81 protein-coding genes, 1 tRNA gene, 4 pseudogenes and 1 riboswitch (1 of these 87 running past the window's edge) are annotated in these 115,343 nt (G+C 42.4%); of the genes and pseudogenes, 36 read left to right on the top strand and 50 right to left on the bottom strand.

Going from position 1 to position 115,343, the window contains the following annotated elements:
• On the bottom strand, positions 1-425 hold the 5' portion of the coding sequence (locus RDN93_RS02140; protein ID WP_308744014.1) for a TonB-dependent receptor. It extends 2,656 nt beyond the left edge of the window; 425 of the gene's 3,081 nt are visible here — the first part of the coding sequence; the start codon lies at positions 423-425; the stop codon falls past the left edge of the window.
• Positions 426-876: 451 nt separating this feature from the next.
• Between RDN93_RS02140 and RDN93_RS02135 the strand changes: the two genes are divergently transcribed.
• From RDN93_RS02135 to RDN93_RS02115, 5 genes and pseudogenes are all read left to right on the top strand, one after another.
• Entirely contained in the window at positions 877-2,067 is a 1,191-nt protein-coding gene (locus RDN93_RS02135) for a site-specific integrase (RefSeq protein ID WP_308744013.1), read from the top strand.
• Positions 2,068-3,051: 984 nt separating this feature from the next.
• Positions 3,052-6,042: pseudogene (locus RDN93_RS02130) on the top strand (SusC/RagA family TonB-linked outer membrane protein); the annotation flags it as partial.
• A 12-nt stretch (positions 6,043-6,054) separates the two neighbouring features.
• Positions 6,055-7,551 carry a SusD/RagB family nutrient-binding outer membrane lipoprotein gene (locus RDN93_RS02125; RefSeq protein ID WP_308744012.1) on the top strand — a complete coding sequence of 499 codons (1,497 nt, stop codon included), beginning with the start codon at positions 6,055-6,057 and terminating at the stop codon, positions 7,549-7,551.
• A 27-nt stretch (positions 7,552-7,578) separates the two neighbouring features.
• Positions 7,579-8,271, top strand: a complete 693-nt coding sequence (locus tag RDN93_RS02120) for a BT_2262 family domain-containing protein (protein WP_308744011.1) — start codon at positions 7,579-7,581, stop codon at positions 8,269-8,271.
• 10 nt (positions 8,272-8,281) lie between these two features.
• Positions 8,282-8,782, top strand: coding sequence for a lipid-binding protein (locus RDN93_RS02115; protein ID WP_308744010.1), 501 nt, complete (start codon positions 8,282-8,284; stop codon positions 8,780-8,782).
• Between the two features lie 101 nt (positions 8,783-8,883).
• Here the strand turns inward: RDN93_RS02115 and RDN93_RS02110 are convergent, their stop codons facing one another.
• The 5 genes from RDN93_RS02110 to RDN93_RS02090 form a co-directional block, all read right to left on the bottom strand.
• Complete coding sequence (locus RDN93_RS02110; protein WP_308744009.1) at positions 8,884-9,543, bottom strand: MarC family protein; 660 nt, start codon at positions 9,541-9,543, stop codon at positions 8,884-8,886.
• Positions 9,544-9,605: 62 nt separating this feature from the next.
• The gene (locus RDN93_RS02105; RefSeq protein ID WP_308744008.1) at positions 9,606-10,298 is read right to left on the bottom strand and encodes a YjjG family noncanonical pyrimidine nucleotidase; all 693 of its coding nucleotides are present in this window, start codon (positions 10,296-10,298) and stop codon (positions 9,606-9,608) included.
• A gap of 99 nt (positions 10,299-10,397) precedes the next feature.
• Positions 10,398-11,255 (bottom strand): hypothetical protein, encoded by an 858-nt coding sequence (locus tag RDN93_RS02100; RefSeq protein ID WP_175628409.1) that lies wholly within the window; start codon positions 11,253-11,255, stop codon positions 10,398-10,400.
• A gap of 34 nt (positions 11,256-11,289) precedes the next feature.
• Positions 11,290-11,964: a 16S rRNA (cytidine(1402)-2'-O)-methyltransferase gene (rsmI, locus tag RDN93_RS02095; RefSeq protein WP_195408062.1), complete on the bottom strand. Its 675-nt coding sequence runs from the start codon at positions 11,962-11,964 to the stop codon at positions 11,290-11,292.
• Positions 11,965-11,974: 10 nt separating this feature from the next.
• On the bottom strand, positions 11,975-12,559 hold the full coding sequence (locus RDN93_RS02090) for a hypothetical protein (protein WP_308744007.1): 585 nt from the start codon (positions 12,557-12,559) through the stop codon (positions 11,975-11,977).
• Between the two features lie 139 nt (positions 12,560-12,698).
• Here RDN93_RS02090 and RDN93_RS02085 point away from each other — a divergent pair, with 139 nt between their 5' ends.
• The 6 genes and pseudogenes from RDN93_RS02085 to RDN93_RS02060 all read left to right on the top strand — a co-directional run.
• Positions 12,699-13,298 carry a thymidine kinase gene (locus tag RDN93_RS02085; protein ID WP_277134362.1) on the top strand — a complete coding sequence of 200 codons (600 nt, stop codon included), beginning with the start codon at positions 12,699-12,701 and terminating at the stop codon, positions 13,296-13,298.
• Between the two features lie 18 nt (positions 13,299-13,316).
• Entirely contained in the window at positions 13,317-14,426 is a 1,110-nt protein-coding gene (locus RDN93_RS02080; RefSeq protein ID WP_308744006.1) for an AI-2E family transporter, read from the top strand.
• 118 nt (positions 14,427-14,544) lie between these two features.
• A tRNA-Lys gene (locus RDN93_RS02075) sits at positions 14,545-14,617 on the top strand.
• 96 nt (positions 14,618-14,713) lie between these two features.
• Positions 14,714-15,126, top strand: a pseudogene (locus RDN93_RS02070) (DinB family protein).
• 404 nt (positions 15,127-15,530) lie between these two features.
• Positions 15,531-16,334, top strand: a complete 804-nt coding sequence (locus RDN93_RS02065; RefSeq protein ID WP_308744005.1) for a methyltransferase domain-containing protein — start codon at positions 15,531-15,533, stop codon at positions 16,332-16,334.
• 257 nt (positions 16,335-16,591) lie between these two features.
• Positions 16,592-16,669 (top strand): annotated as a pseudogene (locus RDN93_RS02060) (DNA-binding protein); the annotation flags it as partial.
• Between the two features lie 764 nt (positions 16,670-17,433).
• Here RDN93_RS02060 and RDN93_RS02050 read toward each other — a convergent pair.
• On the bottom strand, positions 17,434-18,702 hold the full coding sequence (locus RDN93_RS02050) for a hypothetical protein (protein ID WP_308744004.1): 1,269 nt from the start codon (positions 18,700-18,702) through the stop codon (positions 17,434-17,436).
• 42 nt (positions 18,703-18,744) lie between these two features.
• Positions 18,745-19,521 carry a hypothetical protein gene (locus RDN93_RS02045; RefSeq protein WP_308744003.1) on the bottom strand — a complete coding sequence of 259 codons (777 nt, stop codon included), beginning with the start codon at positions 19,519-19,521 and terminating at the stop codon, positions 18,745-18,747.
• 176 nt (positions 19,522-19,697) lie between these two features.
• Between RDN93_RS02045 and RDN93_RS02040 the strand changes: the two genes are divergently transcribed.
• Entirely contained in the window at positions 19,698-20,543 is an 846-nt protein-coding gene (locus RDN93_RS02040) for a helix-turn-helix domain-containing protein (RefSeq protein WP_308744002.1), read from the top strand.
• A 153-nt stretch (positions 20,544-20,696) separates the two neighbouring features.
• On the opposite strand, the gene RDN93_RS02035 is transcribed toward RDN93_RS02040, so the two are convergent.
• From RDN93_RS02035 to RDN93_RS02015, 5 genes are read right to left on the bottom strand one after another with little or no spacing between them, the layout of a single operon-like run.
• Positions 20,697-21,797, bottom strand: a complete 1,101-nt coding sequence (locus tag RDN93_RS02035) for a TlpA disulfide reductase family protein (RefSeq protein WP_308744001.1) — start codon at positions 21,795-21,797, stop codon at positions 20,697-20,699.
• A 42-nt stretch (positions 21,798-21,839) separates the two neighbouring features.
• Positions 21,840-23,120 carry a hypothetical protein gene (locus RDN93_RS02030; RefSeq protein ID WP_308744000.1) on the bottom strand — a complete coding sequence of 427 codons (1,281 nt, stop codon included), beginning with the start codon at positions 23,118-23,120 and terminating at the stop codon, positions 21,840-21,842.
• A gap of 19 nt (positions 23,121-23,139) precedes the next feature.
• Positions 23,140-24,630: a RagB/SusD family nutrient uptake outer membrane protein gene (locus RDN93_RS02025; RefSeq protein ID WP_308743999.1), complete on the bottom strand. Its 1,491-nt coding sequence runs from the start codon at positions 24,628-24,630 to the stop codon at positions 23,140-23,142.
• A 14-nt stretch (positions 24,631-24,644) separates the two neighbouring features.
• Positions 24,645-28,082: a SusC/RagA family TonB-linked outer membrane protein gene (locus RDN93_RS02020; protein WP_308743998.1), complete on the bottom strand. Its 3,438-nt coding sequence runs from the start codon at positions 28,080-28,082 to the stop codon at positions 24,645-24,647.
• Between the two features lie 24 nt (positions 28,083-28,106).
• Positions 28,107-29,450: a hypothetical protein gene (locus RDN93_RS02015; protein WP_308743997.1), complete on the bottom strand. Its 1,344-nt coding sequence runs from the start codon at positions 29,448-29,450 to the stop codon at positions 28,107-28,109.
• Between the two features lie 456 nt (positions 29,451-29,906).
• Between RDN93_RS02015 and RDN93_RS02010 the strand changes: the two genes are divergently transcribed.
• Positions 29,907-30,470, top strand: coding sequence for a YdeI/OmpD-associated family protein (locus RDN93_RS02010; RefSeq protein ID WP_308743996.1), 564 nt, complete (start codon positions 29,907-29,909; stop codon positions 30,468-30,470).
• Between the two features lie 36 nt (positions 30,471-30,506).
• On the opposite strand, the gene RDN93_RS02005 is transcribed toward RDN93_RS02010, so the two are convergent.
• From RDN93_RS02005 to RDN93_RS01980, 6 genes are all read right to left on the bottom strand, one after another.
• Positions 30,507-30,926, bottom strand: coding sequence for a LytTR family DNA-binding domain-containing protein (locus RDN93_RS02005; protein WP_308743995.1), 420 nt, complete (start codon positions 30,924-30,926; stop codon positions 30,507-30,509).
• Between the two features lie 66 nt (positions 30,927-30,992).
• Positions 30,993-32,033 (bottom strand): carbohydrate porin, encoded by a 1,041-nt coding sequence (locus RDN93_RS02000; RefSeq protein ID WP_308743994.1) that lies wholly within the window; start codon positions 32,031-32,033, stop codon positions 30,993-30,995.
• Positions 32,034-32,044: 11 nt separating this feature from the next.
• Positions 32,045-34,693 (bottom strand): magnesium-translocating P-type ATPase, encoded by a 2,649-nt coding sequence (gene mgtA, locus RDN93_RS01995; RefSeq protein WP_308743993.1) that lies wholly within the window; start codon positions 34,691-34,693, stop codon positions 32,045-32,047.
• Positions 34,694-34,871: 178 nt separating this feature from the next.
• Positions 34,872-36,242 (bottom strand): HAMP domain-containing sensor histidine kinase, encoded by a 1,371-nt coding sequence (locus RDN93_RS01990; protein ID WP_308743992.1) that lies wholly within the window; start codon positions 36,240-36,242, stop codon positions 34,872-34,874.
• Positions 36,239-36,925 (bottom strand): response regulator transcription factor, encoded by a 687-nt coding sequence (locus RDN93_RS01985; RefSeq protein ID WP_308743991.1) that lies wholly within the window; start codon positions 36,923-36,925, stop codon positions 36,239-36,241. The genes RDN93_RS01990 and RDN93_RS01985 overlap by 4 nt, the downstream gene beginning before the upstream one ends.
• Positions 36,926-37,093: 168 nt before the next feature.
• Complete coding sequence (locus tag RDN93_RS01980) at positions 37,094-39,187, bottom strand: BT4734/BF3469 family protein (protein WP_308743990.1); 2,094 nt, start codon at positions 39,185-39,187, stop codon at positions 37,094-37,096.
• Positions 39,188-39,531: 344 nt separating this feature from the next.
• Here RDN93_RS01980 and RDN93_RS01975 point away from each other — a divergent pair, with 344 nt between their 5' ends.
• Positions 39,532-40,167 (top strand): HU family DNA-binding protein, encoded by a 636-nt coding sequence (locus RDN93_RS01975; RefSeq protein ID WP_308743989.1) that lies wholly within the window; start codon positions 39,532-39,534, stop codon positions 40,165-40,167.
• A gap of 183 nt (positions 40,168-40,350) precedes the next feature.
• On the opposite strand, the gene RDN93_RS01970 is transcribed toward RDN93_RS01975, so the two are convergent.
• A complete protein-coding gene (locus tag RDN93_RS01970) occupies positions 40,351-40,926 on the bottom strand; it encodes a sugar O-acetyltransferase (protein ID WP_308743988.1) in 576 nt (191 codons plus the stop codon).
• Positions 40,927-41,084: 158 nt separating this feature from the next.
• Positions 41,085-41,708 carry a hypothetical protein gene (locus tag RDN93_RS01965; protein WP_308743987.1) on the bottom strand — a complete coding sequence of 208 codons (624 nt, stop codon included), beginning with the start codon at positions 41,706-41,708 and terminating at the stop codon, positions 41,085-41,087.
• Between the two features lie 146 nt (positions 41,709-41,854).
• On the opposite strand from RDN93_RS01965, the gene RDN93_RS01960 reads away from it, so the two are divergent.
• The gene (locus RDN93_RS01960) at positions 41,855-43,987 is read left to right on the top strand and encodes a cation:proton antiporter (RefSeq protein ID WP_308743986.1); all 2,133 of its coding nucleotides are present in this window, start codon (positions 41,855-41,857) and stop codon (positions 43,985-43,987) included.
• 112 nt (positions 43,988-44,099) lie between these two features.
• Here RDN93_RS01960 and RDN93_RS01955 read toward each other — a convergent pair whose 3' ends face one another.
• On the bottom strand, positions 44,100-45,365 hold the full coding sequence (locus tag RDN93_RS01955; protein ID WP_308743985.1) for a GDSL-type esterase/lipase family protein: 1,266 nt from the start codon (positions 45,363-45,365) through the stop codon (positions 44,100-44,102).
• 11 nt (positions 45,366-45,376) lie between these two features.
• Entirely contained in the window at positions 45,377-47,137 is a 1,761-nt protein-coding gene (locus tag RDN93_RS01950; RefSeq protein ID WP_308743984.1) for a glycoside hydrolase family 3 protein, read from the bottom strand.
• A gap of 217 nt (positions 47,138-47,354) precedes the next feature.
• Between RDN93_RS01950 and RDN93_RS01945 the strand changes: the two genes are divergently transcribed.
• Positions 47,355-51,431, top strand: coding sequence for a two-component regulator propeller domain-containing protein (locus RDN93_RS01945; RefSeq protein ID WP_308743983.1), 4,077 nt, complete (start codon positions 47,355-47,357; stop codon positions 51,429-51,431).
• Between the two features lie 74 nt (positions 51,432-51,505).
• On the opposite strand, the gene RDN93_RS01940 is transcribed toward RDN93_RS01945, so the two are convergent.
• The gene (locus RDN93_RS01940; RefSeq protein ID WP_005682594.1) at positions 51,506-53,221 is read right to left on the bottom strand and encodes a RagB/SusD family nutrient uptake outer membrane protein; all 1,716 of its coding nucleotides are present in this window, start codon (positions 53,219-53,221) and stop codon (positions 51,506-51,508) included.
• 16 nt (positions 53,222-53,237) lie between these two features.
• A complete protein-coding gene (locus RDN93_RS01935) occupies positions 53,238-56,399 on the bottom strand; it encodes a SusC/RagA family TonB-linked outer membrane protein (RefSeq protein WP_308743982.1) in 3,162 nt (1,053 codons plus the stop codon).
• Positions 56,400-56,744: 345 nt separating this feature from the next.
• Between RDN93_RS01935 and RDN93_RS01930 the strand changes: the two genes are divergently transcribed.
• The 7 genes from RDN93_RS01930 to RDN93_RS01900 all read left to right on the top strand — a co-directional run bounded on the left by RDN93_RS01930 (position 56,745) and on the right by RDN93_RS01900 (position 65,164).
• Positions 56,745-58,859, top strand: coding sequence for a right-handed parallel beta-helix repeat-containing protein (locus tag RDN93_RS01930; protein ID WP_308743981.1), 2,115 nt, complete (start codon positions 56,745-56,747; stop codon positions 58,857-58,859).
• Positions 58,860-58,944: 85 nt separating this feature from the next.
• Positions 58,945-60,615 (top strand): hypothetical protein, encoded by a 1,671-nt coding sequence (locus tag RDN93_RS01925; RefSeq protein WP_308743980.1) that lies wholly within the window; start codon positions 58,945-58,947, stop codon positions 60,613-60,615.
• Positions 60,616-60,629: 14 nt separating this feature from the next.
• Positions 60,630-61,406, top strand: coding sequence for a DUF5040 domain-containing protein (locus RDN93_RS01920; protein WP_308743979.1), 777 nt, complete (start codon positions 60,630-60,632; stop codon positions 61,404-61,406).
• Between the two features lie 2 nt (positions 61,407-61,408).
• Positions 61,409-62,794 (top strand): alpha-L-fucosidase, encoded by a 1,386-nt coding sequence (locus RDN93_RS01915; protein WP_308743978.1) that lies wholly within the window; start codon positions 61,409-61,411, stop codon positions 62,792-62,794.
• A 316-nt stretch (positions 62,795-63,110) separates the two neighbouring features.
• On the top strand, positions 63,111-63,527 hold the full coding sequence (locus tag RDN93_RS01910; protein WP_308743977.1) for a DUF3788 domain-containing protein: 417 nt from the start codon (positions 63,111-63,113) through the stop codon (positions 63,525-63,527).
• A complete protein-coding gene (locus RDN93_RS01905; RefSeq protein WP_308743976.1) occupies positions 63,528-64,661 on the top strand; it encodes a GyrI-like domain-containing protein in 1,134 nt (377 codons plus the stop codon). It begins immediately after the preceding gene.
• A 32-nt stretch (positions 64,662-64,693) separates the two neighbouring features.
• Positions 64,694-65,164: a GyrI-like domain-containing protein gene (locus RDN93_RS01900; protein ID WP_279122534.1), complete on the top strand. Its 471-nt coding sequence runs from the start codon at positions 64,694-64,696 to the stop codon at positions 65,162-65,164.
• Positions 65,165-65,261: 97 nt separating this feature from the next.
• Here RDN93_RS01900 and RDN93_RS01895 read toward each other — a convergent pair whose 3' ends face one another.
• Genes RDN93_RS01895 through RDN93_RS01885 form a run of 3 tightly spaced genes read right to left on the bottom strand, consistent with a single transcriptional unit; the run spans position 65,262 to position 69,720 of the window.
• Entirely contained in the window at positions 65,262-66,140 is an 879-nt protein-coding gene (locus tag RDN93_RS01895; protein WP_308743975.1) for an MBL fold metallo-hydrolase, read from the bottom strand.
• 52 nt (positions 66,141-66,192) lie between these two features.
• Complete coding sequence (locus RDN93_RS01890) at positions 66,193-67,758, bottom strand: DUF3857 domain-containing protein (RefSeq protein WP_308743974.1); 1,566 nt, start codon at positions 67,756-67,758, stop codon at positions 66,193-66,195.
• A 6-nt stretch (positions 67,759-67,764) separates the two neighbouring features.
• Positions 67,765-69,720 carry a DUF3857 domain-containing protein gene (locus RDN93_RS01885; RefSeq protein ID WP_308743973.1) on the bottom strand — a complete coding sequence of 652 codons (1,956 nt, stop codon included), beginning with the start codon at positions 69,718-69,720 and terminating at the stop codon, positions 67,765-67,767.
• Positions 69,721-69,897: 177 nt separating this feature from the next.
• Between RDN93_RS01885 and RDN93_RS01880 the strand changes: the two genes are divergently transcribed.
• Complete coding sequence (locus RDN93_RS01880; RefSeq protein WP_308743972.1) at positions 69,898-70,116, top strand: hypothetical protein; 219 nt, start codon at positions 69,898-69,900, stop codon at positions 70,114-70,116.
• 149 nt (positions 70,117-70,265) lie between these two features.
• Here RDN93_RS01880 and RDN93_RS01875 read toward each other — a convergent pair whose 3' ends face one another.
• The 10 genes and pseudogenes from RDN93_RS01875 to RDN93_RS01830 all read right to left on the bottom strand — a co-directional run bounded on the left by RDN93_RS01875 (position 70,266) and on the right by RDN93_RS01830 (position 84,323).
• Complete coding sequence (locus RDN93_RS01875; RefSeq protein WP_308743971.1) at positions 70,266-71,645, bottom strand: MATE family efflux transporter; 1,380 nt, start codon at positions 71,643-71,645, stop codon at positions 70,266-70,268.
• Between the two features lie 82 nt (positions 71,646-71,727).
• Positions 71,728-72,354: a CatB-related O-acetyltransferase gene (locus RDN93_RS01870; RefSeq protein ID WP_308743970.1), complete on the bottom strand. Its 627-nt coding sequence runs from the start codon at positions 72,352-72,354 to the stop codon at positions 71,728-71,730.
• Positions 72,355-72,560: 206 nt separating this feature from the next.
• A complete protein-coding gene (locus RDN93_RS01865; RefSeq protein WP_308743969.1) occupies positions 72,561-73,445 on the bottom strand; it encodes a hypothetical protein in 885 nt (294 codons plus the stop codon).
• 21 nt (positions 73,446-73,466) lie between these two features.
• A complete protein-coding gene (ccsA, locus tag RDN93_RS01860; RefSeq protein WP_308743968.1) occupies positions 73,467-75,884 on the bottom strand; it encodes a cytochrome c biogenesis protein CcsA in 2,418 nt (805 codons plus the stop codon).
• A gap of 12 nt (positions 75,885-75,896) precedes the next feature.
• Positions 75,897-79,379 (bottom strand): SUMF1/EgtB/PvdO family nonheme iron enzyme, encoded by a 3,483-nt coding sequence (locus RDN93_RS01855; protein WP_308743967.1) that lies wholly within the window; start codon positions 79,377-79,379, stop codon positions 75,897-75,899.
• Between the two features lie 45 nt (positions 79,380-79,424).
• Positions 79,425-80,000, bottom strand: a pseudogene (locus RDN93_RS01850) (hypothetical protein); the annotation flags it as partial.
• A 29-nt stretch (positions 80,001-80,029) separates the two neighbouring features.
• Positions 80,030-81,124, bottom strand: coding sequence for an endoribonuclease L-PSP (locus RDN93_RS01845; RefSeq protein ID WP_308743966.1), 1,095 nt, complete (start codon positions 81,122-81,124; stop codon positions 80,030-80,032).
• Between the two features lie 11 nt (positions 81,125-81,135).
• Positions 81,136-82,893, bottom strand: a complete 1,758-nt coding sequence (locus tag RDN93_RS01840; protein WP_308743965.1) for a YncE family protein — start codon at positions 82,891-82,893, stop codon at positions 81,136-81,138.
• Between the two features lie 29 nt (positions 82,894-82,922).
• On the bottom strand, positions 82,923-83,744 hold the full coding sequence (locus RDN93_RS01835; RefSeq protein WP_308743964.1) for an IclR family transcriptional regulator: 822 nt from the start codon (positions 83,742-83,744) through the stop codon (positions 82,923-82,925).
• 108 nt (positions 83,745-83,852) lie between these two features.
• Positions 83,853-84,323 (bottom strand): Lrp/AsnC family transcriptional regulator, encoded by a 471-nt coding sequence (locus RDN93_RS01830; RefSeq protein WP_308743963.1) that lies wholly within the window; start codon positions 84,321-84,323, stop codon positions 83,853-83,855.
• A 177-nt stretch (positions 84,324-84,500) separates the two neighbouring features.
• Between RDN93_RS01830 and RDN93_RS01825 the strand changes: the two genes are divergently transcribed.
• Together RDN93_RS01825 and RDN93_RS01820 are read left to right on the top strand one after the other, a co-directional pair.
• A complete protein-coding gene (locus RDN93_RS01825) occupies positions 84,501-85,787 on the top strand; it encodes an O-acetylhomoserine aminocarboxypropyltransferase/cysteine synthase (protein WP_308743962.1) in 1,287 nt (428 codons plus the stop codon).
• Between the two features lie 75 nt (positions 85,788-85,862).
• On the top strand, positions 85,863-86,102 hold the full coding sequence (locus RDN93_RS01820) for a hypothetical protein (protein ID WP_308743961.1): 240 nt from the start codon (positions 85,863-85,865) through the stop codon (positions 86,100-86,102).
• A gap of 98 nt (positions 86,103-86,200) precedes the next feature.
• Here the strand turns inward: RDN93_RS01820 and RDN93_RS01815 are convergent, their stop codons facing one another.
• Complete coding sequence (locus RDN93_RS01815; RefSeq protein ID WP_308743960.1) at positions 86,201-87,112, bottom strand: mechanosensitive ion channel domain-containing protein; 912 nt, start codon at positions 87,110-87,112, stop codon at positions 86,201-86,203.
• A 128-nt stretch (positions 87,113-87,240) separates the two neighbouring features.
• Positions 87,241-87,337, top strand: a riboswitch (TPP riboswitch).
• On the opposite strand from RDN93_RS01815, the gene RDN93_RS01810 reads away from it, so the two are divergent.
• From RDN93_RS01810 to RDN93_RS01800, 3 genes are read left to right on the top strand one after another with little or no spacing between them, the layout of a single operon-like run.
• Positions 87,338-89,623 carry a TonB-dependent receptor domain-containing protein gene (locus RDN93_RS01810; protein ID WP_308743959.1) on the top strand — a complete coding sequence of 762 codons (2,286 nt, stop codon included), beginning with the start codon at positions 87,338-87,340 and terminating at the stop codon, positions 89,621-89,623.
• A gap of 13 nt (positions 89,624-89,636) precedes the next feature.
• On the top strand, positions 89,637-90,248 hold the full coding sequence (gene pnuC / locus RDN93_RS01805; RefSeq protein ID WP_308744025.1) for a nicotinamide riboside transporter PnuC: 612 nt from the start codon (positions 89,637-89,639) through the stop codon (positions 90,246-90,248).
• Positions 90,245-90,871, top strand: a complete 627-nt coding sequence (locus tag RDN93_RS01800) for a thiamine diphosphokinase (RefSeq protein ID WP_308743958.1) — start codon at positions 90,245-90,247, stop codon at positions 90,869-90,871. The genes pnuC and RDN93_RS01800 overlap by 4 nt, the downstream gene beginning before the upstream one ends.
• A 173-nt stretch (positions 90,872-91,044) precedes the next feature.
• On the opposite strand, the gene thrC is transcribed toward RDN93_RS01800, so the two are convergent.
• Genes thrC through thrA form a run of 3 tightly spaced genes read right to left on the bottom strand, consistent with a single transcriptional unit; the run spans position 91,045 to position 96,011 of the window.
• Positions 91,045-92,346: a threonine synthase gene (thrC, locus tag RDN93_RS01795; protein ID WP_308743957.1), complete on the bottom strand. Its 1,302-nt coding sequence runs from the start codon at positions 92,344-92,346 to the stop codon at positions 91,045-91,047.
• Between the two features lie 11 nt (positions 92,347-92,357).
• Positions 92,358-93,569, bottom strand: coding sequence for a cofactor-independent phosphoglycerate mutase (locus RDN93_RS01790; RefSeq protein WP_308743956.1), 1,212 nt, complete (start codon positions 93,567-93,569; stop codon positions 92,358-92,360).
• A gap of 6 nt (positions 93,570-93,575) precedes the next feature.
• Entirely contained in the window at positions 93,576-96,011 is a 2,436-nt protein-coding gene (gene thrA / locus RDN93_RS01785; protein WP_308743955.1) for a bifunctional aspartate kinase/homoserine dehydrogenase I, read from the bottom strand.
• Positions 96,012-96,407: 396 nt separating this feature from the next.
• Between thrA and RDN93_RS01780 the strand changes: the two genes are divergently transcribed.
• The 6 genes from RDN93_RS01780 to RDN93_RS01755 all read left to right on the top strand — a co-directional run bounded on the left by RDN93_RS01780 (position 96,408) and on the right by RDN93_RS01755 (position 105,001).
• On the top strand, positions 96,408-97,445 hold the full coding sequence (locus RDN93_RS01780; RefSeq protein ID WP_308743954.1) for an asparaginase: 1,038 nt from the start codon (positions 96,408-96,410) through the stop codon (positions 97,443-97,445).
• Positions 97,446-97,549: 104 nt separating this feature from the next.
• Positions 97,550-98,749, top strand: a complete 1,200-nt coding sequence (locus RDN93_RS01775; RefSeq protein WP_308743953.1) for an AAA family ATPase — start codon at positions 97,550-97,552, stop codon at positions 98,747-98,749.
• Positions 98,750-98,761: 12 nt separating this feature from the next.
• Positions 98,762-100,129, top strand: a complete 1,368-nt coding sequence (gene radA / locus RDN93_RS01770) for a DNA repair protein RadA (protein WP_308743952.1) — start codon at positions 98,762-98,764, stop codon at positions 100,127-100,129.
• Positions 100,130-100,189: 60 nt separating this feature from the next.
• Positions 100,190-101,842 carry an FAD-dependent protein gene (locus RDN93_RS01765; RefSeq protein WP_308743951.1) on the top strand — a complete coding sequence of 551 codons (1,653 nt, stop codon included), beginning with the start codon at positions 100,190-100,192 and terminating at the stop codon, positions 101,840-101,842.
• An 18-nt stretch (positions 101,843-101,860) separates the two neighbouring features.
• Positions 101,861-102,463, top strand: coding sequence for a LuxR C-terminal-related transcriptional regulator (locus tag RDN93_RS01760; RefSeq protein ID WP_308743950.1), 603 nt, complete (start codon positions 101,861-101,863; stop codon positions 102,461-102,463).
• 90 nt (positions 102,464-102,553) lie between these two features.
• The gene (locus tag RDN93_RS01755; protein WP_308743949.1) at positions 102,554-105,001 is read left to right on the top strand and encodes a TonB-dependent receptor domain-containing protein; all 2,448 of its coding nucleotides are present in this window, start codon (positions 102,554-102,556) and stop codon (positions 104,999-105,001) included.
• Positions 105,002-105,605: 604 nt separating this feature from the next.
• Here the strand turns inward: RDN93_RS01755 and RDN93_RS01750 are convergent.
• The 4 genes from RDN93_RS01750 to metA are packed head-to-tail and all read right to left on the bottom strand — an operon-like array spanning position 105,606 to position 109,956.
• Positions 105,606-106,115 carry a GNAT family N-acetyltransferase gene (locus RDN93_RS01750; RefSeq protein ID WP_308743948.1) on the bottom strand — a complete coding sequence of 170 codons (510 nt, stop codon included), beginning with the start codon at positions 106,113-106,115 and terminating at the stop codon, positions 105,606-105,608.
• Positions 106,116-106,151: 36 nt separating this feature from the next.
• Positions 106,152-107,216 (bottom strand): zinc ribbon domain-containing protein, encoded by a 1,065-nt coding sequence (locus tag RDN93_RS01745; protein ID WP_308743947.1) that lies wholly within the window; start codon positions 107,214-107,216, stop codon positions 106,152-106,154.
• Positions 107,213-109,042, bottom strand: coding sequence for a U32 family peptidase (locus RDN93_RS01740; protein ID WP_308743946.1), 1,830 nt, complete (start codon positions 109,040-109,042; stop codon positions 107,213-107,215). The genes RDN93_RS01745 and RDN93_RS01740 overlap by 4 nt, the downstream gene beginning before the upstream one ends.
• On the bottom strand, positions 109,039-109,956 hold the full coding sequence (metA, locus tag RDN93_RS01735; RefSeq protein WP_308743945.1) for a homoserine O-succinyltransferase: 918 nt from the start codon (positions 109,954-109,956) through the stop codon (positions 109,039-109,041). The genes RDN93_RS01740 and metA overlap by 4 nt, the downstream gene beginning before the upstream one ends.
• A gap of 180 nt (positions 109,957-110,136) precedes the next feature.
• On the opposite strand from metA, the gene RDN93_RS01730 reads away from it, so the two are divergent.
• Entirely contained in the window at positions 110,137-110,307 is a 171-nt protein-coding gene (locus RDN93_RS01730) for a DUF362 domain-containing protein (protein WP_002559159.1), read from the top strand.
• A 137-nt stretch (positions 110,308-110,444) separates the two neighbouring features.
• Here the strand turns inward: RDN93_RS01730 and RDN93_RS01725 are convergent, their stop codons facing one another.
• The 4 genes from RDN93_RS01725 to RDN93_RS01710 all read right to left on the bottom strand — a co-directional run bounded on the left by RDN93_RS01725 (position 110,445) and on the right by RDN93_RS01710 (position 115,302).
• Entirely contained in the window at positions 110,445-111,638 is a 1,194-nt protein-coding gene (locus RDN93_RS01725) for a pyridoxal phosphate-dependent aminotransferase (RefSeq protein WP_308743944.1), read from the bottom strand.
• A gap of 82 nt (positions 111,639-111,720) precedes the next feature.
• On the bottom strand, positions 111,721-112,935 hold the full coding sequence (locus RDN93_RS01720) for a bifunctional 3,4-dihydroxy-2-butanone-4-phosphate synthase/GTP cyclohydrolase II (RefSeq protein ID WP_308743943.1): 1,215 nt from the start codon (positions 112,933-112,935) through the stop codon (positions 111,721-111,723).
• A 5-nt stretch (positions 112,936-112,940) separates the two neighbouring features.
• A complete protein-coding gene (locus RDN93_RS01715; protein WP_308744024.1) occupies positions 112,941-114,839 on the bottom strand; it encodes an LptF/LptG family permease in 1,899 nt (632 codons plus the stop codon).
• A gap of 76 nt (positions 114,840-114,915) precedes the next feature.
• Positions 114,916-115,302, bottom strand: coding sequence for an START-like domain-containing protein (locus RDN93_RS01710; protein WP_308743942.1), 387 nt, complete (start codon positions 115,300-115,302; stop codon positions 114,916-114,918).
• Positions 115,303-115,343: the final 41 nt, after the last annotated feature.

The following is a 115,343-nucleotide window of genomic DNA, read 5'->3' as shown; positions in this document are numbered from 1 at the left end:
GCTTCTTCGAAAGAAGTCACTGGAATATCCTTCAAAACCTTATCTCCCTTAACGGTAGATGCAGCACCTGTAAATGATGCCCGCTTTGCAGTACCATAAGCAACTACCATTACTTCGTCTATTTGTTGAGAATCTGATTTTAGTACAACCTTCAAACGAGGTTTAATAGTGACTTCCTGAGTCTGCATGCCAATATACGAAATCTGCAAAGTCTTTGCAGAACTTGGTACATTCGACAAATTAAAGTTACCATCTACATCTGTGATTGTACCTTGGGTGGTACCTTTTACCAACACAGAAGCGCCAACAACCGGCTGCCCATCTTCTTCAGAAATCACAACACCTGTGACCTTCTGAGTCTGGGCAGTTACTAGGCTTATGCCCACAAAAAGGCATGCCAATAACAGCATCAATTTTCTTTTCATAAATTCTCTCTTAAAGTTTAACTTTACATTAATTGTTTCTTTACTCTAACAATTTGCAAATATATTAATAAATATGAAACTAACAATTATTTTGATAAAAAAAGGTTGCAAATCTAACATATTGTTATTTATGATGTACTTTTTATGTTGATAAGCATATTTTTGAAACATAAAAACAATTAGTTTTAAAACCATATACTAACATTTTGATTGAGCAAAATGTACGATTTAATATTTCCTTTGCTCGTTTTTCGTCACAAAACAGCTTTTATAGAGCTACTTTTTGTTTTTTGCGGAAGAATAGCTATAAAAAAGTGGCATATAATTTAAAGTTTTGTGAATACTTAGCTTTTCAAAGATTATTTTTTTTAGAGATATTAATGCATATTCATCTCCGATGTAGCACAGAACTACGTTTAATTTGTTCTATTATTAATTAAAAAAGAAAAGGATGGAAAAAATTAGTTACAATCTTGTTTTTAACAGAAAAAAGAAATTGAATAAGAAAGGAATGGCATTAGTACAGGTCGAAGCTTATCTCAATAGGAGAAAAATGTATTTCTCCACCAAAATATATCTCAAAGTTGATCAGTGGGATGCTAAACGAAGAATGGTGAAAAGTCACCCTAATGCTGATGTTATAAACCGCATGTTATACGAATATATAGCGGCGATTGAACAAGCTGAACTTGGATTATGGCAACAAGGCAAATCGATTTCACTGGATTTATTGAAGGAGGCCATTGACAAACCTATAAGCAATGGAAGATCATTTTTAAGTTTCTATAAAGAAGAAGTTGCAAATTCTTCTCTAAAAGAGAGTACCAAGCAAAATCACCTTTCCACGCTTGAATTACTTCGGGAGTTCAAAAAAGACATCTCGTTTACGGACTTGACATTTGAATTTGTTTCTTCATTTGACAATTACCTGCAATCCAAAGGGTATCACCTTAACACTATAGCCAAACATATGAAGCACCTAAAACGATATGTTAACGTTGCTATTAACAAAGAATATATGGATGTGCAAAAATATGCCTTCAGAAAATATAAGATTAAAAGTATAGAAGGTAATCATACGCATTTGTCACCGGAAGAATTGCGCAAATTTGAGGATTTACAGTTAACAGGAAGATATGCAAAATTACAAAAGACCAAAGATGCCTTTTTATTTTGCTGCTATGCAGGGCTGCGATATTCCGATTTTATAAATCTGACACCTGCGAATATTGTCGAATTTCATCAGGAGACTTGGCTTATATATAAATCTGTAAAAACAGGGATTGAAGTCCGTCTGCCATTATACCTATTATTTGAAGGTAAAGGAATTGGTATATTGCAGCGCTATAAAGAAGAACTGAATAGTTTCTTCAAGTTAAAAGATAATTCCAATATTAACAAAGAGTTGAATATATTAGCAAAATTGGCAGATATTGATAAGCGGGTATCCTTTCATACTGCCCGGCATACAAATGCAACTTTATTATTATATAGCGGTGCGAATATAACCACTGTACAAAAATTATTAGGTCACAAAAGTGTGAAAACCACCCAAGTATATGCAAATATAATGGACATTACGGTTGTACGTGATCTTGAGAAGGCAGCCTCATTGAAAGGAAAGAACGCGCATAAGAATTAGACTCAAAACTCCATTTCTAAAATTCTTGTTTTATAGGTAAGAGTAGCCAATTTATAGACTGGCTGTATTAAAAGTCTTATGCATTTCCATACAAGAAATAAGCCGATTCGTGCGGTATTGAGCTAGTTGATGTGATTTTCCCATTGCAATAAAGTTGAAAAGTGTGTAAGTATCTGCAACGCTGCAACAGTACCAATGTAATCTATTAATATATAAACAGTTATAGTGTTGCAGATACCTGTTGCAGATGGTGGCAGATACCCTTTATCTGCAACACACATTGTGCAGTTTCGAAAAGCTATTCCCTTAAAGTATGATGACTCTGCGTTATGTCAGTATCCATACTGGGAAACTAGAGTATCCGCATAGGGAAACTCTAGTATCTATACGCAGAAACTTGCGTTTCCCTACTTGGAAACTTGCATTTCCTGCCTAGGAACTGGTGTTTAGACGTAGGAAACCATTGTTGCATATATAGGATTACAGCGTTTACATGAAGGATTTGTTGTTTTTAGTGTGTTGCAGATAAAGGGTATCTGCCACCATCTGCAACAGGTATCTGCAACACTTTAATTATTTATATATCAGTAAGTTATAGCAGTATTGTTGCAGCGTTGCAGATACTTACACACTTTTCAACTTTATAATAATGAGAAAATCACATCAATTAACTCAATATTGTAAAGTTAGGTTCATTCAAGGTCGAAATTTATAACAATTAATGATATAAAAATGGTTACCTATCATAAAATAGTAACAATTTATGTTTGTCATTTCAGCTATTTGTTAAGAATACGCCACTGATAATCAAATGAATAAACAAATTATTTTGGTGGAAATATAGTAGAATAAATTATTGGTTCAAGATTTTATATCAACATTAACATGTTGATTACCTGCACAGTATATTCAAATTGCATTTATACTATATAGATATTACATTATCTGTTTATCGCTAATAATAAAGAGGTTACAATAATATTTAGTTCTGCAAAGACTTTGCAGATTTCGTACATTGGCATGCAGACTCAGGAAGTGGCGATAAAGCCTAATTTGAAGATTGTACTTAGGTCGGATGCTCAGCAAATTGACGAAGTTGTTGTAACAGCAATGGGCATAAAAAGGTCAGAGAAGGCATTAGGTTATGCGGCAACCTCTGTAGGAGGGGATAAGATTACCGAGAGCCGTACTTCTGATGTAATGTCCAGTTTGGCAGGTAAGATTGCTGGTGTGCAGATTTCCAATACCTCGTCAGATCCGGGATCCTCTAATTCTGTTATTATCCGTGGTGTCAGTTCATTATCCGGTACTAACCAACCTCTATATGTAGTAGATGGAGTACCTTTGAACAACTCTACCGTATATTCTACAGATGGTTTGAACAGCGGATACGATTTTGGTAATGGAGCAAATGCTATTAATCCGGATGATGTGGCAAACATGACTATATTAAAAGGTGCTGCGGCAACAGCTTTATATGGTAGCCGGGCCGCAAACGGTGTAGTTATGATTACCACCAAAAGCGGACGGAAAGGCAAAGGCATTGGGATAGAATACAATGGTGGAGTTCAATGGTCAACCATCTTGCGGTTACCGGAATTTCAGAATGAATTCGGTATGGGGTGGAATGGCAATCATACGGAATTAGAGAATGGCTCTTGGGGGCCTCGCTTTGATGGTTCCATGCAGTTATGGGGAAATGTATACAATAACTCACAAAAGTTAAAACCTTATGTAGCAATGCCTGATAATATCAAAGACTTTTTTGATGCAGGATTCAGGTATAGTAATAGCATCTCATTTAACGGAGCTACTGATAAAAGCGATTATTATGTTTCTTTCTCTCAGATTAGTGATGATGGTATGATTCCGACAGATGCAGACAGTTATGACAAATATACATTTTCTGCGCGTGGCAGTCACAAAGTTGGTGCTTTAACTTTCTCTTCTTCATTGAACTATGCCTATCAGCAGAATAAGTTTGCGACAACAGGGCAAGGACTATCTATGCTAAACTCTTTGTATCAGTCACCACGAGATATTAGCATTATAGGATTGGAAGACCAAACTGATTTATTCAATACTCCAGGGTATTATTACACCCCTTATGGAGTAATGAACCCATATTACATTTTGAACAACTATCTGAATAAGTATGAATCTGAAAGGTTCTACGGAAAGTTCCAATTAGATTATGAGTTCTTGAAATACTTCAAATTTACGTACCGTATGGGATTGGATACTACAACGGGACAAAGTGATAAGGGAAAACCGAATTTGTATGCTCTTTATTACGAAGGAACTCCTAATGGAGAAGGACAAGGTTCCAGTAGTCCGTTCTCCGGTGAGACCGGACAGTATACAGAACAAATTACCCGACGCCGTGAAATTAATCAGGACCTTTTGCTTAGTTTCAATATGCCAATCAGTGATTTTAATGTCAATGCATTGGTAGGATTCAATGGCAACGAACGTAAAGTTTCTTATCAATATTCTGAGGTAAATGACCTGACAATTCCCACATGGTTCAACTTAAAAAATTCCGGTAAAACTCCCATTGTAGAACAACATATGGAACTTAGACGCCTGATGGGTGTGTTTGGACAGTTCGAAGGTTCATGGAAGAATATGTTATATTTAACGGTTACTGCCCGAAACGACTGGTCTTCCACTCTTCCGAAAGGCAACCGCAGTTTCTTTTATCCGGGTTTTACAGGTAGTTTTATTTTCAGTGAGTTGCTGAACGATACATGGAAAGATGTTATCACTTTCGGTAAATTACGTGCCAGCTGGGGTAAAACAGGTAATGATGCCGATGTATATATGGTTAATCCTGTATATGCGCAGTCTTCAAACAGAATACCTTTTGGTTATCTGACTTTCCCGTTAGGAGGCGTTAACGCTTACTCGGCCGGAAATGTGCTTGGAAGTAATACATTGAGTCCGGAAATGACAACAGAAGCAGAAGTTGGTTTGAATATGGCCTTTTTGAAGAATCGATTGTCATTCGATATTTCTTACTACAATCGTAATACCGACAAGCAGATTTTCTCTTTGGCAATGGATCCTGCTTCAGGATATACGGCACAAAACATGAATTTAGGTAAGATACGTAATCGTGGTATTGAACTATTGGTCAGCGGTACTCCGATAAGAACCAAAGATTTTGCTTGGGAACTGACATGGAACCTTACTAAAAACTGGAGCAAAGTAGTCAGCCTGCCGGAAGAATTGGGTGGAATCACTATCATTTATGGTTTGAATGGCGGTACAAGTATGTATGCTATAACCGGAATGCCTGTTGGAGTATTCAAAGCTCAAGTAGCCGAGCGCGATCCGCAGGGAAGAGTTGTTGTAAACTCATCAACAGGTCTTCCTATTGAAGCTGCTGAATTCGGAATTTGTGGTGATATGAATAATAAATATCAGATGGGTATTTCTACCAATTTCAAATACAAAGGTCTAAGTTTAGGGCTTGATTTTGATATCCGTCAGGGTGGAGTTATGTATTCACGTACTAAAGATATTAATTACTTCACAGGTAATGCAATACAGACTGCCTATAATGACCGTAACCCTTTAATTGTTCCTAACTCGGTAAATAAAATAGTAAACGGAGATCAGGTAACTTATGTAGAAAACACAACTCCTATTACTAGTTCCAATATTTACAAATATTGGGGTGACGGTGGTTCGGATATGGGAAGTTGCTTCTTGGTGGATAAATCTTATGTAAAACTTCGTTCTGTTGTACTAGGCTGGGATTTACCAAAAAAATGGTTGGCTAAAACTCCCTTCCAGGCAGTCAAAGTTTCAGCATATGGCAACAACCTATTTATTTGGACTCCATCCAGCAATACATTTATTGATCCCGAAATGACTTCATTTGGTAATGACCTTGAAGGTAACTATGGGGAATATACAGCCAACCCTAGCTCACGCCGTTTCGGTTTCAACTTAATGGTTAAATTTTAAACAGGAATAAATATGAAGAAGATATTATTATATACATCGTTGGCAACAACAGTATTTTTTGCCAGTTGCGATTTGGATATCAATGACGACCCCAATTACCCGATGAATGATCAGGTAACGGCAGATTTGATATTTCCTTCCATCAGTGCATCTATTGCTTCGGCTGTAGGAGGCGAAATCTATAATTATGCAGGTTTCTTTGCCCAATATTATGAACAGAAGCCGGAATCCAACCAATATAACACTCTATGTGAGTATACATTTACCGAATCTTCCCAGCAAATGGATTATTCTTATAGAATTTTATTTGCAGGCGCCCTGGAAGATGCAAAACAGGTTTTGGAAAAGACAACAAACCCTGCTGATCGTTTTGCGACTACCATACTGAGAGCATATGCTTTCCAAATCATTGTAGATAATACCAGTGATTCGCCTTATTCAGAAGCTTTGCAAGGAAATGCTAATGCAACGCCCAAATGGGATACAGGTGAGACTGTATATAAAGGTATATTGGATGAGATTGATGCGGCAGAGGCTGCCTTGGACGGAAGCGGCATGGACGTGCCGGATTTGATATTCAACAAAGACCTCACTCAATGGAAAGGATTTGCCGATGCTCTCCGTCTCCGTATGTACTTGCGTTTTATCGATGCTAATGTAGACGCAGCAGCCTATACTGAAAAAGTAAAACTTTTAGTACAAAACAACGAGTTCTTTACCGGAGATGTGAAATTGGACTGTTTTGTAGATGAAACTGATAAACGTAATCCATGGTATAATACTAATGCTGTGGGGCTGACAGGCAATCATTGCGCTGCTTATCCACTCATCTCCTATCTAAGTAATACGGGAGACCCCCGCATTGCCTATGGTATTAATAAGACTGATGCAGATGGAAAGTATGTCGGACAGCTCCCCGGAGGAAAAACGCATATGCAAAGTATCTTAGGTACTGATAACTGGAAAAATAAAAACGTAAGTGCCATCAATTATTCAATTGGGGCAACAAAACCTGTTTACTTCTTTACTCAAGCGGAATTACAATTCCTGATTGCAGAAGTGTATGCCCGTTTCTTGAACAATGATGCAAGTGCAAAAAGCGCATACGAAGCAGGTGTAACCGCTGATTTTGCTGTTCGTGGATTTGCAGGACAAGAGAATAGTATTTTGGAAGGTGACTGTGCCTGGGATGCCGCTTCAACATTGGCAGATAAGCTAAATCTGATTTATATGCAGAAGTGGGTGGCTCTTTTCTATATGGATCATATGGAAGCATGGAGTGAAATCCGTCGTACAGATTGTCCGAAACTATCGTCCCACTCAGCAGAAGAGATACAGAAAAATGCAGCCTTATATACTCCGGGAGATCTAGTGGCACCATGGACTAACGGATTAGAAGCAGGTGGACTAATGAAACGCATGACTTATCCTTTAAGCGCACGCCAGCAGAATGCCAATACTCCAGCAGCTGTACCGGGAAGCACTCCGGTTTGGTGGGATATCAAATAGAAGCTAATAACTTAGTAAGACTTATATATGAAAAAAATATTATATAACATATTAGTATGTTTGTCGTTCGTTTTTGGAGCTTGCGACAAATCAACAGATGACACTTCCAAAATCACCTATTTCGTAACATTGGAAAGAGAAGGCGATGAGAAGATAGTTCTAGAAAAAGGCCAATCTTATGTGGAGCCAGGATATTATGCAGAAATGAACGGCGAAGACATTACATCATCCGTACAAATAAAAGGAAGTGTTGATGTAAACACTCCAGGCATCTATAATTTAGTATATGCGGCATATAATGAAGATGGTTTTGCCAAAACTTTCACAAGAACAGTATATGTAGCAGATAATACTGCGTCTCCTTTGCAATCTGGTATTTATACCGTAGCTGAAGGCAGCAAACGCACTGTTCCTGCCGTTATAGCTTTCAGTGGATATGAAATAATTATATTGCAATTAGAACCGGGCATTTTTTATATCAGCGACTTTTTAGGAGGCTGGTACGAGCAACGTGCAGGCTATGGACCGGATTATGCGATGGTCGGTAAGTTTGAATTGAATGATGATAATACCATCACTCCTTTGGAAAGTTACGTTGCAGGATGGGGTGACTCTATGGATCAGATGACTAATACGTCATTAGATCCTGCAACAGGGAATCTGAAATGGACCGTTGATTATGCCGGTCAGTTATCTTTTGATATTATAGTAAAAAAATAAGTATACGATTATGAAGAAATATATGATATTGCTTTTGGCTTCACTAGCTTTTGCATTTACAGCATGTGATGATGAAACAGAACCAGGAGGTACCGCCGTTGAAAAAATGGCAGGCGACTGGTGGATAACAGTGAACGCAATTATTGACGGGAAAGAAGTAGAAGATCCTTTTGGACTGGGACATCTGCAAATGAGTACTTACAACACGGCCAACAATAGTGAAACAGAAATGTGGCTGGATGATTTAAATAATTTCTGGAGCTACAAACTAAAGGTGAATGTAAACTATGCAGAGAGAACCTTCTCAACAGCGGGATTCGCAGATAATGTAACTTATGAATCCAAAGTGAAGATTACTGACGGTAAAGTGCTGGAAAAAGCAGCAAAGACACCTAGTGGTATGCCTGCCGATAGTATCGTATATATGGTACAGTTCGATGACGATGAGGATGGATTAACTTATAAGATTTCAGGATTTCGTCGGACAGGTTTCCCTGCTGATGATTTTTAATTAGAGGACTTAAATTATAAAAAGAGGCTGGCTCAAAGTATATATTTTGAGTTCCAGCCTCTTTTACATTTTAATCTATATGGAGTTATTTTTCCGAGTCATTATTTGAGAAAACCACCCATCCCCTCTCTCACAATATCCACCAATATCGGCTTCGCCCCGCTCACGAAACATTCCACAGCAATCACCATCAGAATCAATCCCATAAGACGCATCATCACATTATTTCCCGTTTCACCCAAGACGTTCACCAATTTTGTGGAAGCACGAAGAATGAAGAAAGTCAGCAGATAAATCAATGCAATAGTACCTATCAGTATCCCTTTCATTTCATAAGAATGGGCATCCTGCATCAATACGATGGCGTTGGCAATCGCACCAGGACCGCACAACATTGGTATGCCAAGCGGAGTGATAGAAATATCATCCGCATACGTTTTGATTTCCTCATCTTTCAGTTTCATCGGCGTATAGCGGGCTTGAAGCATATCGAAGCCTATCTTGAAGATTATCACTCCACCGGCAATACGGAATCCGTTGGTGGAGATACCGAAGAACTTAAAAAGGAACTGACCGGTAAAGACAAAAACCATTATTGTGATAAACGACACAATAGTGGCACGACGGACGATAGACTGACGCTCTTTCTCTGTCATCCCGTGAGTCATAGTAAGGAAGACAGGCATTGTACCCAAAGGATTGGTCAATGTAAAAAACGAGGTGAAGCAAAGTAAAGCAAAAGGCAGAAGTGCACTATCCATGATTATATCGTATTTTTATGCATTTATTAAACGCAACAAAAATACGACTTAATCCAGAGAACTTATAATAAATTCATTAATTCTTTCAGAGAATGAATGTGATAAGTAGGAAGAAAAGGGAAAGTAGCCCGTTCCGTCACATTGTAGAAGGCTTGATGCATTCCTATCCCGTGCGCTCCGGTAATATCCGCTTCCCAACTATCACCAATCATCAACGATTCGCGCATCTCAGATTGGGTGGCGGACAGGGCAAAATTAAAGATTTCGGGGCGGGGCTTCAACACTCCGAGGTCTTCCGAAAGAATCACTTTCCTGAAATAACCATCCACACCCGCCGAACGCATCTTACGTGATTGCAACTCACGAAAGCCATTGGAAAGGATATACAGGTTATATTTAGGAGCAAGATACTCCAACACCTCTTTTGCATGAGGCATCAGACCGCTTTTAGTAGGAATAATGGCAAAGAAATCTTTCGAGAACCGTTCGGCCAAGATTTCATCTTCCACTCCTACCGCCTGCAAAGGATAAAAGAAACGTTGACGGTTCAATTCATCTTTCGTCACCTTTCCTTCACCGTATTCAATCCAAAGTTCGGTGTTACGTTTCTGATAAAGCGTATAATAATGGTCGAACGAATCAAAGTAACGGTCGAATGCATATTTCTGATATACTTCTTCAAAAGTGTCACGGGCATTGCGGGAGAAAGCCCAGATAGTGTCGTCAAGATCAAAAAACAGATTTTTATATTTCATCAGCAGTAATGGGTGTATATAAAAAATAAAAAAGCCAATGTGCTAATTTCTTGAATCCAGGAATCAGCACATTGGCAATTCTTAAAAAGGAATCCTACCTTATTTCACCTGGATAACCAAGTATCTGGATACACTCCAGAATTCATTAGGATTAGTAATCTTCAATGTCAGTTGACCTTTGTCATCTTTCACCAATTCATAAGAACCGGCAGGATGAGTAGTCAGCAACTCAGCACGTTTAGAGTACAATTTGATTTCTTTTGTTGTACGAATATCGATCTGAGTGAAATAATCCTTGTTGAAATCAGCGCTCTTCAGGACATCTCCGCTCTGAAGGATCTTCTGAGCTTTCAATTCAGATTTTGTTCCGAATACGAACCAGGCAGCGTTCAAGCTCTTTTCCTGCTCGGCAACGGTTTTAGCTTTAGCTTCGTTTTCTGCAACCAATGTTTCTTTGGCAGCAGACAAGTCGCTGACAGCAGCGTCCAGTTCCTGAATACGGATATTCTTGGAAGCCAGCTCTGTCTGAAGTTCCTCGATACGCTGTTGTTTAGCGTTCAGTTCGGCAGTCAAAGCGGCAACAGCCTTTTTCATCTGTGCAGAATTGTAACTGCTATTCTTCAACTGAGCCTGCAATTTGGCAATCTGAGCCTTGTTTTCTTCCATCTGTTTAGAGATGAACTCGATGTCAGAAGCTATCTGCTGTTTGGCGCTGGCTGAGTTTTCAGTAATCGTCCCGCGTTGTAAGTCCACGCGGCTTTCGGCAGCATTGATCTTACGGAAACCTTCCTGTACTTCATTGAAAGTTCCCATCATATCATCCAGTTCAGCATTGCGCTGGGTCAGTTCCATCAAAAGAGAATCATTTTCAGCCTTCAGGTCTTTGCTTCCACCTTTAAAGCTATCACACGAAGCCAACATGGCTGCGCATACAAATAAAACTGCTAACTTTTTCATACGTTTACGTTTTACGTTTTTAAATGAAGTTATTTTAATCGTCTATTCCTGCTAATACTATCACAATCTCGCCCCGTGGTTCGGTGGCGGTAAAGTGTTCTATCAGTTCTGCCAAGCTGCCGCGAACCGTCTCCTCATGGAGCTTGGATATTTCACGCGACACGGTTGCCTGACGTTCAGCACCGAAATATTCGGCAAACTGTGTCAACGTCTTCAACAGACGGTGGGGCGATTCATAAAACACCATGGTACGGCGTTCTTCTGCCAATGCCTTCAGTCGTGTCTGACGTCCTTTCTTTTGGGGCAAAAATCCCTCGAAACAAAACTTCTCGTTTGGCAGTCCCGATGCTACGAGTGCCGGAACAAAAGCCGTTGCTCCCGGCAAGCATTGCACCTCGATACCATTGCGTACACATTCACGAACCACCAAGAATCCGGGATCCGAAATCCCAGGCGTTCCGGCATCCGAAATCAACGCAACTGATGCACCGCCCCTTATTTTATTAACAACACTTTCCACCGTTTTATGTTCATTAAATTTGTGGTGAGATTGCATTGCATTCTTTATTTCAAAGTGTTTCAGCAAGATACCGGAGGTACGCGTGTCCTCTGCCAGAATCAGGTCAACCTCCTTCAGAACTTTGATAGCCCGAAAGGTCATGTCCTCAAGATTTCCTACCGGCGTAGGTACTACATACAACTTTCCCATATATTTTTGTTTATGCTGATTGGTTAAAATACTTCTTCAATAACTCCAAAAAGTCAACTACCGCTTCTTTCTCTTCGTCTATTTCAACTTTCGAGGAAAGAAATGCGACAGCAGTTTTATAGGAACCCATTACTGATATCTGCTCAATCACACGATTCATCAAATCAGTATCCCCTTTAAATAATTCGCGTGAGAAACGGAAAGAATCATTCAAGCTGATAGAATGACGCAAACCGGCAGCCAGTTTGATACTTTCTCCCAACACTGAGGACTTTGGCTCTTCCTTCTTTATAACAACAGGGGCTTCTTCGGAAATAACAGGCTGAGGGGATTGAATAACAACAGGTGACTGTTCTTCAGAGACAACAATCTCTTTTTCTTCCACTATTGTTTCTTCTATGATGGAAGAAGGAACATCACTCACCACAACAGAACCTATTTCCTGCGACAGTTCATCCAGACGTCCCTGCATACGCGCAATACTCCGCTTCAACAGTTCAGACAAAGTCTGATTCGGCTCTTTGGAAAAAGACTCCATGAGACACTTTAACTCATGAACATCCAGTTCGATATCTGTTAATAGCTTCTGTTTCATGTCTATCCATTATTAATATGGTGCGAATGTAGGAATAATTTATGCAATAACTTAAAATAATGGATATTTTAACAGTTCTTGCACATTGAATTGTTTACCTTTGTGCAGTCATTATTTAATCAAGAAAGCACAAAATCACATGGTATTATTTTCAGAAGACCACATACAGGAGACCAAAAGAAGAGGTCGAATTGAAGTTATCTGCGGTTCTATGTTCTCAGGAAAGACAGAAGAGTTGATTCGCAGAATGAAACGGGCAAAGTTTGCACGTCAGCGTGTGGAGATATTCAAACCGGCTATCGACACCCGTTATTCGGAAGAGGATGTCGTTTCGCATGACAGCCATTCCATCGCTTCCACCCCTATCGACTCATCGGCAAGTATCCTTCTGTTTACTTCCGAGATAGATGTGGTAGGCATCGACGAAGCGCAATTCTTCGACAGCGGACTGATAGACGTATGTAATCAGCTCGCCAACAATGGAGTTCGCGTCATTATTGCAGGCTTGGATATGGACTTCAAAGGGAATCCTTTCGGACCGATGCCACAGCTTTGCGCCATAGCCGATGAAGTATCCAAGGTGCATGCCATCTGCGTAAAATGTGGAGATCTGGCATCATTCTCACATCGTACAGTCAAGAACGACAAGCAAGTCCTTCTGGGTGAAACAGCGGAGTATGAACCTCTTTGCAGGCAATGCTATCTCCGGGCGTTGGAAGAGGACGGGCAAAAGATATAAACTCAACAGAAAACAACTATGGAAAGGAAGAAGATAACATTCGACAGTTTTATACGTGGTGCCATCGGATGCATGATGGTGGTAGGAGTCTTAATGCTTGTAGAACGACTGAGCGGAGTGCTATTACCTTTCTTTATTGCCTGGCTGATTGCCTATATGGTCTATCCGTTAGTCAAGTTCTTCCAATACAGGCTGAAGTTGAAAAGCCGTATCCTTTCCATTTTCTGCGCTTTATTTCTGATCACTGTTGTGGGAGTGGCATTATTCTATCTGTTAGTCCCGCCTATGGTTTCCGAAATAGGCAGGATGAATGATTTATTGGTAAGCTATCTCACAAACGGCGGTGGCAGCAACGTCCCCAAGACGCTTTCCGAATTTGTCCATGAGAACCTCGATTTGGTGGCATTGAACAAAATGCTGAGTGAAGAGAACATCCTTGCCGCAATCAAAGAAACTGTACCTAGAATGTGGGCTTTGCTTGCAGAATCACTCAATATTCTGTTCAGTATCTTCGCTTCCTTTATCATATTATTATATGTAATCTTTATATTACTGGATTATGAAGCCATAGCCGAAGGATGGCTGCACCTGCTCCCCAATAAATACCGCAAATTCGCTTCCAACCTGGTTTATGACGTGCAGGACGGCATGAACAGATATTTTCGTGGACAGGCACTGGTTGCATTTTGCGTAGGTATTCTTTTCAGTATCGGTTTCCTGATTATTGATTTCCCGATGGCTATTGCCTTGGGACTTTTCATCGGAGCTCTCAACATGGTTCCTTATCTGCAAATCATCGGTTTCCTCCCCACTGTCGTATTGGCTATCCTCAAGGCTGCCGATACCGGACAGAACTTTTGGATTATCATCGCGTGCGCATTGGCTGTCTTTGCCATCGTACAAATTATACAGGACACTCTCCTCGTCCCCAAAATCATGGGAAAAATTACCGGACTGAATCCTGCCATCATCCTTTTATCTCTTTCTATTTGGGGGTCTTTAATGGGAATGTTAGGAATGATCATCGCGTTACCTTTAACCACTTTAATGCTTTCCTATTACCAACGCTTTATTATCAACAAAGAAAAAATAAAATATGATGAAGCAGAAATTACTGATAATCAATAGACAAGCAGTAAAGAAGAAAAATAATTGAAACTTTTTTCTACGAAACACTTGCAGATTAAATAAAAGTCACTACCTTTGCACCCGCAATCAGGAAATAACTGATTTGCAAATAAGGATTGATTCGCTAGCTCAGCAGGTAGAGCACAACACTTTTAATGTTGGGGTCCTGGGTTCGAGCCCCAGGCGGATCACTTAAAAATCAAGCAGTTATCTAAATCAGATAGCTGCTTTGTTCATTATAAACACTACGTTCTGCGGTATTTGTGTAAACCAAGAAACAGAAGCGGATAAAAAAAGGTGTTAAACGACTTGCCAGTAGAAGAACACTAAGAAAAAACAAACAAAATCGTACCATCAAGCAAATACTTGGTCATTTGCTTGATTCGGCATCTAACAATCATCAACGAATGGTTCGTCTGCAATATAGCAAAGATCTGCTTTTTCCCCGATTATCGTCAGGATAATGATCTTTGGATAGCTCTGCAAGATTATCAAAATGCGGATTGGGCTAACTTAATCCAGTTATGGAAGTTTTATAATTTACATCTCATTCAAGTTATTCAGTCTGTAGATGTAGCAAAATTGGATAGTTATTGGTGCGATTTTGAAGGAATAAAAGTCATGCTGAAAAGATATGATAGAGGGCTATTGGGCTCATTTACACTTGCATATAAAAGAAATTCATAAACTAATTATTTGAAAAACAATCTAATAATCCACTTAGTTATTTGCGCCAACTATAATATTTTGGAAGTTGCAAATAACTCTTTTTCATATATAGAATGTTTTATCGAAACCTAAAAAAGAGTTCCCATTAAATTTGTTTTCAGAAAAACATTAAAATAGATCTCTATTTAAAGAGAAATCACTATTTTAGCACACTGAATCAATACACTCTATATGTAGATACGCGGATATTCTATCCATACAAGCTTTTAGTTGTAGCAGAAACTCTTTCTGTTACTTGTTTGCGTATCATTTCTAACATTTTAGTAATATTATCTTTGGCCCGAAAAAGGTGCGTAATTTTTTATGTTTGTAACGGATAGTTGTATTTCAGATCCCGCTATGGGATTTTTCTAATAACAAATATTCAAAATACAAATGGAAATCATCAACAAAAAACCAATTTTATTTGAAAAGTCCAATCATAATATTTGGACTGATCCTTACATTCAGCAGCAAATATTAAAAAAACATCTTGATTTTCAGTCCGATGAAGCTAGTCGAAAGCAAGAATCCATTTTAAAGATTGTAAATTTTGTGCTTAAACATTCAAAATCAGAAAGCCATTTACTTGATTTGGGATGTGGTCCAGGATTATATACGTCACTTTTTGCAAACGAAAATTATGATGTAACAGGCATTGACTTTAATAATTCTTCAATAGAGTATGCTACGGGAAAACAGAATGGAATTAAATATATTCTGAATGATTACATTAATGATTATCCCAATGGTAAATACGATACTATAACCATGATCTATTGCGATATGGGAACCCATTCAGATAGTGACCGTGACCGATTACTGGATAATATATATTGTTCACTGACTGATGGCGGAGTTTTTATTTTTGATATTTTCTCGGAAAAGTTAATTAGTGATAGACAAGAAAATAAAAGTTGGGAATATGCACCTCACGGTGGTTTTTGGGATAAAAGTGAATACCTGCTATTGAGCCAAACTTTCCATTATCCTAAGAATAAAGTATTTGCATACCAATATAACTTAGTACTCGAAGGATCAATCAAACATTTCATTATCTGGGAAAGGTATTATTCGGAAAACGAAATAACAAACATATTAAAAAAGGTCGGATTTCGTAAAGTTTCAATTTATAAAGATTTACTAGATAAAAACAATTTCACATCGAGTAGTGAAATTTTCATAGTTGCAGAAAAATGAAATGTATGATTGTATATGTAACGTAACTATTTAAAGCATAAGTGAAACGTTTCTTAGAAACAAAGTTATTCAACCTACTCTCTTGCTCTGTTAATGGTAAAGAAATTGATCGTATAGAATTATCAATGACTTATGATGATTTTGTACGGCAAGAGGGTGTCTGAAAAGGGCACCCTCAACTTATTTGCATCCATTTGCTGAACTTTGCTTCATCAATCGATTGGGAATCTTAATGTTTAACTTAAAAATGAAGCAGAATGTATATAGACAATGAAGACTTTGAAAAATGGATGGCGAAGTTATCCAAGAAGCTCACCGAAATAGGGCAAGACCTGTTTTTATGGTTCTTCTTCAAATTTGGTGGTACTTCTTGTTTTATTGTGAATAAAGAATCTTCGCTCTGAACTTTTTAATTTTCACATTCAACGATTCTGCTGCAACATTTGAAGCTCTATTAATATAGAAGTTTAATATCTCCTCACTTTTATATAATGTAGCTGCTATTGTGTTAAACGAGTCAAATCGACGGTATAATCATGCTGGACGATGATAGTCTGACTTCCTATCTGGCACCCACCAAACTAAATAGTTAGGGAAAGAATCTTTAGAATATTAGTCAGGGAAAAAGATATCATTGTTCAAGAACTCAGTCAACTGATTACCAACGACAGCCAACAAGAAATATTCCTAGCCATTTCTACTGGCGAACCTATCTCACGTGTAGCAGTACGACATAACATGACCTATCAAGAAACGATTGAATCTTACAGTTATATTCTCAAGAAATTAAGCGAAAATACAGAAAGAATTGCCACATATCGCAACAGAACAATAACAACTCTTTTTGATCACAATAATTTATCCCAAAAATATGCATCCGGACTTGGGCAGTTCTTTCATCCGAATTATGCGTTACCTCCCCCTTTTCACGACTTTTACTGCTACAATCACCAATGGCAGTGAGTACCAGAATCTGGGATATTAAGTAAACATTTCAAGATGTACAAGTGCCATGAGAGTAATCCCAGCACCTGTACATTATCATATTTCAGGTTTCGCCCTCGCCCTTGATTGAGCGCCAAACAGAGAAAGAGCCCCTCTACCTCATCTTCCAACCACCGAAAAGTGTTTTCTTAAAGCAAGCCTTATTCCTTTTCGCCTCGTCCGAATCATATTCTATAGCACGATCGAAGTACTCTATCGCTTGAGGTATATCCTGCTTTGTCCCTCGTCCGAATCCATAAGCAACACCGAGAGCGTTCAATACCATGGCATCAAGAGGCTTCCACACTTCATCAAGCATATCATTCTCTTCTATCTCGGAAAGGAATTCGAAAGCGGCATCATCATCCTGAAAAGTACCAAGACCATTTTGATAACAGACGGCAAGTTCAGCTGCCGGTTGCCAGGAATCCTCAGCATCCATATTTTGATACGCTTTATTCAACCATACCACCGCCTTAGCATAATCCTGCGCAATATTGCCACGCCCTTCAAAATAAAAGTTTCCTATCTGGAACTGTGCTTTTGCGTTGCCTGCCTCCGCTGCTATCATATAATTCTCAAAGGCCTTATCCAAATCTTCATCAACGCCATAACCGGTTCCGTAACACACAGCCACATTATAGGCGGACTGGACATCCCCGCGCTCCACTGCCATCGAATAATAATGGAAGGCTCCTTCCGCATCATCATACTCATCTTCCAACAACTTGCCATAGTCATTGCAAGTAAGCGGATCACCTGTATCAGCAAGCTGTTTCAGATAGTTTTCGTATACCTCTTCATCAATATCCGCCAGTCCGGACTCATAAATCGTACGATAATTGCCGAACGCAGCAGGCAAATCATTTTTGAACGAGTTTTCATAGTATTGTGTCGCTATGGGATAAGCAAAAGCGTAATACTCATCTTCAGAATTGTACTTACGTCTTTCTTCGTCACCACGAATAACGAGATAATCGCCATAGAACAGGACGTTTCCCACCATATACTGACTAAAGGCATCTCCTTCCTGCGCTCGCTGTATCACCGCCGTAAAAGCTTCCTCAAGCGAAGCGAAAGGCATCGTTTTCTGAACTGCGGGAGACAAGTTGCCGGTACGTAAGGCACACAGTACCCCATCGGCACTACCCAGACGCACACTCTCCTTTATCAACCGGGATGCCAGTTCCTCATCTACGGGAAATTCCGCCCCGCACCAGACAAATTCTTCCCCCAAATGGCACCGTCCAAGATAACAGCAAGCATCTGCATCTCCCTTTTCCGCTGCCTGACGCAGAAGTTCATACCCTTCCCACATTTGTTCTTTGTCGTAGCTTTTCCATATTTTGTCAATGGCAACAGCTACCGTTTCACTGTGTTTCATTGTTACAAGTTATTATATATCCGTTTTCTTTCAAAAAGTCTTTTATTCATCGTCGGCAACTTCATCCGTTATGTCCGTCCATTCATCCGTCATCCGAGGAAATTCACGTTTATGATAATAATTGTAAAGCCAATATCTGACACGCCCGATATAAGGAGCATGAGTCATGAATACCACCCAATCCCCTTCTTCATTATTCCCTCCTGTCTCAACGATATAATCGTCTTTCGTCCCTCTCACTTCCAGATAACCGTTCTGACAGCCAGGAGTCTTCAACAACATCGAAGCGCATTTACCGGCTTCGAGATTCTCGAGAGCTGCTAAAACATCTTCATAAGTGATATATTTGTATTCTTCGTTGTCCACGTACAGATAATACGGCTCATCGTCAGGGGGCACCGGAGTGTAATGTCCTTTCTCCCAATCACTGATTTCCGGAATTTCAAGCCGTTCGAAGTAATTATAGAACATCCGGACAATATCATCCGTTCTATATCCACCACTGACATACCTCGTCAACCCGTCAGCCATGGCGAAATATACGGCAACCTGCGGATTGCCATCCGGCACAGCCATACACGATATCCCCGAACAGTTGCCGTAAGGAGTTATTACAGTACGACAGTTACTAAGCCATATGTCCCCGTATTCATCAAGATTATCGATCGCCCGCCGAATTTCTTCTTTGGAGACTCGTGACGTCTGTTCACGACCTTCCGAATAGTTCAACACAAACTGCATGGATGGTTCCGACGGTTCAACCCTTTCTATCTTTTGCTTTTTCCCCGAAAAAATTTGTTTAAAGAATGAAAAGCCCATTTTATGCACTCTTAAAAATAGTTTTGCTAATGCAAAAGTAAAGAGATATTTTCAGAATAAGAGCAATTCTTTTCCATAAATCTCTTCATTATATTCTGCTTTCATAGCATATAAAAAAATAATCTGCAATATTATTTATTCACTTTTATGCTTATATTTGTACCAAAAGTAGAAATATGAAAAAGAAAATTCCAAAGATAGATTTACCTGATGATTGGGTTGTATACACCAATGTTAACCAAGATTTCTTAAAAAAATACTCCGACCATCCCGTACGTCTAAAATGTGAGCTATTATTACTTTGTATGGAAGGAGAAATTGAAGCCACAGTCAATATAAGCCGAATAACAGCAAAAGCCAACGATCTGATTATACTTACCCCGGGAAGTATATTACAAATTCACAGGGTAGACAATAACTCAGAATTTCATATTCTAGGATTTTCACAACACTATATAGAACATCGTATTCCCGAAAATATCATACCCGAAACTTTATATGTCGCACTAGGAAAAGCAAAACTAATCCTGAAGCCGGCAGAAGCCAATATGATAAAAACTCATTTTATGTTTTTACGGCAGTTATACCTATCAATGGATGAGAAAACGAGGAAGAGAGTCACATACAATATACACTTAAACGCACACACCGGCATATCCATACTATATAAACACAGAGAGGCAGATACATTAACTCTTTCAAAAAATGAACAGTTATGCCGGAATTTCGCACAATTAGTATTCTATCATTACGTACAAAACAGAAAAGTCGCCTGGTATGCCGAAAAGCTGGGAGTAACCCAAGTATACTTGTGTACAGTAGTCAAACAGGTAACAGGAAGAACATGCATAGATTTTATCTCATATATGGTAATCATGGATGCCAAATCTCAGTTGAAACTATCAAGTGCCTCCATACAATCAATATCCGATGCACTAAATTTTCCCAATATCTCTCTTTTTAGTCGATACTTCAAGAGACATACGGGAATGACTCCTTTGGAATACCGGAATAAAGGATAAATCAAACGGTAAAAAAGGAACTTTTGAATTTCCTGTCAAATAGCGGGACAAACTACAAGCAAGAATCCTTAATGAAGCAGAACTCTCGCTCGTAGTATTGTAAAATAAGTATTTATCAGATATAACAACGCTCGTTTATGAGCAGAGCGTTTGTCAATCTTTTAAAACTTCTTCCAACTTTTTTTGAAGTTTCTGCCCTCGAAGATCTCTGTCTATAATCGTTCCCTCTCTGTCAATCAACACAGTATAAGGAATACTCTGTATCGCATACAATTTGGCAGCCTTGCACTTCCATCCTTTAAAATCGGACAGTTGCGGCCAAGAGATTTTCAAATGTTCTACGGCACCCCGCCAGTCTTCTTCGTCTTCATCCAGCGATATACCTATCACTTCAAAACCTCTATTCTTATATTTGTCATAAGCCGCCACAAGGTTTGGCATTTCTTTCAGGCAAGGCCCACACCAGCTAGCCCAGAAATCCAACAAGACGACTTTTCCCTTACCGGCAAAGTCCGAAAGTTTTTTTGTCCCGCCTGACAAAGTCTGTAGTTCAAAATCCGTAAACTTTTTACCGATCATTGTGTTCTTACCATTCTCCACCCTGTCTTTGATTTTCATAATGGTTTGATCCATCTGATACATAGCAGGCACTTGTTGTAATAATGAGTCATTTTCTTCCAGCGTATTTTCACGATACATTTGTTTGAAAAGAGAAACACCGACTAGATTGTTAATTTGTTGCTTCATACAGTCTTTGACAATCTGATAGTATGCCGCCTCCTTCAGCCTGACCTGTTGTTCTCCCTCCTTACGTTGTTCGTCTGTCAGGGTTGTATCGCGCAAGAAAGCATAAGCCTCATCTATTTCGGCAACCGCCTTATCCACCACCTCACGAACTTTTTGGTGGATATCATTAATATAGGTTCCGGTAGCGGAAACAGCCTCTTTAGTCAAACAGACAGTGATATTGCCATTTTCCAAAAAGAAATCGACCATATATTCACGTCCGTCTATCTTGCCGGTAATATAACGGCAAACCGTAGAGTCTTGTTTTCCTTCAAAAGTAAAAATTCCGTTCCGGACCACAGTTGTTTCCAGTGGAGACAAATCTCCATTCACCGCTTCCTGAAGGACTACTGTGTCACCTTCCTGTGCATTCTCCACTGTTCCGGTAATTCTATAACCGGTATTTCCCGTACAAGCCATACATCCCATCAACATACAGACTACGGCTGAAAAAATAGAATATTTCATATCATTCATTCGTTTAAGTATAAATATGTTCCAATACTTTTTTTATTTGCCTTCAAATGCAAAACCCGATTTCCATGCCGAACGCCCAACGCAATTGTTCAGCACCCATCTCATTCTCATGCACTGTTCGCGTGAAACGGAGCAATGTCCTCCTGTCGGGTCATCCATGATATTCTCCGCGCGGAAGTAACATCCTTCGCTTTCTTTATACCATGTTTCGTTTCTTCCCGGTTTAGATTCGTCCCTTATATAATTCAATGTGTCATCACAATAATCCGTACCAATCTCATTACTCATATAATTACAAGTAGGCAATAACCCCAAATACCGCCCGATGTAATAACCTATTTCGTTATACCCCGGTTCATACTCGCTAACTTTAAAGTTCCGGTCTATTTTATCCAGTTCCTGCAATTTGTAGAGTACCCCCAAGTCTTTGGCAAGCAAAGATTCATCCTGATATTCTTTCCATTCAATACCTTCAGGCATCCCTTGCACATCTGCCGAAACATACTGAGGTATACAACGGTTACTAACTTTCGAGAAAGTTCCGCTCACACTGCCACGATCAGAAATAAGCCATATATTCATATACTGTTCGGCGGGCCATATCAGATGGTGTGCCGCCAGAAAATCCTCATAATTATTAGTGGCGTCAATTTCCTTCGTCGTGAACCGGTTGATACCCGGTTCCATCATCCGGCTGCCATCCGGGTCATAGCCGGCAAGTACCAGACGGATGTGAGTATCCACCCCTACGGGATTCTGCGTGGTTTCTCCGCTAAACATATAATTCAGTTTACGAAGTACCTGTTCTATCTGCTCCTGTTTGTAAGCTCCCCCAAAAGATTCTATATCTTCCGTTGTCTGGATGATATGAAAAACAACCGGAATGCGTATTTCCGACATATATTGCCGATCCAGCGGTTCCACCACTTGAAATGATACGGAATTGGACTCCAATTGAGTACCTTTTATCTTCAACTTTGCCGTTATCGTTTTTCCAACAAGAGAAGCATCACTGGTAGAAAAATAACGTTGCAAGGCAATGCCTGATTCTGAAGTATATTCCAGCCAATCGTTCTGTATCCGTTCGTCAGGAATCTGATAGTTGTCTTTGGTAAATAAACGAGGATAGAGTTCTAATTGCGCCCTGCCGTCAGCAAGCACCATTTTCTGATTGGCTATCAACTCTATATGATCTATATCTTCAATGCTCATGACACTGTTGTCATGATAAGTATAATCGTCAGGACTACAAGCCAAAAATGCTTGCAGCATCAACGCCATTCCGAAAAAGCGTATGATTGTTTTCTTAGTCATAAAAGTCTTTTTTGAAGAGTTAATAAATAATGATTTGCTCCCAGCCCGGATTCTGCACCATATTCTTGTTAAGCTTCATCTCCCGTGCCGGAATAGGGAAACTATAACGGAAATCGTCAGAAACCAGCAGATGTCTCTCACCGCTGATTGTCCGTTCCATTCTGATACCCAGACGCTTCATATCCAGCCAACGGAAATCCCCCTCCTGATAGAACTCCCGTTTACGTTCATCAAGAATCGCGTTCAGCAATGTTTCATGTTCGGATGGCACTTCAGGAGCAGAAGTGTAACGTGCATTACAGAAATCAGTCAAAACATTGCGTGCTTCTCCATCTTTTCCTTGTCTGCATAATGCTTCGGCTTTGATTAGATACATTTCCGCCAAACGGAAAGGCAGCAGGCAACCTCTGCATTTCCCGTTTTCTCCCATCATATTGTATTTATTATTATACATATTATTTTTGAACCACACACTTTTCCGAATATCACTGTCAGTAAAGAAAGAAGCATAGGCAGCAGAAATTCTTCCGTCACTTACATAATCTTGCAGATAGGTACTATACAAATCGCAGACATTGGTATATTCTCCGTCCATAATTCTCACAAAGAACTCGTCGTTCGTCAATTCTACAGTATACGCTGTCGTTGAACAGTCGAATACCCGTTTCAGAATTTCCGCAGAATGCGTCAACGACCGTCCTTTCATAGCTTCTGCAGCATGTTTCTCCGCATCCTCCCAATCGGAAGATACCGCTGCACCAGACATCGCTTTCCATGTATAGACACTTGCCAGCATAGCATGAATAAAATCTTTCCGCCATATAAAGTTCCACTCATTCGTCGGTGTCTGCTCCAACAAATCGAATGCCTCGCTACAATCGGCAAATATTTGCCCGAAAACAGTTTGCTGCGTCTCACGTGACGGCATAGTGGTACCTATCTCCATTTGAGGAGTCAGATAGACAGGAATTCCATAATTATTATCCTTATAAGGAGCATAATATTGCAGCAATTTAAAATAAGTGTAAGCCCTCCATACAAGTGCTTCACCTTTCACATAATTACGCAAATGCTCATTGTCCCCTTCCGCTGTGCTGATATCTGAAATAATGAGGTTAATGGGACCTAAAAAATTATAATACTGCCGCCAAGCTTCTTCGTTGCTCATCAGCCAGGTCTGCATACTCTTTCCGGTTTGTGTATAATCACCAGCTTTCTTATCATAATACTGGGAAGAATTTGTATTGATATTCACCTCTCCGGTATATACGGCAAGATTACCATGAACTTCCGAATGAAAAGGTACTGTAAAGGCATCTATACCGAAAATACGTTCCTGTCGGGGCATATCCGGTGTTTTCAAGTAGTACATGAAACTAGCCATGATATCCCGATAATCTTCTATCGTACTGACTACCTTTTGATCACGCGGCGTTAATTCGAGAAACTTGTCACACGACGTTGTCAGAATGCATAACAGACTTCCAACCAATATACTTATTTTCTTCATAATTCTCCTTGTTTTTAGAATCCGACAGTTAGTTTAAAGTTAAATTCGCGGGCAACGGGATAAGAGAACGCATTTCCAGTACCGACATCCAGCCCTCTATATTTGGTAAACGTCACCAGATTACGGGCGTTGAATCCTAAAGACAGGTTTTGCATGCCCGCCCACTGCTTGATAAGCCGCGACGGGAAGCGATAACTCAACGAGAGATTAGTCAGACGGAGATAGTCTCCTTTCGAATATTTGTCGGAAGTGCACAACGAAGCCCAGTAATCATTGTCCGAAGTGGTGAATTTCGGGATGTCTGTACGGTCACCCGAGAATTGCCAGTAATACAGATACCGCTTTTCACGGTTGGTAGCAGACACTTTCAGGTCGGAAGAATATCCAAGTGCCGCCCTCACCGAACTGGCTTCATTGTTCGGCGCATTCTGATAATCGTTGAAGTTGGGAACAAGATGTCCGGTTTTGAAAGTCCACGAGGTAGTGAATTCCAGCCCTTTATATCTCAAGTAAGTGTTGAAACCACCAACAAACTTCGGATTGGAACGACCGAGATATTGCATAGAAGGCATCTGATACCCCATTTTCTTATCACTGTCCCGCACGAAGTCCACCACATCCGGAATGCCGTTGGGAGAGCCGATCATAGCCAAGTATTGTTTCTTCTGTTCCTCACTGTAAGAATCCCATTTATCAAGGAATGCACTATACGCCCTTTTACCAGCTTCGGTGAGATAATATTGCGGATTACCGGTTTGCGGGTTTACACCTGCCACCTTCCAGCCATAAATACCTCCGGTTTCTTGTCCTATAATATTAACGACGCCACCCATGCTGACATTTGATTTAATAGCATCTTGATAAGAATCATAATCATAGAATGATTTCTTTATCACATTTTTGTTGCGGGCAATGTTGAAAGCGGTACTAAAAGTCCAGTCGTTATTATTAATCCATTTAATGTTAGTATAAAATTCCAATCCCTTGTTTTCAACAATACCGCCATTCGCTTTCACCGTAGTCCGTCCGGTGGAAGCGGGAATTTCCAAATTCTCAAGAATATCTTCCGTTTCATTGAAATAATAGTCCAGAGTAATGTTCACACGGCTATTGAGCAACGACATATCCAACCCGATGTTACGGTCTTTTTTCTTCTCCCAGCCTACAGTAGGATTAGGATAGGTGAATCCCGTAGCAAAACGATTGCCCATATACATCACATTACCGAAAGAAATGGTAGAGAACGGATAAGCGGAACGGTCAATATTTCCTGTGAAACCGTAGGAAGCCCGAAGTGACAGTTCATTGACGATAGGATTCGCAAAGAACTTCTCTTTATGCAGATTGTAACGCAATCCGGCAGACCATAACGGAGTAAATCTGTTCGTATCACCGATTACGTCGGCACCATCGGCACGATAGTTGAAATTGAAAATATACCGGTCCTTATAACCGTAACGGAGAGAACCCAGAAATGAAACACTCCGGTCTTGCCCGTCCTTCGTATGGAACATATTGCTGATAGCGGAAACCATATCTTCATAAGGCACATTCTTGTCAAAGGTAGGGATACCCGTAATGCGATAATCACCATAATAAATAGGTGAAGTATAACCGAAATTGGTATATTTCTTCGACATGATTTCATTGGCGAGCAAGATACTGAACAAATGATCCTTCTTGACAGTGAACGAATAATCTATCTGATTACGGATAGCCCAGCTATGATTCTTTCCGGAATTTTCGGAAAGTTCTCCATTATCGTAGCCGCTTGGCATGATGTCGTAATAGCGATATGCATTGCGGGCAAATGCCTCATTCGTCCAAGACGTATACGTCCCCGGTTCTACTTCGGTAGTTTCCGTATTGTAGCTGACACCTTTCCGGAAAATGGACTCTACGGACAACCCGGGCAACACGTCATAACGGAGATTAAGAGTCATCTCCACATCCGAACCATCCTGTATATTACGCGTGTCTTTCATTTCACGTAAGATATTGAACTGATCGTACACATAACCGGACGCACGTTCCGTAGTATAATTATTACTCAGATAACTGAGATCGGCTGCATAGTTCCCGTTTTCGTCATACGGACGTTCATATGGATTGGCAAACATGGCATAGGTAAACGGATCAATAGCGGAAGCATTGTCCCTGTTCTTACGCGTATTGGCGGACACATTCAGAGCGACAATCAAATTCTTGATAGGCCGATAGTCCAGTTTCATCAACAAGCCGGCACTCTGGTACTTGTTAGAGAGAAGAATACCGTTCTTTTCCTGAAAATTGACGGAAGTATAATACGTCAGTTCTTCCGAACCTCCACGCAGACTGACATTGTGTGAATGTGAATGAGCCGTACGGAAGAGTACGTCAAACCAGTCGGTATTGGTCTGTGCCAATTTCTGAACAGTGGCGTTATACTCACCCGGAGTCAGGAAACCATTCACCATTCGCTTGTAGCTATATCCGCCGCGCCCCGTAAGATAAGCATATTCCAGCCCGAAGTTATTAATAATAGACTGTTCATACCTCAACTTCTCGGCAGAATTCATAAAATCGAGACGGTTAGTCGGAGCAAAAGCGCACTCATAAGTACCGCTATAGTTGATTTGTGTTTTGGAGCGAAATCCTTTCTTAGTCGTAATGACGATAACACCATTAGCTGCGCGCGCACCATAAATGGCGGCGGCTGAAGCGTCTTTCAAGATACTGATAGATTCGATGTCTTCCGGCATAATATTACCTACTCCATCCTGCATAATCGTCCCAGCATAATCACCTGTATTACTTTGAGGAACTCCCTGCGTCATAGGAAGCCCGTCAACAATCCACAGAGGTTCGGAATTGCCGCTCAGGTTATTTTCACCGCGGATCGTGATTTTAGAACGGGTACCCGGCGCACCGGATACGGTAGCACTATTCAGTCCCGCAACTTTACCTTCCAAAATACGATCGATAGAGGTAATACCCTGCATCTTCAAGTCTTTGGCAGTAATGACAGTAGCACTACCGGTCATACGGTCTTTCTTTATCACTTCCATACCGGTAACAACGACTTCATCCAGTGCTTCAGCACTTTCACGCATCACTACCCGGATAGATTTGCCCGGTTGGCTGATATGGCGTGCTTGCATTTTCATACCGATAAAGGTGAACTCCAGCGTATATCCTTTCTCACTGGCGGGTACGCTGAACAGGAAATATCCTTCGGCATCGGTTCCCGTCCGGTGTGTCGTTCCCTGCAAGGTGACGGTCACTCCCGGCAAAGGTTCTCCTGTGGTATCTACTACACGACCTGTTAATTCTACTTTATTCTGTTTACCTTCTTGCTGGGCGGACGATGCTGCCAGTGCACTCCCCGAAATACAGAGGAGACAGAGCAGGAGTGTCCATGCTGCACGCAACTGTCTTGCCAATGAGGAGTAGGATTGATATTGAACTTTCATAATGTTCTGTGTTTTTTTATTAGATTATCTGATTTGCGGGTTGGCTACAACTGCCGGGCATTTGATTTCCAGTTGAAGGGATGGATTCAAGGGGGAATCGATATAACCGCTACTATATACATCATATTCAGTTTTCATATCCTGCGGAATGTAGGATTTTACTTTTATGACACCCAAAACCCCTTTTCCTGTCTGGAAGAAAACGTAGGCAGGCTTAAAATCTGCTATTGCCACCTTAACCTTTTCTTCGGTAATTTGAAAAGAGAAATCATCTGCACTCAAATTCTCAAAATCAGCCTCCGTAAAACTTTCGGGTGCATTCATATAAATGGTATGACAAGGGAAATCATACTTAGAATTATGATCCAACATACTGCGTACACGTATGGGCGATTCAAAATAAAATGCCTCTTGTTCTTTATTCCACGTCAATGCCAAATCTATCAGTTCTTTATTTTTTCTAGCGTTATTTGCTATTTGACTTAAGCCTGTGCTTAAGGAGAACAATGACATTCCATTGTATTCAGTATCAAAATCAGTACCCGAACTTTCGGGGTCGATGAACTTCTCTCCGTCAACGATCAAACCTATCATTTCTGCACCATCCTTGAGAGGAAAGCCTTCAAGACCGATTTGGTCAAGAATACTACGTATTACATCCCCCGTATACCACATCACAATTTCCACCTCATCCATCAACCCCGACAAAGAGACATTGTTATATTCGGTAGAGCTAACCTGTGACACTCTATGCTGCTGAAGCGTCCCATTATACTCTCCCGCAATATCTCCGCCAAAAGTCGTTTTACATTGAAATACGACACGATAATTATCACCATTCTTTTCAACAGTCACTTCTCCTTCAGAAAGGGTAGCAGGAATGTTCTCCTTATTCTGGGTATTGTAATCGGACGAACAATACCCGATGAAAGTATAGGGTTTCTTATCTGTGCCAAACACGTATTTTCCCGGCACCAATTCTCCGAGTTCCGGAGATGCCAGATGAAAACAGATACAAGCCCCCTCACCCTGGGCTTTTTCCAATTCCATATTGCCGTAAAGTCCTGTTTCATAGAGTGAAAGCATGAAGTTACCGGTCTCAATCCGTTCATCACCGGCACGAAAACCTTCCACACGATCAGTCACCGTCGTACCGTTCTTCTCGTAAGTATCCTCATATATATAAGGAATACTCGAAATAATTACATTTGGATTACTTTGCCAAATAACTCCACTCTGCAAATTATACGGATAACCATACATTTGAATCATCTTATCAGGATTTATTGAATTATCATCCTGATCGGAGCAGCTCCAAATGCAAACCAGCATACAGAAAGCTACTCCCCATAGATACTTTTTTTTCATAATACAAATTCTTAGTTAACACAAACTTTAAACCTAATACAACTCAGTATAGCAGTATTACAAATTCCAATAGCTTCTAGTTAATTTTATGCAAAATAAACAAATAGGCAGATTGCTATCAATATCTATTTTTTATTTTTTTGTTCATTTTTTAATATATCCACCCCAAACACCCACATTTTCACCGAAATTTAAACAAATCACATCAGATTACCCTACAAGCACAAAAAGTACTTGCCGAAAAACAAAATGCAGCTCTCCACAATTATAGTTCCACGACTTGGCCACACAAAAGCAGCTATGGCTTAATTTTCTAAATAACACTTAAAACTTCACGATAAGTTTCATCCCCCACCCTAAATATCGCTATATTGCGACAAATCATAAATGCAATCAGTATGAAACTTTGGAAATACAGTGAGACATTTTAAACAAAAACAGGAGGAATAACTTACCATGCCAATAGAAATAAAATATTTTGAAGACAGGAAAGACTGGCGCAAGTGGCTGTCCGACAACTTCGAGACTGCCAATGAGATTTGGTTTGTGTTTCCCAGCAAAGCTTCGGGAAAAAAAAGCATAACGTACAATGACGCTGTTGAAGAAGCCCTTTGTTTCGAGTGGATTGACAGTACAATCAAGTCACTTGACAAAGAACATAAAATTCAGCATTTCACGCCTCGAAACCCTAAAAGCACCTATTCGCAAGCCAATAAAGAAAGACTTAAATGGCTGTTGGAAAATAAAATGATACACCCTAAGTTTGAGGATAAAATACAAGATGTTTTGTCTGCTCCTTTCATTTTTCCCAATGATATAGTCGACAGGCTGAAAGAAGATAAAATAACCTGGAAGAACTACCAACATTTTTCCGACGCATATAAACGTATCCGAATCGCATACATTGAAGTGGCAAGGAAACGACCGGAAGAATTTGAAAAACGGTTAAACAACTTTATCAACAAGACGAAAGAAAATAAGATAATAAAAGGATTCGGCGGAATCGAAAAGTACTATTAATCCTAATCTATTCACAAACAGAATGTTCCTTTTGCATTATTCGTCCTTCCCCAGAAGCATCATTACGTCTTCCGCGTACTTCTTCCCGACCGGCAGGCTCTTGCCGGTTTTTGCCAACATCACTTCCGAACGTGTGAACCTCGTGATACGGTTTCGCGGCACCACAAACGAACGATGTATGCGGATGAACTCTCCCTGTGGCAGTTGCTCTTCGATGCTTCGCAAGGGAATTTTAGAAAGTACCGATGAACCGTCGGTAAGATGTACTTTGACATAATTGTCTATCGACTCGATATATAGAATAGTATCAACAGACAGCGCTACATTCTTATACTCCGACTTCAACAATAGTTGCCTTGCAGCAGACTCAGATATATTGAGTAAATCGTGCATCCGAAGCCATTGCTCCGCCTTCTGCATGGCGCGTTCAAAACGCTCGTAAAAGTCTTTCCACATTTGTAACCATAACTTTTCTGTTTTTTTAATTTATAATCCGATAAAGCTCACTTTGGAAACCGCAGGTCAAAAACTGTAATGGACACGCGCGCTAAGTACCGTGAAGTTTCCATTCCCGTTCCTGACATACTGGAGAATGGGCTGGATGAACAAAGACTCACTGACAGCCTTGTTCCACGTCAGCTCCAATGACCACTCCTTACCCTGAAAGAATCGGGCATACTGTCCCGACATCCCAAGCCGGCCGCTCCCGCCGGCATACGCACAGCCTGCCTCCGCATACCGGTAACAGCCGCTCTGCCTGCACGTGTTCTCCGAATACTGCGCCATCAGGATAACGTTCTTGTTGCCAGCTTTCCATACAGGCTGTTCACCATACACCCACCAGGCACAACTCGTCTGCTTCAAGGCTTCCCCCATAGGAGATAGTCGCCCCTCTTCGTCAACGGGATACCGCCTGTTGTGTACAGCCGCCCCCGCAAAGTAATGTCCGTTTCCACATTCATACTCCAGTTGCGCCATATCGAAAACCCCATCCCGTTTCGGCCGGACAAGGAACGGGTTGTCATGCCGGTTCCATCCATTATAACCTGCACCGTTGTACAGGCTGTTTTTAAAAGTCCATCCGCCAAAACTCACGTCAAAATACACCGTCAGTCCCGCCAAAGGATAATTGGAAATCGGATAACTAGCCGAAACCGTAGGAAAAATACCACAAGAGCTGCCCGTAAAGAGCGAAGTGACATCGGACGTGAAAAAGTCCTCATTCACATTGCGTACTCCGACAAACAGGCGCGCTTTTTTCCACATATGCCTATATCCCATCATGGCGATAGCTGCAAAAATATTGTCTTCCTCGATATTGGAGAAAGTCTGCCAGTCATCAATGATATTTTCGTTCGTCTTTGCCACATGAATGGTGGCAGCTTCCAGCGAGCCGCTCTTCCACAAGGGCAGGTTCATATCCAACCGGAGCAGGTTCACCCAGTTGGTATTCTTCTTCATATCCCATTGCCATTCGGTGGTATATGCACCACCGAATGTCTGGGTATAAGCCATACAAGGTATCGTACAGCCCACAAAGAAAAGCATTGTCTTCAATTTCATAACCGCAGTTTTTATAGCCAACGTTTGAATGCACGGATATAGAGCACCTTCAGTCCCTGCGTCAGCATACAGTAAGCGAGCAGGATGCCGACGAGCCAGGGGAAATAACTCCATGGAAGCGGTGTCAGACCGATAGAAGCGCCGAACGGTGAGAATGGCACATAGATACCGATAGCCATAATCGAGAATGTCATTATCAGTACCGGCCAAGATGCCGTGCTCTGGAAGAACGGAACCTTGCGTGTACGAATCATGTGTACGATTAACGTCTGTGACAGCAGCCCAACGACAAACCATCCCGACTGGAACAAAGATGCCATTTCAGGAGTACGGCAACTGAAGAACCACCACATCACAATGTAAGTCACAATATCGAAGATGGAACTGATAGGCCCGATCCAAATCATAAAGCGGCTCAAATCGGAAGAATCCCAGATCCGGGGCTTACGCAAGTATTCCGGATCCATGCGGTCAAACGGAATGGTTGTCTGGGATATATCATAAAGCAAGTTCTGAATCAGTATGTGGATAGGCATCATCGGCAGGAACGGCAGGAAGGCACTGGCAACCAGTACGCTGAACATATTGCCGAAGTTAGAACTGGCAGTCATCTTCACATACTTGATAATATTCCCGAACGTCTTGCGTCCTTCGAGCACACCGTTCTCCAGCACCATCAGGTCTTTTTCAAGCAGGATGATATCGGCGCTTTCCTTGGCGATGTCCACAGCCGAATCTACGGAGATACCTATGTCTGATTCACGCAGTGCAGCCGCGTCATTAATGCCGTCTCCCAGAAAACCGACCGTATTCTTCTGCTTCTGCAAGAGTTGGATAATCTCCACCTTCTGCATCGGTGTCAATTTGGAGAAGATATTCCCCACTGCAACAGCCTTCATCTTCTCCTCTTCATTCATCTTTTCCAGTTCGGGCCCCGTGACGGCAGTAGAGGTATCAATGCCTACCTGCCGTGAAATAGTCTTCACCACAGCATCATTGTCACCGGAAAGCACCTTGACTTCCACACCGTGCCCGTGCAACTGGCGGATAGCCTGTGCCGCCGACTCCTTGGGCGGATCGAGAAATGCCAGATAACCTATCAGCACCATCTCCTGCTCATCCTCCACGGCAAAGTTGTTCTCCTTGCTCAGAAAACTCTTATGGGCAAGGGCAAGGACACGCATCCCCTGATTGTTCATCTCCCCGACAAACTTTTGCGCCCTCATCCGTATATCCCCGGTGAGCGGACGTACCTCGCCGCCCAATTCGGCATAAGCGCAGATACCCAACATTTCTTCCACGGCTCCTTTGGTGATAATCTGACGCTTGCCATTGTTGTCCTCCACCACGACCGACATCCGGCGTCGGGTAAAGTCGAACGGAATCTCATCCACCTTCCTGTAAACATTGCTCAAAGACTCAAGATTCAGTTCCTTGACATGTGAAAGGACAGCACGGTCCATCAGGTTTTTCAGCCCGGTCTGGAAATAACTGTTAAAGTAAGCGTGCCTCAGGATACGGTTCTCCTTGTCCTCGGTACCGTCAGCATTGACATGGCGTTCCAACACGATATGGTCTTGTGTTAGCGTACCGGTCTTGTCGGTACAGAGTATGTTCATGGCACCGAAGTTCTGGATGGCATTCAGATCCTTTACAATTGTTTTCTTCCGCGACATATTCAAAGCCCCCTTTGACAGATTGGCGGTCACAATCATGGGAAGCATCTCAGGAGTCAGCCCCACTGCCACTGATATAGCAAAGATAAACGCTTCCATCCAGTCCCCCTTCGTAATGCCGTTTACAAGGAACACTATCGGAACCATAATCAACATGAAACGTATAAGCAACAAGCTCACTTTAGTGATACCCTTGTCGAAAGCCGTAGCTGCGCGATGTCCGGCTATACTCTTGGCAATGGTTCCCAGGTAAGTATTGTTTCCGGTCTCAAAAACGATCCCTTTGGCCGATCCGCTCACCACGTTGGAACCCATGTAGCAGATGTTGTCCAGTTCCACCACACTCCCCTTATGATATTTCTTGCCCATCCCCTTAGGGGTCTTCTCTACCGCGTCGGATTCACCCGTCAGGGTGGACTGGCTGACAAACAAGTCCTTCGCTTCGACGATGCGGATATCGGCAGGAATCATGTCGCCGGCAGCGAGCATCACAATGTCCCCCGGCACCAGTTCTTCTATCCTGATTTCCCCCTCGGGGATTCCCGTACGTTTTACATAGCAGGTGTTTGTCACCATCTTCTGCAAAGCCTCGCTCGAACGGCTGGCTTTCCATTCCTGTGTGAAACGCAGGATGGCACTCAATACAATCATTGTCGTGACGATGATAATGGAAGTCCAGTCCTGGTCACCGGGAACTGCCATCAGCACATCCATCACAAAGGATATGGCGACCAATGCCGTAAGTACTCCCACAAAAGGGTTGATGAATGCCTTGGCAAACATGATGAGCGGCCTTTTCCTTTTTTCATGTACAACCTCATTCTTCCCAAAAAGAGACTGTCTTTTCTCTACTTCATTTTCAGTCAGTCCGAGCTGAGTTGTCCGGAAATAATTGAAAACCGATTCGAGTGGCTGTCCTGCGGCCAAAAATACCTTCTCGGCATTAAAAGCGAACTGTTCCTTACGTTTTTTCTTCTTCCACATGTTACTTTTGTTTTATGGATTAATTACTCTGTTTTGCCTTTCGCGCCGCAAAAGTAGGAAGCATTCTTATAAGGAACTGTTAGAAAACTATTAGAGTGGTATTAGAAAACTATTAGAGAAACTTATCATGAGAGAAACAAAACCTATTCAGGCGAATTTCCGGACGAAGCAGACAGTATCAGACGTGGGGAAGCTCCACCACAAATGTAGTACCTTCTCCCCGTTCCGAGTGTACGGCAATGTCTCCGCCGTGCAAACGGATAATCTTTTGAGACAACGCCATGCCGATGCCGTGTCCCTCCACCACCTTTTCTTCTTCTCCTCTATAAAACAGAGTGAAAAGGTTCTGCTTGTCGATATCCGACATACCGATGCCACTGTCCGACAGGCGGACAACAGTCCATTTATCCCAGAAAGAAATCTGGACAGACGAGGAGTTATTGGCGGAGTATTTGCAGTTGTTCTCTATCAGGTTGGAAAAGGCGATATTCAACAGATACGGATTTCCCGTCACCGTAATCAGACGGTCGTCATCCGCCTCTTCCTGCCCGAAAAGCAGCTCGATACTATATTCCGGATGTGCCCTCAGTATCAGTTCCCTAACATCAAGCAACAGCTCGTCCAGCCGGACATCCCGCATACTGATTTCTTCCTTCCGGTAATCGGCTTTGGCAAGATTCAACAGCCCGTCAATCAATCTTGTCATCCGCCTGGCATCCTGCTGCATATTCTGCATGGCACAGCAGTACTGCTCCGCCGTACGCTCTTTCTGCAGAGACAGATCCAGTTCGGCGATAAGGGCGGCCAACGGCGTGCGCAGTTCATGTGAGACGTTGCTGACAAACATCCTTTGCGAATTGAACGATACTTCCAACCGGTCAAGCAACGCGTTGAAAGCCGTACTGAGCTCACCCAACTCATCACTCTCGTTCTTCACCGGAAGACGGCGGTCTATCCGTGAAGCGGTAATCGTTTCCGCCTCGCTCACGATAGTACGTATCGGTCGCAATGAAACCCTCGCCAGAAAGTAACCGGCAGCGAACAACAGGGGTAATCCTACAACAAACAAAATGAACAACGTTTTCTGCAATCCGAGCAGATTGTCATAGCCGTAACCGTCATAAGCGGCGGCCGTGACTATATACTCCTTTCCCCCGAACGGGTAAACGATACCAATCCCCTGATACTTGCCGACATGAAATTCCATCTCCTTTTTCTGCAGGATATTGTCTATCATTTCCTGCGTTTCCTTGATTATATCGTTCTGTATGGCATCATGGTAAAGCATCCGGAAGTCTGTGGTATAAACGGCTACCTCTACTTCGTTGATGAATTTCTTATTATTCAGGTAGATGGACTGCATAGTCCGGGCATCCACCTGGTCGGCAAGAAACAGATGGGCTTTAGTGACTGCCTCGCTCTTCAAGTCTCTGAAAAAAGTCTTGTCACGCGTCCGCTCACTGACCAGATAAATCAAGACCATGCACAGCAGGAAAACAGTAGCCGTCACCCCGGTATTCTTTAATGTAAGCGCTGTTCTTATTTTCATATCTTGTCTGCGAGGATAAAGCCTACCCCCGGCTTGGTATGGATAAGTTTGACATCGAAATCCCGGTCTATCTTCTTTCGCAAATAGTTGATATACACATCAATGAAGTTGGTTCCCGTATCAAAATGAGTATTCCATACTTTCTCCGCTATCTCCACACGGCTGATTACTTTCTCCGCATTCTCAACCATATAGACCAGCAAATTGTATTCCTTAGGGGAAAGCCGGATGCAGATGTTGTTTCGGGTGACTTCCTGCCGTTCCAGATTGATGGACAAATCAGCGTAAGCAATCTGTTTCGCAGGAGCACCGCCTGATACCGCATTCCGTTTCAGCAGCACCCTGACTCTTGCCGTCAACTCCCTGAAATCGAAAGGTTTCACCATGTAATCGTCCGCACCGACATCGAAGCCTTCCAGTTTGTCGTCGGCCGTACCCAAAGCAGTCAGCATCAGGATTGGAACCCGGTCGTCAATCTTGCGGATTTCCCTGCACAGCTCGAAACCATCCATCTTGGGCAGGATGATATCCGAGATAACCAGTTGGAAAGTGTTTGACTGGAAAAGACGCAACCCCATGGCACCGTCATAAGCTACCAAGACCTGATAACCGTTCTCTTCCAAACCGATTTTCAGCAAATCGGCCACTCTCTTTTCGTCTTCCACAATTAATATTCTCTGCATACTTCTTTAGTCTTTGTATCTGAAAAAACGGATTGATTATATTGATTATTTTGAATGCGGATTCTTGCATATGTAAGACAAAAGTACAAAATAATCAGTTCTTTAGCATCATACAAGCTATTTTTTATGCATGTTTTACGCTTATACCCTCAGAGTGCCTGCCTTCCGTCACTCTATCTTAACCAAATGATAAAGCGTCCCCCGGTAAGACTTCCGGCAGGGTATATTCAACTTCCGGAGCGTACGCCCGAATTGCGATACCTTATTGATAGCCAGTTTATCACGTGTCTTCGTCTGCAGATAACTCAAGATTTGCATGGTGGTCAGCCACTCGCCTTCCTCTTCTTCCGCCACCGGACTAAGATAACAATGGAACAACTGTTCCAACGGGCTTATCTGCTCAAATTCACGGTTCGTCTCTTTCAGAATCTGCTCGTCATCCTCGTTCAGCCAGTAACGCTCTCCTTTATAGATGGCTTCCATCGCCTGCGCGTAAAGCTGTTTGTAATTAATAGTGACGTTCGTGCTGATAGGAGCCGTCACTTCGATACAGATAAAACGGCGGCTGCCGCTGGGGTCGGTCAGCAAATCTTTCTGATTGCTCGTGCCGATAAAAGAAGCGTAACGACGCATTTCGCGGATAGTGTTGCCGTGAGGTTTACGCAGGTTGGCAACCGGTTTCTGCAACAGATGTTTCAGAAATCCCTGTTGGCTGACATTTATCTGGTCGAACTCATCAATGTTTATCAGGAAAAAACGTCCCAGATAACGCTCCGCCTCCTGCTTGCTTTTGAAGTCGATGCTGTCCGTATAGCCGAAACGCAGTTCCGGCGGCAGGATGATACGGCAAAACGTTGACTTACGAAACCCTTGCGGGCCGACAAGCAGGGGCGAAGTATTGTTTCCATGCTGCCGGTCCAGCCCTCTCCAATGCGCTACCATGCTAAGAAACCAGCGATAGAACAATTCCTGCCAATGCGGATTGTCACAAGGAACCAGGCCTGCCAACGCACGGATACGGTCTTTGCCGTCCCAACGCCCCACCTCATAAAGATATTCCTCGACGGGATTGTACAAAGGGACATATTCCGAGTTCAGGAAACGGTCTACATCGCGATCCCATGCGCTGATACCCTCTTTCAGGGCACAGATAGCAATACTGTTGCGCACACGCTTGTCCACAGGCTTGAAATAAAAATGGATGGAATCACGCTGACGGTATTCCAGGTCGTCCAACACTGTATTATAACGAAGTTCGTAACGGCGGTTCATAAATTCTTCCAACAGGAAAGCTGTCTCCTGCTCCCTGCTGATACTGCTTTTCTTGCCGAACCCCTTACATTCCTGATAGAGATTATGCAACTCAAGGCGGATGGTCTGCTCGTCTTCCTCACGATAATAGTGGATAAGTGTTTGCCGCACAGCCTCTTCCTCAGGGATACCCGCCTTGAAACAATGTTCGGCAAGACGCACGAGCAAGGGCTGAAGGTCGTCCCCACGTTTCCAGTCCTCCATTTCCTGAAACGCACGGTTCAGTGCAGCCTCATAAATTTTCTTGAAAGTCCGCGAGGATTCGTATCCCGGCTGCAGGCGCGACAGAAGATTCTTTTCCCCCTGTTTGCGTTGCCGGAAAGTCTCTTCACCCGCCATGGAAAGCGGTTGCTCCAGGCAGAACGGCACTGCGTCCGGATTGTAATAAGGAGCCTCATCCAGTGTCATCCGGCATCTTTGTGCCAACACCGGTTCTTTTAAGTCGATGTCGAAAGGAAGTAGCGGCTGATAACATTTCACCGCCAGCCAATAGGCGTGTACATGGAATAACTCCGCGTCCGTTTCTTTTTCAGGCAGTCCGCCGGCATCCGGTAGGGCAAAACGCACCCATATTTTCACACTACGACCGCTGGAACCACAAAAAGCGGCAAAGGTTTGCGGCAACAGTGCCGCCTGCCGCTTCACAAACTCGATTTCGGACAGACCCGCCAAGTGCTTCACTTCCAGTTGCACCAGTCCGTTATATTGTTTCATCCTTCGTTCTCCGTCTTTGGTGCGGGTATATTCCACGGCGGAATAGATATAGGGCAGCTTGTCTATATGTTCGTACTGACCATACGTGCCCTCCATTAAAGGTATAAGATTTCGCAAAGCCGTGATGTATCCCGATTTTGTCTCCGTCTTCATTTTGTCGAACAATGTACTTGCCTCACAAACGCTCAGAGTTTCTTTTCCGCTCCCGTTGTCTTGTCTGATTAATGTAATTTTCATCCTGTTTTTTACCTGTTTATTCTTTCAATACGGCTTGCCGTTTAACGCCTGTAAAGGTACGTTATAAAGTTCTGAAAAACAAGTATTTTATCTGATTAATATTAGTATTTTATTTGTATTCTCCCTATTCTTTTTGTATCTTTGCTTAGTAGTTGTCAAGGGCTCACTATTGTGGATAAACAAGTTGTCGGCTGTGGACAAACAGGTCTACAGATGTGAACAAGTTTATTTACAACAGTGAGCCCTTGCAAAGCATTAACCGTTAACGGATGCTTCCTAATACGTTGATGTATACTATCATAAGAAATAACATAATAACAATACGTATTTAAAAACAAAAGACTATGGCAATATTATTTGATTGGTATGAGAATCCGAAACCTTCGGACAAGGAAAAAGGAGAGAAAACACTACACCCGCGTATTAAATACAACGGTTCGATAGGGACTGATTTAGTGCGCCGCCGTATTCAGGAACGCTGTTCGCTGACTGAAACGGATGTAACCGCCGTGCTTGATGCACTGTCACACATTTTGGGACAGGAATTGGCCGACGGGAAACAGGTGCATCTGGACGGCATCGGCTACTTCCACCCCTGCCTGACGTGTACGGAACCCGTGACGATAGACACCAAACGGAAAGCAACCAAAATAAAACTGAAAGCAATCCAGTTTCGTGCCGACCAAGCTTTGAAAAATGAGTTCGGAATACTGAAAGTCAAAAGTCTGAAAGGGGGACTGGACTTCTCACAACCGACAAACGACGAAATAGACCGGCAACTGACGAAGTATTTCCAGACACATCAGTTCATGCGAAGATATGACTTCCAAAATCTCTGCGGAATGGCAAGAAGTACGGCAATGAGACATATCCGACGGCTACGCGACGAAGGAAAGCTGAAAAATGAGGGTGGCGTGATGCAACCGATTTATGTACCGGGAGACGGCTATTATGGTAATAATAAACAAGTTACGATTTAATTAGGGAATTTTCCCCCTGAGGGCAACTTTTACCCTCAGAGGGTTAAAAAGCTCTGCCCTCATAGCTGAAACCACGATGAATAAAGGGATTGTAGCTGATTATGAGGGTATGAGGGCAAATTCAATAAAAATATTTCTTGGAGTATAAAACTGGCGGGCATACAGAAGCTATTGACAGTACAACTATACTTCCCGTATAATGCGGCAAGGATTTCCCACCGCCAGACAATTCGATGGAATATCTTTAGTAACTACACTTCCGGCGCCAATAGTCACATTATCACCAATAGTGACTCCCGGCAAAACAACCGAACTACCACCAATCCATACGTTATTCCCAATCGTAACCGGAGCGGTGAGTGACTTCCAGAACCGGCTGTCCGGAGATAGGCGTTCCGCCGGATTCACCGGATGGGTAACTGCATAGATATGTACTCCGGGCCCTATACCGCAATTGTCTCCAATCGTAATGCGGTTGCAATCCAAAAAGACACAATTCATGTTTATCTCAACATGACTGCCTACATGTATATTCTCTCCGTAATCTACAAAGAAAGGTGCCGCAATCCAAACATTATCTCCATGTGATCCCAACAGTTCGTTTAAAATAGCAGACAGTTCTTCACCGTTCCGGCTGTCCGTGTTGTTATACCGTAACTGAAGTTCCTTTGCATAATGCCAACGCCGAATCAGTTCCGGATCACCACAATCGTATATCTCCCCAGCAAGCATCTTTTCTTTTTCTGTCATAAGTTTCATCTTTTAGATTTAGAATATTTTATTCTGTACGAAGCAAACATACACAAAAATCCTCAGATTATGAGAGTTCCCCAGAAGTTCCTAGAAATAAAAATCCCAGTATAAGCCGTATTGATGTACACCTATACCGGGATTCCAATATCTCGTCCGGTTATTGGTTACTTCTTTTCTGCTTTCTGTGTATAAATCAAATACCCTCTTTGACTGATTGTCCACAAGCCATCAATCAGGCGCACATTCTTTGTATCATCATCTTCCACATTCCATGCATAACCGCCCGAAGGCAAACCGCGTCTCTCCAAAATTTCGTTAGCTTGCCCGTTAGAGAAGAAAAGCTCGGCACGTGTAGAATCAGGACTGAAAACGATGAAAGCAGAAGCGTTATAGCCATCGACAGCTTCCGTACGGATACCTTTCTCAAACAAACGGATACAGTCTTTCTGCACTTCACACCAAACATATCCGGCAGAGCCGATACATCCGTGTTCGTCCCGGTCGCCACCCAATTTTGCTGTCTGCGGATATTGGACGAGTTTTGCGGCTTTCATTCCCGGAGTATATTTTCCGGTATAGAAAACTTCCAGTGTATCGTTCAGAAGCAAGCCGTTCACTTCTTCTTTGCCGGCATCCATCGTACTGAATGAAAGCGTATCATTCTTATCGGTAACGATTGATACCGTATTCATACTTGCATCGCAAACGATGCCTCTTGAACTTGTCATTTCCGGTGTGCAACTTGCCATGAAACACAAGGTTCCTACTGCTAATAATGCTGTTTTCATCTTCTTGAAATCCTGTTTAGTTTTTAATTCTTGCAAAGATAAAAGATATATGGTAAAGAATAAAACAATCTTTTATTAGTTATCGCTTTTTTAAAAGCATTTTTTTAGGTTATTTTGCGCAACAAATATCATGAACTCATCAAATTATGGATTGGATTGGCCTTGATTTAACATTCCCTATAACCGACCCTACATGGATATTTCTCCTTGTACTTCTCATCATACTGTTTGCTCCTATCTTATTGAACAAGCTCCGCATCCCTCACATTATCGGCATGATTCTGGCAGGATTGGCGGTCGGCGAACATGGTTTCAATATTTTGGCACGGGACAGCAGCTTTGAACTGTTCGGGAAAGTAGGACTTTACTATATCATGTTCCTGGCCGGTCTTGAAATGAATATGGGGGATTTCAAAGAGACACGAAACAAGGCGCTAGTCCTCGGATTGCTTGCTTTTATCATCCCCATCGGAATCGGGTTTGTGGCAAATATCTCTTATCTGAAATACAGTGTCGTCACTTCCGTACTGCTAGCCAGTATGTATGCTTCCCATACGCTGGTAGCCTATCCCATCGTCACCCGTTTCGGCATATCACGCCATCGAAGCGTAAGCATAGCGGTAGGCGGAACAGCGGTGACGGATACACTTACTTTGCTCGTACTGGCGGTTATAGGCGGTCTGTTCAAAGGAGAGACCGGTGGGTTCTTCTGGATATGGCTGGTAGTGAAGGTTATCTTCCTGGGCGGACTTATCATCTATTTCTTCCCACGTATCGGCCGCTGGTTCTTTCATCGGTACAATGACAATGTGATGCAGTTCATTTTCGTCCTTGCCATGGTCTTTCTAGGGGCGGGGCTTATGGAGTTTGTAGGTATGGAAGGTATTTTAGGCGCTTTTCTCGCTGGGTTGGTACTGAACCGGCTCATTCCACACGTTTCTCCATTGATGAATCATCTGGAATTTGTAGGCAACGCACTTTTCATTCCTTACTTCCTTATCGGAGTGGGAATGTTGATTAACCTGCGTGTCATCTTCGGACATGGGGATGCGCTGAAAGTGGCTGCCGTTATGATTGTAATGGCACTGACGGGTAAATGGATTGCTTGCTGGCTCACACAGAAGATATACAAGATGTCAGTTCTCGAACGGAACCTGATGTACGGTTTGAGTAACGCACAAGCGGCAGCGACACTGGCGGCAGTGCTGGTGGGGTACAACATAATCCTGCCCGGTGGCGAACGTCTGCTGAATGATGACGTGTTGAACGGAACAGTCCTGTTGATACTTGTCACTTGCATAGCCAGCTCTCTGATAACCGAGCGAGCAGCCGGAAAGGTAGCCATGGACGACTCGGAAACAGGCAAAGAGTCGTCGACAGAAACGGAAAAGATCCTGATTTCTCTTGCCAATCCGAACACGATTGAGGATATGATGAACCTTTCTTTAGTGATACGCGATACGAAACTGAAAGACAACTTGCTGGCACTGAATGTTATCAATGATAACAATACCACCTCAGATAACCTAAGGATGCGAAGCAGGCACTACTTGGAAAAAGCCGCCATGACAACAACAGCCGCCAATGTATCGCTGAAACAGCTCACCCGTTATGACTTGAATATCGCTTCCGGCATAATCCATTCCGTGAAAGAAAATGAGGTGACGAGCATTATCACCGGTTTGCACCGCAAGGTAAACATCACCGATTCATACTTCGGAATACTTGCCGAAAACCTGCTGAAGGGGTTAAACTGTGAAATAATCATCTCCAAATTCCTGATACCGGTCAATACGATAAAGCGAATCGTTATTGCCGTGCCCCCAAAAGCTGAATATGAATACGGCTTTCCACGATGGATGGAGCATTTCTGCCGGATGGGAAGTACGCTCGGTTGTCGTGTACATTTCTTCGCGAACGAAAAGACAACCGCACGCCTGCAAGCATGGATAAAGAAGAGGTATAAACAAGTACTGACCGATTTTTCTCTTCTGGAGGACTGGAACGACTTACTGGTATTGACAGGACAAGTAAGCTACGACCATCTGTTAGTCATTATCAGCGCACGTCCCGGAACGCTTTCTTATGACAGTTCGTTCGAGAAACTGCCGAGACAATTAGGCAAATATTTCTCTAATAACAGCTTGATTGTATTATACCCCAATCAATCGGGAGAACCGCTGGATAGTTCCTTCTTCTCCAAATTATACACCGATACGGAAACACAACATTATGAGAAAGTGGGCAAATGGGTTTATAAATGGTTTAAGAAGAGCTGATAAGAGACATATTCCGAGCATAAATTTATAGCGTTTGAAGAACAAGGCTATTATTGTAATCTAATTTATAGTTTGACTACAATAACAGCCTTATACTATCAGTCTTGCACCATTAATTTTGTATAATATCACCCACTAAAAGAATATAGCCGAGATATGTATTAAACTCATTGAAATATTCAGTTTCCTTTATTCGCTTCGGATTCATCTTGTAGATTTCCGCCTTCTCAAAACGTCTATTATCCGGACGAATAATTACTGTATGTTCTTCTTCATTCAAGGATTCAAACAGACAATAATTAGTACGATTACGATCTCCGCAATATTTATCAAACCTACGGATATAGGAAGGATCATTCTGATCTATCTCTACTGTCATTCCTCCGGATGAGGGGCCGATTAAATCAAACACTCCAACTCGAATTCCCTTAAAACGTACTTTCACAAAATCTTCCGAATCCGAGGATTCCAGAACAACCGGCAATGCTTTTTGGTCTCCCTGAAAATTTGAAAAGGCTTTATCATCTTTCGAGAGTACTTTCCAACCTTCGGAATGTTCAAACTCTGTTACGGGAATCATTTTAGCTTTCTCATAATTACCCGGATACAACGGAGCTTTCAATGCATGTGCCTTTTCCTGCGCCTTGTTCATATGTAACAGGGAGCGGCTCAGTGTCTTTGTATATATAGGATGTCCGCCATCATAAGTAGGATGTGTCCCATCATTCGTAAACACAATCTTACCACCATACTCCTTTTTTGAATCTCCTTTAAAAACCAACTTATCCTCATTCAACAATTCCAAAACATCATCGGCAAAATTAACAGACGGAATATCATAATAGTCTGCTACTGTCTCCATATACCGCACAGAACGGTAATTCTTTCCTGATTTCAAGTCGTCCAACATTGGTTCATTTAGCGTATAGAGAAAACATATATCCGTATGCGGATTATGATGCCAGATCTTACGCACAATTCCTTCCATGGAATGAGCAATCACCAAGGAGTCTGTTTTGGCATCATTCACAGCAAATTCGACAAATACCAAATCCGGATGATATTGCAATACGTCCCGTTCTGTACGGAACACACCCAAATCGGACCCGGTCCCACCAATTCCGGAATTTATTGACGTAAACTGTACATTACTATATTGTTGCTTGAGCCAATCAGTAATCTGCACTCTATATCCTTGATGATTTGTTATACTTCCACCCAAAAAAACAACAGATACAGGTTCATTCTTTTGTATCTTATAATTAAAATTAGGAAGTCCTGCACGCATCTGCAACCCTGCAGAGTCTTCTGTTGTAGTACAACTGAAACAAAACCCGATAAGACAAGCTATAATTCCACTAAATAAAAATTTCTTCATAAGTATAATGATTAAAATGTAAACAGTTTATGCTCTAGATTGACCGGTGACTTACCCTTGAACGGAAGCTGTCCCAACAATATCCGTAATAAAGCAGAATGAGTGGAAGTATCATTCGAATAGGTATTTATATAAGTCTTGACACGTTCAAAATATTCATTTCCAATGTAAGGACTACCCAATGAAATAACAATCACTTTACTTTTGTCCATAGAATTGGCAGCCCATACGGACTGAGCCTCATCGTCCCATAATTGAAGCGGGCCAAATGGAGTATGAGTATTCCGTGCCACCAGAAAGATTACTTTATCATACACTTCAGTCGCATTATCCTGCCAACCTTGATCTTCATAAAGTATATTACGGCGAAAATCAACCTCAAAACCATTCTTCACAAACTCATCCCGCAAATTCTGTAATCGCTTAAAGTCACGGTCATTACCTTTATGAGCTACGGGAGTTACAGCCACCAATAACAGCTTTTTATCTTTTTCCAAAGAAAGTGGTAACTTATGATCTTCATCCCGTACTAAAGTTATGGAACGCTCTGTTATCTCTTTGGCAGCTTCCCGTATTTCAGCCTTTTCTTCTGTTGAGACAGGACGTATCAACTCCCTGTTTTTATTTAATAACCCAAAACGTTCTTTCATTGCCCAAACACGGCGAACAGCATCATCCAACCGTTCCATTGGAATTTCACCACGTTGAATCCGTACTTCTACCGTATCCATGTATTCGTAAGAAGGCCACAACAATATATCTACCCCGGCTAAAAAACTGGCAACTTGCCCTTCCAAATCATTTTTATACCAGCCCCGGAAGCCTGCCATTGTCATTGCATCCGATACCACGACCCCGTTAAAATGCATTTCTTTTTTCAATAACCCGGACAATAGCTCATGAGATAAAGTTGCCGGAGGCAGATAACCATTTATCTTTTCTTTCTGATAGAAAGGTAAAGTTATATGTCCAGGCATGATGCACGCAACTCCTTTTTCAATCAACTCGGCAAACACTTTTCCATGATATTGCTTCCACATTTCTTCAGACAAGGAATTGACAGTTGTCATCAAATGCTGATCACGATAATCAACCCCATCTCCCGGAAAATGTTTGATTGTAGCGGCAACAGAGTTATCTTGCAACCCCTTTATCTGTTCGGACAACAAACAAACCGCTTTTTCCGGATCATCCGAAACTGAACGTGTATTTACAATAGGATTCAATGGATTCATATTCAAATCTGCAACAGGATGTAACACCCAGTTTATACCCAACGAACGACATTCTAATGCTACACTTTTACCATATTTATAAGCTAACTCCGGAGAATTTGCGGCTCCCAGTGCCATCTCTTTCGGAAAAGGAGTCATCCCTTGAAGTCCTACTCCCGATTCATAATCCTGTTGAAACAATAAAGGAAGCTCTGATGCTTTTTGATATTCCTCGACAGAACTACGCACAAAATCAACCCGCTCTTCCTCCGGAACTCCTGTAAACAACTTCCACCCCATAAAATAACCTGTAACCGGGTAACGTTTGAAGTACATCTCCAATGAGCCGTCTCCCAAATCCAATTCTTTCTTACGATCAGGTAGCATTAACATTGTCTGCCCTATCTTTTCACGCAAAGTCAAAAGTTTCCAAGTGGAATCTACCGACTGAAATTCATAAACCTCATTAACCGAACCGGCTGTCACTCTTTCTTTTGTACAAGAAAAGAACACGGATACAAGCAATGTAGCAGTAACTATTAAAAAAGAGTTTTTCATAATTCATTTCACTTTGTTTTTCATGTTACAAAAATAGCACTCCTTATTTTAATCCATTAGAAATCATGTTTCAATCTTTTCCATACATGTATCTTTATTCCTACTCTGGTTACATTACTATCACACAGGTTACGTTTTTCATTTTCAACCTCGATTTTGTTTGCGAGTTACTTGCAAACAAATTATATTTGCTTCTACTAAAAATATCTATCAGGACATGAAAAACATTGCATTCATCATTTTTCTTCTGTTTATTTCCATTTGCAGAGCGCAAGACAACAACATATTGTTTCAGAACTATAACGTAAGTAACGGACTCTCACAAAACACCGTTATACGTAGTTTGGAAGACAGTAACGGAGTTATGTGGTTCTGCACGCGAGATGGGCTGAACCGGTTTGATGGTACCGAGTTCGAAGTTTTTCGCGCCGACGGTCAGCCGCACTCCCTATCCAGCAGTGATGTTACCACCATTATTGAAGAATCGCCCGGAGTTCTATGGATAGGTACTCACAGTGGGCTGAATCGCTACGACGTATCTTCAAATACATTTACCCAATACTTTCATGATCCGGCGAACCAGTATACTATATCGGACAATTGCATCAAACACTTGTTATGCGATAACCAAAAAAGAATCTGGGTAGGCAGCATGAAAGGACTCAATCTGTATAATAAGGAAACTGATGATTTTATCCCCATTTCAACCAACGGTTCTGTCTTCTGGCTTATGCAAAACAGTCAAAATGAAATCTGCTATCTTATCAACAACACATTGTGCATCATGAATCCTGTCACCTATGTTACAGAGCGTTTTCAATTCGGTGATGAACATAAGATCTACTTTTTATATGAAGACAATGATAAACGCCTGTGGGTAGGTATGTGGGATTCAGGACTTAAATGGTTTGACCGTAAAAACCGTAAACTCGTAGATGCCAACCTGACAATGGAAAACGGCAAAAATTTCAATAACTCCCAAGTCAACTACATTGTAGAAACGTTGGAAGGAAATCTTATGCTTGCCACACGGGAAGGGGTGCTGATTTATGACCGGCAAGCAAACAGGCTTATCAATTATTACCAACGGGAACAAAGCTGCGGTTTGAGTGAAAATACTATCATCTCTCTATATAGGGATAAAGCAAATAATATATGGATCGGAACTTACGGAGGAGGTGTTAATTTGTACACACCATACAGCAATTTCTTTATTCCTCATAAACCAGAATATAAGCTCCAAAAAAGTATCGGAAACATTAATGCCATAGTAGAATATAAAGAAAAACTTTGGTTAGGCACGGACGGTGGTTTAATCATCTACAATCCCAAAGACGAAAGTTATGAATACTGCCCGCTTCATGTTCCACGCTCGGTAACAAACAATGAGGTAAAATATATACAGAAAGAAGGAGATCATCTTTTATGGATTAGTATTTATTATTGCGGACTATATCTCTATGATATGGAAACCCGCCGCATAATAAAAGAGATACCCGATTTTCCTTATAATCAAGTAAGATGTATTGCCAAAGGTACTGATAATATTTATTGGATTGCTTTAGGAGTAGACAGCCCCGTATTACGTTACCACATGGAGAACAACCAATTGGAAGAGTCTTTTCCAGTAAAGGGTCGTGCCACAGAACTTTCTATCATCAATGTACAAGATTTAAAAGCTATAGGACCTTATATATGGATGGGAACTCGTGCAGCCGGTCTATATCGCTATCACACACAGACTCATGAATTAAAACATTTTGGTAGTGAAGAAAAAAGTCCGGAACAACTCCTGCCAAGCAATCATGTCAGTACGCTGTATACTGATGCATCGGAAAATTTATGGATAGGAACTTATGGCGGTGGCATAGGGTTATATAATAATATCAAAGAAAGTTTCACGATATATAATGAAGAAAACGGTCTTCCCAATAATGCTATCAACAGTATTGTGGCCGATAATAACGGTAAATTATGGGTTTCTACTTTAAAAGGCATGTCATGTTTTGACCCCAAATCAGAGACTTTCACTAACTGGGATAATAAAAATGGATATTCTTTATTGGAAACCAATTTACACGCTTGCCTGAAAAGTTCATCCAACATTTTTTATGTCGGTGGAAATAATCATTTTCTTTCATTTAATCCCCAATTAATTAGACAAAATACATTCATACCCCCCGTATATATTACAAAAATGAGAATTTGGGCAGATTATCTGGAAGATAATAAAACTGCCCAATGGATAAATATTTCAAATCAGAAAATCAAATTAAGATACAACCAAACCTCATTCACAATCAAATTCTCCGCACTTAGTTACGTGTTTGCCTCCAACAATAAATTTTCCTATATGCTTGAAGGATTTGATAAGGGTTGGTCGGAACCGACACACGAACGGAGCGTTAACTATACTAATATCCCACCAGGTAAATATGTTTTTAAAGTAAGAGCTTGCAATAATGACGGTATATGGAGCAATGGAAATGCTTCATTATCAATTACAGTCACTCCTCCTCTATGGAAAACATGGTATGCGTATTTGTTCTATCTTGCATTCACCATTAGTATGATTATGCTGTTCATACGTTATAAAACCCGGGAAGCACAACTGAAAATGGATCTTCAGTTAAAACAGATGGAGAAACAGAATATTGAAATCAGTCACAATATGGGTGTACAAATGTTCACCAATTTCTCACATGAGCTCCGTACTCCGCTGACTTTAATCATAGCTCCGCTCACAGACCTGTTGCATAAAGAAGATATGCCTCCGGCATATCGCCAACCATTGGAGCTGATCAACCGTAATTCCCAACGTTTATTATGGCTGGTAAACCGTTTAATGGACTTTCACAAGCTGGAAGCCGGGAAAATGCAACTTCACGTCAGCAATTACAATCTAGGTACTTACATACCTGAAATCATCAAACTATTCATACCTGTTGCCGAAAAGAAAAACATATCTATCGAATTTAATGATACGACCTCCTCAACAGACACTTGGTTTGATGCCATTCTATTGGAAAAGGTTTTCTTTAACCTGCTCTCTAACTCTCTAAAGCATACTCCCAGCGGTGGATATATTATCATTTCAAGTATGGAAACCAATACTGAAGATATTCAGAAGCCTGAAAATCTGACTCTCCCCGCAGGAAAGATTCTTTTGATTAAAGTAGAAGATAGCGGCTCCGGAATCCCTGCCAATATGATGCCCCGTATATTCGAAGCTTTCTTCCAGGCAGGTGAGAAAGTGCTGGGAAGCGGAATTGGGCTGAATCTGACAAAAAGTATCATTGAGCTCCATGGCGGACGTATTTGGATAGATAATAAAGAAGGGCATGGAATGACCGTGTCTTTCACTCTCCCATTAGGTAAAGATAGTTATACCGAAAACCAACTACTTAGCAAAGACAAGATAGTAAAATCCACCCATGCTTATTCTGATGTAGAAGCACTTATTGCAACAGATGTCAATCCCTGCGAGATATCTCAGACTAATACTTCACCCAAGGAAATAACTCTGCTCATAATAGAAGACAATGAGGATGTACGTAATTACCTGGTATCATTGCTCAGCAAATACTATAATATCTATACTGCCGTAAATTGTAAAGAAGGCTATGAAATAGAACAAAAACAAATACCTGATTTGGTGATCAGTGACATTATGACTCCATACATGAACGGTATTGAGTTTACAAGATTATCTAAAAACAATATGGTAACTTCACATATTCCGATCATATTGCTCACAGCCCGTGTCACTTCATCGCAAGTGCGCGAAGGCTATGAATCGTTAGCTGACGATTATATCATGAAACCATTCGATCCGGAATTGTTGGTTGTACGTGTTGCCAACCTTTTGATTAATCGGAAAAAACTCGCAGAACGATATGGAACGGAAATGGTATCAATCAACAGAGAACCACCGGAAGCTAAAGATACTTCTGTTTATAGTGCCATGGAAGAAAAGTTTATGAAAAAAGTAATGGAAATAATAAACAAAAACATAGAAAACCCAGCCTACTCCATTGATCAGTTCAGTGAAGAAATCGGTATGAGCCGCGTACAGGTATATCGCAAGATCAAAGCCGTAACAGGTATGTCGCCCAGTAAACTCATCCTTGACATACGGTTGAAAACTTCACTAGATATGCTTCAAAACACAGAATATACAGTGACCGAAGTTTCTTATCGATGCGGTTTTAACGAAATATCTTATTTCGGAAAATGCTTCAAAACAGAATACGGCTTATCTCCTTCCGAATATATAAAGAAGTACAGGAAATAACAGAGTTATTACCAAAAAGAAGTGCCGCTATCGTAAGACATAGCGGCACTTCTTTTTTAAAACCTCACCTTCTTTTAAGGTTGCTGATAAGATCCTGAATACAAATATTCAATGGAAGGCAACGGCACATACATAGTACTGTAAGGCGGATTCATTGCAGGAATCGGCTCCCCATCAGTATTCGGATTATCATAAACAGCTCCCGGATTTCTCTTTTGCCCATCAATTGTCTTCTGCATAGCTACTAAATAAAGCAAGCGGTCTCCATTCTCAAAACCAAACTCTTTGATTCTTTCTTTTTCTATATCTGCTTCAGTTACATTCTTCAAAGGAGTCAATCCGGCACGTTGACGAATCTTATTCACATCTCCTAAAGCTTGAGATGCATTCTTAGAAAGGACTAAGGTCGCACGCGTCAGATATGCTTCCGCCAAACGAATCAACGGTACTTGGGAATACTTCCCATACGGAGCCCGATAATACTTATCATTCCAAAAAGCATTCCATTTTGTCTTGTTATATGCCATTTCATGTATGGTTTTATCTCCTCCATCCGTATAGTTTTTCAGGAAATAATGCAGTTGAGTAAATCTCTTATCAGCCAAGGCTTCTGCACTCGGAACATAATTCGTCAAATCCATAGGATCATCTGTTACCGCCCAGCCAATATACTTAATTAAACGAGGATTCCAGTAAGCACAAGCCCAACCACCATGTTGCCAATTCTGACTGCCACGCGCTCCTTCCAACCATAATTTATTACTAGCATCAAATGTCTTTGACTTGAAATTATAAATACCAGTTTTACACATACGAGCTAACGGAATAGCTACGTTATTTCCCTGATTGCTTTCAGTGAACGCACACTCAAACATAACTTCCTTTGATACCGGGTCTACTGTATATTGTTGTTCGGCATTCCGGTTAAAAGCAACAATCGGTTCTTCTGTCAAATCAAAAGGTGCTACTCCAGCTTCCGCTTTAGTAATCACATAATCAGCTTCTTCCAATGCTCCGTCTTTATCTCCCATTAACCATTTTACACGCATCAACATCATAGCAGCTGAAAATTTATTGGCACGACCACGCACAAAATAATCTTCAGGCATCAGACTTTTAGCTTTAGCAAAATCAGACAACATCTGATCATACACTTCTTTCACAGTCCCCATATAAGGATTGCGTGCAGACTCTTGTGAATAATCAAGCCTATTGATTAACGGAATGAACTTACGATTATTCCCCTCTCCACCTGCCGGGTCGTAAGGAGCAACAAAAGCTCGGCTAATCAGCCAATAGGTATACCCTCTCATAAAATATAGTTCTCCGGTCTGACGTGCCAACGTCTTCTTATCATTTTCAGTCATATTGGCAAAAACTGGCTCTCCTTTTTTCTCCTTCTCCTCAATATAAGTCAACGGAGAAGTAGCTCCTGTTACAGAACGATATAATATTGAAAAGGTCTTCTCAAATTGTTGTCCTGTTACATCAAAGGTAGACATCTGACGAGGATACCAGTAAAGTGCTTCCTGCTCATAAGCCCCTTGCGGATTAACCGTAGACAAATCTGCCACCAATTCCTGATAATAAGGGATAATACCGATAGGTGCCTGCCAGTTAGGATTCTGAAAAAGAGTATTATAAGGATCAGCAACAGAATATTCCAAATCATCAACCGATAACCAAGGATTAGATTCCGGACGATCCAGTTCAAAAAATTTATCCATATCACAGGAAGCAAGAAGTGCAATACCGGATAAGGCTATCATTATATTTTTTATCGCTTTCATACTATCAAATATTTAATTAAAATTTAAAGTTAATACCTGCGGAGAATATACGGGTCTGCGGCATTTCACTACCGGAGAATACAGCTCCCTGCGCATTGGCACCTGTTTGGTTCTTTACTCTTACTTCAGGGTCATAGCCGTTAAATGAAGTAATGGTGAAAAGGTTGACAGCTGAGACATACACTCTTAAAGCATCAATATTTATTTTCGAGCAGATTCTTTGTGGAAGTGTATATCCTAAAGTCAAATTACGCAAACGTAAATAAGCACTTTTCTCCAGATACTTGGTGTGACCGGCATCATGTTTTATATAAGTTACATTTTGCTTGTCATTTCCATTGTCATCATAATTATATTTATCTTGCCAACGAAGTTGCGGATACTCTGCAATATCTCCCGGTTTCTTCCATGAGTTCTCATAAATATCAGCAGTCACATTATTACGTCCATCTCCTACAAATGATTTTGTATATCTATGATAATTAAAGGTATAACTACCTAATGAGAGATAGAACATAAATGATAAATCGAATGCCTTATATTTAAAGTTATTTGTCCAGCCCATATAAACTTTCGGAAGAGCCGTTTTACCTTCTTGAATTATACGGTGTTTATTTACGTTTGATTGAGTAGCGGGAATCAATCTTCCGGTTTTCACTGTCTCACCGGTCTTATTGTAACGGTCAAGATCTATTTCATAAATCATGCCGATACCTTTCTCCGGATCAACTCCTGCCCATTCAGCCATAAAATAAGTACCCAAAGCCAGATCTTTCTTCGTGATCGCTCCCGGACGTGTATTGATGATACCGGTCCCTTTTGCATCAACACTCGCATCAAGTGCTGTCACTTTATTCATATTTGTCGTCAAATTATAGTTCATGTTCCATTCAAAGTCTTTCTTGACCAAAGTAACATTAATGTCAAATTCAAATCCCTGATTATACATCGAACCAACATTTGCCCACATAGAATTATTGTCAGCATTACCGCCACTATTGGTGATACCGGCAGATGCGGGTAATTGCACACGCATCAACATGTCACTTGTCGTACGACGATAATAAGCAATAGAACCATTTACTTTATTATTGAACAGCGCATAATCAAGTCCCAAGTCAATACTTTTGTTTTTCTCCCATTTAGCTGCTTTATTAGCGATATTCCATAAGAACATATTCTGCATATTATTGTAATATTGCTTGCTCTTTATACTATACGAATTCTTCGTCACTTCCGAAGGAATGTTCTGATTACCTGTTTCTCCATAGCTGCCACGTAACTTCAACAATGAAATAAAACCGGCATTACGCATAAAAGCCTCATCAGAAATAATCCAACCACCTGATACTGAATAGAAGTCTCCAAAACGGTTTTCTTTCACAAACTTAGATGATCCTTCGCGTACAAAAGATGCTCCAAGTAAATAACGTTGCTTGAACTTATAGTCGATACGGTTAAAGAAACTGAATGTGTAACTCTCACCACCTATATAAGCACTGTTATTCCCCAGCATTGTACCAATAATCTTGGGTTCCTGAAACTCACCACTCAAGTTCTTACCGGCAACAACAGCATTATCCGTATAACTCCTATTTGCTTCAATACCCGTTACAATATCCAGACCATGATCTGTCCATTCACGGTTATATTTGGCAAAAGCATGATATTGTTGGGACTTAGTCGTTTTCTTGCTTTTATTACCTTGGTTACCATCTACATTGCCAGTATTCGTAATCAAACCGGACAACCAATAATCACTTTGCGCCAATCCATACCCATAACTTGCATCTGCACGAACTGAGAGCCCTTTTATCCACTTCAGGTTAACATCCATATATAATGTTGTGCGGAAACTAAAATTCTCACCTGTACTCAACTGATAATCGTTGTCAAGAGTAGCTGTCGGATGACCATCCGCCATTTGTGGATTCCAATACCCTGTAGGGTCTTCCGGATCATACACTTTGCGCCACGGAAACTTATCAGAAACTACCGCCCATTTATTCGTCGTTTTTTTACGGTCGAACTTCAGAAAAGACTGAGTTCCCAAAGTCACAATTCCTTTCTTAAATTCACTATTCAAACGTGCGCTGGCCGCATTCATGCTTAGCCCTTTCAAACTGGACTCGTCAGAACGGTAATTAACAGACGCGTAAGTCGTTGAGTTCTCCCCCCCTTGATTCAAGGCCACGTTTATATCATGGAAATGTCCCATACGAGTCACCAAATCAACCCAATCCATATCCGTATTCATAGCTTCCTCACGAGTTATCGGAGAAGTCCAATTGGAATAATACGGTTCGATAATATCTTTCTGCGGGTCAAGCGGATTTAATCCCACATTAGCACGAGCCTCATCCATTATATCAAAGTATGTCTTCGTACTGGCCAGTCCTAAATCTGAATTAGTGATAGGAGTAATACCGCCTTCATAATGAACGTCGAATTTAAGTCCTCCTTTTTTTCCCTTCTTCGTTGTAACAATGATCACACCATTCGCACCGCGGGAACCATAAATTGCGGTTGCAGCAGCATCTTTCAATACTTCTATTGATTCAATATCATTGGAGTTCACCATCGTAGAACCTCCACCTACAATACCGTCAACCACCCAAAGCGGATCACTCCCCGATGCAATAGAACCGATACCGCGAATCTTTATCTGTGGAGTACTACCCGGCATACCGTCATTCACAACTTGTACACCGGAAGCCAGCCCCTGCAAAGAATTCTCAAAACGACCACCTTGCATCAGCGAAATTTCATCACTTTTAATTTTAGAAACAGACCCTATCATGTCACGGCGTTTCTTAGTTCCATAGGCAATCACCACCACATCATCAATCACCACAGAGTTTTCTGTCAATGTGACATCGATAACCCGACGTTTTCCCGGAACAATTTCCTGATTATCAAACCCCATATAACTAAATCGAAGAGGAGAAGAGTCTTTCTGAACAACAATACTATACCGACCATTCATATCAGTAACAGTACCATTCGTTGTACCTTGTTCTAAGACCGAAACGCCTACAAGAGGCTCTCCTTTGGGATCAACGACCTTACCAGTAATTGTTGCATTCTGTCCCCAAACAGACAATGTCGGTAAAATAAGTCCAATCATCAGCACCAACAGGAACCGAGATCGTAATCCAATGCGTGTAAATGAATTCATAATAATTAAAAATTTAATAAAGGTTACTTAGTGTTGTTTAACTACGGATGCAAAATTAGGCATTAGACAGCACGGCAATTAATACTCATGCTTCAAAATATATGAGAATAACATCTTCATAACAACACTGGTTACATTTATATAACACATGTTACATGATACGCAAATTCGAATGATTTATGTCAGTCTCAACCGTCATGTTTTTCATATTTTCTGCAATGATATAAAATACTTCGAATAACTCATGAAACAAATCTCATATATTTTGAAATGCCATTATTAAAAAGATTAGCTAAATCACGGTACTTTTGCACTTGTTCTATTTTCAACAATCAATATAATACAATGAAACATTTACTGATCTTATTATTAGCCTGTACGTTTTCCTTTCCCAGCCGGGGGCAAAGTATTATCCAGCTTTCCCCACTCCAAGGAGAGAGGGGCATACAAGCAGCCATCGAAAAAGCATCTATGAACGGAAACTCCATTTTACTTCATGACGGAGACTATATCCTTCATAAAAGCATAGATATAAAAAACTGTAAGAAAGGGATAATAATAAAAGGTAAAAATCCGGGAAAGGTACAGTTGCGATGTGATAAACCCTTGAAAGGAAAACTGAGACCTGTCAAAGATACTCAAACCAAAAATAGAGTTCACCCGAATGCTCAAGGTAATATTATGGAGATAGACTTATCGGAAATAGGTATCAATGTTCCGTTTTTTCCCGATTTAATGAAAGAGCGGAAGAACTTTCCACAACTCATTTACAACAATGAGCTACTCCCTCTTTCGCGTTACCCCAACAAAGGTTATCTATATATGAAAAGGGTATTGGACAATTTCGGAACAAACGAACAGGGAGGTACTTTTGAATATAGTGATCCGGAACACGGCAAATGGGTGAATGCCGTCAAAAACGGTCTATGGTTTACAGGATACTGGCGTATCCCCTGGCAGGCCTGGACTGTACGTATAAAGGAAATAGACCCGAACAAACAAACTGTCACTCACAGCGTAGGGATAGAAACAAAGGCAGGAAAAGATGTAGGCATATTTGGCGGCATCGGTTCCAAATATCATCGTCCGTACGGTTCGGGAAAAGAAGAATATTATGTAGAGAACCTTCTCGAAGAAATAGATCAGCCGGGAGAATGGTGCATTGATTTTACAACTCAAAAATTATATCTTTTCCCTCCCGAACATTTCGATGAAAACTTATTGAGTATTGTATCAGACACTACCCCATTGATTAACATTATAAATTCAAATCATATAAAAATAGAAAATATCTCCTTCAAAAATCATTTAGGCGATGGCGTTATCATAAAAAATGCCACAGAATGTCTGATTGCCGGATGTAACTTCAAAAATATATTAGGAGACGCATTAATCATTCAGGGAGGAAAACAAAATAGAATACAAAGCAACAACTTTGAATATATCGGTCGCACCTGTATTGAGGTATCAGGAGGTGACCGAAAAAATCTGATTGCTTGCAAACACTTAATAGAGAACAATTATTTTACCCGTTTTGGTGAAATACAGCGCAGTTATGCTCCTGCTGTAAAACTGGGAGTCTTTACTACAGGAATCGGCATAAAAGAAGGCAATGCAGTGGGAATTAGCGTCCGGCACAATATGGTACACAACGCTCCCCATGCAGCCTTTATCTATGGAGGAAACAACAATATCCTAGAATATAATGAAGTGTTCGACATAGCTCAGGTCACAGGTGATGTCGGAGCCTTTTATAGTCGTTGGGACTGGACTTCACGAGGCAACGTCTTACGCCACAATTTTATTCATCATTCACCACGAGCTAATGCATTGTATGCAGATGATGGACATGCGGGGGACTCAATTTATAAAAACATAGTCCATCAAGTCGTTTCCGGTACCATTATAGGTGGAGGCCACTGCAATCACGTTCACGATAATCTATATTTTGATTGTAGTGCAGCAGGCATAAGTATTGATGCCCGTGGAAAAAAACGAAATTATAATGCACAAAATCCTGAATTCACCCATTTGTTCGATGTTTTCCGTATTAACAAAGGCAACTGGGACAACATCTACCCAGGTATAAGTACATTTTTACAGACCGACCATCTGGAATTACCCATTAATAACAGCATAGCAGATAACACATTTATCAACTGCCGTTGCGGATTACGAAAAGAAGGGAAAGATGAAGATTTTCAATATTCATACTTCGGCAGTAATACAGACTTGGTTATTCCCAACTTAAATTTCCGAGAAATATCTATTCTAAAAAGCCTGAAAAATATTCCGGGAGTTAGCTCTATAACAGAATACCAATTAGAGAAATGCGGACTATATATAGATAAATATCGCACTTCCTTACCGGATAGAGTACAATTAATCAATTCTATAAAACAACAACAAAAGGGTTTTGATTCTATCGAAGATCAACAAGTTACTAATAACAATCAATAATATTATCATGAGAAAACACCTATTTCCAGTCCTTTTGCTAGCGAACACACTGTGGAGTTGCCTGTTTGCTCAAACTCCTATTGTTATGGATATGGTTCATCATAATCCGGGTGAACCTTTTACAAATACATGGTTCAATGAACCTGGGAATTTAGTGCAATATGGTTTTAACGCGCAAGTAGTTAATGAATTTCAATCTGTACATACAGCCATAACATATAGCAGTTTAGACCCAAGAATATGTCCTGCCGGTTCTAAAGAGTGTCTATGGATCGATTCTGTTGCCACCCGCATAGAAAACAAGATTGAAGCTATCCATAAAGCCGGATTGGAAGCATATTACTTTACTGATATCATCGTACTTCCCAAACGCCTGGTGGAAATTTATAAAAATGAAATTTGTGACGCGACAGGACGAATTGACTTCACTCGCCCCAAAACACAAGAGATACACCGAATCATGCTTCAAGAAATATTTAAACGTTTCCCGAAACTTGACGGTCTGGTTATTCGCGTAGGAGAAACTTACTTGCAAAATACTCCTTACCACACTGGCAATGGTCCCATACCCAGAAACGAAAAATCATGGGAACATAATTCTACATATAAAACCGATGGAGGAGAAAAAATACACAGTAACCTAATAAATCTGCTGAGAGAAGAAGTGTGCATACGCCAAAATAAAAAAATCTTCTACCGTACATGGGATTTCGGCTACTTCCATATCAATCCCCAATATTACCTTTCCGTAACAAACAACGTTGAACCTCACCCCAATCTATATCTATGCATAAAACACGTACAGGGGGATTATCACCGAACGTATAAATTCAACCCTACATTAGGAATAGGTAAGCACAAACAAATTGTAGAAATTGAATGTCAACGCGAATATGAAGGCAAAGGAGCATACCCGAACTATATTGCAGACGGTGTACTTAATGGATTTGAAGAATTAAAATCAGACTCCCAGCCTTACTGTTTGAACCAGTTAAAATCAAATCCCAATTTTGCTGGTATTTGGACATGGTCAAGAGGAGGAGGCTGGAGAGGTCCCTATATCAAAAATGAATTATGGTGCGACATAAACGTTGCAATATTGGCCAATTGGGCAAACCAGATGTCGTTACCGGAAAAGGAATTATTTAAGAAATATGCCATGGTCAACGGATTCAAAGGAAAAGACATCGAACGTTTTCATCGTCTTTCTCTTTTGTCTGCTGACGCGATTGTCAGAGGAAGAGCTTCTTTAATTCTCCCCATCAATGTATGGTGGACGAGAGATCAATTCATCGGAGGAGAGAAAGAATTGAGACAGAATCTCAAAACTATTATAGAACAAGGACTAACTCATAAAATCATACTAGAAAAAGCCCAAAGTGTTGCTATCTGGAAAGAGATTGTAGCATTAGCCGACAAAATACAAACAGGCAATCCGGAACTAAAGCGTTACTTACAAACTTCCGCCAAATACGGATTACTTTTATATTCAATCTATGAACAGGGTTGGATTATCATGCTCAAAGGCTACGAAGGAGATATAAACGGCCAATATGACACAAAAAGTATTCGTAAAGCCATCGATAATTATGACCGGTTATGGAAAGAATACAAACTATTCGGAGAGACTCATCCAGATTGTGCCACACTTTATGAGCCTTATAGTTTTGACTTTAACAAACCTCCATTGTATCACGATTTAAAACAAGGACTAAATCCTACTGTAGATAAATACAGAATTATAGATAAACCATAAAAAAACAAGAAAATATGAAGAAGACATTTCTAACCGTGCTGTTATTCTATATTTTCACAGGAATAGTAGCAGCACAAAACCTGTCAAAAACAACAGAATACAATATCTTATTGACAGGAGCCTCATTCGCTTCTCCGCAAAACGGTTGGTTCGAAATAGGTTGTCGCAAACTGAATGCCGAAGCCATTAACCGATCCATAGGCGGAGAAGCCATAGCCAATACAGCTAACCGAATGGTCAATGGCACCCTCTACTCCAAAGAAGAGCTGGAAGAAATTGATGCATTAGTCATTATGCAAGTACATAATAAAGATGTTTATGAAGAACTTCAACTGAAAGATAAATACACGGATTATGAAGTACCATTTGATCGCAGCAATTACGCGGCAGCCTATGATTATGTCATCAAACGTTACCTCACGGAATGCTATGAATTACGTAATGATACTACATCCAAATACTATAATACTCCTTATGGTAAACCTGCAATTATTGTATTATGTACACACTGGCATGATTGTCGCACCGTTTATAATGAAAGTATCAGAAAGCTCGCCGCTAAATGGGGAGTTCCTTTAATTGAATTTGATAAATATATCGGATTCTCAAAAAATGTATTACATCCTGTCACTGGAAAACCTTTCAGCCAATTATATTCCACGGATATTCAGGTTACAGAAGGCATAGCTTATGGACATCATCCCATACGGGGCGAACAATCATATATGCAGCAACGAATGGCAGCTATTTTTGTAGATTTGATGACCAAAATTTTACCTATAAAGTACTAAGTATGAAAAGAACTATTATATATACCCTCTTTCTCCTATCTTTCGTTTGTCAACAGACGAATGCGACACATATTGTTCAAAATCAATATAATTCCTCATTAAACCAATCGGAACGTATGTCTTGGTGGACACATGACAGGTTTGGTCTGTTTATCCACTGGGGACTTTACGCTATGCCTGCTCGCCACGAATGGGTAAAAAGCAGAGAAAAAATGTCCGATGAACATTACAACCGCTACAAAAACTTATTTAATCCCGATTTGTATAATCCGGAAGAATGGGCGTATATGGCAAAAGTAGCCGGAGTTAAATATATGGTTTTCACGACTAAGCATCATGATGGTTTTTGTATGTGGGACAGTAAATATACGGACTATAAAATAACCAATACACCTTATAAAAAGGATATCCTAAAGCCGTTAGTTAATGCTTTTCGTAACGAAGGCATACGTATAGGATTTTATTATTCGTTATTGGATTGGCATCATCCCGATTTCACCATTGACCGTAACCACCCCAAAATGCCACAAAACCCCGAACTCTTGAAAGAATTAAACAAGAACCGTAATATGGCAAAATACAGGGAATATATGAAAAACCAATTAACCGAATTGCTCACTGAATTTGGACAAATTGATGAACTTTTCATGGATTATACGTATGCTGAAGGAGAAAATGGAAAGAATAGTAAAGACTGGGATGCAGAAGGTATTGTTAAATTAGCACGAAAATTGCAACCACAGATTATTATAAACAACCGCCTTGGACTAACAGAGAATAACCAAGGCTGGGATTACATCACTCCAGAACAATTCATGCCACAACAGTGGCCCACAGTAAACAGCCAACGAGTTCCTTGGGAAACCTGTCAAACATTCTCCGGTTCATGGGGTTACCATCGTGATGAATACAGTTGGAAAAGTGTACATCAACTAATTGTTATGTTAACCGAAACTGTCAGTAAAGGTGGAAATCTATTACTAAACGTTGGTCCAACAGCAAGAGGTGTTTTTGACGAACGTGCTATAGAACGTTTAAACGGCCTGGCACATTGGATGCGTTTTCATAGTAGCGCCATTTATGGATGTACCGCCGCACCAACTGAATATGCTTGTCCCAACAATTGTATTCTCACATATAACCCCAATACTAACCGACTGTATATACACGTGTTAGAATGGCCATTCAAATCCTTATATCTAAAACAATATAAAGGAAAAATCAAATATGCTCAATTATTGAATGACAATTCAGAACTAAAATTTCGGACTGAAACCAAAAAAGGAAGCCATATGACCGAAAACACAGGAGCTGACGATGTTATCATCACTTTACCTGTAGAACGCCCAAATGTCGAGTTACCGGTTATAGAACTTATATTGGAGTAATCAATAGCACTGGAAAATTAATTATTACTGCATCAAGCAAACATATGCATACTTTTTTATTTTTAATGATGCATCTATTTATAGACGAATTTGGCATGCGCCATTTATCAAATACATGATTATTGATTATGGCAACAAGCTAGTCAAGATATACAAGGACGCAAAGTATAAAGAGTATGATGGCGGTTTATCCATTCAGCATTATGCAATAACCTGATAAATGAAATCACACGAAAGACAGCTATATTGGACAACCATCTATCGAAAAATCAGTCTATCTTTGTGATATTGATAATTAAAAGTAAATATAGATGCCATGAAAGAGACTTTGCAGATTCCCACTCCCGAAATGCTGGAAAACCTGATAGGTAAAGAACTTTATAATGTATGGACTTCGCTTTGCCAACTCATTGAACAGAAGTACAATATGGAACAATTGCAGAATCATGGCGGAAAAGCCTGGAAGTACGAATATAAATATCGCAGAGGTGGGAAAACGCTTTGCGCCCTATATGCCAGAGAGCAGACTTTCGGTTTCATGGTCATTTTAGGCAAAGACGAACGTGCCAGGTTTGAATCACAACGAGAAGTTTTCTCCAACGAGACACTGAAGGTATATGATGAGACGACTACTTTTCATGATGGGAAGTGGCTTATGTTCGAACTAAAAGATACCAGTTTATTCAGTGATATGGAACAGCTTCTGTCTATCAAACGAAAACCAAACCGATAAATGATTGAATCAGAAATAAACAAGAAGTATTGTCAAAGTTGCGGGATGCCTTTACGATTTGATGTAGAGAAATACCTGGGTACCAACTCCGATGGTTCGCAAAGTGATGAATACTGCTATTATTGCCTGAAAGACGGAAAGTATATTGTCGATATTCCGATGTCGGAAATGATTAATATTTGGATAAAATACACTGACAAGTACAATGAGTATGCAGACACCATGTACTCACCGGAAGAATTGAGAACTATACTTAACGGACGATTACCCAAACTGAAGCGATGGAAACAGAAATTGGAAACCAGCAACATTCATCATCAAAAGATTCAGAATATTATTGTTCATATCAATAATCATTTATTCGATTCTTTGGATACGGACAGGCTTAGTGACATGAGCGGACTTTCCAAATATCACTTCAGAAGGGTATTTCAGGCTGTTACCGGAGAGAATATAGGAATCTATATACAGCGGTTGCGCCTTGAACATATAGCACATCTGTTGGTATCTACCGATTTTACACTCAATCAGATATTGGAGCAGACAAGTTATCAGACCAAGTTTAGTCTAGCAAAAGCCTTCAAGAAGCATTTCGGAATACCGGCATCTCAATATAGAGAAAAATATAAGCCGATGTATGACGAACAGCACACGTCTCTCACTCCTGAAATTTGGTCAATTCAGCCAATGGAGATATTCTATATTGAAGTCGGTGAGAAGTATAAGGACGAGCTGCGATATAAACTTATATGGAACAGGCTTATAAATTATGCCAAGCGGTATAATGAAGGTAAGTCCGATTACAAATTCGTAAGCGTCAGTATGGACGACCCGTCCATCACACCTGAGGAAAAATGCCGCTTCTATCTCGGAGTAACGATAGATAATAAGAAAGTAGATAACTCTCAACCGGGAGTGATGGAAATTCCCGGTGGTCGCTATGCGATATTCAGGCATACAGGAGATTATTCTTTATTACACAGATTCTACCGGAGAATTTATGAAGAATGGTTTCCGAAAAGTAAGTATCGTCCTCAAAGTACCTTTAGTTTTGAGATGTATATGAATCATCCTGCTTCCACTCCTGAAACGGAACTGGTTACCGATATTTATATTCCGGTAGTAAAGAAATAATAGATTACCAACACTTTAAGAAACAATGTATTATGGGAAAGATTTCAGAAATTATGCTGTTGAAACAACCACAGCAACCTGCCTTGGCTGTTGAAGTACAAACTGATATGAGCGGAATGTCGAAAGCTATCGGAGAGAACTTTGTAAATATAGACTCTTTATTCAAAAAACAAGGAGAAGTTACAACAGATATCCCTTACGTTGAATATCCTGACTTTGAAAGTTTGACTGAACAGAATATCAGAATGATTATCGGTCTTAAATCACCCAAAGAATTACAAGGTAAAGAGGATATACAATCTATAATAATACCGGAAAGAAAAATAGTTTCCTGTCTGCATAGAGGAACTTACGCTGAACTGGCTACCCTGTACAATGAAATGATGGAATGGATAAAGTCCAATGGATACAAGGCTTCGGGGACATCTATAGAGTATTATTATACCGGTCCTGATGTACCCGAAGAGGAACAAGTGACAAGAGTAGAAATGCCACTGTTGTAAATGTTCCCTTAATCCTTCCTTCAACAATGAAGCGGAGACTATTTCTTCATAATATCCGCTTTCATTTCCTTCAACATTTTCTCTATTGCATATCTATTCAGATACTTTCCCAAAGAAGTTTATTCTCCCGGCAGTAGAACGTCAATTTACCACCATCTTTCAGCCAAGAAAGATAGGAACGGACTGTACTTCCCACTAATACATATTGCTCGATAGTCATCGTCAGATTATATTTCTCAAAAACCTTTTGAAGAATACTATCACCGTCCAACGGCTTTTTACAAATTTCCAGCAATCCGTCAGCTATTTCGTACACTTTAGCCCGGTTGAGGGCAACAAGTCCCCTAATATCTGAAGTAACTTCCGCATGCGCCGGAACAAACACATCCGCTTGCATATTCTCCACCTTATCCAATGTTTCGAGATATCGGGCAACATCATAAATAAACGAAACCTGATACTTCTCCAATGTAGCTTGGCTACTAATGCAATCAGCTAGAAAAACCGTATTGTCGGGAGTACGTAACCCTATCATATCAAAAAAATGTCCCGGAAGAGGCATAACTTCCAGTTCTTCAGGAAATTCATTATCCGTTAGTTCCACCGCCCTACTTTCTTTAGCAAGCAAGAACTTACTTCTTAACTCTTTACATGGATAACCGCCATATAGGAAAGAAGGCTCCAAGACAGGATAATTAGTAAATGCAGTTTCAATGCCGTTCGTAAAAATCGGACAACCCGTCTGTTGTTGCAGATAGTGATTGCCGCCAATATGGTCAGCATTAGAGTGCGTGTTAATGATAGCTTTGATTTCCCAGTTATTTTGAGCTGCAAGCTTCAAAACTTTCTTACCTGCTTCTTTATCATTGCCGCTATCTATCAAGTATATATCTTTATCATTTTGCTTATATACTCCTATTTTCGCAGGACAATTTATATAATAGCTCTGCTTTCCGATTTGCTCCAGTTCGTACATAAATAAACAGGTATAAATGTTTAACCTACATTTTTTATTTCACTCCATAATACTACTTTGCAACTTGAAAGAGTAAAGTACTTTTATCAGCATCCATCCATTCCGACATCAAGCAATAGTATGCCGGATATTCTGCCGGAGTTATTAATTGCTTTTTCAGTTTTAAGGTACGGACAATTTCTATTTCATCTGTCGTTTTTTTCACTGTAACTTCTATGCTACCGACAGGATTCTCAATCTTTTTATCAGTCGGCAACACTATCGGCTTCATCCCGTCAGTTACTTTCACAATACAAGTATAAGTTTCATCGGGCAAGTATCGCAATAGCAGATTAACCGGACGAGTTGTATTCATAGCTGTTGAACGTCCTTCATAAGCAGTCCAGCCGTTCCGCGCCTGTGGCAGTTCGAATCTCCGGTAACCTGCTTCCAAAGCTTTTCCGGCTTTTGCAGTCACTCTCAATGTATCAGTTTGCGAAATAACATGGGAAACCGTTTCTAAGACTACCGGTTGGGCATCCATGTTGACAACAGAAACAAAATCCTGTATATCAGCAACTGCATTATCAGTAACAAACAGTTTGTTGACAGCGGCAAGTCCTGCTGCATCCTTATTCACTGTTTTAGGAAAAACAGCCTGAATTTCAGCCTGAATACCACTTGCTTGCTGCAAAGCAGCCAACAAAGCCGCTTTTTCCGCTTCCGTCCCATAAGCTGAACAAATCACTTCGGCAGCCGGACGCAAACGGTATCCGGTTTGCGACAATGACAAACGGCAGTTTCCTAATCCTTGTACGTAAGCAGTGAGTTGTTTCGTTTTTTGCTCCGGGCTTTGTGCGTTGGCAGTCAGTTTCTTTGCCAATTCCGAAACTTCCTTTCCGTTACTCTCGACTTGCTGTTTAATCACTTTCAAGGCATCGGCTCTTGAAACATAAGTAGAAGCCACAATAGCCTGCACATTACCTGCCGGCAAAGAAACGTCAAGCATATAAGGACGTGGTTGCACATTCTTCAATGTCCAGGTCACTGTTTTTACACCACCCGCAGTTTTCACTGCCGGAACAGCCTTTCCATTCAATAATTCATAATGCAAAGGCTTGTTTTCGGGTACTGATAATGAAAGCACATATTCTTTGATTGGAGAAAGTTCTTCCACTTGCTCGCACACGTCCAGTTCGGGTAAATAGCCCGGACGGGTAATAACAGAGTAATCCAGATAAATAGTAGCTCCCAACTCCAATCCGGTATGGACTACGACCATTTCTTTCAAACCATTATATGCCGGAGCATCGGCTGCCGCAGAAGGAAGTACTTCCACAAACGCATTTTCGGGTGTCTTTACAATATTGCCGTCTTTCTGACGGGTGTAGGATTCGTGAATCTTCAATTCCTGAAACTCCGGATTATAAACAATAAAACTTTCGCCATACAGGCGATTCATTGCTGCATGGGTAAATAGTGTCAGTTCCTTTTGTACACGCATCTCCTGACTACCGTCAGCGTGCAAGGTGTAAGTTTTGTGCAATTTCCCGAATTCGGCTTCGGATGCCGCTTTCACCGGAGCTACTATAAGCAGCAGTACTACCAGTGTAGTTATATAATAATGTATATTTTTCATTCTGCTCTACTTTTTAATCACTAAATATTCACCATATGCCTTGTGGGCATTCACTGCATTACGGAAACTATCCCAGTCGGAAGCCTCATAGACACGTTTCTTCAAAGCTAGTTTGTTGTGAAGCAACACTTTGTTTCCTTGCTGCGCCAATGAACCTTCAAAATCAGCTCCTGTGCCTTGCATGGTTTCATTCTTGTTGGCATTCGCCAGTTTGTATCCTGCCGGAAGCTGAATCGTTTCATCCAGTTCGACCAGACGCGAGCATCCATCTTTAAAACCATACTTACGCTCTTTCAGCGAAGTATCGATACGCAAGTAAGAACGCACCTGATTATAAAGGTTATTCATCACCAACGGACGGAAGAACATCTCCTTCTCTCCTTTTAATGCATAGTCAGGTATTTCATAACGGAAGGTGATTTTAATAGGTGCTGCCTGATAGTCTTTGGGATTCTTGCCATAGTCTACACTCAACAATTTGGATTTTGGAGATATAGCCAGGAGCTGGCTTTCCATTGTATTTCTCCATTCGCTCTGAAATCCGGTAGTAAAGATGCGGCGGATATTGCTGTCACTCTGCCCCTCGGCGGTAAGAGTGAAAGTGCCGCGCAGGGTACCGTCTGCATCCAGGCGGTTATCGGCTTTGATACGCACATAATGATTTTCGGGAGCTGAAACCGGAGTGATACACAAATCAGAACCTTCGGGTACACCCGGCAGATAGTTCTGCTGCTGTTCGGCACTGCTCCATAATTCGCGGCAGAAAGGAACCCAGGTAGGGTCGAGTGGCATATACGTTCCGTTACTTAGTTTCACTACTGCCACACAGTGATTAAAATGGTCGGCAGGAATACTCTCCACACGGCTGCCCGCCATTGTCATAGCCGGATAGGCTTCGAAACCTGCCATACGCAAGAAGGAAATCAGTGTGCCTGCTATGTCTTTACAAACCCCGCAACGGTCGGTATAATTCATTTTAGTATTGTGAAGTGTAAACCCCTCTCCTTTTCCCATGGATATGCCGGAATAACGGATATTATCTGCCACCCAATGAGTCAGCACGGCAATCTTTTCCATTTCGGTTTTCTTGCCTTTTATCAGTTCGTCCACTTTTTTCTGTGCTTCGGGCAGTGGGGCAAAACTATCATAATCTTCATTCACTTTATTGAACCACAAGGACTTGTCTTTCCATTGGGGAGTAGAAGACATCATCAGTTTGGGAGCCGCATCAAAAAGGTCTACCATATTCGGTTCTCTGACGAAAGGCATCACGTTATCCATTGTAAAAGTGTACACCTTGCTATTGTCTTCATAACGCATGGATGAAGCACATTCGCCCTGATAGAACTGGAATTGCAATTCTTTTTCCATGGGGACAGTCACTTTATAAACTTTACGCACGGTGGGGACATTGCTCCAAAAAGGAACAATATCATAGAATTGTCCGCGCATAGGCGGGATAAAACGTGAATCGTCTTCATCACCGGCTTCAAGCAACGCATAAGTAAAACCCTTCTTGGCTATCTCATAATCCACGATATCACCGGGGTGTAAAGCACCGATTTCGAGCATAATCTGTCTTGCTCCCCAATAAATAGCCCGGGCAGGAGCGGCATAATCACAGGTTTTCTTTACATCAAGTTCATCCACCTGCCCATTGGCACGGTAAACGGTTACACGTTTGAATTCGGCATAAGCGGTCAGAGGGTCATAATCGTATTTAATTACCCGGTTAGCTACTGCCCCTTTCGGAGTTTGCACTTTAATCACTTTGCACACAGCAAACGAGCCTTGTCCGGTAGGTTGGACAGATACCAGCGTGCTATCCAGTAATGTCACGCAATCGGATGTTTCATAAGTCTTTCCCTTCGCAGTATTTTCATAAGGTTTCCAGCTTTGAGCGAATGCCGTAGCCGAAGTAAGAAGGAAACAAGCTAATGTAACTGATAGTTGTTTTCTCATGTTTTTTACTTACATTTTATTTATAAGAACAAATGTAAGTAAAATCTTTGAGTATGCGAAGTTTATCTCCTATATTACTTGTTTTGTCATGAGTAATCAGGGCGTTCGTCGAATAATTCTATACCAGAGATTATTTAGACTTACCTTTGCGGTCAGAACAAAAATAAAATAGTAACTATGGAAGAGCAAATACTAATTTTCCGCACTTCAGTAAAAAATGTGCGGGATATAAAACATATCTCAGCGCTTTTCACCCTGTGTCCGCAAATCTACAAATGGAATGTAGACCTTGAGAACTGGGAGAAAATACTAAGAATAGAATGTCAGGGAATTACCCCGACTGAAATATCAAAAGCATTACGCGCAATCAACATTTATGCACAGAAGTTGGAGTAAAATAAAAAAGCATATTAGTAAATGCCGGAGTTTTTCTATTCTTTTCCATCAGTCATTGGTTATATTGATTTCCTGGCAGTTTAAATATTCCGTTTTTAAGAAAGGTCGTTTTTTCAGTTAGCAACAGTTCTCTCGAATCTTATCCGGTATTAATTTGCACGTAGAATATTCGTATTCCCTCGAATTTTTCCTAGAATCTTGGGGAACTGCCAAAAGAATAACAGAGTACAGCATATTGCTGCTGTCGCGTCGGATATAGCCTCAGCCGCATATACACCTGTCACTCCCATGAAATGCGGTAATATCAATGCTAGTGGAATCAATAGAATTGCCTTACGCAACAAAGCAATAAAAATAGAAATCCGAGCTTGTCCCAATGCTACAAACATATTCTGGCAGGCACGCTGTAATCCGAAAATAGTCATGCCGCCCAAGAACACAGGCATCGTCCAACGAACAGTCTCAATCAACCTTTCATCACTTGTAAAAGCGGAAGCTACCGTTGAAGGGAACAAAATCATGAAAAGCATTAATATCAGGTTGAAAGAGAACATAGTTATCAATACAATACGGAAACAGTCTTTGACTCGCTGCTTGTCACCATGTCCATAGTTATAGCTTATTATCGGGACAAATCCTTGCGCGAATCCGGTCAACGGTACACTGGCAAACTGCATCGCACTTTGCAGAATCGTCAATGCACTAATGTAGATGTCGCCGAATTCTTTCAAACTACTATTAAGTACAAAACCAACTAAGCTCTCCGTACTAGCCATAATGAATGGAGATACTCCTAAAGCCAATATAGCAAGTATTATTTTCCTGTCCAATTTCATATAACGCTTTTCCAAAGGCAAAGAGGCACGTTTGGAAAAAAGGAAAGTCAGTACCCACACAGCACTGCAAGCCTGCGAAAGCACCGTAGCCAAAGCTGCTCCTTTCACCCCCATATCAAACCAGAAGATGAAGATAGGGTCAAGAATTATATTCAATAAAGCACCGATGAGAACCGAAAACATGGCAATGGCAGGACGCCCCTGTGCATTAATAAAGCTGTTCAATCCTGTTGATATTTCTACAAATATGGTACCCAACAGATAAATGGAAAGATAATCCACAGCATATTCCAATGTGTTTTCCGAAGCTCCCGTAAGAAGGAGAATGGGTTCCATAAATGTATATGCTATAAAAGAAGTAAGCAGAGTGAATGCTATCAAAAGGACAAAACCATTTCCCAATATTTTGCCGGCACGCAAACGGTCCCCTTGTCCGAGTGCAATGGCAGCCAATGGCGCACCGCCACCGCCTACAATTGCTGAAAAAGAAGAAATCAGGATAATGAGGGAAGTAGTTACTCCTACACCCGCCAATGCATCGGTTCCGATACCCGGAATATGTCCGATATATACACGGTCGACAATACTATATAGCAAATTGACGAACTGCGCAGCTACTGCCGGAAGTGCCATCTTAAAAACAAGTGGCAACATACGTTCTGTTCCCAGCCGTTCCTCGTATTTATTTATCATTCCAAACTTCTTTTTCTAAAATCGGGTGCAAAGTTACAAGAAAAACAGGCTTTCCGGTTGAATACAGATAAATAAAAGTTGGCTATTTTTGCATTAATTCTTCAATCTTCCCACCCATTATATAAGGTAAACATTCGGATATCTTTTCAAAACTCCAATCCCACCATTGCAGTTCCTGTAATTTGGCAATCGTATCCGTATCGAAACGCTTCCGAATCTCTTTGGCGGGTGTTCCGCCTACTATCGTATAAGGGGGAACATCTTTCGTTACTACTGCCCGTGATGCGATAACTGCTCCATTTCCAATATGTACTCCTGCCATGATAACAGCTTCATAGCCTATCCAAACGTCATTGCCAATTACTATGTCACCTTTATTGTCCCAGGCGGAAGCAACCTCTTTTTTATCTAAATTCCATTCTTCAAAGAAGATAGGAAACGTATAATTGGATAAAGATTTTAATGTATGATTCGCACTGTTGAAAAGGAACTTTGCTCCGCAGGCAATGGAACAGAACTTTCCTATTATCAACCGGTCTTTGTTGATGGGATAATGATATAAAACATTGTTCTTCTCAAAAAGAACCGGGTCATTCACAAAATCATTGTATATCGTATAATCACCTACAATAATAGCAGGATTCTTTATTACTGTATTCAGATAGATAGTCTGAAAATCATTGGTACGGGGATATATTTTCGTATTCATTGTGTGATAGCTTCTTTAATAGGATTTCCAAAATAGAATAATGAAATAACTTGTGACTTATGTGAAGTCACAAAAAGTTGGGACAACAGACTTTTCCATTGTTCACAATCCATATGGGCGAAGCTATTTACAGAGTTGCCATTTCATTGCGTCAGAAGAATAGGATTTATATCACCTGACAAATATACAAAATAAATTGTCAGATACTATTTTCTGATAGGACAAACAGAAGAAATCATACCGAATTTAACTCTATCATTCAGTTGCCATACTACTTTACCGTTTGAATCAATCTCTACCAATTGGGGATGTTTACCCTTACCGGCTTCACGGTCATGCCCTTGCCAGTTGCAAATATAAAGTCCGCCTTTTTTCAAGGGAAAGAGTTGAGCTACAAAAAATAGTTGTACCCCGTCTATATCATTGGCATTTACCTGACGGATAATCTTGTTCGAGGTGGCATCCAGTTGAACGAAACAATGAGCATCCCCGCAAGCTACCAAATAGTCGCCATTCTTCAGGAAAGCAGTGGAGAAAGGAGTACCGGAGAGTTTTACAGTATTCAGCAGTTTACCGTCAGATGCAATTTCGCGTACTTCAGAAGTAGCAAATAAAGGAACGAGATAATTTCCCTTTTTATTCTTATTTATTTGACGGAACTGTGCATGGGGACGTTCGATACCTGTTTCAAATTCAGTTTTCGAAAGAATTTCCCCTTTTGGATTTACTTCTAAAATGGTAGACGGATGACCGCACCAAGCTATTAACGCATTACCGTCAGGCAATATGCGTGCAGTCTGCATCTCACACCCCGCAGGGGCAGCAATATTCCAAAGTTCCTGTCCGTCACGGGTTATCATTTTTGCTCCTTTGGAGTAGGAAAAGAGGATTTCTCCTGTTTTTGTAGCTGCTACCGAGTTACATTCCCATCCTTTTTCCAAAGGATACTCCCATACGATTTCTTTTGTTTCTTTATTTATAATGGCAATCTTGTTCCAACCGGAGCCACCCAACAACAAATGTTGGGGTGACTTACTCTGAACAATCGGTGACAGGCACAATAGAGTAAATAATAATATGAGATTCTTCATAGTATACATCATTACGTTCGATTAATTATTCTGTTTTTGTTTTCCCATAAAAGATAGGATTCCAAGCAATACCACCAGGAATACCGATGCTAAAAGATAGATAAATATACCGCCTACATGGTCGTTTTGACCATAAGAATGCATACCGCTCAAGAAATAATTCACTCCGAAGAATGTCATCAGCACGCTATAGAAAGCAATCACTGAAGAGAGATTGAACAGCCACAACTTGTTTCTGAACGGTATCAAATGAAGATGGGTGACAATAGCGTAAACGACCATTGTAATCAGCGCCCAAGTCTCTTTCGGGTCCCATCCCCAATAGCGTCCCCATGATTCATTTGCCCAAATAGCTCCCAGGAATGTTCCTATCGTCATCAAGGCAAGTCCAATCAGAAGAGACATTTCGTTTATGATGCTCAATTCTTTTATCCGTTGTATCAATACAGACTTTTTAAAACTCATCATCACCAAGTTGACCAATCCAAGCAGGCAACTGATACCGAAGAACCCGTACGCACCCACAATAACAGCTACATGAAACATCAGCCACGGTGATTTTAAGACTGGAACAAGCGGGTTTATCTGCGGATCCATCCAGTTCAGTCCCGACACAAACAAAATGACTCCGCCGAACAACGTAGCCAACGCAAAAGTCAGCAGACTGCGGTGTGCAAACAACAATCCGCCAAAAACCGTAGCCCAAGACACGTACACCATCGTTTCATACGAATTGCTCCATGGAGCGTATCCCGCGATATACCAACGCATACCCATTCCATATATATGGAAAAGAAAAACAACCAGAATAGCAGTAGATAGACTACAAACCACAAAACGCATCCATCTGACACGCTTGAATAAAGATACAAAAGCGGACACCAGCAACAAACCTCCAAGAATCAAATAGCCTTTCTTACACTGTCTAAACACATCCAGACGATTATATTGTATCTCCGCTTCCATTTTTCCGACAGTAACACCTGCTATCGTATTCTTTGCCTGTTGATAAGTGGAAATCATTTCTACTATTTCATCAGGTTTTGTCCAGTCTCCACTCTGCAGAGAAGTCTGCACTTCCTCCACATACCAAGTCACAATACGGGAAACAAACATGGAATCTTTCCCTGAAAACGCCGACAAGTCATCACCCGGAGCATACCATGTATGTTCCGGATCATCTTCTTTCGGGAAAAGGCTGATTAACTGCCAGTTTAACAACTGATGAAAGATATTTATTTGTTCATCGAACTTTATCAGTTCCTTATCAAAATGAGTCCGCATGGCAGACATCCTGCCATATGCTTGATCCAGTTTCTCCTGCAACTTATAATTTCCGCCGGCATCAAATACATCCATATAGGCACATTGTCCGGACGGCAGATTATAATAATCTCCCAACTCCTTACCGGGAACAGCAATAAAAGGTATATACCTCCAGAGTTCCGGCATTGTCAAGACACTAAGCAAAAACTGGTCCGAGTTTAAAGAATAAAAGGTATCGGACTTATGTAACTTCCGCAAGACTTCAGACGAAAAAGTATTGACAGGAAGCACACGCCCCCTTCCGGACTGAAGAGGCAATGCCCCGAAACGGGCAGCATGCCCGCTGTTAATGACACGCTTTAAAACCGTTTCTTTCATTTGTGCCGAAGTATCAGCGGCATGAACCGGCAAAAAGGAAAATGCCAACAACACAAGAAGAAGAGACGAACAACGTAATTCCTTTAACCGGCGGCTGAGTTGCATAAAACGTGAACGCTTATCTACAAAACACAGCAACAGACCGAGTAACAAAACAGCATATCCGGTATAAGTGACAGTTCGCCCTGCCACATCACGGTTGACAGAAAGTACCGTACCCTGTTCATCCTGGTCATAAGAAGCCTGAAAAAAACGGTAACCTTTCACATCCAGGACATTATTCATATACACTCGTTCCGAAATGACTTCCCCGTCCAGATGTACCAGCAACTCACTTTCATAAGCCGACGGACTGGACGAACCGGGATAACGGGTCAGAGTAAAGTTCATCAATTCCACACTGAAAGGTAGTGTACGGTAAATCACCCCATCGGCATGACGGACAGCAAAACGGTTGCTAGTCTCCCCCTCCCGCAAGTGAAGAAGCCCCTCTTCACCATAAAGATGAGAGACTAACGCTCCCAAAAGGATTAGATTGAAAGCACCATGAGTAACCAACATTCCCCACTTACGCCTTTTCAATGAATGTTGTCTGACAGCGACAGCCAGCCAGTTGACCACCAACAAAAACTGAAGAAAGAAAAACAAAGGAGAACAATACACCACCGACCTGGCAATCTCACTCCCCTGATACTTCTCAATAAAAGTAGCAGCAGCCAAACCTGCACCATATACAAGTAACAACACAATAGTGGTTGTTGGTGAGGAAACCAGTCTTTTCAGAGCAGCCTTCATTAGCACATTCAATTAATCTTCGATAATGACACGGAAACCGACATTGAATACACATTGGTAAGGATAGAATCCTTTACGTGAGTATGCAGTGGAATATTGGGGCCGTTCAATGTACGAACCGCCACGAACCACTTTATATTCGGAGACCTTCTTCGTATTTTCTTTATATGGATAAGGAACATAATCCGAACGCGTCCATTCGGCAACATTGCCATGCATACAGTATAAACCGAACGGATTAGCTTCGTATTTCTTTCCTCCTACCTGCACCAAGCTGCCATCATCCACACCGACAGCCTTGGGAAGAAACGTATAATACTTATACCAAGACGAATTGGGTGACATCGGTTGCGGATCGACCCCACTCACCGCAAACTTGTTCGTTGTCACATCAGCCAGATTATCTTTCCTGCCAAAATCTGCATTTAAATCACCAAACCAGAAAGCCTGGTCGCTACCTCCACGACAAGCCCATTCCCATTGCGCTTCGGTTGGAAGCGTAATCGTCAGCCCGGTCTTCCGGCTCAATATCCTGCAATATTCCATCGCATCATTATAGCTTACCCGAATGACGGGTTGTTCGGGTTTATTGGCAGGATAGCCCGGCACCACATGATCTTTCCACTGCTGGTCCACATAACGGCTGTCATGTTGCGGGAATATAGCGTTATACTGCTGGTTAGTCACTTCCAATTCACCCATCCAGAATGCTTTATCTATCTTCACTTTAGTAGCAGGACAAGCATCCGGTTCACCTTGATAACTCCCCATAACAAACTCACCCGCCGGAATACGTACAAACGTCATCCGAACTCCCGGAGCGATTTCTATCACCTTACTGGTCACTTTCTCACCGGCCAACATCTCCTTTACTTTATCCGGAGTAAACGGCCATCCTTTTGCCCGCGGGCTTTTTTCTTTCACCGGTTTCATCTTCTCCGGCATCACCGGTTCTATTTCACCTTTATTTTTCAGTTGACCGGCATAATCGGCTATTTCCTTCTTCCAGTCCACTCCGGCCCCACAAGCATATTTATCGGTCAGTTGCTTACGACGTTCTATCTGGTCATATCCCTGATAAGGAAACGATGTCAGAACATTGGCATTGAAATACCCCTTGTCGGGAGCATTATAGTCAATCCAGTTATATATTTTCCTCCATTCCGCATCCGTCAGCCGCACATTATAATGTCCTTTCTTCAAAAGACGAACCAGTTCGCTGGTATTCGGGTGATATTCATAAGGGTTAAGTACCACCATATCACCTTCACCTCCCTGACGATGCACATACGGATGAAGATTGAGGTAAGATGTTCCATACCCTTTCTTATCCTTCTTGCCTCCACGCAGGTCGAATGCTTTTCCTTCACCGTTATGACAGGCGATGCAGGCACGGTCCAAAATCGGCTGTATTTCCAAATCAAAGGTAAACGAACGGGTACCGCCTTCAGGGGGAGTCAAAGCATGCGGTGCTTTTTGCGAAGCAATCACACGTTTCGGTATGACAACTTGATTCTGGTCTTCATGGCATCCTACACAAGAGACAATCTCTCCCGGTTGTCCGGTCAGCCAACTACGCATCCACTGCACAGCCACTCCGTCCTTATCCAACGGCTGGATAGAAACCGGAGTATTGGCAGGTATCTTAAAGATAACCGATCCGTCTTCCTCCACCGGAACGGTTCCCAGCATACGTTTTATATCCCACCCCGACTGGATACCATGCCAGTTATGATCGGATTGTGTCTGTACATAAGCATATTCATAAGCGTGCAAACGAAGTGACTTCACTGTTCCGCGCGGAATACCCTTCAACCCTTCGCCTTCATAAATATCTTGTATAAAGACGGTCGCCTGCTTTTCCTCCAGTTTCACCCGGTCAGGAATGGCAGGAGGAGCTATCGTTTTACGAACGGCTATCGGACTGATATATCCTTCTCCTTCCATCTTATGCAGACAAGTTACATTATCAAATTTATCCACCAGATATATACCCCACAAATCATTCTTGTCCAACTTTGCCGCAACCAGAAAATAAGTATCGTTGAGCGGAGAGGGTTTAATAAACTGCGGCCATACATCGTCTACCAATCTATCTTTTACTTCCTCAACGATGGGACGGTTGCGGAAAGGTATTTCCTGCAACATACCGGCAGCTCCTTTACGCGCTTTAGCCGGGTCGAACAGGATAAGACGGCCTGAACGCGCTACTCCGTGATGTCCCGAAATTATACCGACAAAAGCGGAACTATAACCGGGCAAAGGCTGTATGTCAAATGTACTGTTGGGAAACATCGATCCACTGCCGTACAACGCTTTCTGCTCTGTACCGTCGGGATTCATGCTCATCACTATACGGGTGTAATAGTGTGTCAGATCTGTGTATTCCCAACGAGTGTACATCACACGACCATTATTCATTATCACCGGATTCCAGTTGGCATCCTGATCGAAAGTCAAGCGACGCAGTTTTTTATTCTCCGGTGTATAAAGCACCATATTCCCGACCGGGTCACTCCCATTGACACAAGGAACGCCCTGATAACCTATGTTCGAATTGGCGATAATACGGCCGTCCGGCAGATAAGTTCCGTCATAAAATTCCAGGTCCGGTTCCGGATTATCAATCAGTTTCTTACAACTGCCACCATTCAGTTTTACCTCAAATACATTCCAGCGATTATCAGGCATAGTTTGGGTAAACATCGCACGTTCTCCATCCCAATGCAACCTCAAATCAGCAATAGAAGAAGTATTGGCAGGTTTATAAACGGAACGTACCTGCACATCACCACGCAGATTGGTTAACTCAACAAGCTCTGCATCAAAACCTTTCCGGCGGGCCGATTCCTGATTACTCCAGTTGTTCGACTGCGTACCAAGCTCAGGAGCCATTGCCTTGCGGTCTCTGTTGCCCAACTTATAACGGACGGTCAATACCTTATCTCCATCCAATAAAGGATTAGCCAACAAAATAGCACGCTTATTGGCAATTGCCTTTTCTGCATTTGCCAGAACAGCCTCATCGCCGCTATACACATTACCGAATCCTTGTTTCACCTGCTGCTCCAGTTCAGTCAATACAGACAGATACCTTACGGCATCAAAACCCTGTAACCGCTTCATATCATCATAAGCCAGACGAACAGCCTCCATATTCAGCCATTTCAGTTCGTTCTGTAAGAAGAGCATACGTTGTATCTTCTTATAAAGTTCCTGATATCCGGCCACTTGGTTTTCTACTTTCCTTTCTGCCTCAATTTGTTGAACTGTATTCTTCACGTAAGAAGCGTCTTTCAGATAAGCAGCCGATTTCAAGACGAGCTCGCGCCCGGTAGAAGCATCAACAGGTTTCTCCGACGAAGTTCTATTCATCGAAACAGTTTTTTGTTTTACAGAAGCATTCATTTTTGTACTTCTTTGCTGAGCCGTGACTGTAGAAACCAGCAAAGAAGATACTAAAAACGAAATTAATACGCGATACTTGTTTATCATGGTGGATTATTTAAGTCGAATCTACACTAATTCGAAATATTCAATTTATAATGCAGCCGTCGGATGAGTGAAACGCAACCCGGCATTATCATGGTAGTTTGCCCATTCACAAACAACAGCACCCTCCGGCCCCGCCATCATGAAATGAAAAGTTTCCATCTCCTTCAAACGCAGGATATCTCCTACTTTCTGTATTACACAATTCTTGCTTCTGACGGGACCATGCTTTGCCGGAACCGGAGGAGCATCCGGAGTTTCCTCTCCTACTTCCGAAAAATTGTAAACCCATCCTTTCTCTACCATCCATGACTCATGCTTTGCCGGAAAATCCGTTTTGACATGAGCATGTTCAGGAATCATCTGCCCCGGAAGTAAATAAATGGCATGAGCAAAATAACCGTAATCCGGATCATTTATCCAGAAAACACCTCCCATACCTACATTTTCAAAATCCCCCAGGCCAAAGTCCGTCACCCACATATTTTCAGCCATAAACCTGGTAAAAGGGATATTATAGAAAACAAACATTTCCTTCATTGCCTTTATAGCAGTCTCTTGTTGAAATACGCCGTCTTTATAAAAATCGGCATTAGTGTACTTTTTCATATCAGTCATCGTTTTATCTGTTAGTATTAATATAATCTCCGTATCTATTTCATCGCTATCCCCTCTATCTCAATCAACAGCTCTTCCCTGCATACTCCGGCCTGCAAAAAGGAAACAGGAATATTCAGTCCATAACTCTCAATCCCTCTCTTTGCTTCGTCATAGTCCGACTCATTCTTCAGGTAAACACGCAGCATCATTAAACGGGCGTCGTCTATTAATTGAGCGATATTCTCCATTGTTATCTGCAACTGACGCTCCAAACCTACTCCCTTCAGACTTTCTTCTCCCCTGATTGCGGCCGTTCCGGAAATATATACCAGACGCCGGCCATGAAAAGTCATGCTCTTGGCACGTTCAAATTTCGGGGTAGTCTTCTTCTGCCGGGCTTCTTCGAGTACCTGTTCGGAATAGGCATGAGCGGCAACCTGCAACTTATTGTCAATAGGAGTAACAAAAGCATCAGGAGTGTAAAGCATTGCTGCATCCACGTCAATCAAAACCCCTCCCCGACTCATGCCGATACCTGTAGCGGCAGGGTATCCCTTCGACCAGTCATTTCCCGCATAAAACGCCGTACGTACATTATTAAACGACTGGTAATGTTGTCCGGTTTCGTCATATCCGGTTATTTGTTCTATATAATTCCATTGCCGAACAATGTTGCCGACCAAAAAAGATTCTTTATCCAAGACTCCTTTCAACTGCCGGAAAGCTTCCACTGACCGTTGCTCCATATCCTTATATGCCTCATCGCCTTGAAATCCGCTGGCAAAAAGGAAACGTCCCGATTCATTTTCGACCAATACATAAGGAAGGTTCTCATACTGACGATAAAAGACCCGTTCATCGGCATCGGGGAGATAACTATGTACTTCCATTACCAGCGATGCGTTCAGCACCGGTTGTAAAACATAGCTAAACGCCGGTTCACAATCTCCGAAAAACGCACGTACCTTTGTCCTGAGCATCCGCCGTTGAGCAACATATTCCTCTCCTGAAACAGGCACGCCGAATAAAACCAAACGTAACACTGTTCCTTTCTTGGGCATCCGGGACAATAAATCGTCTATCATAGCCGGGAAATCCGCCGCAGAGGCAGTCAAATGAGAATAATGTATTTTATCACAATAGTTCATAAACCTGCTACTTAAAGTGAATTTACATATTCGGTCAATTCTTCAATTTCTTTTTTTGAAACCTTCCTGTCAATTCCATGCTTGTGAACTTCGAATACTTCCTGCATTGTTTCAGCACGCCCGTCAAACAAATAAGGAGCTGTACGCCAACATTCCACCAGCGTAGGTGTATCCCAGCCTTTCTCAAACTCTATATCTTCACCAATCCGATGCATTTTCATATCGGTGTACAAAGGTCCGCTATGACATTCACCGCATTTCAGTTTTTCAAAGACTTTTCTTCCCGCTTTAGCTTTTTCCGACAACTCTCCGTTTATCAAGTACGGGCTGGAAACCGGACGCAAAGATCTCATATACGCATCCACACACTCGGCCATATCTTCTTCGGGTTCATAAAACTGAATATACCGGAATCCTGCACGTACGGCGACTTCGGCTTTCGCACGAATCCCCGAAATCATGTTAGGAGGTGTCACATGACTATAAAGCAAGCTCTTGCAGTTTTTAGGATTACCCACCCCGTCATTCATCAAGTCCCAGTTCATACCGTCCGTACGGCCATCTCCGGGGTGACATCCGTTACAACTTTGCCAACCTTGATAACAATGCCCCGCGTCATTGAAATATTTCTCTCCTTTTTGTTCTTTTGTCTCGGTACGCCCTACATTCATAGTGACGGCAGTTACCGACAACGTATTCACATCCACTATATTTAATATATCGGCAAAATATGTAGGAATAATCAATTTATTATTTGAGACAAGAAAATTACGCGGACCGTTGCCCTGTAAAGGTATCCTCTTACGAAGGCCATAGAGAAAAGTCAGGTCGTAGTCCAAACGGCTTTTGTCCTCACAACGCTGGAATTTATCCAGCATCCGGGGATGGTCGATAACACTTACCTCGTGCGTTCCGCTATGAGTTATGTAGACATACCTCTCATCACAGGCAATGCCCCATACACCGGCGGCCCCCCGGTCGGGTTCGTCCACCAATACGGCACCTTCAAACTCCTGCTTTTCCACATCGATGATGCTAAAAGCACTTGTATTCATCCACCCTTGCTGCAATTGCGAAGTAGGTACCATAAAACGTCCTAAATTATGCGATACATAAATATATTTACCATCGGGAGTAATGCACATATCCCGCAAAGCATTACTGCCATTCGCCAGTTGGATGTCTTTCACCTTAGTGAAACTTCTCATATCAATTACCGATACACAAGCAGCCACTATATTCAGGTCAGCCCGTTGCGCCGGCAAGAAGTTTGCTACAAACATATACCGTCCGTCTTTACTGAATATGGCAGACCTTGGTTCACGCAAGACCTTCACATTTCTTACCACCTTACATGCTACGGGATCTATCTCGCTTACCGTATTGGCAAACTGGTTACACACATATATATGCTTCTTGTCCGCAGCAAATAGAGGGTAACAAGCTCCCGAACCGACAGGAATCACAGTTTCCACTTGTCCCGACTTCAACGACAGCACCTCCAGTTGCCCGGTTTTCCCGAAAGTAGTCACATACGCCTTATCTCCATCAAGCAGCAGCCCTGTGGGAGTTTCTTTGAACGGATACGAGCGCAGCAGTTTTTTCCCGTCAGCAGCAAAAACATCCAGCCGCTTTGTTCCTTTTTGAGTCATCAACAATTCGCCTTTTCCATTGACGGCAGTACCTGTAGTAAAGAAAGGCGGATTTCCGGCCATAACCATGGATATGCCACAACCAAGAAGACAAATCAACAAAAAGTTCCTTATCATAGTATTCGGTGTTTTTATAGCGTTATTACTTAAATTCTTCTGTACCCCAGTCCGACAGATATTTGTCCGGCAATCTCTTTGACAATCAAGATAGTAGTACGTAACTGTTCTTCCGTCAGCCGGTCTTTGGGTCCCGAAATCCAAATAGAGCCACAAGGATATCCCGTATAATTCAGCACAGGCGCACCGACACAAATCACTCCGCTCAGTTCCTCTTCATTATCCAAAGCATATCCCTGCTGATAAACTTTTTCCAGTTCTTCCAGATACGCCTCCCGTGAAGTAATAGTACGTGAATTATAACGAGTGAAAGTCATATAAGAAAGATAACGGTTCCGGACAGTAACAGGCAGATAAGCCATAATTGCCTTTCCCGGTGCGGAACAATGCAGTTCAAAAGGTTTGCCTGGCGACAGGACAAAACAAAACGCATGATGTCCCCGTGCCTGTTCAATAAAAATGCCTTTTTCATCCCCCAATACACCAAAGCAGGCAGTCTCTTTCACCCTGTCTCTCAAATCACGCAAATGCGGCAGGACTGTTTCCAACAGATTATGCTCATTCAATGCACGGAAACCCAAAGTCAGCAATTTACGGGTCAACTTATATCGCCTGGTGTCTTCACTAAAAGAAAGATAATCCAATCGTACTAATGTATTCAAGATACGATAAGCGGTAGTCTGCGATATATCAAGCGCCAATTTGATTCCCTGCAGCGTTTCTCCTTCTGCCCGTGAAGAAAGATACTCTATCACTGCAATACCTTTTTCTAAATTAGGCACTTTATAATTATCGTCCGGTTTTTCCGGACTTTGCTCTGTGTTTTCCATATTTGGCAACATATTTTCCATATTTGAAATATCATTCCAGCTTTTGGATAAAAATAAAGATGTTGTTCCTAACTGGGATTACAGATATGTAAAAAGAAGTTAAGTGTGTTACATAACATATTTAGAACACTAAATATGTATTCCATACCGGTGTTTTACCTCAGCCATAACAAAGGTACTTTCCAATGAGCCAAGACTATCAATCGTCCCCAATACATTCAGAATAAACTCCTGATAATATTTCATATTGGGCGCATGAATCTTCAACAGATAATCATAGCTGCCCGATATATTATAACACTCGGTCACTTCGGGAATATCCTGTATGATTCGTGTAAACTCAGCCGCAATATCCCTGTTCAGCCGTCTGAGCTTCACGCTGCAAAATACCACAAATCCCTGATTCAACTTTTCCGCATCGAGTACGGCAATATACTTCTTTATATAACCGCCACTTTCGAGCCGTTTGAGACGTTCGAATACAGGGGTTGATGACAAACTCACCCGGGCAGCCAGCTCTTTGGTAGTCAGACGGGCATTCTCTTGCAAAGTACGAAGTATTTGCAAATCCACTTTATCCAGTTTCTCCAATGCACTCATAGAATAATATTCTTCTAAAAGGTAAAATTCAGGAATGAATCAAACCATTCATTCTGTACAACAGCACAAAAATAGTATTATTTTCTATATTTTCATCACATCTTGTTCGATTACTCCACCCGACATAACTTTGCAAGAAAATAGAAACGATTATTTAACTTCAAAAAACATACGATTATGGCAACAAGGAATTTACACTTCGAGACTTTACAGGTACATGTAGGACAGGAACAGGCAGACCCGGCAACTGATGCCCGTGCAGTACCTATTTACCAGACTACTTCTTATGTATTTCACAATTCGGCTCACGCAGCCGCCCGTTTCGGCCTGCAAGATCCAGGGAATATCTACGGTCGTCTGACTAACTCCACCCAAGGAGTTTTTGAACAACGCGTAGCCGCCCTTGAAGGAGGTGTAGCCGGTCTGGCAGTTGCTTCCGGTGCTGCCGCAATCACTTATGCATTCGAGAACATTACCCGCGCCGGTGACCATATTGTAGCAGCCAAGACTATCTATGGCGGAAGTTACAATCTATTGGCACATACCCTACCCAGCTATGGCATCACAACGACTTTTGTTGATCCGAGCGATTTATCCAACTTTGAAAAAGCTATCCAGGAGAATACCAAAGCGGTATTTATTGAGACATTAGGTAACCCGAATTCCAATATCATTGATATAGAAGCCGTATCCGAAATAGCTCACCGCCACAAGATTCCTTTGATTATAGACAATACATTCGGCACTCCTTATTTAATCCGTCCCATCGAACATGGAGCAGATATCGTGGTACATTCAGCAACAAAATTCATTGGCGGACACGGGTCATCACTAGGCGGAGTGATCGTCGATTCCGGCAAATTTGACTGGGTAGCTTCCGGCAAGTTCCCACAACTCACCGAACCGGATCCTTGCTATCACGGAGTACGCTTTGTAGATGCTGCCGGCCCAGCCGCTTACGCTGTCCGCATACGTGCCATTCTGCTGCGTGACACGGGAGCAACTATCAGCCCGTTCAACGCTTTTATCCTATTGCAAGGGCTGGAAACTCTCTCATTGCGTGTAGAACGTCATGTGGAAAACGCGCTGAAAGTCGTGAATTTCTTAAACAATCATCCGAAAGTAAAGAAAGTGAATCACCCGTCATTGCCCAATCATCCCGACCATGCATTATATCAGCGTTACTTCCCGAACGGTGCAAGTTCTATCTTTACTTTCGAAGTAAAGGGCGGACAGAAAGAGGCGCACCGTTTCATTGACAGTCTGGAGATATTCTCACTGCTTGCCAATGTTGCCGATGTGAAGTCGCTCGTGATTCATCCTGCAAGCACCACTCACTCACAACTAAATACACAGGAACTTGTCGAACAGGAAATTTATCCGGGCACTGTCCGCTTGTCTATCGGAACGGAACATATTGATGATTTGATTGCCGACCTGGAACAAGCTCTTGCCAAAATCTAAAATGCAGTAATTTGTGCATTGAACTTTCCGTCACTGTGAAACGTTATAACGATATAACATTAAAACATTGCAGCCATGGAAAAATATTTAATACACAGCAACGAACTGCATCTGATAGACGCAGAGAAAATCCATCAGGCCGTGGAGAAGATGGTGGAGTCACTCGATTTAGCCGCTGGTTCCACTACCAACTTTGACCTCTATCAAGTTGTGGGAGACTACTTTAAAAACCTTGAGAAAAGAAGGAAGATCAACCACGTATTGGGAATCAAAGAAGATAGATATGAACTGGCCGAAGACTTCGGTATCAGATAAAAGAAATTTTATTTAATCACACCAGACAAGTTTTTTATGACAAAAAGGAGAGAGCCCCACTTTCAGTGAAGCTCCCTCCTTTTTGTTATATGCAGTCATCAGTTACCCTGATGTACCGTAAGTTGCGGGAATGGGAAATTGATGCCTTTCTCATTAAAGGTTTCATAAATTGCCTTATTAATATCGAAATATACTCCCCAATAATCTCCACTGTTCACCCACACGCGAATCACTACATTCACGCTGCTGGCATCCAGTGCATGAAGAGCTATAAACGGAGCAGGCTTGTTCAGAATACGCGAATCGGCAACCAATATGTCACGGACAATTTGCTGTACCTTATTATAATCTTCGCCGTAGTCAATGCCGACAATCCATTCTATACGGCGGGTTACCTGCGTATTGTAGTTTGTCACCACTCCGCTACTCATAGCACCATTCGGTATATAGATTGTCTTATTGTCTCCTGTAGTCAGAATCGTGTGGAATATCTGGATTTCTTTCACCGTTCCGGAAACTCCCTGACTCTCAATCCAGTCGCCTACCTTATAAGGTTTGAACAGTAGCACAATCAGCCCGCCTGCAAAGTTCTGCAGATTGCCGGACAATGCCATACCTACAGCCACACCGGCAGAAGCCAGCAAAGCAGCAAACGAAGTTGTCTCCACTCCCAAAGCTCCCACTACCGAGATTATCAATAAGATAGTCAACAGAATGTTTACCAGACTCTTGACGAAAGTCTTGATACTGATATCCACTTTCCGTCTGTCCATCAGACGCCTGATAAACTTGTTGAGCATCGAAATTAGGAAGCGTCCCACAATGAAAACAAGCACCGCAATCAGAATACGTTCGCCAGCACGAATACCGAAATCTATCAGTTGCTGGGTTATAAGCGAGAGCTTATCCAATCCGTCCGCATTGGCTATCGCTTGTTCCACTAATTTATCTGCGACCACTTGCGTAGAATCCGCAACCTGCGTCGCTGTTGCTTGAAATAAGAGTAGCATAAAGAGATGTTATTAAAATGAATAATCTATTGTCTTGCAATTTCAACAAATTACAAAGTTATATTGTTTTTAGTAAATCTAAAAGTTTTTTTTGCTTTACTCCCGCCAAAACCGTAATTTTGTCACCGATTCACTGGTAGGGGTGCCTTAACATGACGGGCTGAGAACATACCCATAGAATCTGAACCGGGTAATGCCGGCGTAGAGAACTAATTAATAAGCAAGATGAAAAAAATTGGATTGATGGCCATCGCCTTATTGGGCGCAGGCATCACTGTTCATGCACAGACGAGTGCAAAGGATAGTATGAAAGTTGTAAACCTGCAAGAAGTGCAGGTAGTATCCACCCGTGCCACGGCAAAAACTCCGGTGGCATTTACCAACGTAAAAAGAGAGCAAATCAGCAAACAGAACTTCGGACAGGATATTCCTTTCCTTTTGTCTACCACTCCTTCCGTATTGACCACTTCGGACGCGGGAGCAGGCGTAGGATATACCACCATCCGCGTACGCGGAACAGATGCTACCCGCATCAATGTCACCGCCAACGGTATCCCGATGAACGATTCCGAAAGCCACGCCATCTTCTGGGTAAATACTCCCGACTTCGCTTCTTCCCTGGAAGATATGCAGATTCAACGGGGTGCCGGAACGTCTACCAACGGTTCGGGAGCATTCGGTGCCAGCATCAATATGCGTACACAGAGCATTTCTTCCAATCCTTACGCGGAAGTTTCCGGCTCTTACGGCTCGTTCAATACACATAAGGAAACGGTAAAAGTAGGAACCGGGCTGATTAATAAATACTGGGCATTCGACGCACGTCTCTCGAATATTCAGAGCGACGGCTACCGTGACCGTGCCTCATCGGACTTGAAATCGTATTTCGTACAAGGCGGTTATTTCGGTGAAAATACAACGATTAAGTTTATTACTTTCGGTGGAAAAGAAAAGACTTATCATGCTTGGGACGGCATCAGCAAAGAGCAGTTGGAGAACGACCGGACATACAACCCGAACGGAATCATCCTCGATGACAATATAGGAAAAGGAAATCCCATCGGTTTCTATGATGACCAAATGGATAATTACCGCCAAACGCACTATCAACTTTTGCTTAATCATATTTTCTCTCCGGCATGGAACCTGAATATTGCTTTCCATTATACCAATGGTTTCGGCTATTATCAAGAATACAAAAACGGACGCAGCCTGGAAGAATACGGATTGAAGCCTTTCTATCTCCCGGGCAATAGTGAGCCGCAGAAGAAAACGAATCTTGTCCGCCAAAAGTTAGTGGATAGCGACTTCGGCGGTGGTATCTTCTCATTGAATTATCAGAACGAGAAACTAAACGCTTCTTTCGGTGGTGGTCTGAACCGATACAGTAACGACCACTATGGAAAAGTGATATGGGTGAAAAACTACACTGAACAACTCGACCCTGAACATGAATATTATCGTAATAATGGTGGAAAGACGGACGGCAACATTTATCTGAAAGCTAATTATCAGCTAACCGGCGGATTAAGCGCTTATGCCGACCTGCAATATCGTTATATCCATTATACGATTGATGGAGATAACGATAAATGGGACTTCACCGCAACTCCTAAACGCCTGCAGCGGCTAGATATCAGGGAGAATTTCAGCTTCTTTAATCCCAAAGCAGGACTTTTTTGGCAAATCAATCCTAACCACAGTGCCTATGCATCTTTTTCTGTGGCACAGAAAGAGCCTACCCGTAATAACTATACGGACGGAATGTTCGACAAATATCCCACAGCGGAAAAGTTGCTGGATTATGAGTTAGGATACACTTATCGCAACGAATGGTTTACGGCAGGTGTCAATTTATATTATATGGACTATACCGACCAATTAGTATTGAACGGGAAAACCAATGATATAGGTGAAGCCATGGCGGAAAATGTGAAAGACAGTTACCGAATGGGAATCGAGTTGACGTTGGGCGCTAAATTCAACGACTGGTTACGTTGGGACATCAATGGAACATGGAGTAAAAACCGCATTAAGGATTATACGGGTTACGTATATGATGAAAGTCTGGTGAATGGAGAAATCGTTGATGACTTATGGACGCAGACAGCAATTAAAGGGGGAAACTCTCCTATCGCTTTCTCTCCTTCTTTTATAGGAAACAGCCTGATTACTCTCGGCAGCAACGGACTGGAAATTTCTCTCCAGTCTCAATATGTCAGCCGCCAGTATCTCGACAACTTCGGCACAAAGGAAAACTCGCTCGATGCCTATTTTGTCAACCATCTCAGTGCGTCGTATTCCTTTAAGACCCGTCACACAAAAGGAATTACCATAGGAGCTACCGTTTACAACCTGTTCGATACGAAATATGAAACGAACGGATACTCGCAAAGCGTTGCCCTTTACGAAAACGGAGATAAGACAAAGGCGTATGTGATAAAACACGACCCGCGCTTCTATCCGATGGCAGGCACAAATATACTGGCACATATTACTTTCCGTTTCTAAGCAGGTTTGAATGATGGAAATGAATTTCCTTGAAATATTCGGTACGATTGTCGGATTAGTCTACCTTTGGTTGGAATACCGAGCAAGTATCTATCTTTGGATAGCGGGAATTATCATGCCTGCTATCTATATCTTCGTATATTATAAAGCAGGATTGTATGCCGATTTCGGCATCAATATCTACTATCTGATAGCCGCTGTCTACGGCTGGTTCTTTTGGATGTGGGGACAACGGAAAGGTAAGCGGAATCAATCTGCCAATGATGGAACGGGCAATGATAAACCAAAAGCACTCCCTATCGTGCACATGCCGTGGAAATACTATCTTCCGCTTCTGCTGGTATTCATCGTTGCCTTTATCGGCATTGCCTGGATACTTATTGAATACACAGACAGCAATGTGCCCTGGCTGGATAGCTTCACCACGGCATTGAGCATTGTCGGCATGTGGATGCTGGCACGTAAATATATCGAGCAATGGTTCGCTTGGATACTTGTAGACATCGTTTGTTGCGGACTTTATATTTATAAAGACCTTTATTTTACCTCTGCTTTATACGGACTTTACTCCATTATAGCTATCTTTGGCTACTTTAAATGGAAAAAATTAATGAGCATACAATGATAAACGAACACTATACGCCCGAAGCCGTGATATTGGCTAACGGTGAATATCCCACTCACCCCCTTCCTTTGCGAATGTTGGAAGAAGCCAAATTCGTAGCATGTTGTGATGGCGCAGCCAATGAATATATTTCCCGTGGATATACTCCGGACGTAATTATCGGTGACGGAGACTCCCTTTCACCAGAAAACAAAACACGCTTTTCAAACATTATTCACCAAATAGCCGACCAGGAAACGAACGATCAAACCAAGGCTGTTCACTTCCTGCGAGAAAAAGGCTACCGGAAAATTGCCATCATCGGTGCTACCGGAAAACGGGAAGACCATACATTAGGAAATATCAGTTTGCTGCTGGAATATATGAAAAGCGGCATGGAAGTACGGACTATTACAGATTACGGAGTATTTATTCCGGCAAGTGGCACACAGACTTTCGTTTCTCACGCGGGGCAGCAAGTATCCATTATCAATTTCGGAGCTAAAGGATTGAAAGGAGAAGGATTGGTTTATCCACTTAGCGACTTTACGAATTGGTGGCAAGGAACTCTTAATGAGGCTACAAACGATCGTTTTACCATTCAGTGCACGGGAGAGTATTTAGTATTTCTAACTTCTATATAAACCGATATTTATTCTCAAGCTATCCTCATCACTATGAGAAAAAATTCTCACTGCGATGAGAAAAAATACTCATAGTGATGAGATTTTTTTCTCATTGCGGTGAGAATCATTCTTTCATTGCAATAGACTGACAACACTTCACATTACTCTGTGCAACAGTCTGTTAAGATGGGCTATAGCGAAAGTAGATACCTCTTGAAGTCTGCAAAGTCTTTTGTCATTTGAAGGCTCTTCTTCTCACCTTTCATAAACTCCTGCAATTTGGCAGGTATTTCCACCGTTTCACCAATGATACTTTCTACTGTTTCGAGGAACTTGGCAGGATGGGCTGTTTCGAGGAATACCCCTGTTTCGCCCGGTTGTAAACCTTCTGCCAATGCACGATAGCCACATGCACCATGAGGGTCGAGCAGATAATGATGTTCTTTCCAAGTTTCTTTCACAGTTTCACGGATTTGTTCGTCGGTATAGGTAGTTCCCGAAATCTCGGCGGAGATAGCGGCATGAGAACCTTTATACAAATCGAGTACACGGGCAAAGTTGCTCGGGTCGCCTACGTCCATGGCATTAGCGATGGTTGCGATAGATGGACGCGGGTTGTATTCGCCTGTTTGCAGATATTGGTAGAATATATCGTTACGGTTGTTAGCCGCAATGAAACGCTTCACGGGTAGTCCCATTTTCTTACCGAACAGACCGGCAGTGATGTTTCCGAAGTTTCCGCTAGGAACGCAGATTACTGCATTGTCAGCTTTTCCGGCACGCTTCAACTGAGCGTAAGCATAGAAATAATAAAATGCTTGCGGCAGGAAACGGGCGACGTTGATAGAATTGGCGGAAGTCAGGGAAAGATGTTCGTTCAATTCCTTGTCCATGAAAGCCGATTTTACCAGTGCCTGGCAATCATCGAATGTTCCGTTCACTTCGAGGGCGGTAATATTCTGTCCTAATGTGGTGAATTGTTTTTCCTGTATTTCACTGACTTTTCCTTTCGGATACAATACATATACATGGATACCTTCTACTCCCAAGAAACCATTAGCCACCGCACTTCCCGTATCACCGGAAGTAGCTACCAGCACATTGACGTTTTTCTGCCCTTCTTTCTTAATGAAATAACCAAGCAGACGTGCCATAAAACGGCCGCCTACGTCTTTGAAAGCCAATGTAGGGCCGTGGAAAAGTTCGAGTGAATAGATATTCTCCGATACCTTCACCAAAGGCACATCGAAACTCAATGTATCATATACAATCTGTTTCAACGTATCAGCAGGAACATCCTCACCGAAGAAAGCATCGGCTACACGATAAGCAATCTCTTGGAAGGATAAACTTTCAATCGAATCGTAAAAATCTTGTGGAAGCGGTTTGATGGACATAGGCATAAACAGCCCTTTGTCGGCAGCAAGACCTTTCACCACTGCTTCTTGCAGTGAAGCATTAGGTGCTTGCTTATTTGTACTATAATAAATCATAATCGGATGCGTTATTTCTTCATGAACTCTTTTATAAACTCGTCTTCTTTCAGCAGACCGTAGCTACCGCTACAAGCCGCTACTTCGTCATACGTCTGCACCTCGTCCGGTTCAATGCCCGGATACCAGATAAGGAACGGAATAGGGTCGGCAGTATGCGTACGAAGTTCGCAGGGCGTAGGATGGTCGGGCAATACGGCTATCGCTACCGGCTCGTCCCAGTCTTTCACTGCTTCGTAGATAGGGCCTACGGCACGTTTATCGAGATTCTCGATAGTCAGGAGTTTCAGGTCGACGTCTCCTTCGTGTCCCGCCTCATCGCTGGCTTCGATATGCAGATAGACAAAATCATCTGTCTTCAGGGCTTCCAAGGCGGCAGCTACTTTGTTTTCATAATTTGTATTGTAAAGTCCGGTGGCTCCCTCTACTGCGATGCGGCGTAAGCCTGCATAGTAACCGATTCCATTTATCAAATCGACTGCCGAGATAACCGCTCCTCTCTTCACTTGCGGGAATGTTTCGGAGAAGACAGGCATTTGCGGACGATAACCGGGACTCCAAGGCCAAATACTGTTTGCAGGGTCTTTGCCTTCTGCTATACGTTTCAGATTCAACGGATGGTCTTTCAACAATTCCTGTGATTTCAGAATCAAGTCATTAATCAAATCTACCGTCTCCTGCGCTTCCGGCACTAATGGCTTCACCATCAGCGGACGGAAAGGTTTCAAAGGCACATCGTGCGGCGGGGTGCAGTCCAGTTCTTTGTTCCCCCCTTTGATAACCAATAAATGGCGATATTGAACTCCCGTATGGAAACGTACGCGGTCATTGCCCAGTTTCTCTTGCAGGTATTGGATTAATACATCCGCCTCTTCCGTAGAGATATGTCCCGAAGAGTGATTCTTCAGAATCTCCCCTTCCACACAAATCAGGTTGCAACGCATCGCCATCTCTCCCGGTTGCAGGTCTACACCGATGCTCGCCGCTTCCAGCGGTCCGCGACCCTCGTACACTTTCGGAAGATCATATCCCAATACGGACATATTGGCCACCTCACTGCCCGGATGAAACCCTTCGGCTACGGTATTCAACCGTCCGACACGTCCCATACGGGCCAATTTATCCATGTAAGGCGTCTTTGCATATTGCAGGAGCGTCTTGTCCCCTAATGACTTCACCGGCCAGTCGGCCATACCGTCTCCCAATATGATAATATGTTTCATAAGGCATTAAACGTTTGCGATGCTCATAATATCGGCAAATACTCCGGCAGCAGTTACACCTGCACCGGCACCGTATCCCTGAATCATCATCGGATATTCTTTATAACGTTCTGTAGTCAGCAGGATGATATTGTTGCTGCCTTCCAGACCGTAGAACGGATGGTTGGATCCTACTTCCTGCAAGCCGACAGAGGCTTTCCCATTCTCCAGTTTGGCAACGAAACGCCAGTGTTTATTCTCTTTTTCGAGTACTTGGCGACGGGCTTCAAAGTCAGCGTCAAGGCTCGGCACCCGTTTCCAGAAGTCATCCAAAGAACCCTCGAAGAAATCGTTCGGAACAAAGAGATTCTTCTCTACATCTTCCTGCTCGATGCGGTATCCGGCTTCGCGTGCGAGAATCACCAGTTTGCGGATGACGTCTTTACCGCTGAGGTCGATACGTGGGTCGGGTTCGGAATAACGTTCTTCCTGCGCCATCTTGATGGTACGGCTGAAAGGGATATCGGCACTGATCTTATTAAAGATGTAGTTCAATGTACCCGAAAGTACGGCTTCAATCTTCAGAATCTTGTCGCCACTATGAATCAAGTCGTTGATTGTATTAATAATCGGAAGTCCCGCACCTACGTTTGTTTCGAACAGATACTTCACGCCACGTTGGCGGGCAATCGTTTTCAGGTCGCGGTAGTTCTCGTAAGCCGAAGAAGCGGCAATCTTGTTGGCGGCTACCACGGAGATATTGTGTTCCAGCAAATCCTTGTAAAGCGATGCAATGTCGGGACTTGCCGTACAGTCTACAAATACGGAGTTGAAGATGTTCATGCTGACTATCTCGTCACGGATAGTCTGCAAGTTGCTGTCTTTTCCTTTCTCTTTCAGTTCTTCGCGGAAATTGGCCAGGTCGAACCCTTCACGGCTGAACATCGCTTTGGCTGCATCAATGATACCTACCACATGAAGTTTCAACCCGTTCTCCATCATCAGCTTTTGTTGCTGGCAACGAATCTGTTCCACCAGGCTGCCGCCTACCGTACCGATACCACAGATAAAAAGGTTCAATACCTGATATTCGGACAGGAAGAAAGAGTCATGAATGACGTTCAGCGATTTGCGCAAGGATTTGAAATCGACTACAAAAGAGATATTCGTTTCCGAAGCTCCCTGTGCACAAGCGATTACATTGATACCGTTACGTCCCAGCGTACCGAAGAGCTTACCTGCGATACCCGGTGTATGTTTCATGTTCTCACCTACGATAGCAACCGTAGCCAGGTTTCTTTCCGCAAGAATCGGAGAGATTTCGCCCATTTCGATTTCTTTGGCAAATTCTTCGTTCAGCACTTCGCAAGCCAGGTCGGCATCGGCATTGCGCACACCGATGGAAGTACTGTTTTCCGATGAAGCCTGAGATACGAGGAACACACTGATTCCGTTCTTTGCCAATGCTTTAAAGATACGGTAGTTGACACCGATTACACCTACCATACCGAGTCCCTGAACGGTAATCAGGCTCGTATCATTGATGGAAGAAATACCTTTAATGGCTTTGCAATGCGGATTGGAAACTTCCTGTTTGATGATGGTTCCCACTCCGTCGGGATTGAATGTGTTCTTTATTATAATAGGTATATTCTTGTGGCATACCGGATAGATGGTCGGCGGATAAACCACTTTCGCACCGAAGTTGCAAAGTTCGGTCGCTTCCACGTAAGTCAGTTCGGCAATCGTGTAAGCCGTCGAGATAACACGCGGGTCGGCAGTCATAAAGCCGTCTACATCCGTCCATATCTCCAGGCTATTAGCGTCGAGTGCTGCGGCAATAATGGCAGCCGTATAGTCGGAACCGCCACGACCGAGGTTCGTCACATCTCCCGATGTCTTGTCGGAGGAGATGAATCCGGGCACCAACGCCACTTTCGGAAGTGAACCGAAAGCCTCCTTCACCAACTTATTCGTCAGTTCCGCATCCAGCGTATGTTTATTATGTTTCTTTTCTGTCTTGATAAAAGTGCGCGAATCGAACCATTCCGCCCCCTCAATCAGTTCGGCAACGATAATGGAAGAAAGGCGTTCTCCATAGCTGACGATTGTATCCGATGTTTTCGGGGAAAGGTCTTTAATCAGGTAGATTCCTTGGAAAATGTCTTTCAGTTCGTTCAGCAGTTCGCCAATCTGACGTTGCAACGACGTTTGCTTTTCTCCGGCGGGAATCACTTCTTTAATCATTTCCACATGGCGGTAAACGATTTCGCGGAACTCGCCTTCATAGGCCGAATCTCCCGCTGCCGCCATCTTCGATGTGTTTATCAATTTGTCAGTGATGCCCCCCAATGCGGAAACAACTACAATTACCGGCTCTTTAGCCGACTCTACGATTCTCTTTACGCTTAAAATGCTGTTCACGGAACCTACGGACGTTCCGCCGAATTTCATTACTTTCATGAAGATACTTATTTAAATGCAATGTCCTGTGTATGGTTTTACAGAACGATTGGTTGTTTACGAATAAAATTGAATTTGAATTTTGCCTGCCTATACAGGCGTGAATCACGTAGATACACAAAACTATCCATCAACCCCTAAGGGTCATGGTACACATCGATGTGACTGTATGTGGATAGTACTTCATCATAGTCCTGTTTCTACTCTTGTTTTTGATAAGTGTCGCAAAAGTAATAATAAAAACGTTCAATCTATCACTTTTTCCCGTTTTTTTCTGATAAAAAGAATATTGCGCGTTCTTTCCGCCTTGTAATTCCTCTTCACTTTTATGACATTTTGCTATTAATATATCATTTATATTATTATATTTGCGAAGACGAACGCAGAAATCAGCTTATGAACCCGCAAAAAACTTCCGTATTGTTAATATACACCGGTGGAACAATTGGAATGATTGAGAACACCGTGACAGGTGCATTGGAGAATTTCAATTTCGAACAACTCCAAAAGCATGTCCCCGAACTGCAGAAATTCAATTTCCCGATTGATACGTATCAGTTCGACCCGCCTATGGACTCTTCGGACATGGAACCGGATATGTGGCGGAAGCTGGTTCATATTATCCATGAGAACTACGACCGCTATCAGGGCTTTGTCATCCTGCATGGCACGGACACGATGGCATACACTGCTTCCGCACTCAGTTTTATGCTGGAAGGATTGGACAAGCCTGTTATCCTGACAGGTTCCCAACTTCCTATCGGGGTACTTCGCACGGACGGAAAAGAAAATCTGATGACGAGCATAGAGATTGCCACCGCCCAGAATAAAGAGGGAAAAGCACTTGTACCGGAAGTCTGCATCTTCTTTGAGAATCATCTGATGCGGGGAAACCGCACGACAAAGATGAATGCCGAGAACTTCAACGCATTCCGGTCTTTCAATTATCCGGTGCTGGCGGAAGCGGGGATTCATATTAAATATAATAATGTACAGATTCATGTGAACGGGGAAGAACGGGAACTGAAACCGCATTATTTATTGGACACGAACGTGGTGGTATTGAAGCTATTCCCCGGAATTCAGGAGAATGTGGTAGCCGCCACTTTAGATATAGAAGGACTGAAAGCCGTTATACTCGAAACCTATGGTTCGGGCAACGCTCCCCGGAAAGAATGGTTTATCCGACGGCTTTGCCAGGCCAGTGCACGCGGCATTGTAATTGTCAATGTGACGCAATGCAACGCGGGAATGGTAGAGATGGAGCGTTACGAAACGGGATACCAGTTATTGCAGGCAGGCGTTGTCTCCGGTTATGACAGTACAACTGAGTCGGCTGTCACCAAATTAATGTTCTTGTTGGGACACGGATATACGCCGGATGAGGTGCGCGACCGGATGAACCGGTCGATGGCGGGCGAGATTACTCTGTAAATCCCCCTATTTGTTTTATGTATTGAACAGATTTTCTATGAATTTGTTTTGCGCGTTGAACAAATTATGCCTATTTTTGTATTCCATAGAAAACAGATAAAGGTATGGATACACTAATTAGAAGATATAAAAGGCTACTGGGAGCTACCTCTACCACTTATATCAGAAGCTTGATGGATACAATCAACTGGGACAACCGCCTGATTGCTATCCGTGGAGCCCGTGGAGTCGGGAAAACAACTTTAATGCTTCAATACTTGAAACTTCATTATGCCGATGACAGCCAAAGTGCCTTATATACGAGTTTGGACAGTTTGTATTTCACCCAACATACTCTTAGCGAACTTGCCGAACAGTTTTACCTGAAAGGCGGAAAATGCCTGTTTTTGGATGAAGTCCACAAATATCCGTCCTGGAGTAAGGAAATCAAAAACATATATGATGAATTTCCTGAGCTGAAAATAGTATTCACCGGTTCTTCCTTACTTCAACTTCTGAATGCGGAAGCCGATTTGTCCCGCCGATGTATATCGTACAATATGCAGGGACTCTCTTATCGTGAATATCTGATATTGTACCATCAAATCCATATCCGCCCATACACACTGGAAGAAATACTGGATAACAGCGACGGAATCTGCAATGAAGTAAATTCCCGATGCCGGCCTCTTGCTTATTTTGAAGATTATCTGAAACATGGATATTATCCTTTTTACCTGGAAGGGAATGCAGAGTATTATACACGTATCGAAAATATAACGAACCTGATACTTGAAATCGAACTTCCCCAACAATGTGGTGTGGATATCAGTAACGTACGAAAATTAAAAAGCCTCCTGGGAATTCTCTCTTCCGAAGTGCCTTTTATGGTAGATATTACCAAACTTTCCGCCATGGCAGAACTTTCACGGACTACCATCCTTGCCTATTTGCAATACCTGGACAGGGCTAAACTGATTCACCTGCTTTATTCGGATAATGATTCTATCAAGAAACTGCAAAAACCGGATAAGATTTATATGGAAAATACCAACTTACTTTATGCATTGACCTTTAAAGATGTAAACAAAGGTACATTGAGAGAGGTATTTATGGTAAACCAGCTCTCTTATCAACATCGGGTAGAATACTGTACCCGCAGTGCGGACTATACGATAGATAGCAGATACACAATAGAAGTTGGCGGTAAGAGTAAAGATGGAAAACAGATAGCCAATAGCAAACAGGCATTTATTGCCGCAGATGATATTGAATATTCAGCCGGAAACAAGATTCCACTCTGGGCATTCGGATTTTTATATTAATGGAGAAAGAAAATGGCAAAAGAAAAAACCGTATATGTATGCAGTAACTGCGGACAAGACTCACCGAAATGGGTAGGTAAATGTCCGTCGTGTGGAGAATGGAATACGTATGTAGAAGAAATCGTACGGAAAGAACCGGCCAACCGCCGACCGGTGTCGGGCATTGAGACGCAGAAACCCAAACCTGTTATCCTCAGCGAAATAGAATCGGACGATGAACCACGTATCGATATGCACGATAATGAACTGAACCGTGTGTTGGGGGGCGGTCTTGTACAGGGGTCCCTGGTCCTGATAGGCGGTGAGCCGGGAATCGGGAAATCGACACTTGTCATGCAGACCGTACTGCACATGCCGGAGAAGAAGATTCTCTATGTATCCGGCGAAGAAAGCGCACGGCAACTGAAACTTCGTGCCGACCGCCTTTCCGGTGTTTCCAGCGATTGCCTTATCGTCTGTGAGACTTCACTCGAACAGATTTATGTGCATATCAAGAACACAAATCCCGATTTGGTCATCATCGACTCTATACAGACTATTTCTACTGAGAGTATTGAATCATCTCCGGGAAGTATCGCACAAGTAAGAGAATGCTCCGCTTCCATTCTCCGTTTTGCCAAAGAGACGCATACCCCCGTATTGCTTATCGGACATATCAATAAGGAAGGAAGCATCGCAGGCCCCAAAGTACTGGAGCATATCGTCGATACCGTTCTCCAGTTTGAAGGCGACCAACATTATATGTACCGTATTCTGCGCAGCATCAAGAACCGTTTCGGCAGTACGGCCGAATTGGGCATTTATGAAATGCGACAGGACGGGTTGCGCCAAGTAAGCAATCCTTCGGAATTATTGCTAAGCCAAGACCACGAGGGAATGAGCGGAGTAGCCATCGCTTCTGCCATTGAAGGGATACGCCCGTTCCTGATTGAGACACAGGCTTTGGTAAGTTCCGCCGTTTATGGAAATCCTCAACGTTCGGCAACCGGTTTCGATTTGAGAAGAATGAATATGCTTCTCGCCGTTCTCGAAAAGCGTGTAGGCTTCAAACTTGCACAAAAAGACGTATTCCTGAATATCGCCGGCGGACTGAAAGTGAACGACCCTGCTATCGACCTGCCGGTTATCAGCGCCATTCTTTCTTCAAATATGGACGCGGCTATCGAACCGGAAGTCTGTATGGCGGGAGAAATCGGGCTTTCGGGCGAAATCCGCCCCGTGAACAGGATAGAACAACGTATCGGAGAAGCTGAGAAATTAGGCTTCAAGCGTTTCCTGTTACCGAAATATAATTTGCAGGGCATCGATACGCAAAAGTTAAAGATAGAATTAGTACCTGTGAGAAAGGTAGAAGAGGCGTTCAGAGCCTTATTCGGATAAGAGATTGATTTTTTATACATCAGTTTTATCCATTTTATAATCAAAAACAACAAGAATCAGATGATACAAGAATACCAACTCCGCGTCCTTCCCGAAATCGCAGCAAACGAACAACGGTTGAAAAAATACCTTTCTGAAGAAAAAGGCATAAACCCACATACTATCAATGCCACCCGAATTCTGAAGCGGAGCATCGATGCGCGCCAACGGACTGTATTTGTCAATCTGAAGGTACAGGTTTACATCAATGAGATGCCCAAAGATGACGAATACGAACATACCATATATAATAATGTGGAAGGAAAGCCGCAGGTCATTGTAGTAGGCGCAGGACCCGGCGGATTATTTGCAGCTTTGCGCCTTATCGAACTAGGTTTGCGCCCGATTATCGTAGAACGGGGAAAAGATGTACGCGAACGGAAAAAGGATTTAGCACAAATCAGCAGGGAGCATACAGTAAATCCGGAATCGAATTACAGCTTTGGTGAAGGGGGTGCAGGAGCTTATTCGGACGGAAAACTATACACCCGCAGCAAGAAAAGAGGAAATGTAGATAAGATACTGAATGTATTTTGCCAACATGGAGCGTCCACATCGATATTGGCAGATGCACATCCGCATATCGGAACAGATAAGCTGCCACGTGTCATTGAGAGTATGCGGAATACAATCATCGAATGTGGCGGTGAAGTCCATTTCGAGACTCGGATGGATGCACTAATTATCGAGAACAACGAAATAAAAGGCATCGAGACGAATACGGGAAAAACATTTCTCGGCCCTGTCATCCTGGCTACAGGACATTCGGCAAGAGATGTTTACCGTTGGCTGGCAGCAAACGATGTCACAATCGAAGCCAAAGGAATTGCTGTCGGTGTCCGTCTGGAACATCCGGCAATGCTGATTGACCAGATACAATATCATAACAAGAACGGAAGAGGAAAATACCTGCCCGCTGCCGAATATAGTTTCGTGACCCAAGCGGAAGGCAGAGGGGTGTACAGTTTCTGTATGTGCCCCGGCGGATTTATCGTCCCTGCCGCCAGCGGACCGGAACAAGTAGTAGTAAACGGTATGTCTCCTTCCAACCGTGGTTCACGTTGGAGCAACTCGGGAATGGTTGTAGAGATACAACCGGAAGATCTGATAAGTGAAAAGCAGAAAATTGAAAATGAAGAGTTGGCTGCGCGGCAGAAAGAACAACTACTTGCCCTTAACCCATCCCTAAGCAACTCGCAACTTTCAACTCTCAACTCCCAGCTTCTTCCCGTCCTTCATTTTCAGGAAGATTTGGAACGGCAGTGCTGGCTGCAAGGCGGCAGACGGCAGACGGCTCCGGCACAACGTATGCTGGATTTCACCCGTAAGAAATTAAGCTATGACTTGCCCGAATCTTCTTATGCCCCGGGATTGGTTTCTTCTCCGCTTCACTTCTGGATGCCGGAGTTTATCAGCAAAAGATTATCCCTCGGTTTCCAACAATTCGGACGTAGCAGTCATGGCTTCCTCACTAACGAGGCGGTGATGATTGGAGTAGAGACACGCACTTCTTCTCCTGTCCGCATCGTACGCGACAAAGAGACATTGCAGCACGTGACTGTACGCGGACTGTTCCCCTGCGGGGAAGGTGCAGGCTATGCCGGTGGCATTGTTTCTGCCGGAGTAGACGGCGAACGATGTGCAGAAGCGGTAGCTAACTATCTAAATCATTAATTAAAACCACACAAACCGATGACCCCCCAACCCGAAATAGCAATTGTAGAATCAAACACCCTCACTTGTCTTGGTCTGAAAGGTATTTTAGAGGAAATGATTCCCATGGCAACCATACGTACCTTCCATAGTTTCAGTGAACTAATGGACGATACCCCGGATATGTATGCCCATTATTTTATTTCCGCCCAAATCTATGTGGAGCACAATGCTTTCTTCCTTCCCCGGAAGCGGAAAACCATTGTACTGGCAAGCGACAGCCCACAATTCCAACTTTCCGGCGTCCCCGTACTCAATATTCACGAATCTGAAGAAGAACTGGTGAAAAGCATATTAAAGCTCCATCAACACGCCCATCACAACGGTTATCCGATGAAAGATATGCCGCCCATGCCCCCGGTAACATCGCATCAGGAGATTTTATCCGCCCGCGAGATTGAAGTACTCGTACTGATTACCAAAGGATTAATCAACAAGGAAATAGCAGATAAATTGAATATCAGCCTGACTACCGTCATCACCCACCGGAAGAATATCACCGAGAAATTAGGTATCAAATCGGTATCCGGATTGACTATTTATGCTGTTATGAACGGATATATCGAAGCCGACCGCATCTGACCTCTTAAAAAATAAGGCATAATCCTAATAAATGAGGATTGCCCGACTCATATATTTGCCGTTACTTTGCACCAGACAAAATAACTGCGAATGAAGACAAAGAATATGATGCTTGCCCTCGCTCTCCTGACGACAGGAACTGTATGGGCGGAAGATTTCCCGAAAGACTCGCTAAAAGTAGTGGACATAGAAGAAGTGGTAGTAATCGCCACTCCGAAAGAGAACCGTAAACTGCGTGACCTGCCCATAGCCGCCACCGTATTATCGCAAGAGAATATGCGTGCCAACCAGGTCAATTCCGTAAAAAACCTGACGGGCATTGTCCCCAACTTATTTATCCCGGACTATGGCTCCAAACTGACAACTTCCATCTATATCCGTGGAATCGGTTCACGTATCAACACCCCGTCCGTAGGACTTTATGTAGACAATATCCCTTACATTGATAAATCTGCATTCGATTTCAATTATTGCGATATCGAACGTATCGACGTACTTCGCGGTCCGCAAGGAACATTGTACGGCCGCAACACGATGGGCGGCCTCATCAAGGTGCATACCAAATCTCCCTTCACTTATCAGGGAACCGATATACGAATGGGAGCGGCGACCTATAACAACTACAATGTTTCACTGTCGCATTATCACCGTATATCCGACCGCTTCGCTTTCTCAACCGGTGGTTTCTACGAACATACGGGCGGCTTCTTTGAAAACTCAGCCCGAAACAATGAAAAAGTTGATAAAAGCAATGCAGGCGGCGGACGTTTCCGTGGCATCTATCTGCCGACATCGAATTTGAAAATAGACATGGCGCTTAGCTACGAGTACAGCGACCAGGGCGGTTATCCTTATTATTATACCGGAATTACCCCAAACGGTATAGCAGAAGCTAAAAGAAAAGGGAAAGAGCTTACCGAAGAGCGGGCTGATTATATCGGAAAGATTTCATATAACGAACGTAGCAGCTATCGCCGTGGATTAATGAATGCCGGAGTCAATTTGGAATATCAGGCAAGAAACTTTATTCTTAGTGCCGTCACAGGTTATCAAAACCTGAACGACCGCATGTTCCTTGACCAGGATTTCACCGAAATGGCCATCTATACGCTGGAACAAAAGCAAAAATCGAATACGATTTCTGAAGAAATTGTGTTCAAATCAAAAGCCAACAAAAGATGGCAGTGGGCAACAGGAGCTTTCGGCTTATATCAAACATTAACGACCAAAGGCCCCGTCACATTTTGGGAAGACGGAGTAAAAAATGTTATTGAAGGTAATGTAAACAGTATTTTTGATGGCATGGTCCCTACAGCTCCCAATTTACATTTAACGGTTAACAACCCTACTATATTGGTAGGTGGAAAATTCGATACTCCTGTCTGGAATGCGGCAATTTTTCATCAATCGACATTAAACGACCTCTTTGTAAAAGGGCTGTCATTTACTGTTGGTTTGCGTCTGGATTACGAAAAAATGAGCATGAAGTATAATTCTGTCAGCGACCCTACTGATTTCAACTTCAGTATGAAAATGACACTTCCTCCTCCAAGACCATCTATGTCGATAGAAGCCAAGAACCTGCTTGCAAATGCCGGTTATGACGGGAAAATATCAGATGACTATGTTCAACTACTCCCTAAGTTCGCATTACAATACGAATGGAAGAAAGGGAATAATGTATATGCAACCGTATCGAAAGGTTATCGCTCCGGTGGCTACAACGTACAAATGTTCTCTGACCTGATTAGCGGAGATTTAAAAAATTCGATGATAGATGCTATAAAAGGAAGCGAAAAGTTCTCTAAGTTTGCTGCCATCATTGACCAATATGCCACAAAAGATGAAGTTCCCGAAGTAAAAGAAGCTACTCGCTATAAACCTGAATATTCATGGAACTATGAAGTAGGAAGCCACCTCACTCTTTGGGAAGGCAAACTTTGGGCAGACCTTTCCGCTTTCTACATGGATATGCATGACCAACAGATTTCCCAGTTCGCAGCAAGTGGATTAGGACGTACGACTCTCAATGCAGGAAAAAGCCGCAGCTACGGTGCAGAAGCCTCTCTCCGTGCCAGTTTGACTAATGAACTAAGCCTGAATGCAAGCTACGGATATACTTATGCCACCTTTACAGACTACGTTGAATATGAAAAGGATAAAGAGGGAAACCTCACTGTAAAAGATGACTATAATGGCAAATACGTCCCCTTTGTTCCCAAACATACCCTGAATATCAGTGGAGAATATGCCATCACTTGCAGTCCGCGCTCCATATTCGACCGTGTAGTATTCCAAGCGAATTATAATGCTGCCGGACGCATCTACTGGACAGAACAAAATGACGTAAGCCAATCTTTCTACGGCACATTGAACTGGAGAACAAATCTCGAAATCGGCGATGCCATGATTAGCTTTTGGGCACGCAATTTCTTGAATAAGGATTACGCAGCATTCTACTTTGAAACAATGAATAAAGGATTCATGCAGAAAGGACGTCCGGTACAGTTTGGAGTAGATCTTCGCTGCCGGTTCTAAAAGCCCGCAACACTCTGCGGACATCATAGATGTAACTATAGGGTTATTGCGGCTCATCGGTTTCACCTGATTCTTGAAACATCGATGAATAAGGCGATAGCGGGTGAAAGCAAGGAATAAACAAAGGTGAAATCGTTCAATATCGGTTTCACCTTATTTTTCAAAATATTCCTTGAGCTAAAACAAATATCATTATAGCTAATCCGGATATGCTTATAGCTAATCGAAATATGCTAATAGCAAACCCGCCGTCAGGTATTAATAGATGAACTGTCAGATATTAACAGCCTGTCCGTCAAGTATTAACTATCTGACATTCAATAATTAATAGTTGAGTTACAGCATATATAGATCCAACACGTTGGGCATATATGGCCAATACGTTGGAGCTATATACCGGACACATTGGATCTATATACCCGACAACCGATATAAATAACTTCAATAAATGAAAGCAATAACAAGGGATTTCACCCTATTCCACCCCACACTTTCACCCGTAATCTTCTTACTCACAAGCATTTCAATTACAAGGTGAAACCGGTGAAATTTACGAATCAAAAGTTAATGGTACTTATACAAATCAGTAGGAGAAAACAAATTTTCATTCCTGTACAACCATAGTTTGTATCTTCTGATAAGCAATGCGCTCTGTCCCATTCTTTACATAAATGATACCGCAACGCTGAAAGCCATGCTTCTCCAGGATATGCTGCATGACCTTATTATCCCGATGCGTATCCACCCGGACATTCGACATCCGTTGAAAACACCAGTTCAGGCAGGCTTCCGCCACCCCTTTTCTTGTACCGTTCGTTGCCAGCCGGTGAACTACTCCGTAAGGTTCATCATTGAGCCAGGCTCCTTCATAAATATGCTGATAAGTAGGGTCATCCCCCAGTATAAAACAAAAAGTTCCCAGTATTTCCCCCAGTTCATCCGTACATACGAAACTATGACCGTCTTCTATTTCCTGACGGATAAATGCCTCGGACGGATAACCGTCAATCCATTGAGTTGTATTCCCTGTCGAGCGCATAAAAGCACGGGCATAGTCATAAATCTCCATTACTAAAGGAAGATCTTTTAATTCGGTAAGTCTGATTTCCATCATATAAAAAGTTATTCGGAAATGAAATAGATTATAGAGTTATTCATTGATTGCTCCGCAATGCGGGCACACACCTTTCTCTTTCAACTTCTCCCCACAATGTCCGCAACGATATTTATAGCCACTATTCCGCTGCACTTTCTTCGCGAAAACGAAAACAAAAAAGGCAAGGAATAGATAACCTACATAGATATGAACCATCAAAATAAAGAAGAAATAACAGAAGATACAACAGGACATCAGCCCCAGCAAATAGAAGATTGCCGCCGCTGGAGTCAACTGCCGGAACAAATCATCAAGCACCGCCAAGGCGACTACTAAAAACAACCAGATACTCAGCAAAAAGACTGAGAGGATAAAAGGAACCTTAAAAGGCGACAAAGTAGGATTGAAATAAAAATGCTCCCATGTTTCCGGTGTAAAGACCTGCATGGATTCATATACCGTCGCACTGAAAGCCATCAGCAGGCAGAGGAATAACGGATACACGCTGTCAATATCATTAAAGTACACCATCTGCAACTGTTTCCGCCGGAAAGCCCGAAGCAGGTAGACACCGACAAACAGCGCAAAGATAACCACAAAATAAGAAGCATGCGTATCACTGAACAAATGAATAGCCTGCGAAATACTATCTGTAGGGACAAACGATTGCTTCAACTCCACCTCACGCATCCATCCCTGTTCATCCTGTGTATGTGCCAGCTTCACCCAAATACTATCCACACTATCGGCAGGATGCACAGCAAATTCGGCCACCACCACGCGGTCGCCCCGGTAAAGGTTTATGTACGTATCCTTGATAGGCAGACACTCCAACGAGATGGAATCCGCCATTAATTCCAAATTCGTATTCCAGGTATAATGCCGCTCATAAAGGTAACTCAGAGAGTCCTTTGTTTTCTGCGGCATCTCTTCGGAAGAAAGATCGGGACGAGTATAATGACAAGACGAAAAGAAGAATAGCAGAATCACCACAGAGGAGACGAAAGACGCAGGGGAAGAGAGCTTCTTCCACCAGCCATCCCACTCCCAAAAGCCGGTTCCGCGAGAAAGAGCTGAAACGCTGCGTTCTCCGCATCCTCTGTGGTGAATTATTCTCATTGCGCCGCTTTTACTTTCATTTGACAATTCTTGCAATCGAACTCAAGGCTGAATCTCTTTCCGTCATTCGATACCAGATAATAAGGTTCTTTATAAGGTGAGCGCACCCGCTGGTGAATCGGACACCATCCCATGCTATAACGCAAGCAATGTTTGCAGAACATCAATACCGCATCTTCTACCGCTTCTTTCTCATAAGCCAGGGCAACACGCTGCACGCCATGCTCTTCATAGAAAGAAGCCGCACGGCTGTTCATCACATTTCCCAGATAGGTCAATGTCGTTTGAGGAAAAGCATGAGTAGTCTGTTTCCACACTGCCAACTCCTGGCGGTAGTTTATCCGGCGGGCTGCTATCAGCTTATCCGTCGCCTGCCGGCGGAACTCAGCCAATACCGATACAGGCAGAAACCAGTTTTCCGCAAATGAAACTTTTATCTCTTTCGCTTCAAAAGGTGTATTCCCTAATTTAGCAAGTTGCGTTTTCAGGTTCTCAGTCTGTGGCGTACGTGCCAATTCCTTTTCACGGGGAAGACTCAGCGTGACGCTGTTATCATCCTCATCGGTCAATGTCAGTGAAAAGCCGAACTCATTATCGGCAAGCAATATAGTTACAGCTATCTTCCTTTCAGCCGATTTACGTGACAGTACACGCTCAAATTCCTGGTCGAAATTGCGGTATAGCGTTGTACGGGGTTTGATACGGGGCATCTCCTGCGGATATAATTTATTACTATCCACCCGGTTGATACGGAATCCCTGCAAACGTCCCTGCTCGTCGATATAGCAGACACCATCGCCATTATTAAAGGATTTCAGTCCGGCAACTGTCAGATAATTGCCGCGGGCTTCCTTCATCGTCCCCATCTCTTCGCCCAATGACTTGGGAGTATCAAAAGAAAAGATTTCCTTGTCACGGCCATGTAGAAAATAATGCGTAAATCCACGGCTGAAGCTCTTGTCCAACTGTGGCTTGAACTCATAACGACAAGTTCCCGAAGATGCCCGTACATATTCCTGACGACGGGCAAAGATAGCGTCCAGCTTCTGACGATAAGCCGCCGTGACGTTCTTTACATAAGACACATCTTTCAACCGCCCCTCTATCTTGAACGAAGAAGCTCCCGCATCCAGCAACTGCTCCAACTCGTCGCTCTGATTCATATCTTTCAGCGAAAGCAGATGCTTGTCCTTTACAATCACTTTCCCGTCCGAATCGACCAAGCTGAAAGGCAACCGGCAGAACTGCGCACATTCCCCCCGGTTTGCGCTACGTCCGAAACAAGCCTGGCTGACATAGCACTGCCCGCTATAACTCACGCAAAGCGCCCCATGCACAAACACTTCCAAAGGCACTTCAGGGCAGGTGTCATGTATCTTCCTTATCTCACGCAACGACAACTCACGCGCCAGCACCACCTGGCGAAAGCCTGCCTCCCAAAGGAATTTCACTTTCTCTGGAGTGCGGTTGTCCATCTGTGTACTGGCATGAAGCGGTATCGGCGGAAGGTTCAGCTTTGTAATCCCCATATCCTGCACAATCAATGCATCCACCCCAATCCGGTACAAGGCGTGAATCATCTCTTCCGTCTCTTTCAGCTCCTCTTCTTTCAGAATCGTATTGACGGTGACATAGATACGTGCATTATACAAATGAGCATGTTGCACCAATGCTTCTATATCTTCCAATGAATTTACAGCCGCCGCACGTGCACCGAACTTCGGAGCACCGATATATACGGCATCCGCACCATGATTGATAGCTTCAATACCACATTCCAGATTTTTCGCCGGAGCGAGAAGTTCTATTTTACGCTGTTTTATCATTTAATGTCATTAATATTGTAAGGTGTTTCCTGATAAACAAAGTAGTTCAGCCAGTTGGAGAACAACAGGTTGGCATGGGCACGCCAACGTACCAACGGAGCTTTATCAGGGTTATCGTCCACGTAATAATTACGGGGAATTTCTATCGGCAGCCCTTTATCCAGGTCACGACGATACTCCGTATCCAGCGTCAACGGAGAATATTCCGAATGTCCGGTCACGAAAAACTCGCGTCCGCCGCGCGCCATCGCCATATATACACCCGCCTCTTTCGACTCGGAAAGCAACGTCAGCTCCGGAACTTTCAGTATATCTTCCCGGCGCACTTCCGTATGACGGCTGTGGGGCACATAGAAACAATCATCAAAACCACGGAAAATAGAATGATAAGGTTCCAGCACACGATGCTCAAAGATGCCGAACATCTTCTTTTCCAGCGGATACTTGGGAATCCCGTAGTGATGATACAATCCGGCTTGTGCAGCCCAGCATATATATAAGGTGGAAGTCACGTGCGTACGTGCCCAGTCGAAAATTTCCGTAATCTCATCCCAATAAGTCACCTCCTCGAAATCCATCTGTTCCACAGGGGCTCCGGTGATAATCATACCGTCATACTTCTCGTGACGCATCTGGTCGAAATCCGTATAGAACGTTTTCATATGTTCAATCGGTGTATTCTTGGACGTGTGGCTCTTGATTTTCATAAAAGAAATCTCCACCTGGAGCGGAGTATTCGAAAGTAAGCGCACCAAGTCCGTTTCCGTTGTAATCTTCAACGGCATCAGGTTCAGAATCACAATCCGTAGCGGACGAATGTCCTGCTGCGTAGCGCGGGAAGTGTCGATAACGAAAATATTCTCTTCCTTCAATAGTTCTATCGCAGGTAGTTTATCGGGTAAATTTAAAGGCATAATCGCTATATATTAGTAATTTGAGCACAAAAATACGAAAAATATAGCACATAATAGGGACGTTGCTTATTTAGAAGACGTACAAATTAAGTCAATTTAATCATAGAAGCATAACAACTAATCAATAAAAGCCTTATTTTTGCCGGAGAAATTAGTACTAATAATTTAAATCTTAGAAAAATGGCTTACGTAATTAGTGACGATTGTATTGCTTGCGGAACTTGTATCGACGAGTGTCCGGTAGAAGCTATCTCTGAAGGTGATATCTATTCTATCAACCCGGATGTATGTACTGACTGTGGAACTTGCGCAGACGTTTGTCCGTCTGAAGCTATTCACCCGGCTGAATAATACAATCTACAAAAAAGTATAGGCTGCTTTCTACGGAAGGCAGCCTTTTTTTTATTTTCTCCTTCCGGAGAAAAAAGTAGTGGGCGGCTTCCTCGGAAAACCGCCCACTGTTTTATTTTATCTTATCCAAGAACCGTTTATTTCAATTTAGCCAATGCTTCCTTGATACGACGGATAGCTTCCACGATATTCTCATCGCTTGTAGCATAACTCATACGGATACATTCGGGAGCACCGAATGAAGCACCGCCCACACAAGCTACATGAGCTTCTTCGAGCAGGTACATTGCCAAGTCGTCCGAATCTGCAATCTTACGGTCACCGTTGCTCTTTCCGAAGAAAGCGTCGCATTTCGGGAACAGATAGAAAGCACCTTGCGGAACGTTTACTTCGAATCCCGGAACTTCCTTAGCCAACTTCACAATCAAGTCACGGCGGCGTTCGAATGCTTTCTGCATTTCCTTCACCGGTTCCTGAGTGCCTACATATGCAGCCTCAGCAGCCTTCTGAGATACGGAGCAAGGACCTGAAGTGTACTGACCCTGCAATTTGTTGCAAGCCTTTACAATCCATTCCGGTCCGGCAATGAAACCGATTCTCCATCCTGTCATGGCGTAAGCCTTTGACACACCGTTTACAATTACCGTACGTTCCTTCATTTCCGGGAACTGGGCGATGCTCTGATGTGCGCCGATATAATTGATATGTTCGTAGATTTCGTCAGCGATAACGATTACCTGCGGATACTTAGCCAGTACGGCAGACAAGCCTGCCAGTTCTTCCTTCGTATATACAGAGCCCGTCGGGTTGGACGGAGAACAAAGAATCAATGCTTTAGTCTTCGGAGTAATGGCAGCTTCCAGTTGTTCGGGAGTAATCTTGAAATCCTGTTCGATACCGGCCGAAACAATCACAGGAGTACCTTCAGCCATTTTCACCATTTCCGGGTAGCTTACCCAGTAAGGAGCCGGAACGATTACCTCGTCACCCGGATTTACCAATACGAGAATCGTATTACAAACAGATTGTTTTGCACCGTTTGCACAAGAAATCTGAGCGGCTGTGTATTCCAGACCGTTTTCTTTTTTCAGTTTCTCAACAATAGCATTGCGCAAAGCCGGATAACCCGGTACCGGAGAATAACGAGAAAAGTTATCATCAACGGCTTTTTTAGCAGCTTCCTTGATGTGGTCAGGAGTATTGAAATCCGGTTCTCCTACACTTAAGTTAATAACATCAACGCCTTGTGCTTTAAGCTCGTTGCTCTTCTGCGACATGGCAAGCGTCGCCGATGGCGACAAGCTGTTCAAACGATCTGATAATTGATTCATTTTGTATCTATTTTATTGTTGTTGAGTGAAAATCGTTGCAAAATAAGCGATAATATTTGATATACGGAAACAATCTGGCAAATTACTTATTTAAATGTAAAGTATGCCCCATTCTTTCTTTCTTTGTTCTCAGATAACGTTCATTGTACGGATTGGGAACAGTTTCAACAGGCACATTTTCCACAATTTCCAATCCATAGGCTTCAAGGCCCACACGTTTCACCGGATTATTTGTCAAAAGTCTCATCTTGTGCACTCCCAGCTCGCGAAGAATCTGTGCGCCTACGCCATAGTCCCGTTCGTCAGCAAGGTGTCCCAGGCAAATATTCGCATCAACAGTATCCATACCGTCTTCCTGAAGTTTATAGGCTTTCATCTTTTCCATCAGACCGATGCCGCGACCTTCCTGATTCAGATAGACAACTACACCTTTTCCTTCTTTCTCAATCATTTCCATGGATTTATGCAACTGTTCGCCGCAGTCACAACGCTGTGAACCGAGAATGTCTCCGGTGGCACAAGAGGAATGAACGCGTACCAGAATCGGTTCATCCGCACTCCACGTACCTTTAAATATAGCCATGTGCTCCAATCCGTTCGACTTCTGACGGAAAGGAATCAGGTGAAACATTCCGTGTTCGGTAGGCATATTTACTTCCACCCCTTTTTCTACGATTGACTCCTGCTTCAAGCGGTAAGCAATCAGGTCATGGATAGAAATCAGTTTCAAGCCATATTCGTCCGCCATTTTACGAAGTTCGGGCAGACGGGCCATCGTGCCGTCATCACTCATGATTTCCATTAAAGCACCGGCCGGATAAAGTCCTGCCAGACGGGCCATGTCAACAGTGGCTTCTGTATGTCCTGCACGACGAAGCACTCCTTTTTCCTGCGCATACAACGGATTAACGTGTCCGGGACGTCCGAAAGTAGCCGGTGTAGAAGTTGGATCCGCCAATGCCCGAATGGTAGCGGCACGGTCGGCGGCAGATACTCCGGTGGAACAACCTTCCAGTTTATCAATAGTAACCGTAAAAGGAGTCCCCAGCACGGACGTATTGTCACTCACCTGGTGCGGCAAATCCAGTTCCTTGCAACGGGACACTGTGATAGGTGCGCAAAGCACGCCACGCGCATGTTTCAACATGAAGTTTACGTTCTCAGGAGTTATCTTTTCTGCGGCAATAATCAGGTCACCTTCATTTTCGCGGTCTTCATCATCTACTACTATGACAAACTTGCCTTCTTTGAAGTCGGCAATCGCGTCTTCTATTCTATCCATTTTAATCTCTTCCATAACAATTATTTATTAATTTTCTGTATGATGAATTGAACTTGTTCGTTATTCTTTATAATTCGCTCCATGTCCTTAGCCAGGCGGATACGGAACATCCAAATGCGGAAATAGAAAAATAGCCCGATAGGGAAAATCACCCCGGCAGCCAAATTCAGCCAATATATATGGAACGGGCGCACATGAGCAGAAACGGGAATCACCGGATAATTGTTTAATGCGCCTATCAAAGTAGCCGACTTGGTATTGGACATCTCTTCCACCAATGCCTCCAGTTTATCGTTGATAGCCATCACTTCATCGTCCTTTCCGCCCGACATCCACAACTTGAAATAATCCGGTGCTTTCGTCAACTGATTCCGGGTAATATAAGCTTTGCATTCCGCCGTGAGCTGTTCCAACTCTCCGGGTATACGCGCATAATCGGGATCATTGATAATAACTTCTTTCTTGAATAAATGACGCACGCTGCGGATTCCGGCAATCTTCTTAAACCAGTTGATATACGCATCGGCATTCAGCACCACAGAGTCTTTGTTCGATTTGTAAGTAAGGAAGATACCCAACGGGGCGAGAACCGCACTACTTGTCCACATCCCCATCCATACAATCCATTTACCGTCGCGCGCCATCTTATAGCCTGTGTTATCAATGATATAATAAATGATGAACACCAGCACCGACACAATCACCGGCATACCCAAACCACCTTTACGGATAATACCGCCCAACGGTGCCCCGATAAAGAAGAACAGCAGGCAAGAAAGGGAAATCGTAATCTTCTTATGCCACTCCGTCTTATGCTTCCGGATGGCATAGTCATTATTTTCCATCGTGTATTTCTTGAAGCTAAGGTCACTGGACACATTTTCGGCACGGCTGGTGGCAGAAGATATCACTTTCTGCTTCTGCGTCAGGGATGCGGCAGCATAAAGGCTGTCCACATTATATTCCTGAATATTCGCAGTCTCGATTTTGACCGTATCTTCTTTACTCAGCCCGTAGGAAGGACGGAAATTCCCTTCGGCCACTTCCCGGTAATATTGCCTTCCGATACTGTCTCCCAACACTTTCATCGAGTCGATGGAAGCTTGTAGCATGGTCATGTTTTTGGCACTGGACTGGTTGCTCATGATACTTTCATCCGCCATATTGAAATCGGAGTCAAACTCAATCAGTGTATGTTTCTCCCTGAACGACTCGCGCCGATAAGGCACATTCTGGGATTTCATACTTTGTGCTTTCAGATTCTCGAACAAATCGCCGCTATACAGATGCAGCCAGAGATGCTGTTTGTCAGCAGTCATTTCCAGACGTCCGGAATCCGCATAGATGATATGCGCATTCTCGAATCCGTCTTTCATATTATAAATCAGGACATCGTAGAGCATACCGGTTTTCCGGTCTTTCCTTGCGACTTTCAGGTTATAATCCTTTATCTCGGAATAAAATACGCCTTCGGGAATATCCAGTTCCGGGGATTTTTGTTTCATCGAAAGAATCAGGGTTCCCAGTTTAGCCTGGGCAATAGGGCCGACTACATTTTGGAAATAGAATGAGACACCGACCAGCCCGCAGACAAAGAAAGCAAGCGGACGCATGATTTTGAGCAGGGAGATACCCGCGGCCTTCATTGCGAGCAATTCATACCGTTCGCCGAAGTTACCGAAAGTAATCAAAGAAGCCAGTAGCACTGCCAACGGCAACGATACTGGCACTAATGTCAATGCGGAATAAAAGAAGAACTGAGCCATCACGCTCATCTCCAATCCCTTTCCGACCAATTCGTCTACATATCTCCACAGGAACTGCATCATGAATATGAACAGACAGATGAAGAATGTACCAATAAAGAGCATCAAAAAACTCTTTACGATGAATATATCTAATTTCTTTATGCGTAGCATCTTAATAGGTTCGTGCATTTAAGACGCAAAATTAGCACAAAAAAAGGAGCATCGAAAATTTTTAGTTGAAAGTTAACTAAAAACCACAAGTTCTTCTTAATTTAGCGACTTGTGACTCCCATAATTCTTTCATATCGCTTACCTCGTCCGGATCTGCGAAATCGGTAATTTCTAATACATAGTCACTTGTCAGTTCATTATACGTCATTTTGATTTCGAAATAATCACGTTCGTTTTCATCATCCAGCCAACGGAAACGGATGAAAGAGAAAGCCCGAATAGCTGTAATTTCAGCTTTTCTCTGTTCTGTCTTTCCCCAATGGAACTCTACTATTTTATCATCGGATATTACTTTGTCGGCAAACCAGTCCTCCAACCCGGTAGGTGTACTGATAGCTCCCCAAAGAATATTTTTAGAAGTTGCGTTCAACAAATACTCCAAATGAATCTTTTCCTTTTTCATAGCAATTTCGAATTGTTTTTACGTGTGCCAAGATAAATACT

It is taken from the genome of uncultured Bacteroides sp., from assembly GCF_902491285.1.
Lineage (GTDB): Bacteria > Bacteroidota > Bacteroidia > Bacteroidales > Bacteroidaceae > Bacteroides.
Note: the sequence above shows the minus strand (reverse complement) of the source record. Positions and strands in the feature narration are given on the sequence as shown.

Coding starts and splice junctions, on each gene's coding strand:
- RDN93_RS01945 (WP_308743983.1), top strand. CDS start 47,355: ATGAAAAACATTGCATTCATCATTTTTCTTCTGTTTATTTCCATTTGC.
- thrC (WP_308743957.1), bottom strand. CDS start 92,346: ATGATTTATTATAGTACAAATAAGCAAGCACCTAATGCTTCACTGCAA.
- RDN93_RS01790 (WP_308743956.1), bottom strand. CDS start 93,569: ATGAAACATATTATCATATTGGGAGACGGTATGGCCGACTGGCCGGTG.
- RDN93_RS01980 (WP_308743990.1), bottom strand. CDS start 39,187: ATGAAAATTACATTAATCAGACAAGACAACGGGAGCGGAAAAGAAACT.
- RDN93_RS01870 (WP_308743970.1), bottom strand. CDS start 72,354: ATGAATACGAAAATATATCCCCGTACCAATGATTTTCAGACTATCTAT.
- RDN93_RS01855 (WP_308743967.1), bottom strand. CDS start 79,379: ATGATAAACAAGTATCGCGTATTAATTTCGTTTTTAGTATCTTCTTTG.
- RDN93_RS01740 (WP_308743946.1), bottom strand. CDS start 109,042: ATGATAAAACAGCGTAAAATAGAACTTCTCGCTCCGGCGAAAAATCTG.
- RDN93_RS01725 (WP_308743944.1), bottom strand. CDS start 111,638: ATGAATCAATTATCAGATCGTTTGAACAGCTTGTCGCCATCGGCGACG.
- RDN93_RS01765 (WP_308743951.1), top strand. CDS start 100,190: ATGATACAAGAATACCAACTCCGCGTCCTTCCCGAAATCGCAGCAAAC.
- RDN93_RS01900 (WP_279122534.1), top strand. CDS start 64,694: ATGGGAAAGATTTCAGAAATTATGCTGTTGAAACAACCACAGCAACCT.
- RDN93_RS02125 (WP_308744012.1), top strand. CDS start 6,055: ATGAAGAAGATATTATTATATACATCGTTGGCAACAACAGTATTTTTT.
- RDN93_RS02005 (WP_308743995.1), bottom strand. CDS start 30,926: ATGTGGAAAGACTTTTACGAGCGTTTTGAACGCGCCATGCAGAAGGCG.
- RDN93_RS01915 (WP_308743978.1), top strand. CDS start 61,409: ATGAAAAGAACTATTATATATACCCTCTTTCTCCTATCTTTCGTTTGT.
- RDN93_RS01890 (WP_308743974.1), bottom strand. CDS start 67,758: ATGAAAAATATACATTATTATATAACTACACTGGTAGTACTGCTGCTT.
- thrA (WP_308743955.1), bottom strand. CDS start 96,011: ATGAAAGTAATGAAATTCGGCGGAACGTCCGTAGGTTCCGTGAACAGC.
- RDN93_RS01800 (WP_308743958.1), top strand. CDS start 90,245: ATGATAAACGAACACTATACGCCCGAAGCCGTGATATTGGCTAACGGT.
- RDN93_RS01845 (WP_308743966.1), bottom strand. CDS start 81,124: ATGAACTATTGTGATAAAATACATTATTCTCATTTGACTGCCTCTGCG.
- pnuC (WP_308744025.1), top strand. CDS start 89,637: ATGGAAATGAATTTCCTTGAAATATTCGGTACGATTGTCGGATTAGTC.
- RDN93_RS02100 (WP_175628409.1), bottom strand. CDS start 11,255: ATGAAAAAGTTAGCAGTTTTATTTGTATGCGCAGCCATGTTGGCTTCG.
- RDN93_RS01965 (WP_308743987.1), bottom strand. CDS start 41,708: ATGAAAACAGCATTATTAGCAGTAGGAACCTTGTGTTTCATGGCAAGT.
- RDN93_RS01930 (WP_308743981.1), top strand. CDS start 56,745: ATGAAACATTTACTGATCTTATTATTAGCCTGTACGTTTTCCTTTCCC.
- RDN93_RS02080 (WP_308744006.1), top strand. CDS start 13,317: ATGGAAAGGAAGAAGATAACATTCGACAGTTTTATACGTGGTGCCATC.
- RDN93_RS02010 (WP_308743996.1), top strand. CDS start 29,907: ATGCCAATAGAAATAAAATATTTTGAAGACAGGAAAGACTGGCGCAAG.
- RDN93_RS02015 (WP_308743997.1), bottom strand. CDS start 29,450: ATGAAAAAAAAGTATCTATGGGGAGTAGCTTTCTGTATGCTGGTTTGC.
- RDN93_RS01975 (WP_308743989.1), top strand. CDS start 39,532: ATGGCAATATTATTTGATTGGTATGAGAATCCGAAACCTTCGGACAAG.
- RDN93_RS01715 (WP_308744024.1), bottom strand. CDS start 114,839: ATGCTACGCATAAAGAAATTAGATATATTCATCGTAAAGAGTTTTTTG.
- RDN93_RS02045 (WP_308744003.1), bottom strand. CDS start 19,521: ATGGGCTTTTCATTCTTTAAACAAATTTTTTCGGGGAAAAAGCAAAAG.
- RDN93_RS01970 (WP_308743988.1), bottom strand. CDS start 40,926: ATGAAACTTATGACAGAAAAAGAAAAGATGCTTGCTGGGGAGATATAC.
- RDN93_RS02110 (WP_308744009.1), bottom strand. CDS start 9,543: ATGGATAGTGCACTTCTGCCTTTTGCTTTACTTTGCTTCACCTCGTTT.
- RDN93_RS02120 (WP_308744011.1), top strand. CDS start 7,579: ATGAAAAAAATATTATATAACATATTAGTATGTTTGTCGTTCGTTTTT.
- RDN93_RS02030 (WP_308744000.1), bottom strand. CDS start 23,120: ATGACTAAGAAAACAATCATACGCTTTTTCGGAATGGCGTTGATGCTG.
- RDN93_RS01780 (WP_308743954.1), top strand. CDS start 96,408: ATGAACCCGCAAAAAACTTCCGTATTGTTAATATACACCGGTGGAACA.
- RDN93_RS01895 (WP_308743975.1), bottom strand. CDS start 66,140: ATGTACGAACTGGAGCAAATCGGAAAGCAGAGCTATTATATAAATTGT.
- RDN93_RS01835 (WP_308743964.1), bottom strand. CDS start 83,744: ATGGAAAATATGTTGCCAAATATGGAAAACACAGAGCAAAGTCCGGAA.
- RDN93_RS01710 (WP_308743942.1), bottom strand. CDS start 115,302: ATGAAAAAGGAAAAGATTCATTTGGAGTATTTGTTGAACGCAACTTCT.
- RDN93_RS02115 (WP_308744010.1), top strand. CDS start 8,282: ATGAAGAAATATATGATATTGCTTTTGGCTTCACTAGCTTTTGCATTT.
- RDN93_RS01925 (WP_308743980.1), top strand. CDS start 58,945: ATGGATATGGTTCATCATAATCCGGGTGAACCTTTTACAAATACATGG.
- RDN93_RS01750 (WP_308743948.1), bottom strand. CDS start 106,115: ATGATGGAAATCAGACTTACCGAATTAAAAGATCTTCCTTTAGTAATG.
- RDN93_RS02035 (WP_308744001.1), bottom strand. CDS start 21,797: ATGAAATATTCTATTTTTTCAGCCGTAGTCTGTATGTTGATGGGATGT.
- RDN93_RS01865 (WP_308743969.1), bottom strand. CDS start 73,445: ATGAAGAATCTCATATTATTATTTACTCTATTGTGCCTGTCACCGATT.
- RDN93_RS02105 (WP_308744008.1), bottom strand. CDS start 10,298: ATGAAATATAAAAATCTGTTTTTTGATCTTGACGACACTATCTGGGCT.
- RDN93_RS02050 (WP_308744004.1), bottom strand. CDS start 18,702: ATGAAACACAGTGAAACGGTAGCTGTTGCCATTGACAAAATATGGAAA.
- RDN93_RS02040 (WP_308744002.1), top strand. CDS start 19,698: ATGAAAAAGAAAATTCCAAAGATAGATTTACCTGATGATTGGGTTGTA.
- RDN93_RS02135 (WP_308744013.1), top strand. CDS start 877: ATGGAAAAAATTAGTTACAATCTTGTTTTTAACAGAAAAAAGAAATTG.
- RDN93_RS01810 (WP_308743959.1), top strand. CDS start 87,338: ATGAAAAAAATTGGATTGATGGCCATCGCCTTATTGGGCGCAGGCATC.
- RDN93_RS01720 (WP_308743943.1), bottom strand. CDS start 112,935: ATGGAAGAGATTAAAATGGATAGAATAGAAGACGCGATTGCCGACTTC.
- RDN93_RS01940 (WP_005682594.1), bottom strand. CDS start 53,221: ATGAAAGCGATAAAAAATATAATGATAGCCTTATCCGGTATTGCACTT.
- RDN93_RS01815 (WP_308743960.1), bottom strand. CDS start 87,112: ATGCTACTCTTATTTCAAGCAACAGCGACGCAGGTTGCGGATTCTACG.
- RDN93_RS01920 (WP_308743979.1), top strand. CDS start 60,630: ATGAAGAAGACATTTCTAACCGTGCTGTTATTCTATATTTTCACAGGA.
- RDN93_RS01905 (WP_308743976.1), top strand. CDS start 63,528: ATGATTGAATCAGAAATAAACAAGAAGTATTGTCAAAGTTGCGGGATG.
- RDN93_RS01960 (WP_308743986.1), top strand. CDS start 41,855: ATGGATTGGATTGGCCTTGATTTAACATTCCCTATAACCGACCCTACA.
- RDN93_RS02020 (WP_308743998.1), bottom strand. CDS start 28,082: ATGAAAGTTCAATATCAATCCTACTCCTCATTGGCAAGACAGTTGCGT.
- mgtA (WP_308743993.1), bottom strand. CDS start 34,693: ATGTGGAAGAAGAAAAAACGTAAGGAACAGTTCGCTTTTAATGCCGAG.
- RDN93_RS01760 (WP_308743950.1), top strand. CDS start 101,861: ATGACCCCCCAACCCGAAATAGCAATTGTAGAATCAAACACCCTCACT.
- metA (WP_308743945.1), bottom strand. CDS start 109,956: ATGCCTTTAAATTTACCCGATAAACTACCTGCGATAGAACTATTGAAG.
- RDN93_RS01985 (WP_308743991.1), bottom strand. CDS start 36,925: ATGCAGAGAATATTAATTGTGGAAGACGAAAAGAGAGTGGCCGATTTG.
- RDN93_RS01775 (WP_308743953.1), top strand. CDS start 97,550: ATGGATACACTAATTAGAAGATATAAAAGGCTACTGGGAGCTACCTCT.
- RDN93_RS01935 (WP_308743982.1), bottom strand. CDS start 56,399: ATGAATTCATTTACACGCATTGGATTACGATCTCGGTTCCTGTTGGTG.
- RDN93_RS02000 (WP_308743994.1), bottom strand. CDS start 32,033: ATGAAATTGAAGACAATGCTTTTCTTTGTGGGCTGTACGATACCTTGT.
- RDN93_RS01830 (WP_308743963.1), bottom strand. CDS start 84,323: ATGAGTGCATTGGAGAAACTGGATAAAGTGGATTTGCAAATACTTCGT.
- RDN93_RS01730 (WP_002559159.1), top strand. CDS start 110,137: ATGGCTTACGTAATTAGTGACGATTGTATTGCTTGCGGAACTTGTATC.
- RDN93_RS01950 (WP_308743984.1), bottom strand. CDS start 47,137: ATGAAAAACTCTTTTTTAATAGTTACTGCTACATTGCTTGTATCCGTG.
- RDN93_RS01955 (WP_308743985.1), bottom strand. CDS start 45,365: ATGAAGAAATTTTTATTTAGTGGAATTATAGCTTGTCTTATCGGGTTT.
- RDN93_RS01840 (WP_308743965.1), bottom strand. CDS start 82,893: ATGATAAGGAACTTTTTGTTGATTTGTCTTCTTGGTTGTGGCATATCC.
- RDN93_RS01820 (WP_308743961.1), top strand. CDS start 85,863: ATGGAAAAATATTTAATACACAGCAACGAACTGCATCTGATAGACGCA.
- RDN93_RS02065 (WP_308744005.1), top strand. CDS start 15,531: ATGGAAATCATCAACAAAAAACCAATTTTATTTGAAAAGTCCAATCAT.
- radA (WP_308743952.1), top strand. CDS start 98,762: ATGGCAAAAGAAAAAACCGTATATGTATGCAGTAACTGCGGACAAGAC.
- rsmI (WP_195408062.1), bottom strand. CDS start 11,964: ATGGGAAAGTTGTATGTAGTACCTACGCCGGTAGGAAATCTTGAGGAC.
- RDN93_RS02085 (WP_277134362.1), top strand. CDS start 12,699: ATGGTATTATTTTCAGAAGACCACATACAGGAGACCAAAAGAAGAGGT.
- RDN93_RS01910 (WP_308743977.1), top strand. CDS start 63,111: ATGAAAGAGACTTTGCAGATTCCCACTCCCGAAATGCTGGAAAACCTG.
- RDN93_RS02090 (WP_308744007.1), bottom strand. CDS start 12,559: ATGAAACAGAAGCTATTAACAGATATCGAACTGGATGTTCATGAGTTA.
- RDN93_RS02025 (WP_308743999.1), bottom strand. CDS start 24,630: ATGAAGAAAATAAGTATATTGGTTGGAAGTCTGTTATGCATTCTGACA.
- RDN93_RS01885 (WP_308743973.1), bottom strand. CDS start 69,720: ATGAGAAAACAACTATCAGTTACATTAGCTTGTTTCCTTCTTACTTCG.
- RDN93_RS01825 (WP_308743962.1), top strand. CDS start 84,501: ATGGCAACAAGGAATTTACACTTCGAGACTTTACAGGTACATGTAGGA.
- RDN93_RS01875 (WP_308743971.1), bottom strand. CDS start 71,645: ATGATAAATAAATACGAGGAACGGCTGGGAACAGAACGTATGTTGCCA.
- RDN93_RS01745 (WP_308743947.1), bottom strand. CDS start 107,216: ATGAGAATAATTCACCACAGAGGATGCGGAGAACGCAGCGTTTCAGCT.
- RDN93_RS01880 (WP_308743972.1), top strand. CDS start 69,898: ATGGAAGAGCAAATACTAATTTTCCGCACTTCAGTAAAAAATGTGCGG.
- ccsA (WP_308743968.1), bottom strand. CDS start 75,884: ATGAAGGCTGCTCTGAAAAGACTGGTTTCCTCACCAACAACCACTATT.
- RDN93_RS01990 (WP_308743992.1), bottom strand. CDS start 36,242: ATGAAAATAAGAACAGCGCTTACATTAAAGAATACCGGGGTGACGGCT.
- RDN93_RS01755 (WP_308743949.1), top strand. CDS start 102,554: ATGAAGACAAAGAATATGATGCTTGCCCTCGCTCTCCTGACGACAGGA.